We start from the raw sequence: 115,343 nt of genomic DNA, 5'->3' as shown, positions 1-115,343 counted from the left end.
TGAAGCTTGCCGCTGTTTCAACGCGGCAACTTCAGGTTATTCCAGATCGCCAGACTCGGCTCAGCCTGGTTCATGGAATAGAAGTGCAGCCCCGGCGCGCCGCCCTGCAACAGGCGTTCGCACATCTCGCTGACGACTTGCTCACCAAAGCGCTGAATGCTTTGTGTGTCATCGCCGTAGGCTTCCAGTTGCTTGCGGATCCAGCGCGGGATTTCCGCACCGCAGGCATCGGAGAAGCGCGCGAGTTTGCTGTAGTTGGTGATCGGCATGATCCCCGGAACGATTGGCAGATCGACACCCTGCGCCTGCAAACGGTCGACGAAATAGAAGTAGCTGTCGGCGTTGAAGAAGTACTGGGTGATTGCGCTGTCGGCGCCGGCACGGGCCTTGCGCACGAAGTTGGCCAGATCGTCTTCGTAGTTGCGTGCTTGCGGATGCATCTCCGGGTACGCAGCGACTTCGATGTGGAAATGATCACCGGTTTCTTCACGAATGAATTCAACCAGTTCATTGGCGTGACGCAGCTCGCCGCTGGTCATGCCCATACCAGACGGCAGATCACCACGCAGGGCGACGATGCGCTTGATGCCGGCAGCCTTGTACTCGTTCAGCAGGCCGCGCAGGTCGTCCTTGCTGTCGCCGACGCACGACAGGTGCGGTGCGGCCGGTACTTTGACTTCGCTTTCCAGTTGCAGAACGGTGTTGAGGGTGCGATCACGGGTCGAACCACCAGCGCCATAGGTGCAGGAAAAGAAATCAGGGTTGTAAGTGGCCAACTGACGGGCAGTGGCGAGCAGTTTTTCATGCCCAGCATCGGTCTTGGTCGGGAAGAACTCGAAGCTGTAGCGACGGTCTTGGGACATGGTCATACCCTTGGAAACACGTAAGCCGGACGCTGCACCCTGTAGGAGCTGCCGCAGGCTGCGATCTTTGCAGATCATAAGATCGCAGCCTGCGGCAGCTCCTACACAGAGCGGTCAGCAGCGCCAGTCAGGCAACGCGGTGCGCCAGGCACACCGCGTCGACGCTCAGCCAATCAGTAGCGGTAAGCGTGTGGCTTGAACGGGCCTTCGACGGTGACGCCGATGTAGTCAGCCTGTTGCTTGGTCAGTTGAGTGACCACGCCACCGAAGCCGCGAACCATTTCCAGGGCCACTTCTTCGTCGAGTTTCTTCGGCAGTACTTCAACGGTCAGACGCTCGGCTTTCTGGGCTGGCGACAGGTCGGCGTACTTCTGGCCGAACAGGAAGATCTGCGCCAGAACCTGGTTGGCGAACGAACCGTCCATGATGCGGCTTGGGTGACCCGTGGCGTTGCCCAGGTTTACCAGACGGCCTTCGGCCAGCAGGATCAGGTAGTCGTCGTTCTGTGCGTCGAAAGCGCCCGGGCCGGTACGGTGAATCTTGTGCACCTGTGGCTTCACTTCTTCCCATGCCCAGTTCTTGCGCATGAAAGCGGTGTCGATCTCGTTGTCGAAGTGACCGATGTTGCAGACAACAGCGCGCTTCTTCAGAGCTTTGAGCATGTTCGCGTCGCAAACGTTGACGTTACCGGTGGTGGTCACGATCAGGTCGATCTTGCCCAGCAGCGCTTTGTCGATGCTTGCTTCGGTGCCGTTGTTGATACCGTCGATGAACGGCGAAACCAGTTCGAAACCGTCCATGCACGCTTGCATGGCGCAGATCGGGTCAACTTCGGAGACTTTAACGATCATGCCTTCCTGACGCAGGGACTGAGCGGAGCCCTTGCCCACGTCACCGTAACCGATGACCAGCGCTTGCTTGCCGGACAGCAGGTGGTCAGTACCGCGCTTGATCGCGTCGTTCAGGCTGTGACGGCAGCCGTACTTGTTGTCGTTCTTGGACTTGGTCACCGAGTCGTTGACGTTGATGGCCGGGATTTTCAGCTCGCCCTTGGCCAGCATGTCCAGCAGACGGTGTACGCCGGTGGTGGTTTCTTCGGTCACGCCGTGAACGCGATCCAGTACTTGTGGGTACTTGTCGTGCAGCAACTGAGTCAGGTCGCCGCCGTCGTCGAGGATCATGTTGGCGTCCCATGGCTGGCCATCCTTCAGGATGGTCTGCTCCAGGCACCACTCGTACTCTTCTTCAGTTTCGCCTTTCCAGGCGAAAACCGGGATACCGGCAGCAGCGATAGCGGCAGCAGCCTGATCCTGAGTCGAGAAAATGTTGCACGACGACCAACGTACTTCGGCACCCAGGGCAACCAGGGTTTCGATCAGCACGGCAGTCTGAATGGTCATGTGGATGCAGCCGAGGATCTTGGCGCCTTTCAACGGCTGTTCGCCGGAATACTTGCGACGCAGACCCATCAGAGCCGGCATTTCCGATTCGGCGATGATGGTTTCGCGACGGCCCCAGGCAGCCAGGGACATGTCGGCAACTTTGTAATCGTTAAAATCTGCAGGCGTGATAACAGCGCTCATGAAGAGCCTCCATTCGTAATGTATGCGAATGGGCGCCGTTGTGCGTTTAGTGTCCAGCCTAAGGCCGGTCAACGCCCCATCCGAGCCTGACAGGTTGAACCTGCTGCAGCGCCCCTCGGACAGGTGGCGGGAAAACGGTATCAATTGAAGATGACCGTTTTGAAACGGGGGCGATTATAGCCGTCTAGACTGATCTTCCAAAGGGTTTCTGTCGGCCAGATGAAGATCGTTAATGACGACCATAGTCGAAGCCGCATGGAGCCTGACCGCTCAGTCTGCCAAGATACCGTCCATCGTTCGGCAAGACACTCAGGAGTGAAGATGAATTTCCACACCCGCAAATGGGTAAAACCCGAAGACCTCAACCCCAACGGCACCCTGTTCGGCGGCAGCCTGCTGCGCTGGATCGACGAGGAAGCGGCGATTTACGCGATCGTACAGTTGGGCAATCAGCGCGTGGTGACCAAGTACATTTCCGAGATCAACTTCGTCAGCGCCTCGCGCCAGGGCGACATCATCGAACTGGGCATTACCGCCACCGAATTCGGCCGCACCTCGATCACCCTGACGTGCGAAGTGCGCAACAAGATCACCCGCAAGAGCATTCTCACCGTTGAGAAGATGGTTTTCGTCAATCTGGGCGAAGACGGCTTGCCGGCACCGCACGGGCGCACTGAAATCAAGTACGTCAAAGACCAGTTTCAGGAAGATGAGTTAGTCAGCGAGTAATGCGAGCCCTGTAGGAGCTGCCGCAGGCTGCGATCTTTTGATCTTGTTTTATAGAGGCAAGATCAAAAGATCGTCCGATCGCGGCCCGAGCCTTCGGCAGCTCCTACACTATTAGCGTGGCGCTCACAGAACGTATTCCAAGCCTCAAGGGTCGTAGGTAAACACCACCCCCACGGTTCCCACGCCATGACCACTCCCACCGACGGCAAGACCCCCGATCTCTCGGCCAAAGAGCAACACGAAGTCGAGAAAAACCAGCCGCCCCGCGCGGCCGTTCTGCACGAAATCATCCGCAGCCAAGGCGATCAGGAACTGGAGCGCAGCATCGCCGCGCTGTGGTGGTCGGCGCTGGCGGCCGGGCTGACCATGGGCTTGTCATTGATGGGCATGGGCCTGCTCAACTCGCGCCTGCCCGACGGTGACGAATTCAAGGTGATCGCCAGCTTCGGTTACTGCGCAGGTTTTCTCGCGGTGATCCTCGCCCGCCAGCAATTGTTCACCGAAAACACCCTGACTGCCGTGCTGCCGGTCATGACCAAGCCGACCCTGCAAAACTTCGGCCGGCTGATCCGCCTGTGGACGGTGGTGCTGGTCGGCAACCTGTGCGGCACGATTCTGGTCGCGTACGTGATGCTCGAACTGCCGATCTTCGACACCAAGACTGACCACGCCTTTCTCGAAATCGGCCGCAAGGTCATGGAAAACCACGCCAGCCAGATGTTCGCCAAGGGCATCGTTTCCGGCTGGATGATCGCCACTATGGTCTGGATGATTCCGTCCATGGAGAGCGCGAAGATGTGGATCATTATCCTCATCACCTACCTGATGGCGCTCGGCGACTTCACTCACATCGTGGTGGGTTCGGCGGAGGTGTCATATCTGGTGTTCGCCGGCGAGCTGCCGTGGAGTGATTTCTGGATGGTCTTCGCTGGGCCGACGCTGGCGGGGAATATCATTGGCGGCAGCTTTATCTTCGCGCTGATCAGCCATGCGCAGATCCGCAGCGAGAGCGGAGCGCCGAAAGAGTCTGCGGATCAGGCCGAGAAACCTGATCCGCGAGAGATCAAAAAATGATCAGTGGTGCGCTGGTTCAGTCACGGTCGCGGGCTCATTGCGAGTCGCGTGCTTGACCAGTTTGCCGATGGTCAGCCCCTGCAATAGGATCGACGACAGCACCACGATGTAAGTGATGCTCAGCAGCAGATCACGCTCCGGGCCCAGCGGCAGGGCCAGCGCCAGTGCCACCGAAACACCGCCGCGCAAGCCGCCCCAGGTCAGAATGCGGATGGTGCCGGCTGGCACTGTCCGCCAGCGGCGCAGCAGCAGAATCGCCGGGGCCACGGTGAGCAGGCGCGACAGTAGTATCGCCACCGCGAGCAAACCAGCCGCAGCCATGTGCAGCCAGTTGAATGGCAGCAGCAACAACTCCATGCCGATCAGCGCGAACAGCAGCGCATTGAGCATGTCATCCAGCAACTCCCAGAAACCGTCGAGATAGCGGCGGGTCATGTCATTCATCGCCAGATTACGCCCGACGTTACCGATGATCAGACCGGCGACCACCATCGCGATCGGTGCCGAAACATGAATCTCGGTGGCCATCGCCGAACCGCCGATGACCAGCGCCAAGGTCAGCATCACTGTGATCTGATGCTGCTCGACGCTTTTGATCATTCGATAAACCAGATAACCGATCAGACCGCCGAACAGCACACCGCCGATGGCTTCATGAACGAACAACATCGCGGTGGCGCTGACGGTCGGGGTTTCGCCGAGTTGGGCGATGCCCAGCAATACCGTGAACACCACAACAGCGGTGCCGTCGTTGAACAGTGATTCGCCGACAATGGTGGTTTTCAGCGGCTTCGAGGCGTTGGCGGTACGCAGCACGCCGAGCACGGCAATCGGGTCGGTCGGCGAAATCAGCGCGCCGAACAGCAAGCAGTACAAGAAGCTCACGTGCCAGCCGAACAGGGCAAAAATGTAATAGGCGAGGCTGCCGATCACCGTGGTGGCAATCAACACACCGAAAGTCGCCAGCAGACCGATGGGCCAGCGGTAGCTGCGCAGATCGTTGAGGTTAACGTGCAAGGCGCCGGCGAACAGCAGGAACGAGAGCATCCAGTTCATCAGCAGATCGCCGAAGTCGATCTGGCCGATCAGTTGCTGCACGCGCTCTTCGAGACCGGGGTAGCCGAGTACGCTCAGGCCTTGCAGGATCAGCGAGAACAGCAGTGCGGTGACCATCACGCCGATGGTCGGCGGCAGGCCGATGAAGCGGAAGTTGACGAAGGTGAGGAAGGTGGTAAGGCAGATGAAAGCGGCGACAAGTTCAAGCATCCGGGGTCCTTTGGATGAGGGGTGAAAGATAGCGCACCGAATCTTTGGTGCAGGGGTTGGATGGGCTGAGTCAGGATCGGGACACAGTTGATGGTGTGATGAGATCAAGAGCCCCCTCACCCCAGCCCTCTCCCTTGGGGAGAGGGGGAAAGGGAGCAGATCTTCAAGTCTTTCAGGGCCTGAGTTCGGCTCGAAATTTCAGGTCGATGTAACTCGAACACTCAACACGGTCAGTCCCCTCTCCCTCAGGGAGAGGGCTAGGGTGAGGGCTCTTGCAGGCTAAACCCGATTAGCCGGACACATTGACCGCAGCCGCGCCGCGACGTTGCAGATAGATGAAAAACAGCGCCGTCAGCACGGTCAATACGCCAACCAGCGCACCGGTCCACGGCAAGTCCGCCAGATCCGCGCCACTGGCCACCACCAGCCCGCCGATCCACGCACCCGCGGCATTACCGAGGTTGAAAGCGCTCTGGTTCAACGTCGAGCCGAGGTTCGGTGCCTCATGGGCCTGATCGATGATTAGCAATTGCAGAATCGGGCACAGCGCAAAAGCAAAAATCCCCCACAGCACCAGGGTGATTGCCGCCGGCACAACCGAGCGGCTGGTCTGGCTGAACGCCGCCAGAATCACCACCACCGCCAGGGCCACACCGACCAGCGACGGCAGCAAACGGCTATCAGCCAGACGCCCGCCGAGCATGCTGCCGCCGGTCAGGCCTACACCGAATAACAGCAGCATCACTGTGACGCCGTGCGGGCTGACGCCGGTGATGTCTTGCAGGATCGGCGCGATATAGGTGAACACGCTGAACAGACTGGTCGAGGCCAAAACACTCATGCCCAGCGCCAGTAACACGTTGACCTTGCCCAGCACCTTGAACTCGCTGGCAAGGTTGGCCTTGTCCATCGGGATGTGTTTCGGCAACCACAGCCACTGCGCCAGGGCGGCGACGACACCAATCACCGAGACCGCCCAGAAGGTCGAGCGCCAACCGGCGTATTGCCCGAGCGCCGTGCCCAGCGGTACGCCGAGGACGTTGGCCAATGTCAGGCCGGTGAACATCATCGCAATCGCTTGCGCGCGTTTGTTCGGCGCGACCAGCCCGGCGGCAACCACCGAGCCAATGCCGAAGAACGCGCCGTGACACAGCGCGGTGACCACACGAGCAGCCATCAGCGTCGCGTAGTTCGGTGCGAGGGCGCAGAGGATATTGCCGAGGATGAACATCAGCGTCATGCCCAGCAGCGTTGCTTTACGCGGCATATTCGCTGTGCCGATCGCCAGGATCGGCGCGCCGAACACCACGCCCAACGCGTAACCGGTGATCAACAGGCCCGCGTGAGGAATGCTTACGGCAAGGTCGCGGGCAACATCGGGCAGCAGGCCCATGATGACGAATTCAGTGGTGCCGATGCCGAATGCGGCAACAGCGAGGGCAAGCAAGGCGAGTGGCATGCGCAAGGTCTCTGTCGGTAGTCTTGACGCTTTGATCAGGCATACGCAAGCCGACGACCGATCTCGATGGAGGGCGGTGCAGGCAGGAATTATTGGTATTTTTCTGTGCGCAACTGAGTGCGGCGTGGTCGCTTGCAGTATAAACAGCTGCTGACACATCGCGAATCAATAATCTGACTATTCGGATTTTCACTGTAGGAGCCCGAGCCTGCGGCAGCTCCTGCACGGGGACTCATAAAAATAAGGGGTAAGACGTGCTGGCGACAGCTTTGGTATTGATGGCGGCGCTGTTGCATGCGACGTGGAATACGTTAATCAAGTTCAGCGCCGAGCGGCTGCTGGTGGTGGCGTGCATGGACACCGTGGCGCTGCTGGTCGTTGCCATCGCGTTTCCATTCGTGAGCTTGCCGCCCATGGAAATCTGGCCATGGATTCTCGCTTCGGCAGCTTTTGAGCTGCTGTATCGCTACCTGCTGATTCAGGCGTATCGGGTCGGCGATCTGGGCCTGGTGTATCCACTGATGCGCGGATTGTCGCCGTTGGTGGTGCTGGCGCTGACCTTGATCTTCGCCGGTGAAGTGCTCACCACGCAGCAGATTTTCGGGATCATGCTGATCCCGTTGGGCATGGTTTGTCTGTTGTGGCAGGGCGGTGGCGGCAAGCATTTGCCATGGTCGATGCTGCCGGTGGTGGCGTTGATCGGCCTGTGTATTGGTTGCTACACCTACATCGACGGCCAGGCATTGCGGCGCTGGTCGCATCCGCTCGATTACCTGGTCTGGGTCACGTTGTTCAGCGCGTGGCCGTTTCCGCTGTTGGCGTGGGTCGCCAAGCGTCCGGCGTTCATGTTGTTCTGGCGTGAGCAATGGAAGCTGGGGTTGGCGGTGGGCTTCTGCGTATTGGCCAGCTACGCTCTGGTGCTGTGGGCGATGCAGTTGGGCTCGATTGCGGAGGCCGCGGCACTGCGTGAGATCAGTGTGATTCTGGTGGTGCTGTTCGGCATGCGCTACTTGAAAGAACCTTTCGGCCGTCCACGGCTCTTAGCCTGTGGGCTGGTGCTGATCGGCATGCTGGTGATGAAGTTCTGACCGCTCGCGAATTCTATAACTCGAAAAAAGGACGGCGTTATGACGGTGGCTCTGTGGTGTGTGTTGATCGCAATTTTTCTGCCGTATATCTGCACTGGCGTGGCGAAAGCCGTGGGTGGCTACCGGTTGAGTGACAACCACGATCCGCGCGACTTTCTCGAAAGTCTCAACGGTGTGGCCAGGCGTGCGCATGCGGCGCAGATGAACGGCTTTGAAGTGACGCCGGCGTTTGCGGCGGCAGTGATCGTCGCGCACCTGGTGGGGACGGCGGAGCTGGTGACGGTCAATGTGCTGGCGGTGCTGTTTATCACCAGTCGCCTGCTGTACATCATTTGCTATCTGGCGGACTGGGCGATCTTGCGGTCGCTAGTGTGGTTTGTGGGGATGGGGTTGATTGCTTCGTTCTTCTTCGTGTCGGTGTAAAAAGAGCAAGATCAAAAGATCGCAGCCTGCGGCAGCTCCTACAGAGGAATACGTACTCCTGTAGGAGCTGCCGCAGGCTGCGATCTTTTGCTTTTTAAGGTTTGTCGGCCACCTGCGGCACTTGCGGCAACGCGGCACCTTTTGGCCAGAGCATCCAGATCTGCCCCTGCTGCTTCATGTCCCCGGCCAATTGCCCGGCCGCATCACCGGTGCCCCAGAACAGATCCGCGCGAACCTCGCCAGCAATCGCGCCGCCGGTGTCCTGTGCCGCGACCGGGCGGACCAGTGCCGAGCCATCCGGACGTGTGGTCGACAGCCACAACAGGCTGCCCAGCGGAATTACCTTGCGATCCACCGCCGCGCTGTAGCCGGCAGTTAGCGGTACGTTCAGCGAACCACGCGGGCCTTCGTTGCTGTCCGGGTTGCGGGTGAAGAACACGTAGCTCGGGTTACTGCCGAGCAGTTCGGGGATGCGCGATGGGTTGGCCTTGGCCCAGTTGCTGATCGCGCTCATGGTCACGTCTTCTTTCTTCAGCTCGCCTTGCTCGACCAGCCAGCGGCCGATTGGGCGGTACGGGTGGCCGTTCTGATCGGCGTAGGCGATGCGCAGCTGTTTACCGTCCTCGGTCTGAATGCGCCCGGAACCCTGGATCTGTAGAAATTGCAGGTTCATAGGGTCGGTCAGATAAGCCACCACGGGCGCTTTCACGCCTTTGGATTCGATGGTCGCGGCGTCGTCGTATGGCTTGAGCACGCGGCCTTCGAGGCGACCGCGCAGGCGTTTGCCCTTGAGTTCGGGATAGATGCTGTCCAGCGAAACAATGATCATGTCTTCGGGCACGCCATACACCGGCACGTTTGCCACGTCGGTGGGTGTCAGGCTGCCGGGATAGACCGGCTCGTAATAACCGGTGATCAAGCCGTTGGGGTTATCGTTCTCGGCGCGCAGGCCGAAGACATCGAGGTTCTGCTTGAGGAACGTGCGAATCTCGTTGGCGTTCTGCGGCACATTGGCCGCCGCTGCGCAGGTCGGGCCCCAGACCGTATCAGCCTTGAGCCGGGTGCAGGCGCTGCGCCACGAGCCGAAACCGGCGACCAGATCGCTGTCGGACACAACCGGCAGGGCATCCCACGTGGCGCTGGAGTAAGTGGCCAGCGCGTGGGTTTTCGGCTTGGCGCTCTCGCCACCGGTGCAGCCGGCGAGAATCGCCAGCAGAGGGAGGGTCGCGATCAGCGGATGACGCCAGGCCTTGTAACGGCTGTTCATGGAGTGATTCCTGTGCCGGTTGGCCGAGTGCTCCATGCGCTCGAGCAACCCGTATTTTTAATAGGGCTATTGGTGTTTGGCGGTGACGCGAGGATACTGGCCGCCGAATTCCGTGACCTGAAGCCACCATGACTCTTAAAAGCATTGCTGTTGTATTGCTGGCCTGTCTGTCCTTGTCCGCCTGTGGCGGTGTCGATCCGAATTCTCCGCTGGGTCAACGCAAGGCAATCTTCAAACAGATGCTCAAGACCGGTGAAGACCTGGGCGGCATGTTGCGTGGGCGCATTCCGTTCGACGGGCCGAAGTTCGCCGAAGGCGCGGTAAAACTCGATGCGTTGTCCCATGAACCGTGGAAGCATTTTCCGCAGGTGCGTGAAGAAGATCACACCAGCGCCAAGGATGATGTCTGGAAACAGCAGGCGCGTTTTCAGGAAATGGCCCGCAACCTTGAAGCGGCCACCGGTGAATTGGTGATTGCCAGTCAGGTTCAGCCGTACAAGGCCAGCAATCTCGGGCCGGCGGTGCAGAAAGTTGAAGATGCTTGCAGCGCTTGCCATAAACAGTTTCGCGATCATTGATTTCTATTGTTTGAGCTGACGCCTTCGCGAGCAGGCTCGCTCCCACAGTTGACCGAGTTGTACAGGTGAATACGGATCAATAGGGGAGCGAGCTTGTTCCGGGCGACGAGCTGACGAATAGGCCATCAAACTCACTGCATCAATGCTTACTTATCGATTTCGTCCAGCGCGTCCTGCAGTTCTTTGCGCGACTCGGCCAGTTTGTCTTTGCGCTTGTTGATCTTCTCCGGGTCGCCTTTTTTCATCGCCTTGTCGAGATCCGCCTGACGCTTGCTCACTTCGTGCTTGGCTTCGAGCACCTTGTTTTCGCGTTCTTTCTTCAGGCCGGCGTCGGTGCAGTGCTCGGTCACTTCACGCAAGGCCGTTTCCAGGCCTGCCTGCTGATCGGCGTTGCCGCGCGACTTGGCCTGTTCGATCTGATTCATGATGCCCTGCTTCTTGGCGGCGCAACCGGTCAGGCCCGGTGCGTCTTCGTCGGCCATGACGGGGGCGACCATTACGCCGCAAAGGGTCAGCATGGCGAGTGGTGCGAGAAATTTCATAAAAGCTCCATGTGCAAAGGCAGTCGGGTCGGTCAGGCACTGCGCTGTTGGAGCGCCTCGGTGGCCGATGGGTTCCCGGCGCGCCGGGATTGCGTGGTCAGAAACCGTCGATTCCGGCGGCATGTAAGGTTTCGCTCAAAGCCTGTACCTGCGGGTCGCGGAAGAATGCGCTCAATTGCGCTGCGCGTCCCGGGCCGATACCGGCCTCGGCCTGCCATTGTTCGGTGTTGCGTTGTGCCAGCGACTGCCAGGAATCAGTAAGTATTGCCTGGCCGGTTGGCGGCAGGCCCAAGGCTTTGAGCCACTGGGCAAAGGGCCGTTGGCGGGCGCTGTGAAAACTGTGCATCAAGCGTTCGCTGCTGCGCTCGCCGAAGCCGGCAATGTTAGCAAGCTCCGGCCCATCAAGGGTTAACCAATCAAGCAGGTTGTTCACGCGGCGTGTTTCGAGAAGTTTCTCCCAGGTACCGCGACCGACATGCTGCATCGCCAGCCCTTGTTTGCCACTGAGCCAGGTCAAACGGGCGAGAAACTGGCTTTCACATCCGGGGGTCGGTTGCCAGCAACTCAAGGCGTGGAAGTCATCGGCGTTGGGGATATCGATATCCGTGCGTCCGGTGGTGCGCCGTACAACACTGTCGAGCCGAGGAATGGTCAGGCCGGCGAGGCTGATCGCAATCTGATCGCCGGGACGAATGTCCAACGCTTGCCAGCGCTTCAACGAACTGGCGCTGACGCGTTTGATCTCGCGGTCGTCGAGCCTAACGGGGATCAGCTCGATCACCGGTGTAATGCGGCCAGTGCGACCGATCTTGAAGTTGATCTTGCGCACTTCAGCCAAGGCTTGCGCAAATGGATATTTCCAGGCGACCGCCCAGTACGGCGCGCGAGCCTGCCAGCGTTCGGCGGGCGGGCGCCGACTCTGGCGCAAAACCACGCCGTCGGTGGCAAACGGCAGAGGTGAGCGATACCAGTGATCGCGCCATTTCTGCGCCTCTGCCAAGTCGGCAACGGGATGGCTGTACGGCTCAATCGTGGTGAAACCCAGGGTTGCCAATCCGGATATGCGCTCGGGCAAGTTCAAAGGTCCTTGTGGCCAGTCCCAAACGAACAGCCCGATGCCGGTGGCTTGTTCTGCGCTAAGGGATTTGCGGCTCATCAATCCGGCCACGGTGGCGCGAGCGTTAACGCTGCCGGCTCGGGCTTGCACATGCTGGTTCAGCCGCCAGTAAAGTTCACCCTGCACCAGCAGATCCAGTGGTTGTGACAGGCGTTGAGGGATAGCGCCGATGTTCTGCGCTGATGGCGTCCAGTCCTGTCCATGAACTCCGTCACCGCGACTGATGGCCTGATGCAAAACGCCCGCGCGGTAAATCAGCGTCACCGCGACGCCGTCGACTTTGGGTTGTATCCAGACGTCCTTGCGATCACGTAGCCAGGCCCCCGCGGCCTCATCTTTGTGGATTTTATCCAGGCCGGTATGGGCGATGGGGTGCGCGTTTGAGCCTGAAACTGTGCGCAAAGGATCGGGTGGCAAGGGCGCTTTGAAACACGCTCGCCACTCGTTCAGTTGCACAAGGGATTGGTCGTAGAGTTCGTCGGCAATCAGTGAGCGGCCTTCGCGGTAGTAGGCGTCGTCCCATTGGTCGATCTGTTTTTGCAGGGCGGAGATTTCGCGTTGGGCGTGTGCAGCGGGCCAGTTTTGGCAGGTGGCTTGCGCGCTGAATGTGGCGGGCATCAGCAGGAAAATAAATAACAGGCGCAGCGTGGCAAGCATCGTGAGCGTCCTTGCTCAAGGGGAATGTTTGAAGGTTAGGCGAAGATATTTACTCCGCCGGATGGGTGTTTTACGGCTTGTTTCTGTGCAGTGAAAACAGCCCCTCACCCTAACCCTCTCCCAGGGGGAGAGGGGACTGGCCGAGTGGTTTGTTGGATATGCATCGACCTGAACGTTCTGAGTTGAACTCCCGGTTTCAGGCATGAAAAAGCCCCGCACGGCGCGAACCGTGCGGGGCTTTTTGTACCGCCGGGGAAGTCTTACAGACCAGCAGCGGAACGCAGGGCGTCGGCGCGGTCGGTTTTTTCCCAGGTGAACGTGGTGAAGGTGTCTTCGCCAACGGTCTTGGTCTCTGGCGTGCGACCGAAGTGGCCGTACGCTGCAGTTTCCTGGTACATCGGGTGCAGCAGATCGAGCATGGTGGTGATTGCGTATGGACGCAGGTCGAACACTTCACGCACCAGTTTGACGATCTTGTCATCGCTGATCTTGCCGGTGCCGAAGGTGTTCAGCGAGATCGAAGTAGGCTGAGCTACACCAATCGCGTAGGAAACCTGAATCTCGCAACGCTCGGCCAGGCCAGCAGCGACGATGTTCTTGGCAACATAACGGCCAGCGTAGGCAGCCGAACGGTCAACCTTCGATGGATCTTTACCGGAGAACGCGCCACCGCCGTGACGGGCCATGCCGCCGTAGCTGTCGACGATGATCTTGCGACCGGTCAGACCGCAGTCACCTACCGGGCCGCCAATGATGAACTGGCCGGTCGGGTTGATGTGGAACTGAGTGTCTTTGCTCAGCAGTTCGGCAGGCAGTACGTGCTTGACGATCAGCTCCATCACGCCTTCGCGCAGGTCTTTGTACGACACTTCAGGGTTGTGCTGGGTCGACAGAACAACCGCGTCGATACCAACAACCTTGCCGCCTTCGTAACGGCAAGTCACTTGCGACTTGGCGTCCGGACGCAGCCAAGGCAGCAGACCCGATTTGCGGGCTTCGGCCTGGCGCTGCACCAGCTGGTGCGAGAAGGTGATCGGAGCTGGCATCAAAACGTCGGTTTCGTTGCTGGCGTAGCCGAACATCAGGCCCTGGTCGCCGGCGCCCTGATCTTCAGGCTTGGCACGGTCAACACCCTGGTTGATGTCTGGGGACTGCTTGCCGATGATGTTCATCACGCCGCAAGTCGCGCCGTCGAAGCCGACTTCGGAGCTGGTGTAGCCGATGTCGCAAATCACGTCACGAACGATCTGCTCCAGGTCGACCCAGGCGCTGGTGGTCACTTCACCGGCAACGATGGCCACGCCGGTCTTGACCAGGGTTTCCACAGCAACGCGTGCGTGTTTGTCCTGGGCAATAATGGCGTCCAGCACCGCATCGGAAATCTGGTCGGCGATTTTGTCCGGATGCCCTTCGGACACGGACTCGGAGGTGAAGAGGGAGTATTCGCTCATCTCGATGTTTTCCTGAATTTACCGATGGTGAGTGTCGCCAGCCGGTCGCTGAAAGTGGCGGACCTGGATCTGGAAACCATTACGTAAGCCTACATAGAGGCTTTCCCCGGGAACGAGTCCCGCAGCGGTGGCCCAACGGGCCAAATCGTCCTGTTCAAACCCCAACCACAGATCACCGCAGGCCTCCCTGGCCCAACTCTGGTTGTGGCTACATAACTCTGTCACGAGCAGGCTACCGCCCGGTTGCAGCAGGTCGGCCATGTGCTTGAGCGCATCGGCCGGCGCGGCGAAATGGTGCAACACCATGTTCAACACTACGCAATCGGCCGTAAGGCTGGTGCCGTTCAATGCATCGGCCAATTGCAGGCTGACGTTAGCCAGCTGTTCACGTTCACATACCTGACGCGCCAGTTCGAGCATCGCCGGGCTGTTGTCCAGCGCGGTTACGGTGCCGAAGCGACGGGCCAGTTCCGGCAGAAAAGCACCATCGCCGGGGCCGACTTCAATGGCCGTGGCGGCACCATTGAAGTTCAGTTTGTCGAGCAGGGCCAGCACGCTGTCGCGGTACTGCGGCAGGCCTGCGATCAAGTCTTGCTGGGCACGGAATTTCTCCGCCACCCGAGCGAAAAAGTCCTGACTGGCGGCGGCGCGCTGGCCGTGAACCTGCTCGATGCGCGCTTGCACGTCGTCAGGCAGATTCAGATTGTCGACTTCTTCTAACAATGCTGCGTGCAACTTGCCGCCGAGCAGTTCGGTGTGGGGCAGGGCGCGGCGATAGAAAATCGCGTTGCCTTCGCGGCGTGTCGCCACCAGGTCGGCTTGTGCCAGTACCTTGAGGTGATGACTCATGCCGGACTGGCCAATGCCGAAAATCTGCGCCAGCTCCAGAACACCGAACGAATCGTTGGCCAGCGCGCGCAAGACATTCAGCCGCAACGGATCGCCGCCGGCCTTGCACAGGGCCGCCAGTTCGTCGCAATCGTCATGGCGAATGGAAGGCACGCGTAAGTTCATAGGGCTGGCAGTCTAGAGAGGGGGGCAATTCATCGCAAGGGCAATATCAAAAAGTTTTGATATTGCTCGATCAATGGCGCTTTTTATTGCACTTCTCACCCACCGGCTAACTCTACAAACGAGTAGCGGAAAGGTTTCACCAACAGAAAGCGCCGCTATCCATTGGAAAAACGCCCCCCGATGACTATCTGTCATTGCCCCGAGGCGCCCCGGTGAGGGAAAATGCCCTCCTTTTTTCCGTTTCGACTTACCAGAACCCAGGAGATCAGCGATGCCTAGCCGTCGTGAGCGTGCCAACGCCATTCGTGCCCTCAGCATGGATGCCGTGCAAAAAGCCAACAGCGGCCATCCCGGTGCCCCTATGGGTATGGCAGATATCGCCGAAGTGCTTTGGCGCGACTACCTCAAGCACAACCCGAGCAATCCATCGTTCGCCGACCGTGACCGCTTCGTGCTGTCCAACGGCCACGGCTCGATGTTGATCTACTCGCTGCTGCACCTGACCGGTTATGACCTGTCGATCGAAGACCTCAAGCAATTCCGTCAACTGCACAGCCGCACCCCGGGCCACCCGGAGTTCGGTTACACCCCGGGCGTTGAAACTACCACCGGCCCGCTGGGTCAGGGTCTGGCCAACGCTGTGGGCTTCGCTCTGGCTGAAAAAGTGCTGGGCGCGCAGTTCAACCGTCCTGGCCACAACATTGTCGACCACCACACCTACGTGTTTCTGGGTGATGGCTGCATGATGGAAGGCATTTCCCACGAAGTCGCTTCGCTGGCCGGTACTCTTGGTCTGGGCAAGCTGATCGCTTTCTACGATGACAACGGCATCTCCATCGACGGCGAAGTCGAAGGCTGGTTCACCGATGACACGCCGAAGCGTTTCGAGGCCTACAACTGGCAAGTGATCCGCAACGTTGACGGTCATGACCCGGAAGAGATCAAGACCGCCATCGAGACCGCGCGCAAGAGCCCGCTGCCGACCCTGATTTGCTGCAAGACCACCATCGGTTTCGGTTCGCCGAACAAGCAGGGCAAAGAAGACTGCCACGGCGCTCCACTGGGTGATGCGGAAATCGCCCTGACCCGTCAGGCGCTGAACTGGAACCATGGCCCGTTCGAAATCCCGGCCGACATCTATGCCGAGTGGGATGCCAAGGAAAAAGGTCGCGCGGCCGAAGCCGAGTGGGATCAGCGTTTCGCTGCCTACTCCGCTGCATTCCCGACCGAAGCCAACGAACTGGTACGTCGCCTGAGCGGCGAGCTGCCGGCCGACTTCTCCGAAAAAGCTTCGGCCTACATCGCTGAAGTCGCGGCCAAAGGCGAAACCATCGCCAGCCGTAAAGCCAGCCAGAACACCCTGAACGCGTTCGGTCCGCTGCTGCCGGAACTGCTCGGCGGCTCCGCTGACCTGGCCGGTTCCAACCTGACCCTGTGGAAAGGTTGCAAAGGCGTCAGCGCTGAAGATGCCAGCGGCAACTACATGTACTACGGCGTGCGCGAATTCGGCATGACCGCGATCATGAACGGCGTGACCCTGCACGGCGGTCTGGTGCCTTACGGCGCGACCTTCTTGATGTTCATGGAATACGCCCGCAACGCTGTACGCATGTCGGCGCTGATGAAGAAGCAAGTGATCCACGTCTACACCCACGACTCCATCGGTCTGGGCGAAGACGGCCCGACGCACCAGCCGATCGAGCAACTGACCAGCCTGCGTACCACGCCGAACCTCGACACCTGGCGTCCAGCCGATGCCGTGGAATCGGCCGTGGCCTGGAAAAACGCGCTGGAGCGTAAGGACGGCCCATCGGCGCTGATCTTCTCGCGTCAGAACCTGCAACACCAGGAACGCGATGCCGGCCAGATTGCCGACATCAGCCGTGGCGGTTACGTGCTGAAGGACTGCGCAGGCGAGCCTGAGCTGATCCTGATCGCCACCGGTTCGGAAGTCGGTCTGGCGGTTCAGGCTTACGACAAACTAACCGAACAAGGTCGCAAGGTGCGCGTGGTTTCCATGCCGTGCACCAGCGTGTTCGATGCTCAGGACGCCGGCTACAAGCAAGCCGTGCTGCCATTGCAGGTTGGCGCGCGTATCGCCATCGAAGCGGCTCACGCCGACTTCTGGTTCAAGTACGTGGGTCTGGAAGGTCGCGTGATCGGCATGACCACTTACGGCGAATCGGCTCCGGCTTCGGCACTGTTCGAAGAGTTCGGCTTCACCCTGGAAAACATCCTGGGTCAGGCTGAAGAACTGCTGGAAGACTAAGCAGTACGAATGCGGTGGCCCCGGCCACCGCGTTCCCCTGTAGGAGCTGCCGGAGGCTGCGATCTTTTGATCTTGATCTTAAAAAAACAGGATCAAAAGATCGCAGCCTTCGGCAGCTCCTACATGAGGTTGTGTTGTAGCGAATATTATCGAGAACCCCATGCCTCAACCGCGTCCTTACAAAGTTGCACTCAACGGCTACGGCCGGATTGGTCGTTGCGTCTTGCGTGCGTTGTTTGAGCGAGGCGAGAAAGCCGGGTTTGAAATTGTCGCGATCAACGATCTGGCGGACATGGCCAGCATCGAATACCTGACACGCTTCGACTCCACCCACGGCCGCTTTCCGGGCGAGGTGCGAGTAGAAGGCGATTGTCTGCATATTAATGGCGACTGCGTGAAGGTTCTGCGCAGTGCTACCCCCGAAGGCATCGATTGGGCGTCACTCGGCGTCGATCTGGTGCTCGAATGCTCCGGTGCCTACAACACCCGTGAAGACGGCCAGCGCTTTCTCGACGCCGGCGCGCCACGCGTGTTGTTCTCGCAGCCGATGGCCAGCGAGGCGGATGTCGACGCCACCATCGTTTATGGCGTCAATCAGGATTGCCTGACCGGCGACGAGCTGCTGGTGTCCAACGCCTCCTGCACCACCAACTGCGGCGTGCCGTTGTTGCGCCTGCTCGACAAGGCGATCGGCCTCGATTACGTGTCGATCACCACGATTCACTCGGCGATGAACGATCAGCCGGTGATCGACGCCTATCACCATGAAGACCTGCGCCGCACGCGTTCGGCGTTTCAGTCGGTGATCCCGGTGTCCACTGGTCTGGCGCGCGGTATCGAGCGCCTGCTGCCGGAACTTGCCGGGCGAATTCAGGCCAAAGCCGTACGCGTGCCGACGGTCAACGTGTCCTGCCTCGACATCACGATGCAGACCGCCACCGCGACCGATGCCAATGAGGTCAACCGGATCCTGCGCGAAGCCGCCACCCATGGCCCGCTCAAAGGTCTGCTCGCCTATACCGAGCTGCCGCACGCCAGTTGTGATTTCAACCATGACCCACATTCGGCCATCGTCGATGCCAGTCAGACCCGTGTTTCCGGCCCCAAACTGGTGAACATCCTGGCCTGGTTCGACAACGAATGGGGTTTTGCCAACCGAATGCTGGACGTTGCAGAACACTATCTGCAAACAGCAACTTCAAAAAAACCGTAGGAAGTGCGACCCATGACCGTGTTGAAGATGTCCGACCTCGATCTGCAAGGTAAGCGCGTATTGATCCGCGAAGACCTCAACGTCCCAGTCAAGGACGGTGTTGTCACCAGCGACGCGCGTATCCTGGCTTCGCTGCCGACCATCAAGCTGGCCCTGGAAAAAGGCGCGGCCGTGATGGTCTGCTCGCACCTTGGCCGTCCGACCGAAGGCGAGTTCTCCGCCGAGAACAGCCTCAAGCCTGTTGCTGACTACCTGAGCAAGGCCTTGGGCCGTGAAGTGCCGCTGGTCGCCGATTACCTCGGCGGCGTTGACGTCAAGGCCGGCGACATCGTGCTGTTCGAAAACGTGCGCTTCAACAAAGGCGAGAAAAAGAACGCTGACGAACTGGCCCAGCAATACGCCGCCCTGTGCGACGTGTTCGTGATGGACGCGTTCGGCACCGCTCACCGCGCCGAAGGTTCGACCCACGGCGTGGCCAAGTTCGCCAAAGTCGCCGCTGCTGGCCCACTGTTGGCCGCTGAACTGGATGCACTGGGCAAAGCCCTCGGCGCACCGGCTCAGCCAATGGCGGCCATCGTTGCCGGCTCTAAGGTGTCGACCAAACTCGACGTGCTGAACAGCCTGAGCCAGATCTGCGATCAACTGATCGTCGGCGGCGGCATCGCCAACACCTTCCTCGCGGCCGCCGGTCACCCGGTTGGCAAGTCGCTGTACGAACCGGACCTGCTCGACACCGCGCGCGCCATCGCTGCCAAAGTCAGCGTGCCATTGCCGGTTGACGTGGTGGTTGCCAAGGAATTCGCCGAAACCGCAGAAGCCACCGTCAAGCTGATCGCTGACGTCGCGGCTGACGACATGATTCTGGATATCGGCCCGCAAACCGCAGCCAACTTCGCCGAACTGCTGAAGTCGTCGAAAACCATTCTGTGGAACGGTCCGGTTGGCGTGTTCGAATTCGACCAGTTCGGCAACGGCACCAAAGTGCTGGCCCAGGCCATCGCGGAAAGCTCGGCGTTCTCCATTGCGGGCGGTGGCGACACCCTGGCCGCGATCGATAAATATGGCGTGGCTGAGCAAATCTCCTACATTTCCACCGGTGGTGGCGCGTTCCTCGAATTCGTCGAGGGCAAAGTGCTGCCAGCCGTTGAAGTCCTGGAAAGCCGGGCCAAGGCCTGAGGCCGCCCGTTTGGCCAGGCAAAGGAGTGTTTTCATGGTCAAGTCGTTAGCGCTGTTGTTGCTGACCGGTACGCTGGCGGCCTGCGGGAGTAACCCGAAGGCCGAAGCCACGCCGGCGCCGAGCGAGTCGCAGAAGGGCTGTTATCAGGCCGACTGGCAGGCCGAAACCAACCCGGTGCTGAACAAGCGCTCGGGGCCGGACGGCCTGGACAAATACGAGACGCAAACCCCGGCCAAGGAACATGGTTGTCCTTGACGGGTCTGACTCTTTAACTCAGGGCTGGCGGCATGCGCCGTCAGTCGAGGAACACGGATGAAAGGCTTGATCGCCATTGCGGCGTTGGCATTGTTGGGCGGTTGCGCGCAGTTGAACCTGTTTCAGTCGTCTGCTCCGGCGGACAACTGGACCACCTGGACCTGCGACAGCCAGGCCAAAGTGCTGTGGCGTTACGCCGATGCCGGCCAGAAGGAAGTCGACGTTCGACTGGGTGGCGGTGATCAGGTCTATCGCCTGAAAGAAGAGCCGGGCGCCTCGGGCACGCTGTACAGCGACGGCATGCTGGCGTTTCACGTCAAGGGAGAGGAAGGCCTGGTGTACTGGGTCGCCACCAATGACCTGATCGGCCGCGGCTGCAAAGCGCAGTAATTGCATCACCGCAGACCCAATGTAGGAGTGAGCCTGCTCGCGATAGCGACCTGACAGTCGCTGCAATATTGACTGAAAGATGGCTATCGCGAGCAGGCTCACTCCTACAAGGGTTCTGCGCAGTTCTGAAGAATTGGCTTTATCGAATCACCAGACCGGGCCTCAACCCCCGATCTGCAATCACTTGAATAGCCGCCGCCGCTCCGGCAGGCTGGCACGATTAACGACCCTCAACCGGGAGAGACACACACAATGGCACTTATCAGCATGCGCCAGATGTTGGACCACGCAGCCGAATTCGGCTACGGCGTTCCAGCTTTCAACGTCAACAACCTTGAGCAGATGCGCGCCATCATGGAAGCCGCTGACAAGACTGACTCCCCGGTGATCGTTCAGGCTTCGGCCGGCGCCCGTAAATACGCCGGCGCGCCTTTCCTGCGTCACCTGATCCTGGCCGCGATTGAAGAATTCCCGCACATCCCGGTGTGCATGCACCAGGATCACGGCACCAGCCCTGATGTCTGCCAGCGCTCGATCCAACTGGGCTTCAGCTCGGTGATGATGGACGGCTCGCTGGGCGAAGACGGCAAGACCCCGACCGACTACGACTACAACGTCCGCGTTACCCAACAAACCGTGGCCATGGCGCACGCCTGCGGCGTTTCGGTAGAAGGCGAGCTGGGCTGCCTGGGTTCGCTGGAAACCGGCATGGCCGGTGAAGAAGACGGCATCGGCGCCGAAGGCGTTCTGGATCACAGCCAAATGCTGACCGACCCGGAAGAAGCCGCTGACTTCGTCAAACGCACCCAGGTCGATGCCCTGGCTATCGCCATCGGCACCAGCCACGGCGCCTACAAGTTCACCAAGCCACCGACCGGTGACGTGTTGGCGATCGACCGCATCAAGGAAATCCACAAGCGCATCCCGAACACTCACCTGGTAATGCACGGTTCATCGTCGGTGCCACAAGAGTGGCTGGCGATCATCAACCAGTACGGCGGCGACATCAAAGAAACCTACGGCGTACCGGTTGAAGAAATCGTCGAAGGCATCAAGTACGGCGTGCGCAAGGTCAACATCGACACCGACCTGCGCTTGGCATCCACCGGTGCGATGCGTCGCCTGATGGCCACCAACCCGAGCGAATTCGACCCACGTAAATTCTTCGGCGCGACTGTGACTGCGATGCGTGATGTGTGTATCGCTCGTTATGAAGCGTTCGGTACTGCCGGTAATGCTTCGAAGATCAAACCGATCTCGCTGGAAGCGATGTACCAGCGTTATCTGAAGGGTGAGTTGAACGCTAAGGTTAACTAAGCCTGAGCGTTAGACTGGTTTAATAGAAACCCGCCGTGAGGCGGGTTTTTTGTGGGGTGACTTTTTCGCCTGACGAAGTTATCTAAAAGTTTGTCAACCTTTTGTGAATCTGATTCCATAGGTTTGGCCTAAATTCGGCCCGCCGTATTTAACGGTCACTGTGCCTAGCAAGTTATTGTCGGTTCCATCAGTTGATTTCATCTCAATACTGAGAGTGCTTGGGCCATGCTTGGTCTCATCTCTTTTTTTGGCATCTGATTTCGCTGTAAGAATATAAGTCCAAGTGGATTTTGTGCAGTCGCCATTGACACCGAAGTCAAGTCCGAAATAGTCCATGTAGCCGTTACTTATTTTGCCAGTTTGCTGGGCTGGATCGTCAAATTTGAGTGTGGCGGCATGCTCTTCGCCGGCGGAGTTAAATACAAAGCCATTGTAAGTTTTCATGATATACGCCTTATGTGTATTCAAGTATTAAAGTTAAATAGGTTGTCTCGTATTGCGTCGATGAGATTAGGCGAAAGGTAGTTGCAGGTAACCTGTAATAAATGACAGGTTTTAATATTTTTTCGCTATAAGGGTTCTGGTTTTTTAATAAAACAAGGAGGTGCAAAAACAGGTATGAAAGCGATGTATCAGTGTTGTCTGAAGGGGGGCTTCAAGGCTAAGGTTAAAAGCTTGAGCAGTTAAACTTCTGATTCAAAAAAACTGCCGTGAGGCGGTTTTTTCTGCGCGGTGATTTCTCGTGGTAACGACGCTATCCAAAAGTCAAAGAAAATGGCGCTGCCGCGTGCTCAATGGCGTTGATCACATGAGGCGCCTGTTCGCGATATTGAGGATAGCGTTTGAGCACGGCTTCAACCGAGGCGAGCAGATGCTGAATACGCTCCTTGGGTTGGTCGATTTCACAGGTGTGGGCAAATTCCAGGAGCCCTTGTCGTGAGGCGAACATTGACTTGTTACCCGCCAGATCCAATGCCAGAACATCTTCTGGAATATAGGCCGTGGTGTTGACGATGTCGTAAGCCGGCGCCAGATGCGCATCGCGTCGTGTCGGTTCGGAATAGAGCAATCCGAAGTTTTTCAAATGAGCGTCGCCATTCCCAACGATGCAACTCAGGGCAACGCTATCGAAGAGTTGATCAAGCGACGTACGCAAGTGTTTCGCCGGGCAAAACACTCGGATAGCCTTCGCGATTGCCGCATAACTTTTGCTGTACTTCTGATTAGCCGACAGCCCCATCAGCACCGCCATGTCTTCAAACCCAATCGGCTTGAGTTGGTCGTCGCGGTCAAATCGACGCATGACAAACAGCTTGGCGTTGTCGGAAAGGTAAAACGGTGGGACGGGAATACCCGCCTCTTTCGCCATGGACATGCAAAGGAATTCGTTGATCGCCAGGCCCGGAAATTCGTCTCTGCCACTCTTGATGATCAGATCCGAGGTTTTGGATGTCACTCTCGGCAATGCTATTTCTTGCCGCTCTGGCACCAGCAACTTGGGTTGAACACCTGAAATGCCTGCCCGCAGGATGTAGCGATCAAGCATGTCGGCGAAGATATCTTCCGTACCGTCCCACGTGAGAATCTCTTCGAGTTTTTCTCCCGGAAATTCTTGCGCCTGCAACAATGCATCAACGGTTTCAGAGCGTACATGAACCCTGCCAATGGGCGATGTACTGCCGGAAAGCGCCAGTAGCAGCATTGGGTCGACGTTCACAGTCTTTGCCAAGCGGTTGCGCAACTGCTCCAGTACGTAGCCTTCTGGTAGGTTCATTTGAAAAACAGGGTGCAACTCACGCCGACGAAAGTCGTCATGTCGTACAGGCATCGAGAGGCTGATCGCCATTTGTGGCGATGCATCTTCGTGATAACGGAAAGTGAAATCATCGGCATCGCTGAACAGTCTGCCGCTATTACCTTCAGGGGTGCTGACTTGAAGAGAGGCCATTTTCATTCGAATAAATCTCCAAGCTCTTCAAGGGTTGGCATCGTTGCTGGAACCACCGAGAGTTCACAGTCCAAAGCAGCCAAAACGCGTGCGTAAGCGATCATGCCGACAGAAAGAGTGCCTTTCTCCACCGCGATGACTTTGTATCGCGTCAGTCCCGCCAGATCGGCAAGCTGAGCCTGCGTCAGGCCACGATTTATACGTTTTTCACGTAATTGAATGCCGAGACGGGTAATTAAAAGAGAGTAATCCATGTTGCGCTACCGTAACATTTTGATGTCAATGTAGCGTATGCAGAACATTTAATCCATTTGACCTAAGAAACCCGCCATAAGGCGGGTTTTTTTGTGGTCGGTTATTCCTTTAGCTCGACATGATCCAGTGCCTGATTCACTGCCAGTTCGCCGAGCATGACCACTTGCGCGATGCCCAGCGCGGTCTTGCGGTGGGAGGTGTCGAGCATGGCGGCGAAGTTGTTGAGCATTTCGCTGGCTGAACCCAGGGTCTCGCTGGCGTTGGCCAGCAGGGATTCGGTGTTGTACTTCGGGTTGGCGAGGTACATGGGTTCGGGTTTATGCGTGCTGGCCATGATGAAGGCGGACGGTTTGAGGTAATGGTCGAGGGCGCGTTCGGCGGCGTCGTTGAGTTTTTTTGAGTCGAGGGATTCGTACGGGGATGCGGGATCTGTTTCTGGCGGGTGTGGCGTTGATCTGATCATGTTTCGTCTCCGGTAAATGGAGCCGACACCGGATCGCTACTAAACGAAGAGGGTGGCAGCTGAACGCAGGTTAGTAGACCGGGGAGACGCGACCGGCGCACCCGAAGGCGCCCTGCGAACAGCTACCATCAAGCGCGGGTTATGCCCGACTGAATGGTGCCAATGCGCTTCGCGTAACCTCGGGCTACTAAACCCGATCACTGGAAATCAGTGATACGAATCAAGTTACCGATGGCCCGCCAGGCGCACAAGCCGGCGGATTCTGGCGTAGTGGTAGGCAACGACGCAAGGTGTTGTAGGCATCCGGAAGTAACGGTCGAGGAAATTAAACGTGTCGTTTAAATAAAGCGTCTGCCTGGGTGTAATCCGAATTTGAGAGCGTTCGTCCAAGTATCCAGCTTTTGGCTGGATAACTGATCAGGTTTGTTGAATAAGTTCCTAAAAAGGACTCTGACTATATTTTTTAGGTATAAAAACCTGTCAGATCTTACAGGTGTGGAAAGTTCATTGGCGATCTATCGTGGGCGCTCAGTTATCTTTCAGGATGGAAAAAATGCAAAAGGACAAAAGAGTTACCAGTGTTGGTGTTGGTGACGTACAAATGTTTCTGGCAATTCCCGGGGGGGAAAGCTTTACCGTCTCAATTCGTGGTAGAGAGTTTTTGGAACACAATGGAGAATATTTTAGATTTAAATTTTTTCAGTATTTAGGCAGGAATGAGTTCTATATTGGTTCCGGCTTCGACAAAAAACTTTCGCTTAACGTGCCGCACAGTCTGGGTGGCCCCGGCACAGTTGCCCACGTGCAGCTGGAGTTGGACGGGATTGATAATTCAAGGAGTGCCAAAGGCTTTGTTTGTTTGGAGCGAGGCGGAGATTATCCGAAGGGTGTGATCTATTGTGCTGAAGAAAAAGCTTTCTCTTTGATTGCGATGTTTGATTTTAAAAGTGGTTGATCTTAGTCTTTGATGCGATATCAGTGTCATGCGGCAGACTTCCAAAAGTCTGCCGATTTTTATTCTATGATCATCGATCATTGATGCTCAGTTAAGTGCCCTGTTATTTGTCATGATCAATATCAAGCTTGCTGAAGGTCACCTGCCCACCCTCACTCGTATACCCGGTGTTATCCTGCACATAAACCCCGGCCTTGAAATACAGCGGCTTATTCCGCCACGTCGCACTGATCTGTGAATCCCACTGATAACCCGCCGCACTGACACCCAACGCACCGCCAGGACTCAGGTGAATGAGGTAGTTGAATTCGCGATCCAGTTTGATCCCGGTAGCCAGCGTGATGACACGGCTTTCGTCATCATCCGGGTGCATGCGCACTTTGATCACTAGATTGCCGGTTTCTGTTTTTGTCTTGTACTGATATTCAAGTTTGACCATCGGCTTCTGGCTTTCATAAGCGTGAATCTGGCCAATGACGATCTTGCCTGAGCTCGGCACTTTGTTCACCGTCACGGTCGCGCGCAATGAATTGTCGGCATCCGGGTAATACCAGTTGCGCAGGGTGCCGTTGCTGTAGGTTTCACGCAGTTCGGTGCGCGGGTAGATGGCGTTTTCGGTTTTTGACCCGGTAACCGGTGACCAGAAGAACAAGGTGCCGGTGTCGGAATGGAAGTATTGATCTTTGAAGCCGTTCACCAGTTTGGAGGTTTCGACAGTGTATGGCGGGCTGCCAACGGGAACGCTGAGGTTCCAGGTTGCGAGATCGATCATGTCGGTTCTTCCACTCAAGTTTCGCTGCACGTACGTGCCAGAAGCTCTAGCCCGCACGTTTTGGGGCGGCCTTTATAAGCGTAGAGGGAAAATTTGTTAACGCCCGTTTGGCAGATGATTGACGTCAACATCCTGTCGAAATGCCATCTATGCCGGTTCCCGGGGGCTTCAGCGGTGACCGTTAGTCGGCAAATTCACGCTTTGGTTAAATGATGGCCTGATGACAGCTTCTGCTTTCTTGGATCCAGTACTAGAGTGAAGGCTCAGTATGTGTGCGGTTTTTACCGGAAGCCGACCAAAAGTCCCGACAAGAGAAGCAGCATGGAATGCGCGCAACCCCCGCCAGGTGAAGGCAACTCTGTCCTTTTGATCGTTGATGATTACCCTGAAAATCTGATCAGCATGCGCGCGTTGCTGCAGCGCCAGGATTGGCACGTCCTCACCGCAGCCTCCGGTTTCGAAGCGCTCAATATTCTGCTCTCGCACGACGTCGATCTGGTGCTGCTGGACGTGCAAATGCCGGGCATGGACGGCTTTGAAGTGGCGCGGCTGATGCGTGGCAGCCAGCGCACGCGCCTGACGCCGATCATCTTTCTGACCGCCAACGAACAGTCCCAGGACGCCGTGATCAAGGGCTATGCCAGTGGCGCGGTGGATTACCTGTTCAAGCCGTTCGACCCGCAGATACTCAAGCCCAAAGTGCAGGCGTTGCTGGAGCACCAGCGCAATCGCCGCGCCTTGCAGCGCCTGAGTCATGACCTGGAAGTGGCGCGCGCCTTCAATGCCTCGGTGCTGGATAACGCGGCTGAAGGCATTCTGGTGGTGGGCGAAGACGGTTTGATCCGCTTTGCCAATCCGGCGATTTCGCGATTGTTGAACGCGCCGGTGAAGGAGCTGGAAGGTAAGGAGTTTCTCGATTTTCTTCAGAAGCCGCACATTCCGCTGTGGGCCGATTCCGAGTTTTATGCCAGCTACAAGCGTGGCGAAACATTAAGACTGCACGATGCCTTGCTGCGCACCGCGCCCGGCCAGCAAGTGCCGGTGGCGCTGTCCTGTGCGGCGTTGCCTGCCGAGCAACACGCGATGGTGGTCACCGTGCTGGACATGTCGGTGGTGCGGCACTTGCACCAGCAGCTCGAATTCCAAGCGGTGACCGATCCACTGACCGGGTTGCTCAACCGCCGCGGCTTTTACCAGACTGTTGAAAACCTGTTGCTGCGCGGTGAGCGCAGTGATAGCAGTTGGGTCTTGCTGTATCTGGATCTTGATGGCTTCAAACGGGTCAACGATTCACTCGGTCACGATGCCGGCGACCGGGTGTTGCGCTGGGTCTCCGAGCAATTGAAGGCCTGTCTGCGACCGTTCGACATTCTCGCGCGCATGGGCGGTGATGAATTCACCGCGCTGCTGGATCTGGAGTTTCCCGAGCAAGCGGCGAAGATTGCCGAAAAACTCATCGAGCGAGTGTCGATCTGTCAGCAGATCGAAGGGTTGGACATCGCTTTGGGCGCGAGTATCGGCATCGCCACTTATCCGGATTGCGGCTCGAACCTCGACGGATTGCTGCGTGCATCCGACATCGCCATGTACGAAGCCAAGCGCGCCGGGCGTCAGCAATATCGCTTTTATGATCATGAAATGAACGGTAGGGCGCGCTCGCGGTTGATGCTCGAAGAGAGCGTGCGTGCCGCCATCGAGAATCGCGATTTCAATCTGGTCTATCAACCGCAAGTGGCTATCGACACGGGCCAGATTCGTGGCTTTGAAGCGTTGTTGCGCTGGCAGCACCCGAGTGTTGGCGATGTGCCGCCGGGGTTGTTCTTGCCGCTGCTGGAAGAGGCGCGGCTGATCAGTCGCCTCGGCAGCTGGATTTATCATCGCGGCGCCGGTCAGCGTAAAGCCTGGGAAACCCTGTTTGCCGAGGATCTGGTGCTCGGCGTGAGTTTGAGCAACACCCAGTTCAGTCTGCCGAATCTGGTCACCGAGTTGCGTCAGGTGATGGAGCGACACGCCTTGCAGCCTCGGCAACTGGAGGTCGAAGTCACCGAAGAAGCGCTGATGCAAAACCCCGACGAAACCCGCAAACAGCTGCGTTTGCTGCGCAATCTTGGGGTGCGGGTGGCGCTGGATGACTTCGGTTCCGGGCCGTGTTCGCTGGCGCATCTGCGCGATCTGGAACTCGATACGCTGAAAATTGATCGCCATCTCATCGCGCGATTGCCGGACTCCAAACGCGACGCCTCGCTGGTCAGCACGGTCATCAGTCTGTGCAAGCAATACGGTTTGCTGGTGATCGCCGAGGGCGTTGAAACCATCGAGCAATACCAATGGCTGCAAGCCCACGGTTGCGAGTATGTGCAGGGCTTCCTCGTGGCCCGGCCATTGATCGCCGAGGACGCGGTCAGCTTCGCCGAGCCGTTTGACTGGAGCGCGCTGCCCGTTTGAATTCGCTACACTGGCGCACCTTTTTCGAACCGTGTCGCTTGTCCATGACTGTGTTGAAGTACCTCCAGGCCTATCCCGCGCAATTACAGGATCAGGTGCGCCAATTGATCGCCGAAGGGCGTCTGGGTGATTACCTGAATCAACGCTATTCGGGACGGCACGACGTGCAGAGCGACAAGGCTTTGTACAGCTATGCGCTGGACTTGAAGCAGGAATACCTGCGCAACGCGCCGGCCATCGACAAGGTGCTGTTCGACAATCGCCTCGACCTGACGCACCGCGCCCTCGGTCTGCACACCACGGTGTCGCGGGTGCAGGGCGGCAAGCTCAAGGCCAAGAAAGAGATTCGTATCGCCTCGTTGTTCAAGGACGCCGCGCCGGACTTTCTGAAAATGATCGTGGTGCATGAACTGGCGCACTTCAAAGAGTCGGATCACAACAAGGCGTTCTATAAATTGTGTGAGCACATGCTGCCGGGGTACCACCAGGTCGAGTTTGATCTGCGCGTGTACCTGACGTGGCGGGATCTGCAGGCTTAACAGTACGCAACCAGGAAGGTGTGGATGGACGTCAGCAAGACCAAAAGCAGTTTCTACCGCCGCTTGTATGTGGCGTACCTGATCGACAGCGGTCTGGCGCCGAGTGTGCCGACGCTGACCGAAGTGACCGGCATGCCCCGGCGCACGGCGCAGGACACGATTGCCGCGTTGGCCGATCTGGATATCGTCTGTGAATTCGAGCAGGAAGAGGGCGCGCGCAATCACGCCGGGCGCTATCGGATTCGTGAGTGGGGGGCGATTGATCGTGGGTGGATCGAGCGTAATTTGCGGCAGATCAAGGCAGTTCTGGAGTATCCCTGAAGAGCCCCTCATCGGAACGCCGCCCGCCCAGCCCTCTCCCAGAGGGAGAGGGGGCCGATTGGGGGATGTTGGAGAGGTACGCCGACCTGAAAGTGTTGGTGTGAATCCATAATCGACTCGGTTTTTCAGGTCGGCGGATAGCGCAGCACAACTCGGTCAGTCCCCTCTCCCTCCGGGAGAGGGCTAGGGTGAGGGGCTGTTCAGGCACGACGCATGCCGATGTGCGGAATGTCATCCTCCAGATACTCCTCACCCGCTACAACAAACCCGTACTTGCCGTAATACCCCTGCAAATGCGCCTGCGCCGACAGATAGATCGGCACTTGCGGCCAATGCTTCTCCGCCTGTTTCAACGCCTGCTCCATCATTTCGTGCCCCAGCCCTTTGCCGCGCCCCTGCGGTGCAGTGATCACCCGGCCGATCACCACGTCACCGCCCTGGGATTCCGGATCCAGCAGGCGCAAGTAAGCCATCAACTGGTCATCCTCCCAACCCATCAGGTGATAGGTATCGCCTTCCAGATCCTGGCCGTCGAGGTCCGGATAAGCGCATTTCTGTTCAACCACGAACACGTCCGAGCGCAGCTTCAACAGCGCGTACAGCTGTTCCTTGCCCAGATCACTGTGATGTTTGCAGACCCATTCGATTGTCATTTGCCGATTCCTTGAACGTGTCGCCCGATACTAAGCGCCTGCGGCAAAGATGTCTTTATGGCGTAAGAGTCTGTGACAAAGGTCAAAATGCCATCATTCCTTTCTCGCAGTCTCGGCGACTTTGTGTAATCTGCTGAAGAGCCCTGTGCACTGGCTGCAATGAGCTAATGTTAGGGCCTGGGTTTTGCCGGTAAGGGGCCTTGGGGTTTTGGCTGAAAACATGCTGGGCAACCTGCCCGCTAAGGATTTTCAAGCATGCCGCGTTTGCATCGAGCCTTTGCTTTGGTCGGATTGCTCTTGCTGGCTCAGACTGCTGCAGCGGAGAAGCTGCGGCTGGTGTTTGATATCTGGCCACCCTTTACCGACGACACGCTGGTCAACGGCGGACTGGCCACCGACATCGTCACGACTGCCCTGGCCCGGGCCGGTTATGCCAGCGGCTACGAACAGGTGCCTTGGGCGCGGGCGCTGCTCGGTGTCGGCGAAGGCCGCTACGACGTGTTGGTCAACGCCTGGTACAACGATGAGCGGACCAAGCTGGGCGAGTTTTCCGGGGAATACCTGCTCAACCGCATCCGCTTTCTCAAGCGCAAAGACACGCCACTCGATTATTCCAATCTGCAGCAATTGCACACGTACCCGATTGCGGTGGTGCGCGGCTATGCCTATTCGGCGCCGTTCGATGCCGACACGGCGTTGCAGAAAGTCCCTGTGCATAACTTCGCCATGGCCGTGCGCATGCTCGCGGCGGACCGGGTCAAGTTGACGCTGGAGGATGAGTATGTGGCGAAGTATTACCTGGCGCGCGAATCAGCCAAGGTGCGCAATTCAGTGGAATTTTTGCCCAAGCCGTTGAGTGAGAACAGCCTGCACATTCTGGTGAGCCTGAAGAATCCGCAGCATGAGCAGATTGTCGCGGGATTTGATAAGGCGATTGCGGCGATGAAGGCGGATGGCAGTTATGACAAGTTGTTGAGGCAGCATGGGATGTGAGGGTCGATCCAGAATCCTCTGTGTGGCAGATGTCGCTATCGCGAGCAGGCTCACTCCTACAATTTGGAATGCGTTCCCCTGTAGGAGTGAGCCTGCACGCGATGACGCCCTGTCAACCGCCGCTGATTTCTGAGGTGTCCTTGATCAGGTGCGCCGCCAACGTCCGCAACGGTCCGAGTTGCCGGCAGATCAACGCCAACTGCGTCTGCACCAACCGCTGCCCCTCATCGATCTCATCGGCCATCTGCTCCAGCTCATTGGCCAGCGCTTCTTCTTCGTCACTCTGAATCGCCACCGGCTGCTTGTTCGCCAGCCCTTGGGCGATTTCATCAATGCTCGTCGCCAGTTTCACCCCGGCGCCATCGATCAAATGCTCGCGCACATCCGCCGGCAACTGCGTCTCGCGATGCGCGCCCAACCCTGACAGATAACTCAACAACGTGTGCGACAGCACCAGAAAGCGGAAGCCGACATCCGCTTCCTTACGGAAATGCCCCGGCTCCATGAGCATGTTCGCCAGCGTCGTCGACAGCGCCGCATCAGCGTTGTGCGCATTGCGCCGGGCCAGCCGATACGCGAGATCGTCGCTCTTGCCCGCGGCGTATTGCTGCATGATCTGGCGCAGGTAGATGCTGTTGCAGGTCAGGGTGTTGGCCAGCACTTTATTCAGGCGTCGACCCTGCCAGTCCGGCAGGAACAGGAACACCGTCAGGCCAGCAATCAGGCTGCCCAGCAGCGTATCGAACAGGCGTGGCAGGAACAGTCCGTAACCGTCACCGACCTGGTTGAAGCAGAACAGCACCATGATGGTGATCGCCGCCGTCGCGAGGGTGTAGCGGGTGGTGCGGTTGGTAAAGAACACCACGCCGGCGGCGATGGCAAAGCACGACTGCACCAACGGACTCGGGAACAGATCGAACAGCGCCCACGCCACGGTCAGGCCGATAGCGGTGCCAAGGATCCGCTGACCGAGTTTGCGCCGCGTCGCGCCATAGTTCGGCTGGCAGACGAACAGCGTGGTGAGGATGATCCAGTAGCCTTGCGACGGGTGAATCAGGTGCACCATGCCGTAGCCGATACTCAGCGCCAAGGGCAGGCGCAGGGCATGACGGAACAACAGAGAAGTCGGCGTCAGTTGCGTGCGCAGGCGCACCCAGACGTCTTTGAGGTTGCGCGGCGAACGGTCGAGCAGGCTGCTGTCGGTCGCATCGGCCAAGGCATCCGGGTTGCTCGCGTCGCTGAGCAAACGATCGAGGGTGCCGAGGTTGGCCGCCAGTGCGCGCAGCGAACGCAGCAATCCGCGCCAGGCCGGATTGCTCTGGATGCGCAGGTGTTCGAGGGAGGCGTCGAGGTCGCTGAGGGCTTCGGCGAAACTCGCGTCATAAATAAATGGCTGGCGCATCTGGATCGATTCGGCCAGAGCGCGGCAGGCCTTGCCTTGCTGGCGCAACAGGCGTTGGCAGCGGAACAGCACGTCGCTGTGGAAGAACGCTTCGGCCAGCGCGTTGTACGGGTAGTGCGAGGAGCTGGCGCGTTCGTGGATGTCTTGCGCGAGGAAATACAGCTTCAGGTAGCGGCTGACTTTCGAGCCGGGGCGGCCGTTGCCGACGCGGTGCAGGATGATTTCCTTGGCACTGTTCAGCGCCGCCACCACGCGACCGTTCTGCTGGGCCAGTTCCAGACGCCGCGCTTCCACATCCATTTGCCGGATCGGCTCGAACAGCGAGGATTTCAGCTTCAGGTAAAAGCCCAGCTCACGGAATAATCGCGCCAGACTTTGTTGCACCGGCTGGTTGGAAAACAGCGCCTGCCACAGCACCGAGAGCAAGCCGTACCAAGCCGCCCCGGCCACCAGCAGCATCGGCTCGTGCCAAAAATCGGTGACCGCGCCACCGCGCTGATCAACGCCGATCATTGTGTATACGGACAGAATCAACGTCGCCGAAGCAATCGCGCCATAACGCTCGCCGAGTGCCCCGAGCATGGTCAGGCCGAAACTGGCCAGCGCCAATGCAATGGCAAACACGATGGGGTAGGGGAAGAGCAATTCCACCGACAGTGCGGCGATGCTGAAGCACACCAGTGTCACGGCGAGGGCGTTGAGGCGGCCCTGCCAACTGTCGTCGGTCTCGGCCAGGGCGCTGGCGATAATCCCCAGGAACAACGGGATCAGCAGGCCCATTTCATCCTGATACCAACACAGCGCCATGCTGCCGGTCAGGGCGATGAACACCCGCACGCTATAGCTGAATTTATCCAGCGCCCACAGGCGCCGCAAAGACTGACGAAACGAGGTCGAGGACATGAAGTGCGAAGGCCTTCCGAGGCGATGCCGCTAAATTGAGCCAGTAATGACGCCGACGCAATGGCGCCGATCACATCTGACAGCAAAAAGTGTTCCTTTGAGATCTTGTGTAGAACTAAATCTTGAATTGGGCACGGAACCCTGTGGGAGCTGGCTTGCCAGCGATGGCTGCATGACAGTCAACAATGATGTTGGATCTGCCGGCCTCATCGCTGGCAAGCCAGCTCCCACAGGTTTTTGTATTTAGCTTTGAATTAAGCGTACTGCGCGGCAGCGTAGCCGGAGGCCCAGGCCCACTGGAAGTTGAAGCCGCCGAGGTGGCCGGTGACATCGAGTACTTCGCCGATGAAGTACAGACCGGGGCTTTTCAGCGATTCCATAGTCTTGGACGACACTTCGCGGGTATCGACGCCACCGAGTGTTACCTCGGCGGTGCGATAACCCTCAGTCCCCGCCGGCACGACTTTCCAGCTGCCGAGCTTCTCGGCGATCTCCGCCAGTTCTGCGTGGGTGTACTGCTTCATCGGCTTGGACACGAACCAGTTGTCCGCCAGCAGGTTGGCCATCTTCTTGGTGAAGATTTCACCCAGCAAAGTTTTCAACTCACTGTTCGGGCGCTCGGCCACTTGCTGTTGCAGCCAGCTCGCCGCGTCGTGATCCGGTAGCAGGTTGATTTCCACCGTGTCGCCGGATTCCCAGAACGAGGAAATCTGCAAAATCGCCGGACCACTGAGGCCTCGGTGAGTGAACAGGATGTTCTCGCGAAAGCTCTGATCGTTGCAGCTAACCAGACAATCCACCGAAGTCCCGGACAACTCGGTGCACAGTTCTTTGAGCTGGTCGGTGATGGTGAACGGCACCAGGCCGGCGCGAGTCGGCAGCAATTCATGGCCGAACTGCTTGGCGACTTGATAACCAAAACCGGTAGCGCCCAGCGTCGGGATCGACAGACCGCCGGTAGCGATCACCAGCGATTCGCACTGGATCTGACCGAGGGTGGTGTCGAGCAGGTAACCGCTTTCGACCTTTTCGATGGTCTGGATCGAGGTATCCAGGTGCAACTCGACGCCGGCCTGATTGCACTCCGTCAGGAGCATTTCGAGGATGTCGCTGGATTTGTTATCGCAGAACAGCTGACCGAGTTTCTTCTCGTGGTACGGCACGGCGTGTTTGCCGACCATGCCGATGAAATCCCACTGGGTGTAGCGCGCCAGTGCGGATTTGCAGAAATGCGGGTTCTGCGAGAGGAAATTGCTCGGCTCGGTGTACATGTTGGTGAAATTGCAGCGGCCACCGCCCGACATCAGGATTTTCTTGCCAGCCTTGTTCGCATGGTCGAGCAGCAACACCTGACGCCCACGCCCGGCGGCGGTCAGTGCACACATCAACCCAGCGGCGCCAGCGCCAATGATCACGACTTCGGTAGAGCGCAAAACGGTGTCCTCACACAATGATCGTTCCCACGCTCTGCGTGGGAATGCCGCCATGGACGCTCTGCGTCCGTTGTTATGTGACGCGGAGCGTCACGGGATGCATTCCCACGCAGAGCGTGGGAACGATCAGGTCAGAGGATGCGGACGCGCAGCGAGCGGCCCTTGATCTTGCCGTCGTTCAAACGCTGCAAGGCCTGCATGGCCACGGTGCGGTCAACCGCCACGTAAGCCTGGAAGTCGAAGATCGCGATCTTGCCAACCTGCGCACCGGGAATACCGGCATCGCCAGTCAGTGCGCCAAGAATGTCGCCCGGGCGAACCTTGTCTTTACGGCCCGCGCCGATGCACAGGGTGGTCATCGGTGGCTGCAGCGGGGCGAGGCCTTGGGATTTGAGGTTATCGACCTGATCCCAGTTCAGCGGCGACTTCTGCAGCTGCTCAATGGCTTGCGCGCGGTGCGCTTCGCCCGGTGCAACCAGACTGATCGCGATGCCTTTCTCGCCAGCGCGACCGGTGCGGCCAACGCGGTGAATGTGGATTTCCGAATCGCGGGCCAGTTCGACGTTGATCACCATGTCCAGCGCATCGATGTCCAGACCACGGGCGGCGACGTCGGTGGCGACCAGTACCGAGGTACTGCGGTTGGCGAACATCGCCAGCACCTGATCGCGATCACGCTGTTCCAGATCGCCGTGCAGGCCGACGGCGGAAATGCCTTTGGCGGTCAGGTGATCAACGGTTTCCTGAACTTGCTGCTTGGTGAAGCAGAACGCCACGCAGGACGCCGGACGGAAGTGGTGCAGGACTTTGGTCACTGCGCTCATGCGATCTTCCGGGGAAATCTCGTAGAAACGCTGCTCGATCTGCGTGTCATCGTGGAACGCTTCGGCTTTCACCGTTTGCGGATCACGCATGAACTTCGACGCCAGTTGCTTGATGCCCACCGGGTAAGTCGCGGAGAACAGCAGGGTCTGACGACGTTCCGGAGTTTTGACGATGATGTCTTCGATGGCGTCGTAGAAACCCATGTCGAGCATGCGGTCGGCTTCGTCGAGAATCAGCGTGTTCAGGCCATCGAGGACCAGCGAACCCTTGCGCAGGTGCTGCTGGATGCGCCCCGGGGTGCCGACGATGATGTGCGCGCCGTGCTCCAGCGAAGCAATCTGCGGGCCGAACGACACGCCGCCGCACAGGGTCAGGACCTTGATGTTGTCTTCGGCACGGGCCAGACGACGGATTTCCTTGGCGACCTGGTCGGCCAGCTCACGCGTCGGGCAGATCACCAGTGCCTGGCAACCGAAGTAGCGCGGGTTGATCGGGTTGAGCAGGCCGATGCCGAACGCGGCGGTCTTGCCACTGCCGGTCTTGGCCTGGGCGATCAGGTCCATCCCCTTGAGGATCACCGGCAAGCTCTGCGCCTGGATCGGCGTCATCTGGGCATAACCGAGGGATTCGAGGTTAGCCAGCATGGCGGCGGACAGCGGCAGAGTATTAAAAGCGGTGGCGATGGTGGTCACGGGACTGGCCTGCAAAACAAAATGTCGCGCAGTGTAGCAGCCCCGTGCCACTTTCTTCGAAAGTTCTGGACGAACAGTGGTTAATGTTCGATGTGTTCTTCCGGGCGTTTGGCGCGGCGGCCGTCTTCCTTCGACAGTTGCGAGAAGATCGTCGCGGCAAGCATTGCCATGATCCCGACCGTGACGAAGGTCAGCTGGAAGGCACCGAGCACGGTTTCCACGCCATCGTTACCGATCTCTGCGGTAAACCCACCGAGCAACGCACCCGCGCACGCCACCCCCAGACTCAGCGACAACTGCGCGACCACCGAGAGCAAGCTGTTGCCACTGCTGGCGCTGGCATCGTCGAGATCGATCAGCGTCACCGTATTCATCGCGGTGAATTGCAGCGAGTTGATCGCGCCGAGAATCGCCAGCAGGCACAGCAGCAGCCAGTACGGCGTCTGCTCGCTGACCAGGCCCATGCTCGCCAGCATGATCCCCAGTGCCAAGGTGTTGCCGGTGAGGACGATGCGATAGCCGAGCCGTTCGATCAGCGGTCGCGCCACCCACTTGGCGATCATCGCCGCCGCCGCCAGCGGCAGCATGCTCATCCCCGCTTGCGACGGCGAATAGCCCAGCGCCACTTGCAACAGCAACGGCACAAGAAACGGTAGAGCACCGCTGCCCAAACGGGCGAACAGGTTGCCGAGAATACCGACGGCAAAGGTGCGGGTCTTGAACAGCGACGGTGCGAACAACGGGTTTTCGATGTGCCCGGCGCGCAACCAGTACGCCGCCAGACAGGCCATGCCACCGAACAACAGCAACATCACCCGCAGGTGCGGCAAGTGCAGCTCGCCAAGGCCTTCCATGGCGATGGTGATCAGGATCATCGCCGCGCCGAACAACAGAAAACCCAGACTATCGAAGCGTGTGCGCTCAGTGCCGCGCAGGTCGGGAATGAACTTCCACACCGCGTAGCAGCCGATCACGCCGACCGGCAGGTTGATCAGGAAGATCCAGTGCCACGTCAGGAATTCGACCATCCAGCCGCCCATGGTCGGGCCGATCAACGGGCCGAGCAGACCGGGGATGGTGATGAAACCCATGATCCGCACCAGTTCGGATCGTGGGTAAGCGCGGAGGACGACCAGTCGGCCGACCGGCAGCATCAGCGCACCGCCCAAGCCCTGAATCACCCGGGCGCCAATCAGCATGCTCAGGCTGCTCGACAAAGCGCAGAGCAGCGAGCCGAAGCTGAACAGCAGGATCGCGCCGAAGAAGATTTTCTTGGTGCCGAAGCGGTCGGCGATCCAGCCCGAGGCCGGGATCAGCAAGGCCACAGTGAGCATGTAGGCGATGATCACACCTTGCATACGCAAGGGATCTTCGGCCAGGTCGCGGGCCATCGCTGGCAGGGCGGTATTGAGGATGGTCCCGTCGAGGGACTGCATGAAGAAAGCGATGGCGACGACCCACGGCAACCAGCGGGCGGTGATGGCGTCGAGAGGCGGGCGGTTGGGCATGGAACCTCTTGTCGTTGGGGTTAATGATCGTTCCCACGCTCCGCGTGGGAATGCCTCAACGGACGCTCCGCGTCCGCTTTTGGCTGGGACGCAGAGCGTCCCCGGCTGCATTCCCACGCAGAGCGTGGGAACGATCACCGTCAGAGGGTCAGGGTTAAACGGCTGACCAGCGCCCCCGGCAGCAATGCCGACGAGGTATTGCGCTGGCTGTACGTACTCGCCGACAGCAGCAACTCGCGCTCGGCGGTCAACGCTTCCAGCTGCGAACCGAGCAGGCTGTAGGCGCTATCGTCAAAGCGCATGGTGCTGACCGGCGCCTGAATCTCGCCGTTCTCGACCCAGAAGGTCGCGAAACGGGTCATGCCAGTCATGCGCGCGGCCGGTTGATCCGAGTAGTTCAGGTACCACAGGTTGCTGATGTACAACCCGGTGCCCAACTGCTTGAGGATCTCTGCTTGCGCCAGATCACCCGCCGCCATGTTCAACGCACTTGGCATTTCACCGCCGCCGGCGCCGTTGGCGGCCAGGCCATATTCGGCGGCGCTGCGCGACCCAACCAGTTGATCGCCCGCTTTGCCTTCGACGATCAGCCGCAGATCGCTGCGCGGATAACCTTCGCCGGAAAACGCCGGGCTCAGCGATTCACTGACTTTTTCATCCAGCGACAGCAGCGGACTGAAGGCCTGATCGCCGACATACAACTTCTGCAACGGGCTGCTCTTGCTCGCGATTGACTGCGCCGAGAAACCGCCCCAGCTCAGCATGCCCATGATTTCTTCCAGCGCCGCCGGTGCCAGATACGCACGGTACTGCCCCGGCGCCAAGGTGCGCAGCGGGCGGCCGAGAAACTCCAGTTGCTCACGTGCCTGCTGGAAACGCTTGGCGAAACCTTCGCTGCTCCAGTCATGCCCGGCGTAGCTGGCTTTCACCGCTTCACCGTTCTCGTGGAACAGGCTGAAATCGAAGTTGAAGCTGTTGGCCTGATGCCAGCCAAACGCTCCCGAAGAACTGGCGAAGCCACGGCTGATCGGGCCGGCCGCATAGAAGCCAACCAAGTCCAGACCCTCAGCGGCAGCACAGATTTCATCGACCACCTGTTCAGTGTCCGGCAGCGGATGTTCCTGCACGTTCTGGCTCTGCCAGCCGTGGTGGTTGAGCAACAGATACGGATCCTGCGGCAGCAACGGCAGGGTTTCGCGCAGTTGTTGCAGACCTTCGGCAAGCCGTTGCAGATCGCCTTCCTGATCACCGGACAGGGTGACCTGAAGGTCGGCGTGGCGACCATCGTTGATCAGTTTCAGGACGATATTGGCCTGCTGCACTTGTCCGGCCTGACGTACCTTGGCGTGATTGAAACGCACGAACGCCGAGGATTCGGCGGCAAAGCTGAGGGTGAATTGTTCCGGCTCGCGCACGCTGTCGCGCAGCCACTCGACCATGACCTTGAAGGCGTCGGACTGACTCTTCGAAATGCTCATCAGGCGTCTCCCCCAAACACATCAACGTTGCTGAATACGCAGGCCGGCGAAGCGTGGCCGACGCGGATCACCTGGTTCGGTTCGCCCTTGCCGCAGTTCGGCGTGCCCAGCACCTTGACGGTGTTGGCGTCGCCGACGGCGCGCAGGCTTTTCCAGAAGTGCGCGGAAATCGCCCGGTAGTTCGGGTTTTTTACTACGCCTTTGAGTTCGCCGTTTTCGATCAACTGGCCCCATTCACAGCCGAACTGGAATTTGTTGCGCGCATCGTCGATCGACCAAGAACGGTTGGTGCTCATCAGAATGCCGTTCTCGATGCCTTCGATCAGTTTGTTCAGTGGCTGATCGCCCGGCTCGATATTAAGGTTGGCCATGCGATCGATCGGCGCACGGTTCCAGCCGCAGGCGCGGCTGTTGGCAACGCCATCGAGACCGGCGCGGAACTGCGACAGCGCCCCGCCCAGCGGACGCAGCAACAGGCCATCGCGGATCAGGAATTGTTTGCTGGCCTTGCTGCCGTCGTCATCGTGGCCATAGCTGGCCAGTTCTTCGGGAATGCCTGGATCGAAGGTCACGTTGAGCAGTTTCGAACCATATTGCAGGCTGCCGAAGTCGCTGGCTTTGACGAAACTGGTGCCGGCGTAATTGCGTTCGTCGCCGAGGATGCGGTCGAGTTCCAGCGGGTGGCCGATGGATTCGTGGATCTGCAGCATCATCTGGTCCGGCATCAACAGCAGGTCGCGCGGGCCTTGCGGGGTGTTCGGCGCAAGCAGCAATTGCAGGGCCTGATCGGCAACTTGCGGACCGGCGCCGATCAAACCGCAACGGCTGATCACGTCAGCGCCGCCCTGTTGGCCGAAGTTCTCGCGGCCGAGGCTGCGGGTCTGGCTGTCGTTGCCGTCGTAAGCGGTGACGTCGAGGCCTGGATAAACGAAGCGCTGGGCCTGGCGCAATTCAGCCCCGGCGCTGCTCAGGTAGATCTGTTCGACGTGGGTGATGCCAATGCTCACCTGCCAATTCACCAGGCGCTCATCCTTTGGCACCGAGGCGGATTCCGCACCGAGCAGCTCGAAGCATTCGCTCAGGGACGGGAAGGGTTGTTCGAGATTGGGCGAAAAGTAATCAGCGCGATCGCTGGACACTGGCTGATCGCGCAGGTCGAGCAAGGCGTGCGGCTTGAGCCGGCGCGCTTGCAGCTCGGCGCGTTCGAGGGCGGCTTGCAGACCTTGTTGCGACAGATCGTTGGTCGCCGCGTAGGCCTCAACACCATTGACCCGAACGGTGAGCATCGCGCCTTCGTCGCGGCTCAGGCTCGGCGGTTCGGCGACGTTTTTACGTACCGACAGGTACTGCCCGGACTCGCGTACGTATCGCAGGGAAAAAAACTCAGCGCCCGTGCGCAAGGCAGCGAAGCGCTGCTTGAGCTGGGGGTGGAAATCGAACATTCGGGAACCTCCTTGTCAGGGGGAAGCGGGGTGAGGCTACTCGGCGGGGAGGGGTGAAACGGTTGCGCGAGGTCTAGAGTAGGCCTGCGTGGGGGTAGGATCAAGTGAAGAGGGGGTGTAGGGGGATTTACTGTGCAGCGAGGGAATTTGTGCTGAATCTGAGGGCCCCATCGCTGGCAAGCCAGGCTCCCACAGGTTTTTTGGTGAACACAATATGTGTGAACGACGCAAAACCCTGTGGGAGCTGGCTTGCCAGCGATTAGCCGTGACGCGGTATTACGTCTTACTGAGCCGCCGGGGTGATATCACGCATCGGCTTGCCCTTCACCGGCGCATCGCCCGCCACGTAGTAAGCAGCATTGCTGCGCGGCAGTGGTTTGCGACCACGGATCTTGTCGGCGATTTTCTCGGCGATCATGATCGTCGGCGCGTTGAGGTTGCCGGTGGTGATGATTGGCATGATCGAGGCATCGACCACACGCAGGCTCTGCATGCCGTGCACGCGACCTTCGCCATCAACCACAGCCATCTCGTCGGTGCCCATCTTGCACGAGCAGGACGGGTGGAACGCGGTTTCGGCGTGCTCGCGGATGAACTTGTCCAGCTGCTCATCGGTTTGCACTTCGATGCCCGGGCTGATTTCGCGGCCACGGAAAGCGTCGAGTGCCGGCTGCTGCATGATTTCACGGGTCAGGCGGATGCCGTCGCGGAATTCCTGCCAGTCCTGCTCGGTAGCCATGTAGTTGAACAGGATGCTCGGGTGCTGGCGCGGGTCTTTCGATTTGGCCTGGATGCGACCACGGCTTGGCGAGCGCATGGAACCCATGTGCGCCTGGAAACCGTGCTCTTTCACACCGTTGCTGCCGTTGTAGTTAATCGCCACTGGCAGGAAGTGGTACTGGATGTTCGGCCATTCGAATTCCGGACGCGAACGGATGAAACCGCCGGCTTCGAACTGGTTGCTGGCGCCGATGCCGGTGCCGTTGAACAGCCACTCGGCACCGATGGCCGGCTGGTTGTACCAGAGCAGCGACGGGTACAGCGAAACCGGCTGAGTGCAGGCGTATTGCAGGTACAGCTCAAGGTGATCCTGCAGGTTTTCACCGACGCCCGGCAGGTCGTGAACGACCGGAATGTCGAGCGACTTCAGCAGTTCGGCAGGACCGACACCGGAGCGCTGCAGAATCTGCGGCGAAGCGATGGCGCCGGAGCACAGCAGCACTTCTTTGCGCGCTTTGACTTCGACGCGCTCTTCGGCGTCGCCGACCAGGTAACGCACGCCAACGGCACGCTTGCCTTCAAACAGAATCTTGTCGGTCAGGGCGTGGGTGACGATGGTCAGGGTCGAACGCTTCTTGGCGACGTCGAGGTAGCCACGCGCGGTGGAGGCACGACGGCCGTTCGGCGTCACGGTGCGGTCCATCGGGCCGAAGCCTTCCTGCTGGTAACCGTTCAAGTCTTCGGTGCGCGGGTAACCGGCTTGTACGCCAGCTTCAACCATGGCGTGGAACAGCGGGTTGTTGCCAGCCTTCGGCGTGGTCACGCTGACCGGGCCTTCGCCACCGTGGTAGTCGTTCGGGCCGATGTCGCGGGTTTCGGCTTTGCGGAAGTACGGCAGGCAGTCGAGGTACGACCAGTCTTCCAGACCTGGCAGTTTTGCCCAGCCGTCGTAGTCCATCGCGTTGCCGCGGATGTAGCACATGCCGTTGATCAGCGAGGAACCGCCGAGGCCTTTGCCGCGACCGCATTCCATCCGGCGACCGTCCATGTGTGGCTCTGGATCGGTTTCGTACGCCCAGTTGTAACGACGACCTTGCAGCGGGAACGCCAGGGCAGCCGGCATTTGCGTGCGGAAGTCGAAACGGTAGTCCGGGCCGCCTGCTTCAAGCAGCAGAACGGTGACGCCGGCGTCTTCAGTCAGACGGGTCGCCAGGGTGTTACCGGCCGAGCCGGCACCGATGATGATGTAATCGAATTCTTGGGACATTGAATGCACCCTCTTTGATAGTGGTCAGGTCGGACCTTGGCGAGTGCTGTGCACTCGAATCGCTGGCAAGCCAGCTCCCACAGGGATTGGGGGCTGCCACAAATTGGATGGACGACTCCAAACCTGTGGGAGCGGGCTTGCCCGCGAAGAGGCCTTCGCGGGCAATGCAAATCTCGGGTCTTAGAACACCGAAACGTAATCGCCCAGCTCGACCTGTACCGATTTGATGCGGGTGAAGTTGTTCAGCGAGCTGATGCCGTTCTCACGGCCGACACCCGACTGCTTGTAACCGCCAACCGGCATTTTTGCGTCGGACTCGCCCCAGGCGTTGATCCAGCAGATACCGGCTTCCAGTTGATGAATCACGCGGTGTGCGCGGTTCAGGTCTTTGGTGACGATACCGGCGGCCAGGCCGAAGTCGGTGTCGTTGGCGCGGCGGATCACTTCTTCTTCGGTCTCGTAGGAGAGGATCGCCATCACCGGGCCAAAGATTTCTTCACGAACGATGGTCATGTCGTCGGTGCAATCGGTGAACACGGTAGGTGCCACGAATGCGCCTTTGGCGAATTCGCCGTCGGTCAGACGCTCGCCGCCGCACAGGACGCGGGCACCTTCTTCTTTACCTTTGGCGATGTAGCCCAGCACGCTTTCCATGTGCGGGAAGCTGACCAGCGGGCCGAAGTTGGTGTTTTCATCTTCCGGGTTGCCAATGCGGATGCGCGCAACGCGCTCAACGATCTTGGCTTCGAAAGCGGCTTTCAGGTGGCTCGGTACGAACACGCGAGTGCCGTTGGTGCAGACCTGACCGGAGCTGTAGAAGTTGGCCATCATCGCGGTGTCGGCAGCGCGATCCAGGTCGGCGTCGTCGCAGATGATCAGCGGGGATTTGCCGCCCAGTTCCATGGTCACGTCTTTGAGCGACGAAGCCGAAGCGCTGGCCATTACTTTTTTGCCGGTGTCGGTGCCGCCAGTGAACGAGATCTTCTCGATGCGCGGGTGCTCGGTCAGCCAGGTGCCGACTTCGCGGCCGCTGCCGGTCAGAACGTTGAACACGCCGTTTGGCACGCCGGCTTCGGTGTAGATCTCGGCCAGTTTCAGGGTGGTCAGCGAGGTCACTTCGCTTGGCTTGAAGATCATCGCGTTACCGGCCGCCAGGGCTGGTGCGGATTTCCACAGGGCGATCTGGATCGGGTAGTTCCACGCGCCGATACCGGCGACAACGCCCAGCGGCTCGCGACGGGTGTAGACGAAAGAAGTGTCACGCAGCGGGATCTGCTCGCCTTCGATGGCCGGTACCAGGCCTGCGTAGTATTCCAGCACGTCAGCGCCGGTAACGATGTCGACGTACTTGGTTTCGGAGAAGGATTTACCGGTGTCCAGGGTTTCCAGCGCGGCCAGTTCATCGTTGCGCTCGCGCAGGATGTCGACGGCGCGACGCAGGATGCGCGAACGCTCCATTGCGGTCATCGCGGCCCAGATTTTCTGGCCCTTTTCAGCGCTGACTACGGCGCGCTCGACGTCTTCCTTGGTCGCACGTTGCACCAGTGCGAGGACTTCACCGTTAGCCGGGTTGATGGCTTCGAAGGTGGCATCGCTGCCGGCGTCGGAGTACGCGCCATCGATGTAAAGTTTTTGCAGTTCGAAACGGGCCATAGTGTCCTCGCAAGTGCATTGGTGGTTGGCGTTGACCACCGCGGTGAGGCTGCGGTGGCGTTCAGGGGCCGAGCGTTTTCTGTGTGCTCTAGCTCACCTTCTTGGCCAATTGGAAATCCATGTATTCGTAAGCGATCTGTTGCGCCTGCGCCGTGTCGAAAGCGTCTCCCGACAAAGCGCCGCGCAACCACAAGCCGTCAATCAACGCTGCCAGTCCTCGTGCTGCGCTGCGCGCATCTTCGAGCGACAGCACACGGCGGAACTGGCAGCACAGGTTGGAATACAGACGGTGATCGTTGATCCGCTGCAACCTGTGCAATGACGGCTGGTGCATGCTGGTGGCCCAGAAGGCCAGCCAGGTTTTCATTGCCGGGCCATTGACCTGGCTGGCGTCGAAGTTGCCTTCGATGATCACCTGCAGATGCGCCCGTGGGCTGTCATCTGCCAGCGCCTGACGGCGCGCGGTGACGCTCTCGCTGAGGGCGGTCATCAGATACCGCATCGTGGCGGCAATCAGGCCGTTCTTGTCCTGAAAGTAATGACTGATGATGCCATTCGAGACACCGGCCAAACGGGCGATCAGCGCAATGCTGGCGTCCCCCATTCCGACCTGATCGACCGCCTGCAAAGTGGCTTCGATCAGTTGTTGGCGGCGGATGGGTTGCATACCGACCTTGGGCATCTTGCACATCTCCTTAGGCCTTCCGAGCGGCGAATGACGCCTATCGGATTGACGGCCAGTCTATTTTGTTTTGATTGAACGTTCAATCAACAAAGAATAAGATCTGCGACAAATCGTCGCTGCCTACAGATTTTTCCTACGTGTAAGTGGCGATAAAACCGACATCCGAAACAGCTCGAAACCTGCGTGGGGCATGGCGCGGTTCGCGATTCGATGGACGTGTTGAAAGGGCAAGACGCTCAGGGCCAGGTTTCGGATGAACGTCCGTCCACCTTCGGCCACGAAAGCGATTCGCAGCGCCATTTCGGCAGGTTCGGGCTTTTTTCGGGATGTCTTTATATCACCCGCCGGTCGGCTGCCAACTAACCGATTGGTCGGGTTCCGTGTTGCCTTGTGTTCTTCTCTCGCACTGCCTGGAGCATTTGTGCCATGAGTTCTGCCTCGCTTATAAAGACCCCGCCCGAGAAGGTGACGGTCAACGGTTGGGTGTTTTACACCTCTACCGCGCTGATTCTGTTGTTGACCGCCATTCTGATTATCGCCCCGCAAGAGGCCGGCAGACTGTTGGGTATCGCTCAGGCCTGGTTGTCGCGCAGCTTCGGCTGGTACTACATGGTGGTCATCGCCGCCTACCTGGTGTTTGTGGTGGGCCTGGCGTTTTCCTCGTACGGCAAACTCAAACTGGGCAGCAAGGACGACACCCCGGATTTCAGTTACGGCGCCTGGGCGGGGATGCTGTTCTCGTCGGGTATCGGTATTTCGCTGCTGTACTTCGGCGCGTCCGAGCCACTGGATCACTACTTCAATCCGCCGGAAGGCACATCGGCCAGCAACATGGCCGCGCGTCAGGCGGTGCAACTGACCTTCCTGCACTGGGGCCTGCACGGCTGGGCGATCTACGCACTGGTTGGTCTGGCCGTAGCGTACTTTGCTTACCGGCATAACCAGCCGCTGGCCCTGCGTTCGGCGCTGTATCCGCTGGTCGGCGAGCGTTGGGTCAAGGGTGCGGCCGGTCACGCGGTGGACGGCTTCGGCATGTTCGTGACCCTGCTGGGTCTGGTGACGAACCTGGGGATTGGTTCGCTGCAAGTGTCGTCGGGGCTGGAAAACCTGTTCGGCATGGAACACAGCAACACCAACCTGTTGATCGTGATCATCGTGATGAGCACCGTGGCGACCATCGCTGCCGTGTCCGGCGTGGAAAACGGCATCCGTCGTCTGTCCAACCTGAACATCGTGCTGTTCAGTGGTCTGCTGATTTTCGTATTGCTGTTCGGCCCGACCCTGCACCTGCTCAACGGCTTCGTGCAGAACATCGGTGACTACCTCAATGGCATCGTGCTGAAAACCTTCGACCTTTATGTGTACGAGGGCGATAACGCCAAGTCCGAGCGCTGGATGGGCCTGTGGACCCTGTTCTACTGGGCGTGGTGGATTTCCTGGGCGCCATTCGTTGGCATGTTCATCGCGCGTATTTCCCGTGGTCGTACCGTGCGTGAGCTGGTGGCTGGCGTGCTGTTGATTCCGCTGGGCTTTACCCTGGCCTGGCTGTCGATCTTCGGTAACTCGGCGCTGGACCTGGTGATGAACCATGGCGCGGTGGAGCTGGGCAAGACGGCCCTGGAACAGCCGTCGATGGCGATTTATCAATTGCTTGAGCACTACCCGGCGTCGAAAGTCGTCATCGGTGTGTCGATCTTTGTTGGTTTCGTACTGTTCCTGACCCCGGCCGACTCTGGCGCGGTGATGATGGCGAATCTGTCCTGCAAGGGCGGCAACGTCGATGAAGATGCGCCGCACTGGCTGCGGATCTTCTGGTCGGTGGTGATCACCCTGGTGACCATCGGTCTGCTGTTTGCCGGTAACTTCGAAGCCATGCAAACCATGGTCGTGTTGGCTGGCCTGCCGTTCTCGGTGGTGCTGGTGTTCTTCATGTTCGGCCTGCACAAGGCGATGCGTCAGGACGTGCAGATCGAACAGGAGCAAGCGCAACTGGCGGAGCGCGGTCGTCGTGGTTTCAGCGAGCGTCTGACGCAACTGGACCTGCAACCGAGCCAATCGGTGGTGCAGCGTTTCATGGACAAGCAGGTCAGCCCGGCGCTGGAAGATGCCACCGCGCAGATGCGTGCACAGGGGCTGGAAGTGCAGACGCTGTTGGGTAAATCCAAGCGTTGCATGGGCGTGCGCGTCGAGATGGAAGAGGGCAACCCTTTCGTTTACGAAGTGAGCCTGGACGGCTATCTGGCGACCCCGACTGAATCGGCGCAGTCCGATGAAGCGCGTCAGCGTTACTACCGCGCGGAGGTGTATCTGCACAACGGCAGCCAGGATTACGACCTGATGGGCTTCACGCAGGATCAGATCACGCGGGATGTGCTCGATCAGTTTGAAAGCCATCGGCAGCTCCTTGGCCGGGTGTACAGCTAAACCGCTAAAACAAAAGGGGCTCGATTGAGCCCCTTTTGCGTGATGCGTTCCCACGCTCCGCGTGGGAACGCATCAATGGACGCTCCGCGTCCGCTGTTGTGGGACTCGGAGCGTCCCGGGCTGCATTCCCACGCAGAGCGTGGGAACGATCAGGGATCGCTCACCGCGATCCCTTTTTTTATCCTTCCTTAACCGAGGTTCTTGCCCAGCAACGCGTGATACAACTCGCTGTCGCCCAGGATCCCCACCACATGATTGTCATCGTGCAGCACCAGCTTGTTGCCGGTCTGATAACGAATCTGCAACGCATCGCGCATGCCGATATTCGAATCCACCAGCGTCGGCTTGCGCTCCAGGCCTTCCACCGCTTGCCCCGGTGCCCAGTTCTGCAGGTTCAGCACTGAACCATTCTGCCGCGCGCCTTTGATGGTGTTGCCTTCGGCCAGGTCCAGCCACGAATCGCCACCCGGATCCAGGCACACCGAACCATTGATGCGTTTGCACTTGTCCAGCGTGCGCATCAGGCTGCGACCGCAGAGCACATTGAGCGGATTGGTGTGTGCGACGAAGGTACGCACATAGTCGTCCGCCGGGTTCAGCACGATCTCTTCCGGCACGCTGTACTGGATGATCCGGCCGTCTTTCATGATCGCGATGCGGCTACCGAGTTTCAGCGCCTCGTCGAGGTCGTGACTCACGAACACGATGGTCTTGCTCAGCTTGCGTTGCAGTTCCAGCAGTTCATCCTGCAGACCCTGACGGATCAGCGGGTCGAGCGCCGAGAACGGTTCGTCCATCAGCAGAATGTCGGCGTCCATCGCCAGTGCCCGCGCCAGACCGACACGCTGCTGCATGCCGCCGGAGAGTTCGTCCGGCTTCTTGTTGCGCCATTGGGTCAGGCCAACCAGTTCGAGTTTTTCATCGACCAGTTTCTTGCGTTCCTTCTCCGGACGGCCCTGCATTTCCAGACCGAAACTGATGTTCTCGCGCACCGTCAGCCACGGCATCAGGGCGAACTTCTGGAACACCATGGCGATGCGTTTGGTGCGCATCATTTTCAGCTCGGCCGGGGTGCAGGAGGCGATGTCGATCTGGCGGTTTTCATGCTCGACGAACAGCTTGCCGCGGCTCACGGTGTTGAGGCCGTTGATGCAGCGCAGCAGGCTCGACTTGCCGGAACCCGACAAGCCCATCAGCACGCAGATTTCGCCTTTGTTGATGTCCAGCGAGGCTTTTTCCACGCCGACGATCTGGCCGGTCTTCTTCAGGATCTCGTTGCGGGTCATGCCCTGATCGAGCAGCTTGAGTGCCTCGCGTGGATCTTTGGAGAAGATTACGTCGACGTCTTCGAAGCGAATTATGCTCATGCGTCACCCCCTACTTTGGCGTCGGGTTGTTTGCAGATACGGTCGAGCATGATCGCCAGCAGTACGATCGCCAGGCCCGCTTCGAAGCCCAGGGCGATATCAGCAGTGTTCAGTGCGTTGACCACCGGTTTGCCGAGTCCGTCGGCGCCTACCAGTGCCGCGATCACCACCATCGACAACGACAGCATGATGCACTGGGTGATGCCGGCTGCGATGCTCGGCATGGCGTGAGGCAGTTCGATCCGTGAGAGCAGTTGACGACGCGAGCAGCCAAAGGCCTTGCCGGCGTCCATCAGTTCTTGCGGGACATCGCGGATGCCCAGGTAGGTCAGGCGGATCGGCGCAGCGATGGCGAACACCACCGTGGAGATCAGGCCTGGCACCACACCCAGCCCGAAGAGGGTCAGGGTAGGAATGAGGTAAACGAAGGTCGGTACGGTCTGCATCAGATCGAGTACCGGACGCATGACCGTGTAGAACATCGGTTTGTGCGCGGCGACGATGCCCAGCGGCACGCCGATGACCACGCAGACCAGGGTCGCGAACATGACCTGGGCGAGGGTTTCCATGGTCTCCTGCCAGTACCCCAGATTGAGGATCAGCAGGAAGGAGGCGATGACGAACGCGGTCAGGCCCCATTTACGCTGAATGAAGTGAGCGAGTAGTGCGATCAGGCCAATCAAGACCAGTGGGTTGAACCAGGTCAGCGCAAACGTCACGCCGTGGATCATCGTTTCCAGGGTCACGGCGATTGCGTCGAAGGTGTTGGCGCCGTGTTGCGTCAACCATTCAACGAAGCCCGCGATGTACTGGCCTAAAGGTATTTTCTGATCAATCAGCATGGTAGTGAACGTCCGCATGCAAGGAAATAAACAGCCCGGGCGGGCGAACCCGCCCGGCATAAGCGATTACTGAAGCTTGGCTTTCACGGCCTCCAGGCCAGGTTTACCGTCAATGGTGGTCACGCCAGCGAGCCAGGTATCGAGCACTTGTGGATTCTTTTTCAGCCAGGCCTTGGCGGCCGCGTCAGGCTTCATCTTGTCGTCGAGAATGTTGCCCATCAGTTCGCTTTCCATGTCGACGGTGAACTCCAGGTTCTTCAGCAACTGACCAACGTTGCTGCATTCCTCGGCGTAACCCTTGCGGGTGTTGGTCGCCACGGTTGCAGCACCGAAATCGGGGCCGAAGAAATCATCGCCACCGGTCAGGTATTGAATCTTGAAGCGCTTGTTCATCGGGTGCGGCGCCCAGCCGAGGAAGACCACCGCTGTGTCGCGTTTTTGCGCGCGATCCACCTGCGAGAGCATGCCCGCTTCCGATGATTCGACGACTTTGAAACCGGCGGTCTTCAGGCCGAAGGCGTCCTTGTCGATCATGCTCTGGATCAGACGGTTGCCGTCGTTGCCAGGCTCGATGCCGTAGATCTTGCCGTCGAGCTCTTTCTTGAATTTGGCGATGTCGGCGAAGTCATGCAGACCTTTGTCATACAGGGCTTGCGGCACGGCGAGGGTGTATTTGGCGCCCTTGAGGTTGGTGCGCACGGTTTCCACGGTGCCCGCGTCGCGGTAGGCCTTGATGTCGTTTTCCATGGTCGGCATCCAGTTGCCGAGGAACACGTCCATGTTCTTGCCGTCGGCCAGCGACTTGTAGGTCACGGGCACGGAGATCATGGTGGTCTTGGTTTTGTAGCCGAGGGCGTTGAGCACAACAGAGGTGGTAGCGGTGGTGGCGGTAATGTCGGTCCAGCCGACATCAGAGAAGTTAACGGTACTGCACTGTGCCGGTTCTGCAGCTTGCGCCAGTAACGGCAGACTCAGCATGGCGGCCAACAACAACGACGGGGAACCTTTCATGGATGGACTCCTTGGTGTTTTTTTTGGCAGTGTTCCGACTGTGGACCACCGCACTTATAGGTTGCGGTTGGATGGCGTTCTGGAGACAGCTCTACCACGGCGCCTTGCAATCGAGTCATAACGATCATGTACCAGTGAAAATCTGACGCCTACAGGGGGGGTCGTATCCAGTACAGGGATGGTCGCATCCAGTGTCAGTGACGTCGCTTACAGCTTTTTTCAGCCCCGAATGGCCATCTGAACCGTACAAAAACGGCGAAAAACCGGGGCGAAAACGGCGCGGCGCTGGTGGACATGAGTGCGTCGGTGTCAGACGCCGTGCGTCCGGACAAAAGCCTGATGATGCGGGCATTCCGGCGGATCGCAGCTTGAGCGTAGCAGCTCCGCCAGCGGGCGCTTTTGCGTCCCGGACCGGCATCCTCAGGAGCTCTGCAGCAATGGCTATCAGTGTTTTCGACCTGTTCAAAATCGGCATCGGCCCTTCCAGTTCCCACACCGTCGGACCCATGCGCGCCGCGGCGTTGTTCGTCGAGTCGCTACGGGACAAGCACCAACTGGAACAGGTGCGCCGTATAGAAGTGCAATTGTTCGGGTCGCTGTCTGCTACCGGTATCGGTCACGGCAGCGACAACGCGGTGATCATGGGCTTGATGGGCGAGTGGCCGGACGCAATCGACCCGTCGCAGATCGGCCCGCGCATCCAGGCGCTGCGTGAAACTCATACCCTTCTATTGGATGGTCGTTTGTCGGTGCCGTTTGTCTGGGCGCGGGACATGCGCCTGATCGACGAGAACCTGCCGTTCCACCCCAATGCCATGACGATTGTGGCCGAGGGTGATCACGGCGAACTGCATCGCGACACCTACTATTCGGTGGGCGGTGGTTTTGTCGTCGATCAAGCGCAGGCGTCCAGCGGCGTCGTTGATCTGGATCGCACTGAATTGCCTTATGACTTTTCCAGCGCGGTCGAGTTGCTGGAGTTGTGCAAGCGGAACAATCTTCGCGTCGCTGAATTGATGATGGCCAACGAAAAAGTCTGGCGCAGCGAGGAAGAAATCCGCGCCGGGCTGATGAAGCTGTGGCGGGCGATGCAGGATTGCGTCGAGCAGGGTTTGAAACACGAAGGCATCCTGCCCGGCGGATTGAATGTGCGTCGGCGCGCGGCGAAGTTGCATCGCAGTCTTCAGGAGTTGGGCAAACCCAATGTGATCGGCTCGACGCTGAGCGCGATGGAGTGGGTCAACCTGTTTGCACTGGCTGTTAATGAAGAGAATGCGGCCGGCGGGCGCATGGTCACGGCGCCGACCAATGGCGCTGCGGGAATCATTCCGGCGGTGCTGCACTACTTTATGAAGTTCAGCGAAGCGGTGACGGACGCCAACGTGGTCGACTACTTCCTCGGTGCGGCGGCGGTGGGGATTCTGTGCAAGAAGAATGCTTCGATCTCGGGCGCTGAGGTGGGCTGTCAGGGCGAAGTCGGTTCTGCCTGCGCGATGGCGGCGGCGGGGCTGGCGGAGATTCTTGGCGCTACGCCGGAGCAGTTGTGCAACGCGGCGGAGATTGGCCTGGAACATAACCTTGGGCTGACCTGCGATCCGGTCGGTGGCCTGGTGCAAGTGCCGTGCATCGAGCGCAATGCGATCGCCGCCGTGAAGGCGATCAACGCGGCGCAGATGGCTTTGCGGGGGGATGGTCAGCATTTTATTTCGCTGGACCGGGTGATCCGCACCATGCGTGATACCGGCGCCGACATGCATGACAAATATAAAGAGACATCGCGTGGTGGGTTGGCGGTCAGCGCGGTTGAGTGCTGAGACCGCGTTGCCCCAATCGCGAGCAGGCTCACTCCTACAGGGGAACGCATTCCAATTGTAGGAGTGAGCCTGCTCGCGATAGCGTCAGACCAGTCAAAACTGCTCACCAAGTGAACACGGACAATAAATCACGCCACCTTTTAGCGCGTCGCAAACAGATAAGAGTCTTTCCCACCTGTTACATACGATCCGCGCCCTGACCGTCCGTCACCCGTGCTTGCGGTGACACTCCCCTCAAACCGCGCGCAGGCCAGTTCCCACAAGTGCTACCGATTTGCTCACACGCTGCGGGGCAGGGCTTTCAGCCACGCTGATGGCACTTCGAAATACCTTTTGTCGGACGTCTCGTATAGACACGTCGCGACGTCGTTTTCAGGAGTTATTGAACGGCCATCCAATTTTAGGCATGGCAATTGCTCTGTCATAACAAAGCCCGTCTCCCACGCGAGAACGCTGGCAATAACAAGAGCCTCCGCCTGAGGCCATCACCCGCTTTGTGTGAGGAGATACCGCGATGACGTCGTTCAACTCCGGGGCCCAACCCCAGAACCGTGCGCCTCAATCCATCGGCTTTCTGCTGCTGGACAATTTCACGCTGATTTCTCTGGCCTCCGCAGTAGAACCTCTACGCATGGCCAACCAATTGTCCGGTCGCGAGCTGTATCGCTGGAGCACCCTCACCGTTGATGGTGGCCAAGTGTGGGCCAGTGACGGTCTGCAAATCACTCCCGACGCGTCCATGCACAAAGCGCCACCGCTGGACACCGTGATTGTCTGCGGCGGTATCGGCATTCAGCGTACCGTGACTCGTGAACACGTCTCCTGGCTGCAAAGCCAGGCGCGTCAGTCCAAGCGTCTCGGCGCCGTGTGCACCGGCAGTTGGGCTTTGGCCTGCGCCGGCCTGCTCGACGGTTTCGATTGCAGCGTGCACTGGGAATGTCTGGCGGCGATGCAGGAAGCTTTCCCGCGCGTGGCCATGAGCACGCGTTTGTTTACCCTCGACCGTAATCGTTTCACCAGCTCCGGTGGCACCGCGCCGCTGGACATGATGCTGCACCTGATCAGCCGCGATCATGGTCGCGAGCTGTCCGCCGCGATCTCGGAAATGTTCGTCTACGAACGTATCCGCAATGAACAAGATCACCAGCGTGTGCCGCTCAAGCACATGCTCGGCACCAATCAGCCGAAGCTGCAGGAAATCGTCGCGCTGATGGAAGCCAACCTCGAAGAGCCGATCGACCTCGATGAATTGGCGGTGTACGTCGCTGTGTCGCGTCGACAGCTGGAGCGGTTGTTCCAGAAATACCTGCACTGCTCGCCGTCGCGTTACTACTTGAAGCTGCGCCTGATCCGCGCCCGGCAATTGCTCAAGCAAACGCCGATGTCGATCATCGAAGTGGCGTCGGTGTGTGGTTTCGTCTCGACGCCGCACTTCTCCAAGTGCTACCGCGAATACTTCGGCATTCCGCCGCGTGACGAGCGCGTAGGTTCCAACACCACTCAACAAGTGGCGATGTTGCCGCTGCCGCAGGCCATCGTGATGTCGCCGCTGTCGGGGCCGATGTCGGCGTTGAGTCAGGCGCGTAATGAGTCGACGTTTGCCAGCGTAAGGCTCTGATGAGGATCGTTCCCACGCTCTGCGTGGGAACGCAGCCCGGGACGCTCTGCGTCCCAAGAGGCCGAACGCGGAGCGTCCGTTGAGGCATTCCCACGCGGAGCGTGGGAACGATCAGGTGAGCAACGTCAGGCGCTATGGCTTTGCTGGTAGTCCGCCAATGCCGGCAACAACTGCTTGTCGATCGCCTGCCGCACCGCCGGCTGGATGCTGGCGCCGCTGGTGTACATGTCCTTGACCATCTTGCGCAGTTCAAACGCGCGCACATTATCCAGACCGCGCACCGCGCACTCGCAGGCCTGATCGGCGGTCGTGCCACTGGGTACTTGAATACCCAACGCCTTGAGCTGGCCCAACAAATCTTCCTGATCGATCAAATCGGCATACATCATGACGCGCATCCTTCTTCAATAACGGAGGTCGTGGCTCGATTCTGGTAGCCACGCCGGGGCACGGCAAGGGCGTTTTGTCGCAGTGGCTGCGACGGCTATGAACAGGTCGTTTTCGGCTAACTTGCCGCTCAAGGGAGTGGGCACACTGAACTCAGCTTGCAACACGAAGGTTTGGTCACCCTCGCACGGCAGCTCCTCAACAGTAGCTTGAGCCCCGATCCAGTCACGGCTGGTATCGGGGCTTTTTTTGCCTGCTGAAAAGCAAAGATCGCAGCCTTCGGCAGCTCCTGCATTGGAATGCATTTCCCTGTAGGAGCTGCCGAAGGCTGCGATCTTTTTATGGTCTAGCGCTGCAACACCAGAATCCGCGACAACAACTCATCCCGGTCGACATAGCAACCCTGAAAATGCCGTGCCCCGGTCGCCGGGTCAAACGCATTGCGCGCATGCAAGGTGCGGCGGTTATCGAAGCACCAAAGCTCACCGGGATTGAGCCTTTGCATGAGCCGAAACCGTGGCTCACGGGTCATCGCAATAAACTGCCGATAAGCCCGATACAGCACCGGCATCTGCTCCACCGACGTATCAAATGCGCCGCGCAGAAAGTTCGCCATACGAATCTCCGTCACGCGTCCCAAGGCATCCAACGCAATGATCGGCGCCAGGCAGCGATAGTCGCTGTGGCGGTCCTTGTTGCGAAACTCCACCGGGATTTCACACAAGGCCTGAAACGACGCCGGGTCTTCACTGCGCAACGCATCGGCAATCGCAAAGCCATCGACAAAAATACTCTCGCCACCCTCGGCGGCGTTTACCAGGCAATGCAGAAATTGCAGCCCCGGTTGCAGCTCGCGAGTTGGCAGATCCGTGTGCAAGGGCAGGTTGAAAGCGGTGTAGGCATTGCTGTCGGCATCGGCTTTGGATTGCACGTTGAACAGCACGCCGAAGTTGCTCTCGCGGATGAATGAAATGCGCTGCGCGATGAGTTTCAGCGAGCCGGGTTCAGTGGGCACACCGCGCACCTGCGTCAGGCCAATGTCGCGAATGGCGATCATCCATTGCAGCAGGGTGGCGTTGTCGTTCATCAGTGCCGAATAGTCGAACACCGGCAACTGCAAATCGCTGTGCCACAGGTAAGACTTGGGTTTGCCCGCCAGACGTTCGGCGCGGGAATCATCGTCGTAGGCGTGTGCGCGTAACCAACCGGGATCGAAGCGGCTGAGGTGGCCGTCCTGCCAGTCAATGCGCAGGCAGCCGTCAGTATCGATATGCGCGGCGACAGGCTTGAGGTCTTCAGCGGCGTCGACAATCTCGAACACCTGTTCGCGGGTGACGTTGTAGACGCACTTCGGGCACGGGCAATTGTCCCGCAACCAGACATGGTGAAACGGGCTGACGCGACCGTCAGCCCAGGCGATGGCAACGCGATCCGCCAGGGTCTGCACGCCGCTTAGCGCGCTGATCAACGGATAAGTACGGAAATCGGCAACAGCGGCAGCGGTGTTCATAGCGGCTCCTTGCGATTGATGGATTTACCTTGCAGGTGGCAGCGCGATGACGCGGCCGATGTAAGCGGGAGCGGGCAAGTCTTTCTGCTCGGCGATGATGTCTTGCAGGCGGTTCAAGGTGTCCGGGCTGAACAGCGCCGAGCGCGGGCCGGCGAGGTCGACGTGCAGCAGCATCTGTTCGTTGCCGGCCAGCTCTTGCGCATCACCGACCTTGTGCAGGCTGTGATAGAGGTGCAGACGTTTGCTGTCGTGACCGATGATTTGCGTGTGCACTTCGACCTCGGTGTCGAGCTTCACTTCGTGCAGATAATTGAGGTGCAGTTCGAGGGTGAACAGCGAGTGGCCGCTGGCTTCGCGGTGGTTGCTGTCCATGCCGAGGCGGTCCATCAGGGCGTCGGTGGCGTAGCTGAAAATCAGCAGGTAGAAGGCGTCGCGCAGGTGGCCGTTGTAGTCGACCCAGTCGAGGATGACTTTGGTTTGGTAGGTGGTGAGGTGGGGCATGGTTTGGGTTCCGGCAGTTGGCGGGTCGTTAAGATCAAGAGCTACCCCCTCACCCCAGCCCTATCCCCCAAGGGGGGCGAGGGGGAAAGGGAGCAGATCTTCAAGTCTTTCAAGTCTTGAGTTCGACTCAGTAGTGCAAGTCGGCGTAGCTCGCAAAAACACCACGGTCAGTTCCCTCTCCCCCCGGGAGAGGTCTAGGGTGAGGGCAGCGATGTCATGCCAGACACATCACTCGCTGAAACTCATCCCATGCTTCTCCTTGGTGCTCTTCACCGCCTCCAGCACCGCCAGCAAGCAATCATCACGATAGCGCTCCAGCGCCGAAATGCTGTGACGACCGAGCTGATCACTGGTGCCATCGACCACATCATCAATCAACTTGTCAGTCAGCTCCGGCGCCGGCAGATACGTCCACGGCAACTGCAACGCCGGGCCGAATTGCGACATGAAGTGGCGCATGCCTGCGTCACCCCCAGCCAGCGTGTAAGTGAGGAATGTACCCATGAACGACCAGCGCAACCCGGCGCCAAAACGGATCGCATCATCGATCTCGCCAGTGGTCGCGACACCGTCGTTAACCAAGTGCAATGCCTCACGCCACAGCGCTTCGAGCAAGCGGTCGGCGATAAAACCGGGCACTTCCTTGCGTACGTGCAACGGGCGCATGCCGAGGGACTCATAAACCTTCATGGCCGCCTGCACAGCTTCCGGCGCGGTGTTCTTGCCACCGACCACTTCCACCAGCGGCAACAGATAAACCGGGTTGAACGGGTGGCCGACCACGCAGCGTTCCGGATGCGTCGAACTCTCATAGAACTCGCTCGGTAACAAGCCCGAAGTGCTTGAGCCGATCAACGCATTCGGCTTGGCTGCCGCACTGATTTTGCTGTGCAGATCAAGTTTCAGCTCCAGACGTTCCGGGGCGCTTTCTTGAATGAAGTCGGCATCGCGCACGCATTCTTCGATGGTCGCGACGAAGCGCAGACGATCCTGCGAAGCGCCCGGCGCCAGACCGTTTTTCTCCAGCGCCCCCCAGGCATTGGCCACGCGTTTGCGCAGTGCCGCTTCGGCACCGGGCGCCGGGTCCCAGGCCACCACGTCGAGGCCATGGGCGAGGGCACGGGCCACCCAGCCGCTGCCGATGACACCGCTGCCCAGCGCAGCGAAGGTTTTGATTTCGGTGATAAAGCTCATAGGAATTTTCCCGTGGAAAGTAATCCCTGTAGGAGCTGCCGAAGGCTGCGATCTTTTGATCTTGATCTTGAGAAACAAAATCAAAAGATCGCAGCCTTCGGCAGCTCCTACAGGTGAAATTTGGGGGCAGTTAGAGCCCCGTTTTTTGAGCTGAGGGTTAACCGCGCTGGGTCAGGCCCATCTTTTTGCGGCCCTCTGCCGGGGTCAGCACGCGCGCGCCGAGGCGGCTGAGGATTTCTGTGGCGCGCTCGACCAGTTGGCCATTGGTCGCCAGCACACCTTTGTCCAGCCACAGGTTGTCTTCCAGCCCGACCCGCACGTTGCCGCCGAGCAGCACCGCTTGCGCCGCCATTGGCATCTGCATCCGGCCAATCCCGAACCCGGCCCACACCGCATCCGCCGGCAAGTTATCGACCATGGCTTTCATGGTGGTGGTGTCCGCCGGGGCGCCCCACGGAATGCCCAGGCATAACTGGAACAGCGGGTTATCGAGCAAACCTTCCTTGATCATCTGCTTGGCGAACCACAGATGCCCGGTGTCGAAAATCTCCAGCTCAGCCTTCACGCCCAGCTCGGTGATGCGCTTGGCGCCAGCACGCAGTTGCGCCGGGGTGGAGACGTAAATGGTGTCGCCATCGCCGAAGTTCAGCGTGCCGCAGTCGAGGGTGCAGATTTCCGGCAGCAACTCTTCAACGTGAGCGAGACGGGTCAGCGGGCCAACCAGATCAGTGTTCGGGCCGAACTCCATCGGGTTCTCGCCAGCACCGATCTCCAGGTCGCCGCCCATGCCAGCGGTGAGGTTGACGATGATGTCGACGTCCGCCTCGCGGATGCGCTCCATCACTTCGCGGTACAGCGCCACGTCGCGGCTGAACTTGCCGGTCTGCGGATCGCGCACATGGCAGTGCACGACGGTGGCGCCGGCCTTGGCCGCTTCAACGGCTGCCGCTGCGATCTGTTTCGGGGTGACCGGCACGTGTGGGCTCTTGGCGGTCGTGTCGCCAGCACCGGTGAGTGCGCAGGTGATGATGACGTCGTGGTTCATGGTGCGGTTTCCTTCAGGCGTGATGGGTCTGTCCGCAGCCCTTTTCGGGGCTGCGAAGCATCGGTCAGGGTGAGGGTGGCGGTTATTTGCTGGTCAGCTGGAGGTTTTCAGCGGCCGGTTTGCCATCGAACGTGGTCACACCTTCCAGCCAGCGCTGCTTGTCTTCCGGGTGATCCTTGAGCCATTGCCTGGCCGATTCGAAGGCGTCCTTGTGGTCGAGCAGCGGCTGCATCATCCGGCTCTCGTCCTCGGCGGTGAACGTCAGGTTGGTCAGCAGGCGACCGATGTTCGGGCACTGCTCGGCGTATTTCGGCGAGGTGACGGTCCACACGGTGGCCATGCCTTCATTCGGGCCGAGAGCGTCGTCACTGCCGGTCAGATAGGTCATCTGCACGTTGACGTTCATCGGGTGCGGCGCCCAGCCGAAGAACACCACAGCCTCTTTGCGGCGCACGGCGCGGTCGACGGCAGCGAGCATCCCGGCCTCGCTGGATTCGACCAACTGGAATTTACCGAGGCCGAACTGGTTCTTGGCGATCATCGCCTTGATCTGGGTGTTGGCGCCGGAACCGGGTTCGATGCCGTAGATCTTGCCGCCCAGTTCTTTTTCGAACTTGGCGATGTCGGCGAAGGTTTTCAGGCCTTTGTCCGCCAGGTAAGTCGGCACGGCGAGGGTGGCGCGGGCGTCTTTCAGGCTCGGCGCTTCGAGGACTTTGACCTGATTGGCGTCGACGAACGGGGTAATGGTCTGGGTCATCAACGGGTTCCAGTAACCGAGGAACAGGTCCAGGCGCTGATCGCGGATCCCGGCGAAGATGATTTGCTGGGAGGCGCTGGTTTGTTTGGTGTTGTAGCCGAGGCCGTCGAGCAGGACCTGGGTCATGGCACTGGTGGCGATCACGTCGGTCCAGTTGACCACGCCCATGCGCACGTTCTGGCATGAGGCGGGTTCGGCCGCCATGACGCTGGCGCTGAAGAAAGCGGTACCGCTGAATGCAAGAACACAGCTGCTGATCAGTCGTTTCATGTCGGGTTCCTCGGCAGGTCGTTTATTGTGGTTCCCGGCGTCTGACGCGCCGGTGATGCAAAGTTACGCAGCTATGCCCCCGTAAAAGCGCACTGCGGCGACTGGCATTTGCACTGTAGCGACCTGTGCGCTTGAACGCCGACGACAATCGGCGTATCAACGAGCCACGCTACCCGCCGACCGAGTGCGCACATGTCCCAGGATTTCTATTTCTTGCTGATGCCGGGGTTCTCCGCCATTGGCTTTATCTCTGCAATTGAACCGCTGCGCGTGGCCAACCGTTTTCGTGGCGAGTTGTATCGCTGGCATGTGCTCAGCGCCGACGGCGGGGCGGTGCTGGCGAGCAATGGCATGTCGGTCAACGCCGACGCGGCGCTTGAACCGCTGAAGAAAGGCGCGACGCTGCTGGTGGTGGCCGGGTTTGAACCGCTGAAGTTCGCCACGCCAATCCTTGAACACTGGTTGCGGCGGCTGGACAACGAAGGCGTGACCCTCGGCGCCATCGACACCGGCAGCTTCGTCCTTGCTGAGGCGGGCCTGCTTGATGGTCATCGCCTGACCCTGCACTGGGAAGCCATCGATGCCTTCAAGGAATCTTATCCACAACTCAGCGTGACCCAGGAGCTGTTCGAGATCGACCGCCGGCGAATCACCTCGGCCGGCGGTACGGCTTCTATCGATCTAATGCTCGATCTGATCGCCCAGGCCCATGGGCCGCAACTGGCGATTCAGGTCAGCGAGCAGTTTGTGCTGGGGCGCATTCGTCCACGCAAAGACCACCAGCGCATGGAAGTCGCCACGCGTTACGGGATCAATAACAAGAAACTGGTACAGGTGATCGGCGAGATGGAGCAGCACAGCGAACCGCCGCTGACTACGCTGCAATTGGCGGAATCGATCAAGGTGACGCGGCGGCAACTGGAGCGCCTGTTCCGGCTGCATTTGAACGATACGCCGAGCAATTTCTATCTGCATCTGCGCCTGGAAAAAGCCCGGCAGCTACTGCGCCAGACCGACATGAGCGTGCTCGAAGTCAGCATCGCCTGCGGCTTCGAATCACCGTCGTACTTCACCCGCAGCTACCGCGCCCGCTTCGCCCGCTGCCCCCGCGAAGACCGCCGAAGCGTTGGGGGGCGGCAGGATGTCGATGTCTCGCCTCCCCAAGACACGCCGATTGCTTAGTGAGTACCGCCAGATCTGAACTGAAGAGCTAGGGCGGCCAGGCTGTCAGCGTTTTTGGTCGTGATAGCGATTTGTGCGGCCAACGCCTGTTCGTCCGGAGAATGAAAGCTGTTCATTGCTCGTTGAGTTAGTTTTGCTACAGCGGCGCGATTCCTTTCTTTCATTTTTGAAACGTCGGGGCCGTTTTTGGCGATCAATGAAGATTTCTGCAGGGCCTTTTCCATATTTGCGTCGATCATCTCTTTTGTATCGTCAGGGGACGAATCGGCAAACAAATACCAGAAGTCTTTTGTGCCGGCATGGACATGACTGAGTTCGTGGAACAGGGTGCCGGCGTTGCGGGGTGGCGATTGTTGGCGGCCCTTGAGATTCAGGTAGATTGTTTCCGAACCTTGGGATTTGAATTTTTTCCGTACTGCTCTTTGATCCGGCTTTAGAGGGTGGTTTGAGGTAAAGACAAAACGATCTGCTTTTCCTTGATCAATCACTGCCCCATGAAGAACTTTTTTTAGTTGTTTGTTGGCTTTGTGTGCGGCGGTTTTGAGGTGTTCTTCATCCAGGTTGTTGCCGTAAATGTGCCGCAACTTTGCCTGAGTTTCGGATGTCAGGTTTTTCCCGGATAAAGCAGATATGGCATTTTTTGTGAAATCGAGCATCGTTGAGTAGTTACTCTCGAACTCCCTTCGCTCGTTTTCAGGCAGATCTTTTGCTCGTCGGTAAAGAATCACATGTCCTGCTTCAGCGTTTGTCCTTTCGTATTCATTGATCGGCTCAACCGGCGAAAGGCCTTGGTCATCCTTGAACCGCAACGGGTTGTTTTGCACCATCCGGTAGCGATTCACGCCGTCAATATCGCCAGCCGGATCCGGATTGATCCACCGCAGTAGCCAGGGTGCGTAATAACGAAGCCCGTAGTAATAAAGCCCCGTGGCATCCTGTTCTTTGCCCGAGTACCGGACGGTCTTGTATTGAGCTTCAGTTTCACTTCGGGCGATCCACCAGGCTGTGCCTCCGAACGCGTAGTAACCCTCTTGGCTAATCACCGCCGCCGCCTCATCCAACTCAAGCGTGCAAGACCCGAGGTGATCGCCAAGGCTGTAGCGGAGCTGATCGCTGGCGATGCCAGCAGGTGGCTTTTCTTTCCAGTGCAGCGCGCGCGCGTTGCAATCTCCAGCGTCCGTCGTCATGACATGGCGCACTTCCACGTCACCCCTGATATGGATCTCCAGCCCCGGCAGATAACGCACTTCACGCGTAGCGGTTGAGGATTTCGTCTTGCGACGTAGAACCTTGCGTAGACGCTGGCCGAGACTGTCGTAACGGTATGACTCATCATCGTCAGGCTCATCTTCTCTGCGGACGTGGACAACCTCGCTAAGTTGGTTGCGACAGTCCCAGTGCAGAACACGCGTCCCCGAGGACAAGGTGAGTAAATTGCCGTTGTTGTCGAAGCTGTTGATGAAGTCCGGTTCTCCCGCGTCCGGTTTGGGCAGACTTCTGTTGCTTGCAGGAGTGGTCACCATTTCACGGGTGTAGCCTCGAAGCCCCTCATGGATCAGGGTCGTTAAGTTTCCCGCCCGATCGTAGGAAAACTTCTGTTTGTAAGTGCTTGACGATTTCGCGCTAATGGCGGGAGCCTGGTGTATGCCGGGTACCAGATTATCGGGAACACATTCACGACCGCAGGCTTCTACCAATTGAGACAGGGAGTCATAGCGATATTGGCTGGTGGCGTCCGTGCGCTGACTTCTAAAGTAGCGGGTTACCGCTACCAAATCCTGGATCTGGCTGATATTGCCGACAGGGTCGTAGCGGTAAACAAGGTTCTGTAAGACATGACCGGTGCGCGCGGACATGAGCTGGATTAACCGATCGCTTTCAGCGTCATATCGACGAGTTGTAACCACCCCGTTTCCTGAGGTCTCAATCTCGATCTGGCCATTGGCGTTGTAACCTCGATGGCTGATCAGAACCGCGTCGGGACACGATGGTCGCCTGAGTTTGATTTGGGCAAACCGGCCTGCAATGTCATAGGTAAAAAGGTGTTGGTTCGCGCGCGCATCCGATTGAATCAGCAGATCGCCTAGCGTGTTAAATGTCCATCGAGTGACGGCAACATCGCTTTCGAGTTTTTTGTCGCGATCCGGTAGTTCTTCGGGCCAGTAGGTAACTGACACGTCGCTTGAGAACTGTCGAGACTCACTGATCTTCGTGCCTACGAGGTTGTAATCATTGAAATGGACACAGCCAGCAGTGTCATCGTGGCGAACCAGTCGGCCACACTGGTTATTCAGCACATAACCAGTGTCGCTGTTGGCGTAAGTCAGCCGTTCCGTAGTAACGGCCGGCTGGTCGATAGGGTGTTCTGCAATGGCAGTCGGACGCAGTTGGCCGTCGTAGTCAATACGACGCTGGTGGCGTCGACCATTCCATTCGAATCGAGGTTCGCTGACGGCGCCCGGCATTGTCGCTTTCCAGCCAGCGTCGACACTGTCGTTCAGCAGTTGCACACCGGAAAGAGAGTGCTGCGTTGTCAGATTTGGAGCGCCCCGCTTCATCCATTGACGCGGGTCCCAGACCGCAGCCAAGTGCCCGTTCGGACCATATACCTGACGGGTAATACGCGGCTCCGGCGTTTCAGCGGGATCGGCGCGGTAATAGGCCACGTTGCGAATCGTCAGACCGCGTGAATCCTGCACGATCAGACTCGGAGTCGCGTGATGAATATTACCGTGTTGGAATGCGGCCATTTGACCAATCCGCGGTGCTGGAAAGTGTCAACGTAGCGCTATTTTCACCAGGTTGACCACTGTCAGAAATTACAGGTGCTGCAATCTCCTTACTTCTTGAGCAACGCTGAGCAGGCAGCTTTATAAGCCTCATGCTGATACTTGTTCAGCGTCCCCGGCAGCTCAAAGTTATGCTTCTTCGCCTGCGCATTGATCGTCTGCGGCGACAACAACGTCACCTCGCAACCATCGAGCAACTGCAAAATCCCCTCAATCTTGAACGTCGTCGGCCCACCGGCAAACTCACCCTTCTTGCTACGCTTCTTGATCGCAATCCGATCAACCGAATTCTCCCGCACAAACGACGCCAGTTGCGCCGCGAACACTTTCACGTTGGCCGCGTCGTCATCGTCTTCGAGGGCGATCTTCTTGGTGGCGAGGGGAGTGTGGCTCAGGGTCGAACCGTCGAGAGCGGCCACGGCGATGATCGCTTCGCTGCCTTTGATTTCGATGCCGCAGATGTTCATGGGGAATTCCTTGAAGTGAGGAGGGCAGCTTACAGCTCTAGCTGATTGGCGGTGATGCCGAACGCCGCTGCAATTTTTTCGCGTGTCGCTTTACGTGGCTTGGACACCGTTTCCTGCTGGGCAAACGCCGGTTGCGAAATGCCCATGCGTTTGGCGACTTCTTCCTGAGTCAGGTTGAGGTGTTCGCGCCAGGCACGGATCGGTGTTGCCCCATCGACCATCCGACTGACGACCTCATGGGGAATCAGGTCGGGCTGCATTTTTTGCGCAACGTACTGCGCGTACGGAATGACCACGAAGGCCGGTTTGCCCTCGGCGTCGTTGATGATTTGGATATCTGTGGATAACTTCATTTTCGGAGAAATATATGTCTTTTATAAGATTTCAGAATCTTTGCTTATATTTCTCGCGAAACCAATCAACAAGGTTTGACGGCTTGTTGCGAGTAGTCAGGATCACTCCTGCCCAATCGACTCCAAAAACTCCGACCGTTCATCACTCATCCTCGCGATGCAGTCATTCTGCGCAATCGTGAACGCCTTGCTCCCCGCCGTCGCCGGGAACGCTTCCACCGCGCAATCCGCATCCCGCGTCTTCAGCCACTGCTGCTGGGCGGTTTTGAGTTTGGCGGTGATATCCGCCAGTTGCGTCGCGTTTTTGCCGTACGCGGTCTGCATGCGTTCGGTCAGGCTGGCGTAGTTGTCCTTGAGCAGGTCTTCGGCGGTGCTGCGGCTGTAGGTCGAGCATTCCAGGGTCTGGACGTCGTTTTCGACGGCGTCGCACGGGTTGTTGTCGGACTCTTCGGCGGCGTGTACGCCGGTCGCAATCAAAGCCAAAGCCAGGAAGATCGATTTCATTGTTGTCGCCGCTCTAATCCAGTGGTGTTTCGAAGATGCCGGAGATTCTGGCTCAAGCTTGCGGGCTTGAACAGGTAGCTGATCGGAGCGTCTGGCGACCCTTTGTCGCGGATTGACGCTTTCGGCAATTCCCCTGTCGTTTTTGCACCCGGTCGCCCCGGCACCGAGGCATATGCTGGCCCCAAAGCGCCGGCAGACGATTCGGCGCATGAATCGCCAATAAGGGGACGCCTGATGAGCCCAGCCGAATTACACGCCGACAGCATCGTTATCGACGGTCTGATCATTGCCAAATGGAACCGCGAGCTGTTCGAAGACATGCGCAAGGGCGGTCTGACGGCAGCCAACTGCACTGTGTCGGTGTGGGAAGGCTTTCAGGCGACCGTGAACAATATTGCTGCCAGCCAGAAGCTGATCCGCGAAAACAGCGACCTGGTCATGCCGGTGCGCACCACCGCCGACATCCGCCGCGCCAAAGAGCAAGGCAAGACCGGCATCCTCTTCGGCTTCCAGAATGCTCACGCGTTTGAAGACCAGATCGGCTATGTCGAAGTGTTCAAGCAGCTCGGCGTCGGCATCGTGCAGATGTGCTACAACACCCAGAACCTGGTCGGCACCGGTTGCTACGAGCGTGACGGCGGCCTCTCGGGCTTCGGTCGCGAAATCGTGGCTGAAATGAACCGTGTTGGCGTCATGTGCGACCTGTCCCACGTCGGTTCCAAGACTTCCGAAGAAGTCATCCTCGAATCGAAAAAACCGGTTTGCTATTCCCACTGCCTGCCGTCGGGTCTCAAAGAGCACCCGCGCAACAAGTCCGATGAGGAACTCAAGTTCATCGCTGATCACGGCGGTTTCGTCGGCGTGACCATGTTCGCGCCGTTCCTCGCCAAGGGCATCGATTCGACCATCGACGATTACGCCGAAGCGATCGAATACGTGATGAACATCGTCGGCGAAGACGCCATCGGCATTGGCACCGACTTCACCCAGGGCCACGGTCAGGACTTCTTTGAATACCTGACCCACGACAAGGGTTACGCCCGCCGTCTGACCAGTTTCGGCAAGATCATCAACCCGCTGGGCATCCGTACCGTCGGCGAGTTCCCGAACCTGACCGAAACCCTGCTCAAGCGCGGCCATTCCGAGCGCGTGGTACGCAAGATCATGGGCGAGAACTGGGTCAACGTCCTCAAAGACGTCTGGGGCGAGTAACGCTTTCTCAAGACCGCCGCCGATCTGCTCCCTCTCCCTCTGGGAGAGGGCTGGGGTGAGGGCCGCGGCCAACACTGAATCTAAAATTTTCTGGAGTTAAGTTTCCATGGCCAAGATCGCCCCGCAATTGCCAATCGAAGTCGACAGCGAGACCGGTGTCTGGACCTCGGACGCCCTGCCAATGCTCTACGTGCCACGTCACTTCTTTGTGAATAACCACATGGGCATCGAAGAGGTTCTGGGCGCTGACGCCTACGCCGAAATCCTCTACAAGGCCGGCTACAAATCCGCCTGGCACTGGTGCGAGAAGGAAGCTGAATGCCACGGCCTGGAAGGCGTCGCGGTGTTCGAGCACTACATGAAGCGTCTGTCGCAACGCGGCTGGGGCCTGTTCAAGATCCAGGACATCGACCTCGACAAAGGCACCGCCAGCGTCAAGCTCGAACACTCGGCGTTCGTCTACGTCTACGGCAAGGTCGGGCGCAAGGTCGACTACATGTTCACCGGTTGGTTTGCCGGGGCCATGGACCAGATTCTGCAAGCACGCGGCAGCAGCATCCGCACCGTCGCCGAGCAAGTCTACGGTGGCTCCGAAGAAGGCCACGACGACGGCCTGTTCACCGTCAAGCCGTTGTAAGTCGAGGAACCCGCCATGGCTTTCGAAGCAATGTTCCAGCCGATCCAGATCGGCAAACTGACCATCCGCAATCGCGTGCTCAGCACCGCGCACGCCGAGGTCTACGCGACTGACGGTGGCATGACCACCGAGCGCTACGTCAAATATTACGAAGAGAAAGCCAAGGGCGGCATCGGCCTGGCGATCTGTGGCGGCTCCTCCGTGGTCGCCATCGACAGCCCGCAGCAGTGGTGGAGTTCGGTCAACCTATCGACCGACCGCATCATCCCGCACTTCCAGAATCTGGCCGACGCCATGCACAAGCACGGCGCCAAGATCATGATTCAGATTACCCACATGGGCCGGCGCTCGCGCTGGGACGGTTTCCACTGGCCGACCCTGATGTCGCCGTCGGGCATCCGTGAACCGGTGCACCGCGCCACGTGCAAAACCATCGAGCCGGAAGAAATCTGGCGGGTCATCGGCAACTATGCCCAAGCCGCACGCCGGGCCAAGGCCGGTGGCCTCGACGGCGTTGAGCTGTCGGCGGTGCACCAACACATGATCGACCAGTTCTGGAGCCCGCGCGTCAACAAGCGTACCGACGAATGGGGCGGCACCTTCGAAGGCCGGATGAAGTTCGGCCTGGAAGTGCTGAAAGCCGTGCGCGCCGAGGTCGGTGACGACTTCTGCGTGGGCATGCGCATCTGCGGTGACGAGTTCCACCCGGACGGCTTGTCCCACGAAGACATGAAGCAGATCGCCAAGTATTACGACGACACCGGCATGCTCGATTTCATCGGCGTCGTCGGCTCGGGTTGTGACACCCACAACACCTTGGCCAACGTGATTCCGAACATGAGTTATCCACCGGAGCCGTTCTTGCATCTGGCCGCCGGGATCAAGGAAGTGGTCAAGGTGCCGGTGCTGCACGCACAGAACATCAAGGACCCGAACCAGGCCACGCGGATTCTTGAGGGCGGTTACGTCGACATGGTCGGCATGACCCGCGCGCACATCGCTGACCCGCACCTGATCGCCAAGATCAAGATGGGCCAGATCGACCAGATCAAACAGTGCGTCGGCGCCAACTATTGCATCGACCGCCAGTATCAAGGCCTCGACGTGTTGTGCATCCAGAACGCCGCAACGTCCCGTGAGTACATGGGCGTGCCGCACATCATCGAGAAATCCACCGGTCCGAAACGCAAGGTTGTGATCGTCGGTGCCGGCCCGGCCGGGATGGAAGCGGCCCGCGTTGCCGCCGAGCGTGGCCACGACGTGACCCTGTTCGAGAAGAAGGAATTCATCGGCGGGCAGATCACCACCGCGTCGAAAGCGCCGCAGCGCGACCAGATCGCTGGCATCACCCGCTGGTTCCAGCTGGAATTGGCGCGGCTGAAAGTCGATCTGCGTCTGGGCACGGCGGCCGACGCAGACACCATCATGGACCTGCGTCCGGACGTAGTGGTGCTGGCGGTCGGCGGGCATCCGTATCTGGAACAGAACGAGCACTGGGGCGCCGCCGAAGGGCTGGTGGTCAGCAGCTGGGACGTGCTCGACGGCAAGGTTGCGCCGGGCAAGAACGTACTGGTCTACGACACCATTTGCGAGTTCACCGGGATGTCGGTCGCCGACTTCCTCGCCGACAAAGGCAGCCAGGTCGAGATCGTCACCGACGACATCAAACCGGGTGTGGCCATCGGTGGTACGTCGTTCCCGACCTACTACCGCAGCATGTACCCGAAAGAAGTGATCATGACCGGCGACATGATGCTGGAGAAGGTCTACCGCGAAGGCGACAAACTGGTCGCGGTGTTGGAGAACGAATACACCGGCGCCAAAGAGGAGCGGGTGGTTGATCAGGTGGTGGTGGAAAACGGCGTGCGTCCGGATGAGGAGATCTACTACGCGCTCAAAGAGGGTTCGCGCAACAAGGGCCAGATCGACGTCGAGGCGTTGTTCGCGATCCAGCCACAACCTTCGCTGAGCGAGGCGGGCGACGGCTACTTGTTGTTCCGCATCGGCGACTGCGTGGCGCAGCGCAACACCCACGCCGCGATCTATGACGCCCTGCGGCTCTGCAAGGATTTCTAAGGGCTAGTGAACCGATCGTTCCCACGCTCTGCGTGGGAATGCCGCAATGGACGCTCTGCGTCCGCTTGGGACGCGGAGCGTCCCGGCATGCATTCCCACGCAGAGCGTGGGAACGATCATTGAACGCCGTGTTTCTCCAGGTTGTACTGGTGGGAGCTTCACCATGTTGAACACCCTTCTTCCAATCCTGTTGTTCGCCGCTCTGGGCCTTGGTGTCCTCGGCGCGTTGCGGCGGGTGGCCATGTGGCGCCGGGGCCGGGCCTCGAAGGTCGATCTGATCGGCGGCCTGTTGGCCATGCCCAAGCGTTACATGGTCGATTTGCACCACGTAGTGGCGCGGGACAAATACATTGCCAACACCCACGTCGCGACAGCGGGCGGAGCGGTGGCGTCGATTGTGCTGGCGCTGCTGGTCCACGGTTTCGGCCTGCATAACCGCATCCTCGGTTACGCCTTGCTGCTGATGACGGCGGTGATGTTCGTCGGCGCGATTTTCGTTTACCTGCGTCGGCGCAATCCGCCGGCGCGGCTGTCGAAAGGCCCGTGGATGCGCCTGCCGAAAAGCCTGCTGGCGTTCTCGGCGTCGTTCTTTCTGCTGACCCTGCCGGTGGCCGGAATCCTCCCGGAGAACTTTGGCGGCTGGGTGCTCGCGGTCATCCTCGGAATTGGCGTGCTGTGGGGCGTGTCGGAACTGTTCTTCGGCATGACTTGGGGCGGGCCGATGAAACATGCCTTTGCCGGTGCCTTGCACCTGGCCTGGCACCGTCGCGCCGAACGTTTTGGCGGCGGCCGTTCCACCGGTTTGAAGCCGCTGGATCTGAACGATCCGAGCGCACCATTGGGTGTTGAGAAACCCAAGGATTTCACCTGGAACCAGTTGCTCGGTTTTGACGCCTGCGTGCAGTGCGGCAAATGCGAAGCGGCGTGCCCGGCCTTTGCTGCCGGCCAGCCGCTGAACCCGAAAAAGCTGATTCAGGACATGGTCGTCGGTCTCGCCGGTGGCACTGACGCCAAGTTCGCCGGTAGCCCTTATCCCGGCAAGCCTGTGGGCGAACACTCGGGCAATCCACATCAACCGATCGTCAACGGTCTGGTCGATGCCGAAACCCTGTGGTCGTGCACCACCTGCCGTGCCTGCGTCGAGGAGTGCCCGATGATGATCGAGCACGTCGACGCCATCGTCGACATGCGCCGGCACCTGACCCTGGAAAAAGGCGCGACGCCGAACAAGGGTGCCGAAGTCCTCGAAAACCTGATCGCCACCGACAACCCGGGCGGTTTTGCTCCGGGCGGGCGGATGAACTGGGCGGCGGATTTGAACCTCAATCTGCTCAGCGAAAAGAAATCCACCGACGTGCTGTTCTGGGTCGGCGACGGTGCCTTCGACATGCGCAATCAGCGCACCCTGCGCGCCTTCGTCAAAGTGCTGAAAGCGGCGAAAATCGACTTTGCCGTACTCGGTCTCGAAGAGCGTGACAGCGGCGACGTCGCCCGGCGTCTTGGCGATGAAGCGACCTTCCAGTTGCTCGCCAAACGCAACATCCAGACTCTGGCCAAATACAGCTTCAACCGTATCGTCACTTGCGATCCGCACAGCTTCCACGTGCTGAAAAACGAGTACGGCGCGTTCGACGGCAACTACCTGGTGCAACACCACAGCACTTACATGGCGGAAATCATCCAGGCCGGCGCGCTCAATCTCGGTCAGCACAAAGGCAACAGCGTGACCTATCACGATCCGTGCTACCTCGGCCGCTACAACGGCGAATATGAAGCGCCGCGTGAAGTGCTGCGAGCACTCGGTATCGAGGTCAAAGAGATGCAACGTTCCGGCTTCCGCTCGCGCTGCTGCGGCGGCGGTGGCGGGGCGCCGATCACTGACATTCCGGGCAAGCAGCGGATTCCCGACATGCGCATGGAAGACATCCGCGAGACCGGCGCCGAACTGGTGGCGGTGGGTTGTCCACAGTGCACGGCGATGCTCGAAGGCGTGGTCGAACCGCGTCCGCTGATCAAGGACATCGCCGAACTGGTGGCCGACGCGCTGCTCGAAGACGCCGCGCCGAACAAGCCTGCCACCCCGGCCAAACGTGAACCTGCGGAGGCCCACTGATGAGCGACATTATCCGCCGCGACCCACGCGCCGAATGGATTGCGCGTAACCGCCTGCACCCGCTGCACGCGGCCATGCAACCGGCGCAACACAGCTGGATGGGGCCCAACGGCATCATCCGCAAGAACCTGCATGGCATCGGTTTTATCGGCCCCAACGGCATCAAACGTATCGACCGCAGCGGCGCGCAGCAGGGCGGGGCGGTCAAACGTTCGGCTGCTGTGGAAGTGCAACTGCCGCTGCATCAAGTGCCAGCCCCGGCGTTCTATATCACCGTGGTGCCGGACATGGTCGGCGGCCGCTTGAGCAGTCACGACCGTGATTTGCTCGGCCTTGCCCATCAACTCGCTGGCACTGATGGTGCGGTGTTGGCGGTGGTCTTTGGCGAGCACAAGGAAAACGCTTTCGCGACCGCTGGCGTAGATCGCTTGCTGGTGCTTGAGGGTGAAGAGTTCAGCGGTTATGCACCGGAACAGCGCGTGCAGGGCTTGCGCGCTGTGGATAACCAGTTCAACCCACGTCACTGGCTACTGCCGGACAGTCGCAGCGGTGGCGGTGAACTCGGTCGACGTTTTGCCGCTGCACTCGGCGAGCGTCCGGCGACGCGGGTCTGGCAGGTCAAGGATCAGGAGTGCATTGGCCGCGCGGGCGCCGGTCTGCAAGATCTCGCGCGTCCCGTCGCACGATTGATTCTGGCTGCGGCCGAATGCGCCGAGCCGGTCAGCGAAACCCGACATGAAGCGTTGCCGGTGGAGTTATCCACAAGCGTTGCGCGCAGCTTGTCGCGGATCGAAGATCTTGGCGCTGTGGCGGTCGACCCGGCAGCGATTCCGATGGCCGAAGCCGAATTCATTTTCTCCGGCGGCAACGGCGTCAAGGACTGGGCATTGTTCCACGAAACGGCCGCTGCACTTGGCGCGACCGAAGGCGCTTCGCGGGTCGCCGTCGACGATGGCTTCATGGCGCGTGATCGCCAGGTCGGCGCGTCCGGCACCTGGGTCACCGCACGGGTTTATGTGGCTGTGGGTATCTCTGGTGCGATCCAGCACCTGCAAGGTATTGGTGCTTGCGACAAAGTGGTGGCGATCAATCTCGACCCGGGTTGCGACATGATCAAGCGCGCCGACCTCTCGGTGATCGGCGAGAGCGCAGAGATTCTGCGAGCGCTGATCGAAGCGGTCGCGGCTTACCGCAACGAAGCCAAGCGCGATGCGGCTTAAGGAAACGCTATGAACACGAAAGTTATCAGTCTGGTTTCCATCGGCGCTCACCCGACTTCCGGGCGGCCACGCCGTGCTGATCAGGATGCCCGCGCCGTGGAACTGGGCCTGCAACTGGCGGGAGATAACCTGCAAGTGCTGCATGCCGGCGACGTCGCGGAACCGGCGTTGCGGGCCTATCTGGGTATGGGTCTTGAGCAGATGCACGTGCTGGAGCAACCGGCTGGCGCCGATGCGCTGCCGGCGCTGACCGCGTATCTGCGCGATGCCGGTGCGCAGGTGGTGCTGACCGGCAGCCAGGCGGAAACCGGCGAAGGGTCGGGGATGCTGCCGTTTTTGCTTGCCGAAGGACTGGGTTGGCCGTTGGTGGTCGGGCTGGCGCAGGTCGAGTCGATCAATGACGGTTCGGCGCTGGTGCTGCAAGCGTTGCCGCGTGGGCAGCGGCGCCGGTTGAAGGTGAAGCTGCCGTTTCTGGCGACTGTGGATAACGCTGCGCCGAAGCCTCGGCAGAGTGCTTATGGTCCGGCGCGGCGCGGGGTCTTGCAGGCTGACGACGTCGAAGTGGTGGACGATGAACTGTTGTCGGTGGCTACTTTGCAGGCGGCCAAACCGCGGCCGAAACGCTTGAAGGTGATCAAGGCCAAAAGCGGGGCGGACCGGATGAAGGCCGCGACGGCCAAGGCCAGTGGCGGCGGTGGGCAGGTGCTCAAAGGTGTTACTGCACAGGTCGGGGCTGAAGCGATCCTCAAGCTGCTGCTTGAAGAAGGTGTGGTTCGCTGAAAAGCCCCTCACCCTAGCCCTCTCCCAGAGGGAGAGGGGACCTACGGTGGCGTGCTCAAGCGTTACATCGACCTGAAAGATCTGCGCGAACTCAGGTTTGGCCAAGCTAAGGACACCGCAAAGTCGCATGTCGCTGCACTTTTCCAATACACCTCGGTCGGCTCCCTCTCCCGGAGGGAGAGGGCTGGGGTGAGGGGGAGTGTTTACCCACAATCCCTGTTGGCGGAACTGTGGATAACGTGTTCGCCCCTCTCTGCACCCCACGTCAATCAAGCCCTACAGCTCTCCGATCAAAAAACAACCAGCCTAAGTCACGGATTTTCTGGGCTTTTTATCTTGGATAACTGAATAAGTTGCCCCCAATCTCTGTTGGCGCTTCTGTGGATAAGATGTTCGCTATCCGCTGAGGACCATACAAACCGTGGCTTTCGAAGGGATGATCAAAAAACAGTCAATTCGTCATTTTCCGGACTTAATTCCCGCGCAAACCTCGATTTCACACAGCCTCCAACGCTTTTCCACAGACAAGGCAAAGTTACCCCCGAACTCTGTTGGCGCTTCTGTGGATAACGTGTTCGCCATCCGCTACAGGCCATGAAAAACGTGGCTTACGAAGATTTGATCAAAAAACAACCAATGCGTCTGGCAAACCGTCCTTCTGGATAAGTCACGATATTTCTTCACAAATCAGTCAGTTATTTTTTCGTTCATCCACAGTTACCCCCATTTGCTGTGGGTGGCTATGTGGATAACTTGTTTGCGGAAGGCTGGGGGGCTTGGTGGGTATGGGGTGTGGGGTGGTTGATCAGAATTTGTGCAATCAAGGTTCAGGGATGTGGTGAATGTGAAATAGCTATCGCGAGCAGGCTCACTCCTACAATTGGAATGCGTTCCCCTGTAGGAGTGAGCCTGCTCGCGAAGCTTTTGCTTTTAGCCTTGGACCGGCACGCCTTTGAGGTACGGCGCAGGCTCGGCCCCAAGGTTGTTCAGCATGCGCTCGCTGTACCAATCGACGAAGTTGACCACGCCAAACTCATAGGTCTTGGAGTAAGGCCCAGGCTGGTAAGCGGTGGAGTTGATCCCGCGCTGGTTCTCTTCGGCCAGTCGACGATCCTGATCGTTGGTCGCGTCCCATACCTGACGCATGCGTTCCACGTCGTAATCGACGCCTTCAACCGCATCCTTGTGCACGATCCACTTGGTGGTGACCATGGTTTCCTGCGCGCTGATCGGCCACACGGTGAAGACGATGATGTGGTCGCCCATGCAGTGGTTCCACGAGTGCGGCAGGTGCAGGATGCGCATCGAGCCGAGGTCCGGGTTCTTGATGCGGCCCATCAGTTTCGCGCAGCCCTGTTTGCCGTCGAGGGTCATCGACACGGTGCCCTTGAGCAGCGGCATGCGCACGATGCGGTTGCGCAGGCCGAAGCTGGCGTGGGCGTAGGGGATCTTTTCGGCTTCCCAGGCAGCGGCGGAGGCGGCGACGTGATCCTTGAACGCCTGATCGGCGCGTGGGTCGGTGACGTCGTCCCATTCCAGCAGGGTTTTCAGCAGTTCCGGGTGCGACGCGTTGCAGTGGTAGCACTCGCGGTTGTTTTCCAGCACCAGTTTCCAGTTGGCCTTTTCCATCAAGGTGGTGGTGATCGCCACCTTAGTGTTCTCCATGTCGTACGGTTCCATGTAATGGTTCAGCGTCGACAGGAAGTCATCAATGGCCGGCGGATTCTCCGCCAGGCTGATGAAGATGTAGCCGCCGGCAGTCTTCACGTTCACCGGTTTCAGGCCGTACTGCTTCATGTCGAAGTCGGCGCCCATTTCGGTGCCGGCGAACAGCAGGCGTCCGTCCAGCTCATAGGTCCACTGGTGGTAGTGGCAGACCAGTTTGGCGACTTTGCCTTTTTCGCTGGTGCACAGACGCGAGCCACGGTGGCGGCAGACGTTGTGGAACGCGTGCACGACGCCTTCGGCGCCACGAATGACGATGATCGGGTTTTTGCCGACCTGCAGGGTCAGGTAGTTGCCCTTGGCCGGGATTTCGCAGGTCATGCCGGCGATCAACCACTCTTTCTGAAAGATCTCCTGCATGTCGATATCGAACAGCCGCTCATCGCTGTAGAACGGTTGCGGCAGCGAAAACGTGCGCTCGCGCTCCTGGAGCATTTGTGCGGTGGCCTTGCGTGCGGGTTCCAGCGGATCGCCCAGGCTGATTTTTGCGGTGACGTCCATCGATGTGATCCTCATGGCCATCTGCGTGGCCGGCGAAAAGTGGCTGATCAGGTGTGCTGCTAACGGTTGCTACGCAAGGTGTAAAGAATCTGTCTTGGTGTTGGGGCGAGTGTGGGGCCGGCGCTGCCGCGAACCTTATCCATGGGCGACATGGTGCAATCTGTTCCCGACGCGCAACCCCCGGTGGTTGGGGGCTGGTCGCGATAAGTATGCCGATGTCGCGGATAGGTAAACGGGCGGTTCGCGCTATACGCAGAATCGCCGACATGAGGCCGACAGTCGGCCGTGGAGAACAGCATGTCCAACAGCTTCCTGAATCCGGTCACCACCCAGACCTGGGCCAATGGCCGACACATCGTCCGTTGCGTCAAAGTCATCCAGGAAACCTGGGACGTGCGCACCTTCTGCTTTATGGCTGATCAGCCGATCCTGTTCTTCTTCAAGCCCGGGCAATTCGTCACCCTGGAGCTGGAAATCGAAGGCCAGCCGATCATGCGCTCGTACACGATCTCCAGTTCGCCGTCGGTGCCGTACAGCTTTTCGGTGACAATCAAACGGGTGCCGGGCGGCAAGGTCTCCAACTGGCTGCACGACACGCTTCATGAGGGGCAAGAGTTGGCGGTGCACGGGCCGGTCGGGTTGTTCAATGCCATCGACTTCCCGAGCCCGAAAGTGCTGTATCTGAGCGGCGGCGTCGGCATCACGCCGTGCATGTCGATGGCGCGCTGGTTCTACGACACCAACGCCAACGTCGACATGACCTTTATCCACAGCGCGCGCTCGCCGAAAGACATCATTTACCACCGTGAGCTGGAACACATGGCGTCGCGGATCGACAACTTCAGCCTGCACCTGATTTGCGAGAAACATGGCTTGGGTGAGCCGTGGGCCGGGTATCGCGGTTACCTGAACCACAAGATGCTCGAATTGATGGTGCCGGACTTCCTCGAGCGCGAAGTGTTCTGCTGCGGCCCGACGCCGTACATGAACGCGGTCAAGCGCCTGCTCGAAGTGGCCGGTTACGACATGTCGCGTTATCACGAGGAATCCTTCGGCGCCACGCCGCCGGAAGCCCGTGCCGATGCGGTCGAACAGGCCGAGCAGGCTGCGGATGCACCGGAAATCGATGCGGCGGATCTGCATCAGGTCGAATTCACTTCGTCTGGCAAGAGCATTCGCGTGGCACCGGGCGAGACCGTGCATGCGGCGGCCGCCAAGCTGGGGCTGATGATTCCGAAGGCGTGCGGTATGGGCATTTGCGGGACGTGCAAGGTGCTGAAGCTGGGCGGTGAGGTGGAGATGGAGCACAACGGCGGGATTACCGAGGACGACGAGGCCGAAGGGTTTATCTTGTCGTGCTGCAGTGTGCCGAAGGGGGATGTGCGTATCGATTTCTGATCGGTAACCCTCACCCCAGTCCTCTCCCAGAGGGAGAGGGGTCCGACCGAGGTGTCTGGCGTTCTACATCGACCTGAACGACCTTATCGACTATAGATTCGGTAAAGCAGTTTCAGGTCGGCGTATTCCTCGAGCATTCCCCAATCAGTTCCCTCTCCTGAGGGAGAGGGGTCGACGGAGGTGTCTGGCGTTCTGCATCGACCTGAACGACCTTATCGATTATGGATTCGGCAAAGTAGTTTCACGTCGGCGTAATTCTTAAATATCCCCCGATCAGTCCCCTCTCCCTTTGGGAGAGGGCTAGGGTGAGGGGCTATTTCAGTCAACAAACAAATCCGGCATCAACGCCGCTTCGCTTTCCCGATCAAACCGATAATGATCAAACTCCGTCACACCGCTCTCACGCAAAACTTCCTCATCAATCAACAACCGCCCGGTAATCTGCCGCCCGCTGCTATCCAGAATCACATGCGCCGCATCCGCCATGATCGAAGGCAGACGCGCCTGCTTGAACGACTCCCGATTACCCAGCTGAAACTCGATCGCCGCCGTGGCAATCATCGTCTGCGGCCACAACGAATTGACGCTGATCCCGTAACTGGCAAATTCCTCGCTCATTCCCAGCGTCAGCATGCTCATGCCGTACTTGGTCACCGTGTACGGACTGAACTGCGCAAACCACTTGCTCGCCAGATTCAGTGGCGGCGACAGATTGAGAATGTGCCCGGCGGATTTCTTCAGGTAGGGCAGGGCGGCCTGACTGCACAGCAACACCGCACGGGTGTTGATCTGGTGCATCAGGTCGAAACGCTTGAGTTCGATGTGCTGCACACCCGTGAGCTTGATAGCCCCGGCGTTGTTCACCAATGCATCGATGCCGCCGAAGTGCTCGTTGGCCTGGGCAAGTGCCTGACGCACCGCGTCTTCATCACGCACGTCCACTTGCAGCGCCAAAGCCTTACCGCCAGCCGCCTCGACTTCAGCCGCGACGCTGTGAATGGTCCCGGGCAACTTGGCGTGGGGTTCGGCACTTTTCGCCGCAATCACTATGTTGGCCCCGTCCTTCGCGGCACGCAGCGCAATCTCACGACCAATGCCACGGCTGGCGCCGGTGATGAACAGGGTTTTGCCTTGTAACGACATGCCGATGCTCCTGCTTATTGTTATGTGAGCGGAGGGCTCGACAGACAATGTAGACCAGGCAGAAGAGGTAACACTTTCTCTGCCATGATCGTTCCCACGCTCTGCGTGGGAATGCAGCCCGGGACGCTCTGCGTACCATCAATACCAGCGCTGAACCTCGATCAGCCCCGGCGTTCCCGCGTAGTCCCTGGCACTCGAATAACGCCAATGCTCTGGCAAATCCACATACCCGCGTTTCACCGGGTTGTTGTGGATGTATTCAAGCTTCTGGCGCATGACCGATTCGCTATAAACCATCTCTACGTGGGAGCCTTCTTGCCACAACTGGTAAACCCGGTCTTGCTTGTGCGCACGTTTGCTAAAGCGCAGACGTTGCAGGGCTTTGTCTGCACCTTTGCTTTGCAGATCATCGATGATTTGTCGCGCGGTGAAAGATTTGAATTGGCTGAGACATTTACTCAGGTCGGGCGCCTGAGCGACGAAGTGAAGATGGTTTTCCAGAATCACGTAGCCGTACAGCTTCAAGTGATGGTGGGTCTGTTGATAACGCCAGCAGTTGAGCAGATGGTCGACGATGTAGGGGCGGATGAATAACGGCAACCATTCCATGATCGTGCAAGTCAGAAAATGCGGTTTGTCGGTTTCGGTAATGGTGTAGCGGCTGCGGCCCATGGGATTCTTCCTTGAATCTTGCGGTGCGACGGGAATGGAACGCGGAGCGTCCCGGGATGCGTTACCACGCGGAGCGTGGGAACGATCAGGGTGAGGCGGATGGGATATTCGCGATATAGGGGAAGTCTGGTGTTGCGGTGGGAAGAATCATTCCCGATCTAAGATCGTTCCCACGCTCTGCGTGGGAATGCAGCCGTCGACGCTCTGCGTTATAGCGGTGTTAAGCATGTCGACAGTGGTGAGGCGGGAACGCGGAGCGTCCCTAGAGGCGTTCCCACGCGGAGCGTGGGAACGATCAGTGGGTCTGACGTCAGGTCAGGCGGACATGACTTCGCGGATGTCGCGGGCCAGTTCGCGGACGCGTTCTTCTTCGGTGTCCCAGGAACACATGAAGCGTGCGCCGCCCTTGCCGATGAAGGTGTAGAAGCGCCAGTTCTTCGCGGTCAGCGCGGCGATGGCCGGCTCGGACAGTTGCAGGAACACGCCGTTGGCCTGCACCGGGAACATCAGTTCGACGCCGGGAATGTCGCTGACCAGTTCAGCCAGCAGCTGCGCGCAGTGGTTGGCGTGGCGGGCGTATTTCAGCCAGGCGTCGTTTTCGAGGATGCCGACCCACGGTGCCGAGAGGAAGCGCATTTTCGACGCCAGTTGCCCGGCCTGTTTGCAGCGGTAATCGAAGTCTTCCGCCAGTTTGTGGTTGAAGAACAGAATCGCTTCACCCACTGCCATGCCGTTTTTCGTGCCGCCGAAGCACAGCACGTCAACACCGGCCTTCCAGGTCAGATCGGCTGGCGAGCAGCCGAGGAAGGCGCAGGCGTTGGAGAAGCGCGCGCCGTCCATGTGCAGGTGCAGGCCCAGCTCTTTGCAAGTGGCGCTGATGGCGCGGACTTCTTCCGGGGTGTAGACGCTGCCGACTTCAGTGGCCTGGGTCAGCGTGACCACGCGCGGTTTCGGGTAGTGAATGTCCTGGCGTTTGAGCGCGACTTCGCGGATCGATTGCGGGGTGATCTTGCCGTTTTCAGTGCCGGCGATCAGCAGTTTCGAGCCGTTGGAGAAGAATTCCGGGGCGCCGCATTCGTCGGTTTCGACGTGGGCGGTTTCCGAGCAGATCACGCTGTGGTAACTCTGGCACAGCGACGACAGGGCCAGCGAGTTGGCGGCGGTGCCGTTGAAGGCGAAGAACACTTCGCAGTCGGTTTCGAACAATTGGCGGAAATGGTCGGCCGCGCGAGCGGTCCATTCATCGTCGCCATAAGCGCGTTGGTGGCCGTGGTTGGCCTGTTCCATTGCAGCCCAGGCTTCAGGGCAGATTCCGGAATAGTTGTCGCTGGCGAATTGTTGGCTCTTGTCGGTCATGGCCGGCTTCCGTGGTCGAGACTCTTGTGAAGGCTCGTGGTCAATGAGGGTGCGCACTTTACCGAAGATCTTCCGGGGAGCACACGGGATGTCACGTTCAGGAAATTACCAGTTTGTAGGACGATTATGCACCTGAGCAAACGCGACGGCGCACTGGATCTGCTCAAGTGGCTGGCGCTGCTGAGCATGTTGTTCGATCACCTGCGATATGTCGGCTTTTCCGTCGATTGGCTGTATGTGCCAGGACGGTTGGCGTTTCCGTGGTTTTGTCTGGCGATGGCGGCGAATCTGGCGCGTGATGGTTCGCAGAAGACGGAATGGCGCTACCTGGGCTGGTTGTTGCTGTTCAGTGCGGTGAGTGAAATTCCTTACCGGTTGTACATTCCTGAGCCCGATACGTTGAATGTGATGCCGACGCTGGCGCTGGGGTTGCTGGTGGCGCGGGGGTGGCAGGATCCCTCGATCATGTCGCGATTGCTGGGCGTTGCGGCGCTGGTGCTGGCCGCTGTTTTTCCGGAGCGACTGATGTTCGGGTTCTTCGGCGTTTTGCTGCCGCTGGCGATGCTGCTGGTATTTCGCCGCCCGTGGTACTTCAGCTTGGTGCCGGGATTGATTTGTCTCGCAGCGAATCAATGGCAAGTGCTTTACGACTCTGCAAGGTTCGGTAGCAGCGTCGCCATTCTTGGCATTGCCACCTGTCTGTTTGCGCCCATGCTCGGAATGTTCCTGTTGCGACATGCACGACATCTCCAGCCACCCCCCATGCGCCGTTGGGCTTACGCCCTCTACCCCACACATTTCCTCCTGCTGCTACTTATCCGCCAAGTTGCCGCATGACCCTGTGGGAGCTGGCTTGCCAGCGATAGCGGTGGGTCAGCCACCATCAATGCCGGATGTGCCGCCGCCATCGCTGGCAAGCCAGCTCCCACAGGGTTCTCCAGTGTTTTCGAGATCGAGTCTGGAAAACGCATTTCCGGCCATGTCGTAAACGCACCTTTGCGTGGCGCGCGCAGGCATTTGAGCTGTCTGCGCCGGTCATACCATCGGCATCAAAGGGCACTGCCTTCATTGCCAGTGCCTTACCGAGACGAATGGCGCACAGATGCCGCTGGGAGAGACGCGATGTTCAGCAAGCAAGACCAGATCCAGGGTTACGACGATGCACTGCTGGCGGCGATGAATGCCGAGGAGCAACGTCAGGAAGATCACATCGAGCTGATCGCGTCGGAGAACTACACCAGCAAACGCGTCATGCAAGCGCAAGGCAGCGGCCTGACCAACAAATACGCCGAAGGCTACCCGGGCAAGCGCTACTACGGTGGCTGCGAGCATGTGGATAAAGTTGAAGCGCTGGCCATCGAACGCGCCAAGCAACTGTTCGGCGCCGATTACGCCAACGTCCAGCCGCATTCCGGTTCTTCGGCCAACAGCGCCGTGTACCTGGCGCTGATCCAGCCAGGCGACACCATCCTCGGCATGAGCCTGGCCCACGGCGGTCACCTGACCCACGGCGCCAAAGTGTCGTCCTCGGGCAAGCTCTACAACGCCGTGCAGTACGGCATCAACACCGACACCGGGCTGATCGATTACGACGAAGTCGAGCGTCTGGCCGTCGAATCCAAGCCAAAAATGATCGTCGCCGGTTTCTCCGCTTACTCGAAGACTCTGGACTTCCCGCGCTTCCGTCAGATTGCTGACAAAGTCGGCGCGCTGCTATTCGTCGACATGGCCCACGTCGCCGGTCTGGTCGCTGCCGGTCTGTACCCGAACCCGCTGCCGTACGCCGACGTGGTCACCACCACCACGCACAAAACCCTGCGCGGTCCACGGGGCGGGCTGATCCTGGCCAAGTCCAACGAAGAGATCGAGAAGAAGCTCAACGCCGCGGTGTTCCCCGGCGCTCAGGGCGGCCCGCTGATGCACGTCATCGCCGGTAAAGCCGTGTGCTTCAAAGAAGCGCTGGAGCCGGGCTTCAAGGCTTATCAGCAACAAGTGATCGACAACGCTCAGGCGATGGCCAGCGTGTTTATCAAACGTGGCTACGATGTAGTGTCCGGCGGCACCGACAATCATTTGTTCCTGGTCAGCCTGATCCGTCAGGGCCTGACCGGCAAAGACGCCGACGCCGCCCTTGGCCGTGCACACATCACCGTCAACAAGAACGCCGTGCCGAACGACCCGCAATCGCCGTTCGTGACCTCGGGCCTGCGCATCGGCACCCCGGCTGTCACTACGCGCGGTTTCAAGGTGACCCAGTGCGAAGTGTTGGCTGGCTGGATCTGCGACATCCTCGACAACCTCGGCGATGCCGATGTCGAGGCCAATGTTGCCCAGCAAGTGTCGGCCCTGTGCGCAGACTTCCCGGTTTATCGCTGAGTGTTCTGGAGTAACTGACTATGCAACGCTATTCGGGCTTCGGCCTCTTCAAACACTCCCTCAGCCACCACGAAAACTGGCAGCGCATGTGGCGCACGCCAACGCCGAAGAAGGTCTACGACGTGGTCATCGTCGGCGGCGGCGGGCACGGTCTGGCGACCGCTTACTACCTCGCGAAAGAGCACGGCATCACCAACGTCGCCGTGGTCGAGAAGGGCTGGCTGGGCGGCGGTAACACCGCGCGCAACACCACCATCGTTCGCTCCAACTACCTGTGGGACGAGTCGGCGCACCTCTACGAACACGCGATGAAATTGTGGGAAGGCCTGTCCCAGGATCTCAACTACAACGTGATGTTCTCCCAGCGTGGCGTTTACAACCTGTGCCACACCCTGCAGGACATCCGTGATTCCGAGCGTCGGGTCAGCGCCAACCGCCTCAATGGCGTTGATGGCGAACTGCTCAACGCCAAGCAAGTCGCTGACGAGATTCCGTACCTCGACTGCTCGAAAAACACCCGCTACCCGGTGATGGGCGCGACCGTGCAGCGTCGCGGCGGCGTCGCCCGTCACGATGCCGTGGCTTGGGGCTTTGCCCGTGCCGCCGACGCCTTGGGCGTGGACTTGATCCAGCAGACCGAAGTGATCGGTTTCCGCAAGGAAAACGGCGTGTGCATCGGTGTTGAAACCAACAAGGGTTTCATCGGCGCCAAGCGCGTCGGCGTGGTCACTGCGGGTAACTCCGGGCACATGGCCAAACTGGCCGGTTTCCGTCTGCCGATCGAATCCCACCCGCTGCAAGCGCTGGTGTCCGAGCCGATCAAACCGATTATCGACAGCGTGATCATGTCCAACGCCGTGCACGGTTACATCAGCCAGTCCGACAAGGGCGACCTGGTGATCGGCGCCGGTATCGACGGCTACAACGGCTACGGCCAGCGCGGTTCGTACCCGGTGATCGAACACACCATTCAAGCGATCGTCGAGATGTTCCCGGTGTTGTCGCGCGTACGCATGAACCGCCAGTGGGGCGGCATCGTCGACACCACCCCGGACGCTTGCCCGATCATTTCGAAAACCCCGGTACCGAACATGTTCTTCAACTGCGGTTGGGGCACCGGTGGCTTCAAGGCCACACCTGGCTCGGGCAACGTGTTTGCCGCGAGTCTGGCCAAGGGTGAAATGCACCCGTTGGCCGCCCCGTTTTCCATCGACCGTTTCCACAACGGCGCACTCATCGACGAACACGGCGCTGCTGCCGTCGCCCACTAACAGGAGAAATCCCCATGTTGCATATCTTCTGTCCTCACTGCGGCGAGTTGCGCTCCGAAGAGGAATTCCACGCATCCGGTCAGGCGCACATTCCGCGCCCGCTCGACCCTGGCGCTTGCACTGACGAGGAGTGGGGCGACTACATGTTCTTCCGCGATAACCCCCGTGGTCTGCACCACGAGTTGTGGGATCACGTCGCCGGTTGCCGTCAGTACTTCAACGTCACCCGCGACACCGTGACCTACGAGATTCTCGAAACCTACAAGATCGGCACCAAGCCGCAATTCACCGACAAGGCTGATTCGGCGAAAACAGCCACGACGGCGCTGGGAGAGAAGGTATGAGCCAGACCAATCGCCTGTCCAACGGTGGACGGATCGACCGCAACAAAGTGCTGAGCTTCACCTTCAACGGTCAGAGCTACAAAGGCTTCGAGGGTGACTCGCTGGCCGCCGCACTGATCGCCAACGGCGTCGACATCATCGGCCGCAGCTTCAAGTACTCGCGTCCTCGCGGGATCTTCGCTGCCGGCGCCGAAGAGCCGAACGCGGTGCTGCAGATCGGTGCGACCGAAGCCACGCAAATCCCCAACGTGCGCGCCACGCAACAGGCGCTGTATCAAGGTTTGGTCGCGACCAGCACCAACGGCTGGCCGAGCGTCAATAACGACATGATGGGCATTCTCGGCAAGGTCGGCGGCAAGCTGATGCCGCCGGGTTTCTACTACAAAACCTTCATGTACCCGCAATCGTTCTGGATGACCTACGAGAAGTACATTCGCAAGGCTGCCGGCCTCGGCCGTTCGCCGACCGAAGTCGATCCGGACACCTACGACTACATGAACCAGCACTGCGACGTGCTGATCGTCGGCGCCGGCCCGGCCGGTCTCGCCGCTGCCCTGGCCGCAGCGCGCAGCGGTGCCCGAGTGATTCTTGCCGATGAGCAGGAAGAGTTCGGCGGCAGCCTGCTCGACTCGCGCGAAAGCCTCGACGGCAAACCGGCGATGGACTGGGTCGCCAGCGTCATCACGGAACTGAAGAACACTCCGGACGTGCTGCTGTTGCCGCGCGCCACGGTCAACGGTTACCACGACCACAACTTCCTGACCATTCACGAACGCCTCACCGATCACCTCGGTGACCGTGCGCCGATCGGTCAGGTGCGTCAGCGCATTCACCGTGTCCGCGCCAAGCGTGTGGTGCTGGCGACCGGTGCTTGCGAGCGTCCGCTGGTTTACGGCAACAACGACGTGCCGGGCAACATGCTGGCTGGTGCGGTGTCGACTTACGTGCGTCGCTACGGCGTGGCACCGGGCAAGAAGCTCGTCCTCAGCACCAACAACGATCACGCTTATCGCGTTGCTCTGGATTGGCTCGACGCCAGTCTGCAAGTGGTCGCCATCGCCGACGCGCGCAGCAATCCGCGTGGTGCGCTTGTAGAAGAAGCGCGAGCCAAAGGCATCCGCATCCTCACCGGCAGCGCCGTGATCGAAGCCCGTGGCAGCAAGCGCGTGACTGCTGCCCGCGTGGCGGCGATTGATGTTAAAGCGCACGCCGTGACCAGTCCTGGCGAGTGGCTCGACTGCGATGTGGTTGCCAGTTCCGGCGGTTACAGCCCGGTCGTTCACTTGGCTTCGCACCTCGGTGGCAAGCCGACCTGGCGTGAAGACATCCTTGGTTTCGTACCGGGCGAAGCACCGCAGAAACGTGTGTGCGTCGGTGGCATCAACGGCGTTTACGGTCTCGGCGATTCGCTGGCTGACGGTTTTGAAGGTGGCGTGCGTGCTGCCGCTGAAGCCGGTTTCCAGACCGTCGAAGGCGTGCTGCCGAAAGCCCTGAGCCGTCACGAAGAACCGACGCTGGCGCTGTTCCAGGTGCCACATGAAAAGAACACCGCACGGGCACCGAAGCAATTCGTCGACCTGCAGAACGACGTGACCGCCGCCGCCATCGAACTGGCGACCCGCGAAGGTTTCGAGTCGGTCGAGCACGTCAAACGCTACACCGCGCTGGGTTTCGGCACCGATCAGGGCAAGCTCGGCAACGTCAACGGTCTGGCCATCGCAGCTCGTTCGCTGAATGTGACCATCCCGCAGATGGGTACCACCATGTTCCGCCCGAACTACACGCCGGTGACCTTCGGCGCCGTGGCCGGTCGTCACTGTGGGCACATCTTTGAGCCGGTGCGTCACACCGCGCTGCATGCCTGGCATGTGAAAAATGGCGCAGAGTTTGAAGACGTCGGTCAGTGGAAACGTCCATGGTACTTCCCGAAAAACGGTGAAGACCTGCATGCCGCCGTCAAGCGTGAATGCAAAGCCGTGCGCGACAGCGTCGGCCTGCTCGACGCCTCGACCCTCGGCAAGATCGACATCCAAGGCCCGGATGCCCGCGAGTTCCTCAACCGCGTGTACACCAACGCCTGGACCAAACTCGACGTGGGCAAGGCGCGCTACGGTTTGATGTGCAAAGAAGACGGCATGGTCTTCGACGACGGTGTGACGGCGTGCCTGGCGGACAACCATTTTGTCATGACCACCACCACCGGCGGCGCGGCTCGCGTGCTGCAGTGGCTGGAGCTGTACCACCAGACCGAATGGCCGGACATGAAGGTCTACTTCACCTCCGTCACCGACCACTGGGCAACCATGACCCTGTCCGGGCCGAACAGCCGCAAGCTGCTCAGCGCCGTGACCGACATTGATCTGAGCAACGAAGCGTTCCCGTTCATGACCTGGAAAGAAGGTCTGGTCGGCGGCGTGCCGGCGCGGGTGTTCCGTATCTCGTTCACCGGTGAGCTGTCGTACGAAGTCAACGTCCAGGCCGACTACGCGATGGGCGTGCTGGAGAAAATCGTCGAGGCCGGCAAGCAATACAACCTGACCCCGTACGGCACTGAAACCATGCACGTCCTGCGTGCCGAGAAGGGTTTCATCATTGTCGGCCAGGACACTGACGGCTCGATGACCCCGGACGACTTGAACATGGGCTGGTGTGTGGGTCGCACCAAACCGTTCTCGTGGATCGGCCAGCGTGGCATGAACCGTGAAGACTGCGTGAAGGATCAGCGTAAGCAATTGGTCGGTCTGAAGCCGATCGATCCGAACGTGTGGCTGCCGGAAGGCGCGCAACTGGTGTTCAACACCAAGCAGACGATCCCGATGACCATGGTCGGCCACGTGACCTCCAGCTACGCGCACAACTCCCTCGGTTATTCGTTTGCCATGGGTGTGGTCAAGGGCGGTCTGAAGCGCCTCGGTGAGCGGGTGTTTGCACCGCTGGCCGACGGTAGTGTGATCGAGGCGGAGATTGTTTCTTCGGTGTTCTTCGATCCGAAGGGTGATCGCCAGAACATCTGACACTGATCGTTCCCACGCTCTGCGTGGGAATGCATCCCGGGACGCTCTGCGTCCCAAGAGCGGACGCAGAGCGTCCATGGCGGCATTCCCACGCAGAGCGTGGGAACGATCAAGAATTCAGGAAGGTGCTTTATGACCACAGCCAATGTTTACCAACAACGCCCGACCACCGGCGCCAAGGCCGAGTCGTCGCTGCACCATGCCGACCTCGCCAGCCTGGTCGGCAAGGGCCGCAAGAACGCCGGCGTGATCGTGCGGGAAAAGAAACTCCTCGGTCACCTGACCATCCGTGGTGATGGCCACGATGCAGCCTTCGCCGCTGGCGTGCACAAAGCCTTGGGTATCGAACTGCCCGGCGCTCTCAGCGTCATCGTCAAGGGTGAAACCAGCCTGCAATGGATGGGCCCGGATGAGTGGCTGCTGATCGTGCCAAGCGGTGAAGAGTTCGCTGCCGAACAGAAACTGCGCGAAGCGCTGGGCGATCTGCACATCGCAATCGTCAACGTCAGCGGCGGCCAGCAAGTGCTCGAATTGAGCGGGCCGAACGTACGCCAGGTGCTGATGAAATCCACCAGCTACGACGTGCACCCGAACAACTTCCCGGTCGGTAAAGCGGTCGGCACGGTGTTCGCCAAATCGCAGTTGATGATTCGCCATACCGCCGAAGACACCTGGGAATTGCTGATTCGTCGCAGCTTCTCGGATTACTGGTGGTTGTGGTTGCAGGATGCTTCGGCTGAGTACGGGTTGAGCGTACAAGCCTAAAAGCTTACCCCCTCACCCCAGCCCTCTCCCCCAAGGGGGAGAGGGGGAAAGGGAGCCGATCTCGGGTGTTTTTGCGATCTGCATTCACCTTCAGATTTTCAGGTCGGCGTAGCTTGAACGAACACCTCGGTCAGTCCCCTCTCCCTCTGGGAGAGGGCTAGGGTGAGGGGCAAAAATTCCCCAGACACCCCGCACAAAGAACAGGAGTCACCGCACCATGAGCCGCGCCCCAGACACATGGATTCTGACCGCCGACTGCCCCAGCGTCCTCGGCACCGTGGACGCGGTCACGCGTTTTCTGTTCGAGCAGGGCTGCTACGTCACCGAGCACCACTCGTTCGATGACCGCCTCTCCGGGCGTTTCTTCATTCGCGTGGAATTCCGCCAGCCCGACGGCTTCGACGAAAAGTCCTTCCGCGCAGGCTTAGCCGAACGCGGCCAGGCCTTCGGCATGATCTTCGAGCTGACCGCGCCGAACTACCGGCCGAAAGTGGTGATCATGGTCTCCAAGGCCGACCACTGCCTCAACGACCTGCTCTACCGCCAGCGCATCGGCCAGTTGTCGATGGACGTGGCGGCGGTGGTCTCCAATCACCCGGACCTCAAACCGCTGGCCGACTGGCACCAGATTCCCTACTACCATTTCCCCCTCGACCCCAACGACAAGCCGTCGCAGGAGCGTCAGGTGTGGCAGGTGATCGAAGAGTCCGGCGCCGAACTGGTGATCCTCGCCCGCTACATGCAGGTGCTGTCGCCGGAGCTGTGCCGCAAGCTGGATGGCAAAGCGATCAACATTCATCACTCGTTGCTGCCGGGCTTCAAGGGCGCCAAGCCGTATCACCAGGCCTACAACAAGGGCGTGAAACTGGTCGGCGCGACGGCGCATTACATCAATAACGACCTCGATGAAGGGCCAATCATTGCCCAGGGCGTCGAGGCGGTGGATCACAGTCATTACCCTGAGGATCTGATTGCCAAGGGCCGCGATATTGAAGGCCTGACGCTGGCGCGGGCGGTTGGGTATCACATTGAGCGGAGGGTGTTTCTCAACGCCAATCGTACGGTCGTTCTCTAGATCGCCATCGCTGGCAAGCCAGCTCCCACAGGATTCGATGTTGGATTTAGATTCTGTAAACGACGCAAATCCCTGTGGGAGCTGGCTTGCCAGCGATGAGGCCCTGACAGGCAACACATAAACAGCATCTGTACCCGAGCACTCAACGCGCTGCCTGCCTGGGCAACGCGGTTCCATAAAAACAACAGCGAGGTGAAAGCATGTCTGGCAATCGTGGTGTGGTGTATCTCGGCGCTGGCAAGGTCGAAGTACAGAAAATCGACTATCCGAAAATGCAGGACCCGCGCGGTCGCAAGATCGAGCACGGGGTCATTCTCAAAGTGGTTTCCACCAATATCTGTGGCTCCGACCAACACATGGTGCGCGGCCGTACCACGGCGCAGACCGGTCTGGTGCTGGGTCACGAGATCACCGGCGAGGTGATCGAAAAAGGCTCCGACGTCGAAAACCTGAAAATCGGTGATCTGGTTTCCGTGCCGTTCAACGTCGCTTGCGGGCGCTGCCGTTCCTGCAAAGAGCAACACACCGGCGTCTGCCTGACCGTCAACCCGGCCCGTGCCGGCGGCGCATACGGTTACGTCGACATGGGCGACTGGACCGGTGGCCAAGCCGAATATGTGCTGGTGCCGTACGCTGACTTCAACCTGCTGAAACTGCCGGACCGCGACAAGGCCATGGAGAAAATCCGTGACCTGACCTGCCTCTCCGACATCCTCCCGACCGGTTATCACGGCGCAGTGACGGCGGGCGTTGGCCCGGGCAGCACTGTTTACATCGCCGGCGCTGGCCCGGTCGGCCTGGCCGCTGCCGCTTCCGCACGTTTGCTCGGTGCTGCGGTGGTGATCGTCGGCGACGTCAACACCATCCGCTTGGCTCACGCCAAATCCCAGGGTTTTGAAATCGTCGACCTGTCCAAGGACACGCCGCTGCACGAACAGATCGCCGCACTGCTGGGCGAACCGGAAGTGGATTGCGCGGTGGACTGTGTTGGTTTCGAAGCTCGCGGCCATGGTCACGACGGCGTAAAAGCCGAAGCGCCGGCCACCGTGCTCAACTCGCTGATGGGCGTGGTGCGTGTGGCCGGCAAGATCGGTATTCCGGGCCTGTACGTCACCGAAGATCCAGGTGCGGTGGACGCTGCCGCAAAAATGGGCAGCCTGAGCATTCGCTTCGGTCTGGGCTGGGCCAAGTCGCACAGCTTCCACACCGGCCAGACGCCAGTGATGAAGTACAACCGTCAACTGATGCAGGCGATCATGTGGGATCGCATCAACATCGCCGAAGTGGTGGGGGTGCAGGTGATCAGTCTGGATCAGGCGCCGGAAGGTTACGGCGAGTTCGATGCGGGTGTGCCGAAGAAGTTTGTGATTGATCCGCATAAGTTGTTCAGTGCGGCGTAAGGTTTTACGCAATAGAAAACGGCGCCATTGAGGCGCCGTTTTTCATGGGGGGCGGGAATTTCCTTCCGCTTTTACTCAATTTCAACTTCTTCTGCTTGCATTCCTTTCTGCCCTTTAGCAGAAATGTAACTAACGGATTGTCCTTCCTTCAGAGTCTTGAACCCATCAGCCTTGATTGCTTTGAAATGAACGAAGAGGTCATCGCCGCCATTCTTCGGCGTGATGAAACCAAACCCCTTTTCATCGTTGAACCACTTGACCGTGCCTCTCTCTTTACCTGCCATGTCTTTGCTTCCCGCTTCGATTGATTGGTGAAAACATTTACAAAACAACAGAAGAATGAGGATGTTTGAGAAAGTCCTCGTCCTGAGCCAGTTTTATATCGACTGCGTAATATTGACCGTTATCACCACGCACAAGATCATAAGTAACCTTCTGCCCCGCTTTGATGTATTTAATGATCGGATCGTCCGGGCTGATGCAAAAGATGATCGGCGGGACATCTGATTCGAGCAGTTGATCGCGCGGACTGAGTTGCTTTTCCATCACCGTATCTCCCGTTGAATGACCGTTAGTTGCACCTCGCTTTCTTCGAACAATTGACACACCAGCAGCTTATTCCAGCCTGGATCGCTAGACACCTGTCAGATCTGACAGGTGTTTAGTTCTTTTTGAAATATTGATTTGCATGACAAGCAATTAACGACCTAAAAAGATCTCAGCCCTCGGGTTGTTTCGCGAATTTGAAGTCTTGCGGGTAGGTCAGCCTTGATCAGGCGCTGGAAGGTATGGCGAGTTCGATACGGGCGTGCCGAAGAAGTTTGTGATTGATCCGCATAAGTTGTTTAGTGCGGCGTAAGGCTTAAGCTCGATACAAAACGGCGACTTCAGGGTCGCCGTTTTTTTTAGAGCCAAGGTCAAAAGCTACCCTCATCGGAACGCCGCCCGCCCAGCCCTCTCCCGGGGGGGAGAGGGGGCCGAACGAGGGATGCTCACAATTTACGCCGACCTGAAAATACCGCTGTGAATCCATAATCGACGCGGTGTGGCAGGTCGATGTATGGCGCCAGACACCTCGGTCAGTTCCCTCTCCCTCTGGGAGAGGGCTAGGGTGAGGGGCTTTACAAGGCCGCCAACGCCCCTTGATACAGCACCGGCCCAGTCGGCTGCCCAGTTGGCGAACCACCTTTAGGTTCAAGACTTACCGCCAGCGCAATCGGTTTGCCGATCAAGGCTTTCTGCGCTTCACTCAACTCAACCTTGCCTTTGCCCCCCGCCGGAATCACACCCAGCGAAATCGGCTTGCCATCCGCCGGAATCGCCCACAACTCCAGGCTATGATCCGCATCAACCGCTGTCAGTGTCAGCGGTTCGACTTGCAGATAATCCGCATGCGCCTCGACCTTCAGCGCCGGTTGCGCATCAGCGGTCAGCAGCGTAGCGCGGTAGCGGGCATCGTCGCGGTTGTAGAGCGAGCCGAGGAAGACCAGCACCACGATCGAACACAGCGCAGCGGTAACCCGTAGCCAGTTCCAGAACGGTCGCTTCTCGGGCACATGCAGCACTTGCGGTTCGATTCGCGCGGTGATGCCATGCCAGACGCGATCGGGCACCGGAAGCTCCGGCAGAGATTCGGTGAGACTCACCAGTGTTTCCTGCCATTGCGCCAGTTCAGCTCGCAACACAGCGTCGTCCAGCAGCAATTGTTCAAACCGCCGCCGCGCAGGCGCAGCCATCAACCCGATCGCGTAATCGGCAGCAAGGGCGCGGCGCAGGACAGGGGTCTGGTAGTTCATGATTCGAGGCACCGGCGCAGACGTTCCATGCCACGGCGGATCCAGGATTTCACCGTTCCCAGTGGCGTGGCCAGGTGTTCGGCCAGTTCCGTGCACGACAATCCCTGAAAGTAGGCCACCGTGATCGACTGGCGCTGCATGCCGTCGAGGGTTTCAAGGCAGCGGTTCAGCGCGTTGGCCTCGCGGGCGCTGTTCAGTTGGTCGTGAGGCGAGGGGCTTTCGTCCGTCAGTGTGTCCTGTTCGAGATCGGTCAGCGGTCGGTCACGGTGTTTGCGCAATTGATCGATGGCCTGATTGCGGGTGATGTTGATCATCCAGGTCAGCGGCGCTGACAGGTGCGAGTCGTAGCGCGAGGCGTTGTTCCAGATGCGCACGAAGCTTTCCTGCAACACTTCCTCGGCCAGATCGGCGCGCCCCATGAAGCACAAAGCCACGCCGTGCAAGCGCGGGCCGACGCTGCGGTACAGCGTTTCGAAGGCGCGACGATCACCCAGTGAACACTGGGCCAACAACTGTCGCAGCTGATCGGCGTCGGCGATGGAAATGACAACTCTCCAGGCAAGAGTGAGCGCGCGAGGGCGAGACTCGGACTGTTCACAGGCTAGTTGAGCGACAGCGGTTGTGCCATTCATCGCGAGGGTGTCCGGGATTTCACGTTTTATATACGCGGCCCGGATGAAAATGGATGCGCCGCGCCGGAACATGCCGGCGGATACCCGGTCAAACCGGCAGTTTCACTGCCCGTTCAACGGGTGTTTTTCACAGCGCAAGAGGATGTCTGAATGAAGATTTCACGCGGTATTGCCTTGGCTTCACTGATGACCCTTGCTGCCAGCCCGGTGTTCGCCGGTTTCAGCCTGGACGACGTGACCAAGGCTGCTTCCAGCATGCAGGGCGGCAACGCGGCCACTGCCGCCGCGCCGACCTCGGAAACGGCTGGCCTGCTGCAAGCCGTCACCGGTCTGGGCGTTACCCCGCAGCAAGCCGTCGGCGGCACCAGCGCCATGCTGGGCCTGGCCAAAAACCAATTGAGCAGCACCGATTATTCGCAGTTGGCCAAAGAAGTGCCGGGCATCGACAAGCTGTCGGGCGGTAGCGGCAACCTGGCGGCGTTGAGTGGTTTGCTCGGTCAGTCCGGCAAATCCGCCGGCCTGGAAAATGCGCTGGGCAATGTCAAGGACACCAATGACCTGAACAACGCTTTCGGCGCGTTGGGCATGGACAGCGGCATGGTCGGCCAGTTTGCCCCGGTGCTGCTCAAGTATCTGGGTGACCAAGGCGTTGGTGGCCCGCTGCTGCAGAGTCTGGGCAGCATCTGGGGCGCCGGCACCGGTAGCTGATTCAGCCGCGCTCGCTGCGCAGTTCGGCGATGCGCTGATCCTTCTCGTTCCAGAGCTGGTTGACCCAGCTCTGGACCTTCTGGCGAAACGCCGGATCATTCTCGTAATCGCCTTGCCACAGCGCCGGGTCGAGTTCGCGGGTCTTGATGTCGATGATCACGCGCGGCACGTTGCCGCTGATCAAATCCCAGAACCCAGGGATTTTCGCTTGTGGATAAACCACGGTGACGTCGAGAATCGCGTCCAGCTGTTCACCCAGCGCCGCCAACACAAACGCCACGCCGCCGGCCTTGGGCTTGAGCAAGTGGCTGAACGGTGATTGTTGCTGCGCGCTTTTTGCCGCGGTGTAGCGCGTGCCTTCCAGATAATTCACCACGGTCACCGGCTGACGCTTGAACAGCTCGCAGGCCTGTCTGGTGATTTCCAGATCCTTGCCGGCCAGTTCCGGGTGCTTGGCCAGAAACGCTTTGGTGTAGCGCTTCATGAACGGGTAATCCAGCGCCCACCACGCCAGCCCCAGAAACGGCACCCAGATCAGCTCTTTCTTGAGGAAGAACTTGAAGAACGGCGTGCGCCGGTTGAGCGTCTGGATCAGCGCCGGAATATCGACCCACGACTGGTGGTTGCTGACCACCAGATACGAGGTGTCACCGCGCAGGTCTTCACCGCCGCGAATGTCCCACTGAGTGGGAATACACAAGCGGAAAATCAGCTTGTCGATCTCGGCCCAGGTCTCGGCGATCCACATCACCGCCCCCGACGCATAGTCGCGCCAGCGGCCCGGGGCGACCAGTTTGAGCAGAGCGAAAACCAGCAACGGCCCGATCAGAATCAGGGTGTTGAGCAACAGCAGCAGGGTGACGAAACAGCCGGTGAGCAGGCGGCGCATAAGCAACTCTTTGAAAACGGATGGGCGCGCCATGATAAGCAGCTTCGCGCGGCAGGCCAAATCACTGGTGACGAATGTTTCACTTTTGGGGCGGTATGCTGGTGCCAGATATTGTATTGAATGTGCTGGCCTCATCGCTGGCAAGCCAGCTCCCACAGGTTTCTCTGGTGTTCACGAGAATTGCATTCATTGAAGATCCTTGTGGGAGCTGGCTTGCCAGCGATGCGGTCTCACGGGCGAACGAATTGCTCGCCGGGTGTCTAAAATCTCGCGTCTGCCGCCCTCATTTTCCAAGGAAGCCCCTTACGTGAAATCCCTCCTTGCACTGTTTGCCCTCGTCGCCCTGCCGGTCATGGCCGCCGAGCCGACCCTGTACGGGCGCTATGAATACATCGCGCTGCCGGAAATCGGCGGTGAAGTGCTCAAGGCCAAGATGGACACCGGCGCACTGACCGCTTCGCTGTCGGCCAAGGACATCGAGACTTTCACCCGCGATGGCGATGAATGGGTACGGTTCCGCCTCGGCACCAAGGACGCCAGCAACAAGGTCTACGAACACAAGGTCGCGCGCATCAGCAAGATCAAGAGCCGTTCGGATGAAGAGGACGAGGGCGAAAGCACCGAAGTCGCCAAGCGCCCGGTGGTCGATCTGGAGCTGTGCCTGGGCAACGTCAAGCGTACCGTCGAGGTCAACCTGACCGACCGCAGCAACTTCAACTATCCGCTGCTGATCGGTGCCAAAGCCTTGCGCGAGTTTGGCGCTGCGGTAAACCCGGCGCGGCGCTTCACCGCCGACAAACCGGACTGCTGAGCCAAGTGGTCTCATTGACGTAAGGTCAGGCTTGGGGCACCGTTCGCGCACTTAACCCACGGGCTCGGACGCCATGCCTCATATCCTGATTGTCGAAGACGAAGCGGCGATTGCCGACACGCTGATTTTCGCCCTGCAAGGCGAGGGCTTTAGCACGACGTGGCTGAGCCTCGGCGCGGCGGCGCTGGAGCATCAGCGCCAGACCCCGGCCGATCTGATCATCCTCGACATCGGCCTGCCGGACATCAGCGGTTTCGAGACTTGCAAGCAGCTGCGGCGTTTCAGCGAGGTGCCGGTGCTGTTCCTCAGCGCCCGCGATGCCGAGATTGATCGCGTGGTGGGGCTGGAGATTGGCGCCGACGACTACGTGGTCAAGCCGTTCAGCCCTCGAGAGGTGGCGGCGCGGGTCAAGGCCATCCTCAAACGCATGGCGCCGCGTCCAGTGATTGAAGCCTCTTCGGCGCTGTTTCGCATCGATCCCGAGCGCGTACAAATCAGCTATCGCGGCCAGACGTTAAGCCTGACCCGCCACGAATTCCGCCTGTTGCAGTGCCTGCTCGAACAACCCGAGCGGGTGTTCAGTCGCGAACAACTGCTCGATGCGTTGGGCGTGGCGGCCGACGCCGGTTACGAGCGCAGCATCGACAGCCACATCAAAAGCGTGCGCGCCAAACTGCGTCTGGTGCGTGCCGACGCCGAGCCGATCCAGACCCATCGCGGCCTCGGTTACAGCTACAGCCCGGGGCACAGCTGATGTCACTGGGGCTGCGGATCTTTCTGGTGTACGTGCTGTTTGTCGGCCTGACCGGTTATTTCGTGCTCAACACGGTGATGGAAGAAATCCGCCCCGGCGTGCGCCAGTCCACCGAAGAAACCCTGGTCGATACCGCCAACCTGATGGCGGAAATCCTCCGTGACGATTTCAAGGCCGGCACCCTCAGCGAGAACCGCTGGCCCGAGCTGCTCCGCGCCTATGGCGAGCGCCAGCCGCAAGCGACCATTTGGGGCTTACCGAAAAATCAGGTCAACCACCGCATCTACGTGACTGATGCCAAGGGCATCGTCGTTCTCGATTCCAGTGGTGTAGCGGTCGGTCAGGATTACTCGCGCTGGAACGATGTCTATCTGACCCTGCGCGGTGAGTACGGCGCACGTTCGAGCCGCAGTGATCCGGATGACGCCAGTTCGTCAGTGATGCACGTCGGCGCGCCGATCCGCGACAACGGCAAGATCATCGGTGTGGTCACCGTGGCCAAGCCCAACAGCTCATTGCAGCCTTATGTCGATCGCACCGAACGGCGTTTGCTGTTTTACGGCGCGGGTTTGATCGGCCTCGGTCTGTTGTTCGGTGCTTTGCTCTCGTGGTGGCTGAGCCGCGCGCTGCATCGCTTGACCGGTTATGCCCAAGCGGTAAGTGAGGGCCGGCGGGTGGAAGTGCCGCATTACCGGGGTGGTGAACTGGAACAACTGGCTACCGCCGTGGAACAGATGCGCACGCAACTGGAAGGCAAGGCCTACGTCGAGCGTTATGTGCATACGCTGACCCATGAGCTGAAAAGTCCGCTGGCGGCGATTCGTGGAGCGGCGGAGTTGCTGCAAGGGGATATGTTGCCGGTTCAGCGCCTGCGCTTTGTCGGCAACATCGACAGCGAAAGTGCGCGGATGCAGCAGTTGATCGAACGGTTACTGAATCTGGCGCAGGTGGAGCAACGTCAGGGCCTTGAAGAACGGGTCGCTGTGCCGCTGGCGGCGCTGGTTGAGCAATTGCTGCAGGGGCAAGCGGCGCGGATCGAAGGCAAACAGTTGCGCATCGAACGGGCGATGGCAGCGGATCTGCTGTTGATTGGCGAGCCGTTTCTGTTGCGTCAGGCGCTGGGCAATCTGCTGGAGAATGCGCTGGATTTCACGCCGATTCAGGGGCTGCTGCGTTTCAGTGCCGAGCGGGTTGGCGAGCAGATCGAATTTCGATTGTTCAATGAAACGGCGCCGATTCCTGACTACGCCTTGCCGCGATTGACCGAGCGTTTCTACTCGTTGCCGCGTCCGGACAGTGGGCGAAAAAGCACGGGTTTGGGGCTTAACTTCGTTGAAGAAGTGGTCAAGTTGCATGGTGGGGCGATGCAGATTCGCAATGTCGAAAACGGTGTTGAAGTGATATTGCGCTTGCCTTGATACCGTCAAAAGATCGCAGCCTTCGGCAGCTCCTACATTGGATTGCGTACACCTGTAGGAGCTGCCGAAGGCTGCGATCTTTTGATCTTTCCACACAATCTCCATATTCCCCCCACATTCCCCTCATACAGCACCAGCAGACTCTGCCCATCCAAACAGGGAGAGTCCCATGAACAAGAATCTGACGATAAAGCTCGGCGCCATCGCCGTGCTCATCCTGCTGTTGCTGATCCCGTTGCTGATGATCGACGGCGTCATCGACGACCGCCAACAGCTGCGCGACGGCGTGCTCGAAGACATCGCCCGCAGCTCCAGCTACAGCCAGCAACTGAGCGGGCCGGTGATGGTGGTGCCGTATCGCAAAGTGATTCACAACTGGAAGACCAACGACAAGACCAACCAGCGCTACGACGAACCGAGCGAAGAGCGTGGTCGTTTGTACTTCCTGCCGGAGCGTTTCGAACTCGACGGCCAGGTGCAAACCGAACTGCGTGCGCGGGGTATTTATGAAGCGCGGCTGTTCCACGCCGACAACCGTATCAATGGCCATTTCTCATTGCCTGCACAGTTGGGCATCAAGGAAGACTTCAGCGACTACCAGTTCGATGCACCGTTTCTCGCGGTAGGTATCAGCGACATTCGCGGTATCGAAAATGCGCTGAAACTGGAACTTGACGGTCAGCGTCTGGACTTCGTGCCGGGCACCCAGGTCGGCTGGCTCGGCGAGGGTGTACGAGTGTCGCTGCCGTTGCTCGACACCAGCAAAACCACGGAACTGAGCTTCGGTTTCGATCTGCGCCTGCAAGGCACTGGTTCGTTGCAGGTGCTGCCGGTGGGCAAGAGCAGCAGCGTCAGCCTCACTGCGAATTGGCCGCATCCAAGTTTCATCGGCAATTTCCTGCCGGCCAAACGTGAGATCAACGATCAGGGTTTCAGCGCCGATTGGCAGACCACGTTTTTCTCCACCAACCTGCAAGACGCCATGAGCCGTTGCGTGAGCAGCAATGATTGCGAGGCGTTCAATGGTCGCAGTTTCGGTGTGAGCTTCATCGACCCGGTGGATCAGTACCTGAAGAGTGATCGGGCGATCAAATATGCGCTGCTGTTCATCGTCCTGACGTTCGCCGGTTTCTTTCTGTTCGAAGTGCTCAAGAGTCTGGCCGTGCACCCGGTGCAATACGCGCTGGTCGGTGTGGCGCTGGCGTTCTTTTATCTGTTGTTGCTGTCGCTGTCGGAGCACATTGGTTTCGCTCTGGCGTATCTGTTGTCGGCCAGTGCTTGCGTGCTGTTGATCGGGTTTTATGTCTGCCACGTGCTACGCAGTGTGCGTCACGGCTTGAGTTTTTCGGCGGGGCTGGCGGCGTTGTATGGCCTGCTCTATGGCTTGCTGAGCGCAGAGGATTACGCGTTGTTGATGGGCTCATTGTTGCTGTTCGGCCTGCTCGGTGTGTTCATGGTGCTGACGCGCAAACTGGATTGGTACGGGATCGGGCAGAAACCGGCGCAGCCGTTGGAGTTTGATGTCGGGGCGATGCAATGAGCCGGTCGCTGGGGTTGCGTGAGGATCAGTGCTGGAAGGATGAACTGGTGACGCGGATTATCGGGCTTTTGCCTGTGGAACCGAGTGGGTGCCATCGCTGGCAAGCCAGCTCCCACAATGAGTTCGGTGATGACATAAATCCCCGATCTACCACAAATCCTGTGGGAGCTGGCTTGCCAGCGAAGAGGCCGGAACAGGCGCCGCCGATTTAAGGCTTGGGCATCGTGGCGATCATGGACGGTCGCTGACTCACCTCAAAGTACCAGTTGGCCAGTTGCGGGTTGGCATCACGCCAGCCCAGGTCCGGGAAACGCAGATCGAGATAACCCAGCGCACACGCCACGCTGATCGCCGCGACATCGAAATGGCTGGTCAGCTCGGCAATGGCATCTTTTTCCAACACCGCGAGGGCACGGCGGATCTTGTCGCGCTGCGCTTCGAGCCATTCGTCCCAATGTTTTTCCGGCGCGCGCAGGACCATTTCATAACGCACCATCACCGACGCATCCATGATCCCGTCGGCCATCGATGCCAGGGTCAGACGCCGCCAGCGAGCCGCGCCTTCGCGGGGGATCAGCGGATTGCCGACGTGCTGCTGGTCGAGGTATTCGAGGATCACCCGGCTGTCATGGATGACGTTGCCGTCGGCCAGACGCAGGGCGGGAATCTTGCCCAGCGGGTTATCGACATTGAGTTCGGCGCTCGGGCTGACCGGGCTGAGCACACAGTCTTGCAAGGCGACGCGATCCTGCTGGCCGGTTTCGTGCAGCAACACCATCACTTTGCGCACAAACGGAGAGAGCGTGTTGTGGTACAGGGTCATGCTGGGGGCAGACATTGGCAAACCTCGGTAATCGTCGAAGAGCAGGTGGTTAGCCTAGTCAGAACCGCGATGGCTGGCGAGGGAATTTATGGTGCCCATCCGGCCGCCATCGCTGGCAAGCCAGCTCCCACAGGTTTTTGCAGTGAATACACATTTCAGGCCCAGCAGAGATCCTTGTGGGAGCTGGCTTGCCAGCGATGAGGCCATCACCGACAGCACAAAAACTACCTGCGCAGCAACAATCCCCTGATCGCCAGAAATGCCGGAACACCCAGCCCAACCCAGCTCAACACATCCCAAATCCCATCCCCCAGCAACGCCGCAAACAACCCCGCTGCACTCAGCAACGCAATCACGATCGGCGTGCTGAACACCTTCCAGAAATTCGACTGACGCGGCTTCATGCAGACGCCTCCGCCGTTTCCAGCAGGGGTTTGACCGCTTTGCGCCGCACCACCCACAGATAAACGCCACTGCCGAGCACAATGATCGTCAACACATCGAGCGTGGCCCAGAGGATTTTCATCGGCATGCCGCCGTAATCACCAAAGTGCAACGGCTGCGACATGCCCATGGCGTCCATGTACCACGGACGTTCGGCCACGGCGGTGACCTGCAGCGTGGTGGCATCGATCAGCACCGGCGTCAGCAGATGCGAGGTCAGGTGCGTGCCGCCCTTCATGAACACCGAGTAATGGTGTTCGCTGGAAAAGCGTGTGCCGGGAAAGGCAATGAAGTCCGGTTTCATCTCCGGCGCAACTTCAGCAGCGATATCGAGCAAACGCGTGGCCGGCGCCAAGTGGGTCAGCGGTGGCGCATCGCGGTAAGGTTCGATCAGCGCAGTCAGTGCATCGTTGCGCCAAGCGGCGATCAGCAGGTCGGCGCAGGCGCTGATCACACCGGTCACGCCGACCACCAACGCCCAGGTCAGGGTGACCACGCCAATCAGGTTATGCAGGTCGAGCCAGCGCAGCCGTGTCGACTTGTCCTGACGCACCGTGCCGAACTTCAAACGGCGCATGAACGGCAGGTACAGCACCGTTCCGGACACGATGGCCACGACAAACAACAAGCCCATAAACGCCAGCAGCAATTTGCCCGGCAGCCCGGCGAACATGTCGACGTGCAGGCGCAGGATAAACAGCATCAAGCCGCCATTGGCCGATGGGGTTTCCAGCGCTTCACCGGTACGTGCGTCGAGCATGAAGGTGTGCGAGGAGTTCGGCTCGGTGCCGGCGGTTTTCGCCATGATCGTCAGTACGGCATTCGGCTCATCGTCATCGAAACCGAAGTACTGCACGACTTCATCGGGACGATGTTTTTCTGCGGCCTCGACCAACTGCGCCAGATTCAGCCGCGGCGTGTCGGCCGGCATCTCGCGTACTTCGGGTGCATCGCCGAGCAGATGTTCGATCTCGTGATGGAAAATCAGCGGCAGACCGGTCAAGGCCAGCATCAGCAAAAACACCGTACAGACCAGGCTGGTCCAGGTGTGGATGAACGACCAGCGACGAATTGTTTTACTTTTCATTTCATGACCTTCAAAAACACCAAAGCCGTCCACGAAGGACGGCCTGGTCACAGGGCCTGTTTCAGCTCAGTTGCTTACCACTTGTAAGTGGCGCTGGCGACGACACTGCGCGTGTCGCCGTAGTAGCAGTAGAAGCTGTCGCAGGTGGAAATGTATTCCTTGTCGAACAGGTTGGTTGCGTTGACCGCCAGCGACGCGCCTTTGAGGCTGTTGTCCAGACGGCCGAGGTCGTAATGCACACTTGCGTCGAACACGGTGTAGGCGTCCGCTTTGCCCAGCCAGGTATTGGCCTTGTCGCCGTAGGTGTTGCCGGTGTAACGCACGCCACCGCCAATGCCGAAGCCGTCGAGGACGCCGGCGTGCCAGGTGTAATCGGTCCACAGCGACGCTTGCTGGTTCGGCATCAGTTGCAGGCGATTGCCCTTGTCGACGCCATTCTGCACTTCGGATTTGGCCAGGGTGTAGGCAGCGATGACTTTCAGGTTGTCGGTGACGTCGGAAACCGCTTCCAGCTCGAGGCCTTTGACTTTCACTTCGCCGGTCTGACTGGTGATCGACACGTTGTTGACGAAGGTGTTAACCGAGACGTTCTTCTGGGTGAGGTCGTACACGGCGGCGGTCAGCAGGGTTTTGCTGCCCGGTGGCTGGTACTTGATGCCCAGTTCCCACTGCTTGCCTTCGGTCGGTTTGAGCGAACCGGTCGAGGTGGCGTCGGCGCCCGTGGTCGGCTGGAAGGATTCGGCGTACGACAGGTACGGCACGAAACCGTTGTCGAAGACATAACTGAGCGCTGCGTTGCCGCTGAAGGCCTTGTCACGCTGGGTGTTGGTGGCATCGCCCTTGTTGATGAACTTTGTGCTGGTGTGCACCCAGTCTTCACGGCCGCCGAGGGTCAGGCGCCACTGGTCGAGGGCCATCTGGTCCTGGATGTACAGGCCGGTCTGGTAGGTTTTCTGGTCGTAATCGTAAAACGCCGTGGAGCGCGCTGGACGTACGATTGGCTGGCCGTAGATCGGTGTGATCACGTTGGTGGTCAAACCGTCGCCGAAGATCGAGGTGTAGTTGGTGTTGCTGCGCTGATGATCCAGGCCCAGCAGCAGGGTGTGGCGGATGTCGCCGGTGGCGAAGTCGGCCTGGAAGTTGTTGTCCACGGCGAACTGACTGATGTCTTCTTCGACGCTGGTGCTGGTGCGCCCGACGTTGCCTTGATCATCCACTTCGGTGAACGGGTAGGAACCCGGCGTCAGCGACTGGAACGACAGATCCGACTTGGTGTAGCGCAGGTTCTGCTTGAACTGCCAGACATCGTTCAGACGATGTTCGAAGGCGTAGCCCAGCGCGTAGTAGGTGCGATCGTAATATTCCCAGTCCGGATCACCCAGATTCTTGTGGTGGGAGATATCGCCGAACGGTGACTTGATCTTGGTGCCCTGCACCGGCAGGAACTGGCTGGTGATGCCGGTATCGTCGCGGGTGAACTGGCTCAGCAGGGTGAGCTTGGTGTCGTCGTCGATGTTCCAGGTCAGGCTCGGCGCGATGTTGTAGCGCTTGTTGTCGACGTGATCGACCTGCGTGCCGCTGTCGCGCACCACACCGCTGAGGCCATAGAGAAACTGGCCGGCGTCATCGATCTTGCCGGTGCTGGCGAAGTTGATCTGACGGTGGTTGTCGCTGCCGTACTGCAGCTGGATTTCGTTGCTGGCTTCGGCGCTTGGACGACGGCTGACCATGTCCAGCAAACCGCCCGGCGGGGTCTGGCCGTAAACCGAGGAGGCTGGGCCGCGCAGCAGGGCGAGGCGATCGAGGTTCCAGGTTTCCTGTTTCGGGTTGGCGTACACGCCTTTCGGCAGCGGCAGGCCATCGAGGAACTGGGTCGGTTCGAAACCGCGCACACGCAGCCAGTCGGCGCGGGTATCGCTGCCATAGCTGCTGGCGGTGATGCCCGGCATGTAGCGCACAGCATCGTCGAGGCTGTGCACGCTACGGTCGTCCATTTGCTGGCGAGTCGCGACGGAGATCGAACGCGGCGCTTCGACCAGTGCGGTGTCGGTCTTGCTGCCAGCGGCGGTACGGGTGGCGGTGTAGCCTTCGACCGGGCCCCAAGCGCTTTCGAAGTTTTCCACACCGATAACCGATGTTTCCGGCAGGGCCAACGTCCCTTCAGGCACGGCGACCAGCGTGTAGGTGCCGGTGCTGCTTTGTTCCAGTTGCAGACCGGTGCCACGCAGGGCCGCGCGCAAGGCACCGGCCGCGTCGTATTGGCCGTTCACCGGTGCCGAGGTCTTGCCTGCGGCCAGCGACGGATTCAGCGACAGCGCGATGCCGCCCTGGCTGGCGATCTGGTTCAAGGTGGTCGACAGTGGCGCCGCCGGCAGATTGTAGGCGCGCACGCTGGACGCTTGTTCAGCGGCGAGCAACGGACTGCTGATCAGCGGCGCGCTGAGCGCGATAGCGACGGCCAGCAGACTGGGGCGCAACAAGGTGTCTAGCGAACGGGACATACGGCGGCTCCTGAATGGAAATATTTCTCAATTGCCTGTGTGCCGGATGAAAAGCGAAAAGTGATAGGGCTGGATGAAAATAATTTCGATTAACTGAAAGTGGAGGCTGTAGGGGCCTCATCGCTGGCAAGCCAGCTCCCACAGGTTTCAGTGCTGTTCACAAAATTGCTGCTCACCGCAGCTCCCTGTGGGAGCTGGCTTGCCAGCGATGGCGGCCGCTCAGACACCGCATTACTCAGGCTTGATATCGGCCTTCGCGACAGTGACCCAATACGGCGTATGCCGCTCGATCTGCACCGGCAAAGTCGGCAGCAATGCGCTCAGGGCCTTATCGGTGTCATGCAGCGGAAAGCTGCCAGTGATGCGCAGGTCCGCAACTTCCGGCGCCACGCCCAGATGCCCACGACGATAACGCCCCAGTTCATGCACCAGATCGCCAAGGCGCGCGTTATCCACCACCAACATGCCACGCGTCCAGGCATCCGCGCCGGGATTGAGCGCGACGATCGAACCCAATCCATCACTGCGCAGCAGCACTTGCTGGCCTTCATGGAGAATTTGCTCTTCAGGATTGGATTGCGGGTGCGCCGCGACCGCCGACTGCAACACGCTCAGGCGCGTGCCTTCGTCTTCACGCTTGACCAGAAACCGCGTACCCAAGGCGCGCATGCTGCCTTCGCGGGTTTCGACGATAAAGGGACGCGCATCGCCATGACCGGTCTCGACGAGAATTTCGCCTTCCTGCAACACGATCAATCGGCGCTTGTCATCGAACCGCACATCCACCGCACTGTGGGTGTTCAGATTCAGCACCGTGCCGTCAGCCAGACGCATGGTGCGCTGTTCACCAGTCGCAGTGCGTTGATCGGCAAGCCAGTAATCCAGCGGCAGAAACCGTTCACTGGCGAACAACCCCAAACCAACAATCACTACAACGCTGGCCAACCCACTGCCAAGCTTGCGCACGCGCCGGCGAATGCCTTCGCGCGACTGTAGCAAGGCACTGCGTGCCGGGCCTTTAGCCACGCTGAAACGCTGATCGAGCATGCCCAGTTGTCGCCACGCCCGGGCGTGTTCTTCATGGGCCGCATGCCATTTGGCAAACTCCTCGCGCTCTAGCGGGCTGCTCGAGTCGAGGGTCAGTTGCCAGGCAATCGCCGCGTCCAGGACATGCGCCGGTACGGGGCTGGAACTGGCCGGACTCATGTCGGCTCACCGTACAGGGCGATGTAGCACTGACGAATGCCTTGCGCCAGATACTGACGCACACGCGGCACCGAGACGCCGAGCTTGTCGGCGATCTCGGCATGGCTGAGCCCGTCGAGGCGGTTATAAAGGAAGGCGGCACGGGCCTTGGTCGACAGTTTGCCGAGCAAGCGGTCGATGGCTTTGAGGTCTTCGAGGATCATTTGCTGTTCTTCCACCGACGGTTGCTCGCCTTCGGGGATCAGCATCAATTCGGTGAGGTAGGCCTGCTCCAGCGCTGCGCGGCGGAAGTAGTCGAACAGCAGGCCTTTGGCGATCGCCACCAGAAAGGCCCGCGGCTCGCGCGGTGTCAGCATTTCGTTGCGACCGAGCAGGCGCACAAAGGTGTCCTGACTCAGGTCCTCGGCACGCTCTGGACACGCCACATTGCGTCGCAGCCAGGCCAGCAGCCAACCACGATGGTCGCGATACATCGCACCGACGAGCTCACTGTGAGGGCTTGGGACTGACGACACCGGACATCACCGATTGGGAAATGTTAACTAACGCGAATTGTTCGCGATTGTGGCAGAGGTGGGAATGGTTAGCAATTGGCCACTGGTCAGGTGGGCATGTAAAGGCAGACCCCCTCACCCTAGCCCTCTCCCAGGGGGAGAGGGGACCGATTGGGGGATATTCAGGAGATACACTGATCTGAACGATTTTCAGTGAATCCACAATCAACTCGGTCTTTCAGGTCGATGAAAAGCCCGAGACACCTCGGTCGGCTCCCTCTCCCTCTGGGAGAGGGCTGGGGTGAGGGCGATGGATCTTGGACTCGACTCAACTTCAGAGCGAAGGCGCCTGCTGCCGCCGCTTCCACTGACTCAACCGCTGCTGCAAATTCAACGGACTGTGAATCTGCTGCCCCCGCGCCCGGCTGAACAGAATCAGCGCCAGTTCCGCCGTCGCCAGCGCATCGGCACTCGCGTTATGCCGCTCGAACACCTCAAGCTTGAACCAGTCGATCCACTCATCCAGCCCGGCCTCACGAATGTGCGCCTGCGGACACACCAGCGGTGCAATGTCGGCGACATCAAGAAACACCTGCTGCAACTTGTGCCCCAGATGCTCCTTCAACGCGCGCCCGAGCATGTGCTGATCAAACGGCGCATGAAACGCCAATACCGGGCTGTCGCCGATAAATTCCATGAGTTCGAGCAACGCCTCGGCCGGCTCACTGCCCGCCGCAATCGCATTCGGCCCCAACCCGTGAATCAACACGCTGGGGCTGAGCTTCAATTCGCGACATTGCAACGTGCGTTCGAACTGCTGACTGAAATCGATCGCGCCGTCCTCGATCACCACCGCGCCAATCGACAACACTCGGTCTTTGCTCAGATTCAGCCCGGTAGTTTCAAGATCCAGCACCACCCAGCGCTGTTCGCGCAGTGTGCATTCGCTGAGCTGTGTAATCGTTGGCAACTGAGCCAGACGCTGCTGGAAATCCACCGGCACCACCGCACTCGCCGGGCGCAGCCACGAAAACAGGCTCATAGCTGATACCGCAAGGTCAGGCTGCTTTGCAGGCGCTGCGCCTGACGCAAGGATTCACGCAGGATGCGCCGGTCCAGGTGATTGAGGCTGTCGGGGTCTACGCGGTTGGAATAGGGCAGATTCTCGCGGGTCTGCAACTGATGCTGCTGCATGCGCGTTTGCTGAATGAAGTGATACGCCTCTTCATACGCCGCGCCGTCCAGCCGTTCGATCACTTCTTTCTCGACCAACTGACGGAAGCGTTCGAGGGTGTTGTTGGCGTCGATACCGTTAGCCAGCGCGAGCAGTCGCGCGCCATCCACGAATGGCGTCAGCCCCTGCACCTTCAGATCCAGCGTGGCTTTCTCGCCATTCTTGCGCGCCAGCACAAACTCGCGGAAACGTCCCACCGGTGGACGGTTGCGCAGGGCGTTCTCGGCCATCATGCGCTGGAACAAACGGTTGTCGCCGACTTGGTCAAGAATGCCCCGGCGCAACTGTTCGCAGCTTTTTTCATCGCCCCAGACCACGCGCAGATCGAAATAGATGCTCGACCCAAGAAGATTTTCCGGCGTCGCCTCGCGAATGAACGCCGCAAAACGCCGCGCCCATTCTGCCCGCGACAGACACAGCTCGGGGTTGCCGGCCATGATGTTGCCCTTGCACAGGGTGAAACCGCACAGCGCCAGACTCTGGTTGATCTGCTGGGCAATCGGCAGCAACTTGCCGCGAATCTCTGCCGCATGTGCTGCGTCCCGCGCGTCGAACAGAATGCCGTTGTCCTGATCGGTGTGCAGCGTCTGCTCGCGGCGACCTTCGCTGCCGAAACACAGCCAACTGAACGGCACGCCAGGATCGCCTTTTTCGGCGAGGGTCAGTTCGATGACGCGGCACACGGTGTGGTCGTTGAGCAGGGTGATGATGTGGGTGATCTGCGTCGAGGACGCACCGTGGGCGAGCATGCGTTCGACCAGTTGGCCGATCTCGCCGCGCAGGCTCACCAGTTGTTCGACGCGCTGGGCGCTGCGAATCGTCCGCGCCAGATGCACCAGATCGACCCGTTGCAGGGAAAACAGATCGCGCTCGGAGACCACGCCGCACAGGCGCTGATCCTTGACCAGGCAGACATGCGCGATGTGCCGTTCGGTCATGGCAATCGCCGCATCGAACGCACTGTGATCCGGCGAAAGATAAAAGGGCGAAGGCGTCATGTGGCGCTCGATGGTTTCGCCGAAATCGCCAATACCGGCGGCCACCACATGACGCAGATCGCGCAGGGTGAAAATGCCCAACGGCGCCTTGTGTTCATCCACCGCAACGATGCTGCCGACCTGCTGCTCGTGCATCAACTTCACCGCTTCGCGCAATGGCGTGTCCGGGCCGCAGGTCACCGGGTGACGCATCGCCAGTTCGCCGAGTCGGGTGTTCAGCGAGTACTGCGTGCCGAGGGTTTCCACGGCTTTTTGCTGCACTTGCTGATTGACCTGATCAAGCAGGCTGCTGACCCCGCGCAAGGCGAAATCACGGAAGGCGTTGGACAGGGCGAACAGTTTGATGAACGCCAGTTTGTTCAGTTGCAGGCAGAACGTATCTTCGCCGGCCAGGTGTTCGGTGCGCGTCGCGCGTTCACCGAGCAGTGCGGCCAACGGAAAACATTCGCCGGTGGTGATTTCAAACGTGGTCTCGGTGCCGGGTTTGGTGATGTGCTGACGTTCGCCAACCACCCGACCTTGTTTGACGATATAGAAATGTTCGACCGGGCCGTCGGCGGGTTTGATGATGCTCTCGCCCTGGCCGTAGAAACGCAGCTGACATTGCTCCACCAGATAAGCCAGGTGGGCGTGTTCCATCTGATTGAAGGGCGGGAAGCGCTGAAGGAATTGCAGGGTGCCCTGAATGTTCTGCAATACCGCGGTTTTCCCTGCCTGGGTGAAGGCGTCCGCTTTACTCATAACCATTACCGCAGTCTTTTCGAATTGTTGTTGTCGGATCGTTCTGGCCATGGTCGACCCCTGCGGGCGGGGTGCCCATTGGACGTAAGTCTAGGTTTTGCCACCATTGGCGCAGTTTCGGAGATGCCCTACGCAAACAGTCGGAAATTCCCTGGTTTGCCCCCTTGGAAAAAAATCCGACGAAGTGCACATTGAAGCTCTGCCCAGCGATGTCTGACCACTTGCCAAGGGACTGTTTTGAATATTTAGAGAGCGCCATGTCCGACCACGATATTTTGAGCGATGCCGAGCGAGAAGCGCTCAGTGCAGTCATGCTCGAACCTGACCTGCCACCTCAGCGTGTATTGATCGTTGATGACGACAAGGACGCCCGGGAGCTGTTGTCGGAGATTCTCGCGTTGGATGGCATTCGTTGCATGACCGCAGCCAGTGGCGAGACGGCGCTGAAGATGCTCGAAGAAAAGCCTTCGATCGGGCTGGTGATCACGGATCTGCGCATGGGCAATGTCGACGGCCTCGAGCTGATCCGTCAGGTGCGTGAGTCGGTGAGGGCAGCGATGCCGATCATCATCGTGTCCGGCGATGCTGATGTGAAAGACGCGATTGCGGCGATGCATTTGAGCGTGGTGGATTTTTTGCTCAAGCCGATTGATACGGGCAAGTTGCTCGGTCTGGTCAAACACGAATTGGGTATCGACCCCTGAGAGCCCCTCACCCTAACCCTCCCGAAACGTCGGACCGCCCAGAGGGAGAGGGGACTGAGCGCGGTGAATGTGCAAGGTACACCGACTTGAAATTACCGAGTCGAACTCAGAACTTGAAGCTTCCCCAATCTGCTCCCTTTCCCCCTCTACCCCTTGGGGGAGAGGGCTGGGGTGAGGGGGATGGATCTCAAGCCCTCCACAAATACCAGCCCACACCACACAAACAAAAAAGCCCTGATCTCTCGATCAGGGCTTTTTCATGTCCGGCATTCAGCGCAAGTTACAGGCCGTTGGCCTTCTTGAACTCGCGACGACGACGGTGCAGCACCGGCTCGGTGTAGCCATTCGGCTGCTTGGTACCTTCAACCACCAGTTCGACCGCCGCCTGGAAGGCGATGTTGCTGTCGAAGTTCGGTGCTAGCGGACGGTACAGCGGGTCGTTGGCGTTCTGACGATCCACCACCGGCGCCATGCGCTTGAGGCTTTCCATCACTTGCGCTTCGGTCACCACACCGTGGCGCAGCCAGTTGGCGATGTGCTGGCTGGAGATACGCAGCGTGGCACGGTCTTCCATCAGGCCGACGTCGTTGATGTCCGGTACTTTCGAGCAGCCAACACCCTGGTCAATCCAACGCACCACGTAACCGAGAATGCCCTGGGAATTGTTGTCCAGTTCGTTCTTGATTTGCTCTGGCGTCCAGTTCGGGTTGACCGCCAGCGGGATGGTCAGGATGTCGTCCACCGAAGCACGAGCACGTTTGGCCAGTTCGGCCTGACGGGCGAACACGTCGACCTTGTGATAATGCAGCGCGTGCAGCGCAGCAGCCGTTGGCGACGGTACCCAAGCGGTATTGGCGCCGGCCAGCGGGTGCGCGATTTTCTGCTCGAGCATCGCCGCCATCAGATCCGGCATGGCCCACATGCCTTTACCGATTTGCGCACGACCTTGCAGGCCGGTGCTCAGACCAATATCGACGTTCCAGTTTTCATAGGCGCCGATCCACTTCTCAGCCTTCATGTCGGCCTTGCGCACAACCGGGCCGGCTTCCATGGAGGTGTGGATTTCGTCGCCGGTACGGTCGAGGAATCCGGTGTTGATGAACACAACGCGCTCGCTGGCCGCTTTGATGCAGGCCTTGAGGTTGACCGTGGTACGGCGTTCCTCGTCCATGATCCCGACTTTCAGCGTATTGCGCTTCAGGCCCAGCACGTCTTCGATGCGGCCGAACAGCTCGTTGGTGAACGCTGCTTCTTCCGGGCCGTGCATCTTTGGTTTAACGATGTAGACCGAACCGGTGCGAGTGTTGCGACGCGAGGTGTTGCCGTTGAGGTTGTGCATCGCCGCGAGGCAAGTGACCAGACCGTCGAGGATGCCTTCCGGCACTTCGTTGCCGTCTTTGTCGAGGATCGCGTCGATGGTCATCAGGTGACCGACGTTACGCACGAACAGCAGCGAACGACCGTGCAACGTCACTTCACCGCCATTCGGCGCGGTGTAGGTGCGATCCGGGTTCATGGTGCGGGTGAAGGTCTGACCGCCCTTGGACACGGACTCCGACAGGTCGCCCTTCATCAGGCCGAGCCAGTTGCGGTAGATCACCACTTTGTCGTCAGCATCGACGGCGGCCACGGAGTCTTCGCAGTCCATGATGGTGGTCAGGGCCGCTTCCATCAGGATGTCTTTGACGCCGGCCGGGTCGGTCTGGCCAACCGGGGTAGTAGCGTCGACCTGGATTTCGAAGTGCAGACCGTTGTGTTTCAGCAAGATGGCGATTGGCGCGTTGGCGTCGCCCTGGAAACCGATCAGCTGAGCGTCATCGCGCAGGCCAGTATTGCTGCCGCCCTTGAGGGTGACCAGCAGTTTGCCGTCAGCGATTTTGTAGGCGGTCGAATCAACGTGGGAGCCAGCCGCCAATGGCGCAGCTTCGTCGAGGAACGCACGGGCGAAGGCGATGACTTTGTCGCCACGCACCTTGTTGTAGCCTTTGCCTTTTTCCGCGCCACCGTCTTCGCTGATCGCGTCGGTGCCGTAGAGGGCGTCATACAGCGAACCCCAGCGGGCGTTCGAGGCATTGAGAGCGAAGCGGGCGTTCATCACCGGCACAACAAGTTGTGGGCCGGCGGTGCGGGCGATTTCATCATCGACGTTTTGTGTCGTTGCCTGGAAATCAGCCGCTTCTGGCAGCAGATAACCGATTTCTTGCAGGAAGGTTTTATAGGCCACGGCGTCGTGCGCCTGACCGTTGCGTTCCTGATGCCAGGCATCGATACGAGCCTGGAAGTCATCGCGTTTGGCGAGTAGGGCTTTGTTCTTCGGCGCCAGGTCATGAATGACCTTGTCGGCACCTTCCCAGAACTTGTCGGCGGTGAGGCCGGTACCGGGAATGGCTTCGTTGTTCACGAAGTCGAACAGGACTTTGGCGACCTGCAGGCCACCGACTTGAACGTGTTCAGTCATTGCTTGCCTCACTCTGCTCAGCTATTTCGCTTTTCAGCTCTTCAATTTGACAATGAAGCCTCTGGCCATTTAAACCACAAACCTGCCGACCAGTACATGCCATTGCGGGCGGCTGGGCTGGGACCAATCAACGGCTTGGGGGCCTTGCTGACGGGGCTTTCAGGGTTGCGAACAGGCCTTGGGCAGACATCGATCCAGCGTTATGTAGTGCGCGCTGCGGCATACTACATGATGAGTTGCGCTTGTGAAAATCAGACTAATTACGTCGTTCTGCGACCTCATGTCGCATTGCGGTCACATCGCGGAACGGGATGTTCTCAAAAAACCATTGGATTGTTCCAGCTAAATATAAAAAGTTGTACACATAAATCGTATTTGGCTGCTATGGCAGCGGTTTATGTGGGAGCGAGCCTGCTCGCGAAAGCGTCGGTCGCCTCAACGCAAATTCGACCCTTGCCTATACTTCCCCTTCTATAACAAAAGTCATGACAAGAGGGCGACGCCATGGACCATCTCGTACTCACCGTATTCGCCCCGGACAAGCCCGGGCAGGTCGAGCGTATCGCCCAATGCATCGCCGAGCATGGCGGTAACTGGCTGGAAAGCCGCATGTCGCGGATGGCCGGGCAGTTTGCGGGCATTCTTCGGGTGGGCGTGCCAGCGGAGGCTTACGACGAATTAGTCGATTCCCTACAAGCACTGTCGACGCATGGCATCCGCGTATTGATTGCCGAGAGTGGTATCGAGCAGTCCTGCACCTGGAAACCGATCGCCATGGAGTTGGTGGGCAATGATCGTCCCGGCATCGTGCGCGACATCACCCGGCTGTTGAGCGAGCAAGGCGTCAACCTTGAGCGGCTGGTGACGGAAGTGCGCCCGGCACCGATGAGCAGTGAACCGCTGTTCCACGCTGAGGCGATTCTTGCAGTGCCACTGACCTTGTCGCTCGACGTCTTGCAGTCGCGCCTGGAAACCCTGGCCGATGATCTGATGGTCGAACTGGTGTTACGCACAGACGTTTAAACGCTGACCGGGTTATCCAGTTTAAACGTGCACCTGCCTGTGGATAACCTGTAGAGACTGCCCGCATCGCCAGGCCCGCCGTGGCTTTGCTGGAGTTGATCAAAAAACCGCCAACATTCAGTGACTTGCACACAAACGGCGGGGATCACGCTGTGGATAACCTTGGGAAGGAACGATGCAGGCCACGAGAACCGTGGCCTGCGAGGCTTTGTACGTTTTTTGATCAGCTGCGCCGGCGCAAACTGATCACGGCATCGACGCTGTAAACGGCCAGACCGGCCCAAATGAAGATAAACGCGACTAACGTGCTCGACGACAAGTGCTCACCGAACAGCAGCACCGCTTGCAGCAGCACCAGGGTCGGCGCCAGGTATTGCAGGAAGCCGATGGTGGTGTAAGGCAAGTGGCGCGTGGCGGCGTTGAAGCACACCAGCGGCACCAATGTCACCGGACCGGCCGCCACCAGCCACCAGGCTTGGGACGTGGTCCAGAACTCCGGTTGCGCACTGGTCGCGGTCTGGTTGAAGAGCAGCCAGGCAATCGCGATCGGCACCAGCATCCAGGTTTCCACCACCAGCCCCGGCAACGCTTTGACTGGCGCCTGTTTGCGGATCAGACCGTAGAAGCCGAACGTCAGCGCCAGCACCAGCGACACCCACGGCAGACTGCCGACCTGCCACACCTGTTGCGCTACACCGACCGCTGCCAGACCGACCGCGATCCACTGCATCCGCCGCAAGCGTTCGCCAAGAATCAACATGCCCAAGAGCACGTTTACCAACGGGTTGATGTAGTAACCGAGACTCGCTTCGAGCATGCGCCCGTTATTCACCGACCACACGTAGGTCAGCCAGTTGGCCGCGATCAGCGTTCCGCTCAAGGCCAGAATCGCCAGTCGCTTGGGATTGTCGAGCAACTCGCGCAACCAGCCCGGGTGTTTCCACACCATCAGCAACAGCGCACCAAACAGCGCCGACCACAAAACCCGATGGATGATGATCTCGACCGCCGGAACCTCGGCGATGGCTTTGAAGTAGATCGGGAACAGGCCCCAGATGATGTAGGCACTCAGGCCCAGAATGTACCCGCGACGCGGGTTGGCGGCTTGCATGCAGAATCCTTGCTTAGGCAGCTAACAAAGGAGGGATTGTAAGGAGGTTGTATAGATGTGTCGTGTCAGAAAGCGAAAAGATCGCAGCCTTCGGCAGCTCCTACAGGGGAATGCGATCCATGTGGGAGCTGCCGAAGGCTGCGATCTTTTGATCTTTAATTCAGAACAACTTCAAAGGTTCTTCGTTAAGCGCTGATAGCTGCTCACGCAACGCCAGCACCTGATCTCCCCAATAACGCTCGGTGCCGAACCACGGAAAGCTGTGCGGGAACGCCGGGTCATCCCAGCGCCGCGCGAGCCAGGCGCTGTAGTGCATCAGGCGCAAGGCGCGCAGCGGCTCGATCAGCGCCAGCTCACGCGGGTCGAAGTCGTGGAATTCGTTGTAGCCGTCCATCAATTCCGACAACTGCCCGAGACATTCCTGGCGGTCGCCGGCGAGCATCATCCAGATGTCCTGTACCGCCGGGCCCATGCGGCAGTCGTCGAGGTCGACGATGTGGAACATTTCGTCGCGGCACATCATGTTGCCGGGGTGGCAGTCGCCGTGCATGCGGATGTTCTGGTGTGGCGTGTTGGCGTAGGCATCTTCCACGCGTTTAAGCAGATCGCGGGCGACGGACTCGTAGGCCGGCAGCAGGCTTTTCGGAATGAAGTTGCCTTCCAGCAAGGTGTTCAGTGAGGCGTGGCCGAAGTTCTGCACGGCGAGGGCTTCACGGTGTTCGAACGGCTTGGTCGCGCCGACCGCGTGAATGCGCCCGAGCAACTGGCCGAGGCGATACAGCTGATCAAGATTGCCCGGCTCCGGCGCACGGCCGCCGCGCCGCGGGAACAGGGTGAAGCGGAAACCGGCATGCTCGTGCAGGGTTTCGCCGTTATGGATCAGCGGCGCCACGACCGGAATGTCGACGTCGGCCAGCTCGAAGGTGAACTTGTGTTCTTCGAGGATGGCTTCGTTGGTCCAGCGCTGCGGGCGATAGAACTTGGCGATCAGCGGTTCGGAGTCTTCGATGCCGACCTGATAGACGCGGTTTTCGTAGCTGTTGAGCGCCAGAATGCGTGCATCACTGAGGAAGCCGATGCTTTCAACGGCATCAAGCACGAGGTCGGGGGTGAGGGTTTCAAACGGGTGGGCCATGCTGACTCCTGCGCGCAGCAGGCTGCCGCGTCCGGCCCAGCATGGTAGCGCAGATGGCAGCGGGGGAGTTGGTTGGTGTCTGTGCTGACGCCATCGCGAGCAGGCTCACTCCCACAGGGGAACGCACGCATTCCAAATGTAGAAGTGAGCCTGCTCGCGATGAGGGCCTGTCAGGCGCCGACGATTCCACCATCCTCGCGAGTAATCGCCATCACCGAAGACCGCGGCTTGCCATTCGGCAAATGCTCAGGGAAGGTCGAACCACCGTTCTCCCCCGGATGCTGAATCCCGACAAACAGGGTTTTCTGATCCGGCGAGAAGCTGATGCCCGTCACTTCACAACCAATCGGCCCGACCATGAACCGACGAATTTCACCGGTCTTCGGATCGGCGCAAAGCATCTGGTTATTGCCCATCCCGGCAAAGTCCCCAGCGTTACTGGAGTCGCCATCGGTGAGAATCCACAAGCGCCCGGCCTTGTCGAAGCCCAAGCCATCCGGGCTGTTGAACATGTTCTGCGGGGTGATGTTTTTCGAGCCACCCTTCGGCGTTCCGGCATGTACGCCCGGATTGCCGGCGACCACAAACAGATCCCAGGCAAACGACTTCGACGCGTGATCGTCGCGGTCGGTGCGCCAG

100 protein-coding genes, 1 pseudogene and 1 riboswitch (1 of these 102 cut by a window edge) are annotated in these 115,343 nt (G+C 59.4%); of the genes and pseudogenes, 43 read left to right on the top strand and 58 right to left on the bottom strand.

What is annotated here, in order from left to right:
- Positions 1-17 precede the first annotated feature (17 nt).
- The gene (metF, locus tag AC3IUF_RS27805) at positions 18-863 is read right to left on the bottom strand and encodes a methylenetetrahydrofolate reductase [NAD(P)H] (RefSeq protein ID WP_064388104.1); all 846 of its coding nucleotides are present in this window, start codon (positions 861-863) and stop codon (positions 18-20) included.
- A 173-nt stretch (positions 864-1,036) separates the two neighbouring features.
- Positions 1,037-2,446 carry an adenosylhomocysteinase gene (gene ahcY, locus AC3IUF_RS27800; RefSeq protein WP_007913721.1) on the bottom strand — a complete coding sequence of 470 codons (1,410 nt, stop codon included), beginning with the start codon at positions 2,444-2,446 and terminating at the stop codon, positions 1,037-1,039.
- 23 nt (positions 2,447-2,469) lie between these two features.
- A riboswitch (S-adenosyl-L-homocysteine riboswitch) is annotated at positions 2,470-2,569 on the bottom strand.
- Between the two features lie 198 nt (positions 2,570-2,767).
- Between ahcY and AC3IUF_RS27795 the strand changes: the two genes are divergently transcribed.
- Together AC3IUF_RS27795 and AC3IUF_RS27790 are read left to right on the top strand one after the other, a co-directional pair.
- On the top strand, positions 2,768-3,175 hold the full coding sequence (locus tag AC3IUF_RS27795; protein ID WP_007913723.1) for an acyl-CoA thioesterase: 408 nt from the start codon (positions 2,768-2,770) through the stop codon (positions 3,173-3,175).
- A gap of 186 nt (positions 3,176-3,361) precedes the next feature.
- Entirely contained in the window at positions 3,362-4,249 is an 888-nt protein-coding gene (locus AC3IUF_RS27790) for a formate/nitrite transporter family protein (protein WP_007913725.1), read from the top strand.
- Here the strand turns inward: AC3IUF_RS27790 and AC3IUF_RS27785 are convergent, their stop codons facing one another.
- Together AC3IUF_RS27785 and AC3IUF_RS27780 are read right to left on the bottom strand one after the other, a co-directional pair.
- Entirely contained in the window at positions 4,250-5,515 is a 1,266-nt protein-coding gene (locus tag AC3IUF_RS27785) for a cation:proton antiporter (protein ID WP_489279820.1), read from the bottom strand.
- Between the two features lie 289 nt (positions 5,516-5,804).
- Entirely contained in the window at positions 5,805-6,974 is a 1,170-nt protein-coding gene (locus AC3IUF_RS27780; protein ID WP_007913735.1) for an MFS transporter, read from the bottom strand.
- Between the two features lie 254 nt (positions 6,975-7,228).
- On the opposite strand from AC3IUF_RS27780, the gene AC3IUF_RS27775 reads away from it, so the two are divergent.
- Positions 7,229-8,062 (top strand): EamA family transporter, encoded by an 834-nt coding sequence (locus AC3IUF_RS27775; protein WP_007913737.1) that lies wholly within the window; start codon positions 7,229-7,231, stop codon positions 8,060-8,062.
- Positions 8,063-8,101: 39 nt separating this feature from the next.
- Positions 8,102-8,485 (top strand): MAPEG family protein, encoded by a 384-nt coding sequence (locus tag AC3IUF_RS27770; protein ID WP_007913738.1) that lies wholly within the window; start codon positions 8,102-8,104, stop codon positions 8,483-8,485.
- Positions 8,486-8,579: 94 nt separating this feature from the next.
- Here the strand turns inward: AC3IUF_RS27770 and mltA are convergent, their stop codons facing one another.
- Positions 8,580-9,752, bottom strand: coding sequence for a murein transglycosylase A (mltA, locus tag AC3IUF_RS27765; protein ID WP_007913739.1), 1,173 nt, complete (start codon positions 9,750-9,752; stop codon positions 8,580-8,582).
- Between the two features lie 128 nt (positions 9,753-9,880).
- Between mltA and AC3IUF_RS27760 the strand changes: the two genes are divergently transcribed.
- The gene (locus AC3IUF_RS27760; protein WP_007913740.1) at positions 9,881-10,330 is read left to right on the top strand and encodes a c-type cytochrome; all 450 of its coding nucleotides are present in this window, start codon (positions 9,881-9,883) and stop codon (positions 10,328-10,330) included.
- Positions 10,331-10,476: 146 nt separating this feature from the next.
- Here AC3IUF_RS27760 and AC3IUF_RS27755 read toward each other — a convergent pair whose 3' ends face one another.
- From AC3IUF_RS27755 to AC3IUF_RS27740, 4 genes are all read right to left on the bottom strand, one after another.
- Positions 10,477-10,872: a DUF1090 domain-containing protein gene (locus AC3IUF_RS27755; protein WP_007913741.1), complete on the bottom strand. Its 396-nt coding sequence runs from the start codon at positions 10,870-10,872 to the stop codon at positions 10,477-10,479.
- A 97-nt stretch (positions 10,873-10,969) separates the two neighbouring features.
- Positions 10,970-12,646 (bottom strand): NAD-dependent DNA ligase LigB, encoded by a 1,677-nt coding sequence (gene ligB / locus AC3IUF_RS27750; RefSeq protein ID WP_489279816.1) that lies wholly within the window; start codon positions 12,644-12,646, stop codon positions 10,970-10,972.
- Between the two features lie 260 nt (positions 12,647-12,906).
- Positions 12,907-14,097: a methionine adenosyltransferase gene (gene metK, locus AC3IUF_RS27745; RefSeq protein WP_007913745.1), complete on the bottom strand. Its 1,191-nt coding sequence runs from the start codon at positions 14,095-14,097 to the stop codon at positions 12,907-12,909.
- An 18-nt stretch (positions 14,098-14,115) separates the two neighbouring features.
- Positions 14,116-15,111 carry an ArsR/SmtB family transcription factor gene (locus tag AC3IUF_RS27740; RefSeq protein WP_489279814.1) on the bottom strand — a complete coding sequence of 332 codons (996 nt, stop codon included), beginning with the start codon at positions 15,109-15,111 and terminating at the stop codon, positions 14,116-14,118.
- Between the two features lie 271 nt (positions 15,112-15,382).
- On the opposite strand from AC3IUF_RS27740, the gene tkt reads away from it, so the two are divergent.
- From tkt to fba, 6 genes are all read left to right on the top strand, one after another.
- Positions 15,383-17,380: a transketolase gene (gene tkt / locus AC3IUF_RS27735; protein WP_007913749.1), complete on the top strand. Its 1,998-nt coding sequence runs from the start codon at positions 15,383-15,385 to the stop codon at positions 17,378-17,380.
- A 160-nt stretch (positions 17,381-17,540) separates the two neighbouring features.
- On the top strand, positions 17,541-18,593 hold the full coding sequence (gene epd / locus AC3IUF_RS27730; RefSeq protein WP_007913751.1) for an erythrose-4-phosphate dehydrogenase: 1,053 nt from the start codon (positions 17,541-17,543) through the stop codon (positions 18,591-18,593).
- Positions 18,594-18,605: 12 nt separating this feature from the next.
- Positions 18,606-19,769: a phosphoglycerate kinase gene (locus AC3IUF_RS27725; protein WP_007913753.1), complete on the top strand. Its 1,164-nt coding sequence runs from the start codon at positions 18,606-18,608 to the stop codon at positions 19,767-19,769.
- Positions 19,770-19,803: 34 nt separating this feature from the next.
- Complete coding sequence (locus AC3IUF_RS27720) at positions 19,804-20,025, top strand: hypothetical protein (protein ID WP_007913756.1); 222 nt, start codon at positions 19,804-19,806, stop codon at positions 20,023-20,025.
- A 57-nt stretch (positions 20,026-20,082) separates the two neighbouring features.
- Positions 20,083-20,415, top strand: a complete 333-nt coding sequence (locus tag AC3IUF_RS27715) for an MliC family protein (RefSeq protein WP_016987235.1) — start codon at positions 20,083-20,085, stop codon at positions 20,413-20,415.
- 252 nt (positions 20,416-20,667) lie between these two features.
- Positions 20,668-21,732: a class II fructose-bisphosphate aldolase gene (fba, locus tag AC3IUF_RS27710; protein WP_007913760.1), complete on the top strand. Its 1,065-nt coding sequence runs from the start codon at positions 20,668-20,670 to the stop codon at positions 21,730-21,732.
- Positions 21,733-21,825: 93 nt separating this feature from the next.
- Here the strand turns inward: fba and AC3IUF_RS27705 are convergent, their stop codons facing one another.
- The 4 genes from AC3IUF_RS27705 to AC3IUF_RS27690 form a co-directional block, all read right to left on the bottom strand.
- Positions 21,826-22,176, bottom strand: a complete 351-nt coding sequence (locus AC3IUF_RS27705) for a hypothetical protein (protein WP_123376197.1) — start codon at positions 22,174-22,176, stop codon at positions 21,826-21,828.
- A gap of 310 nt (positions 22,177-22,486) precedes the next feature.
- The gene (locus tag AC3IUF_RS27700; protein ID WP_489279812.1) at positions 22,487-23,686 is read right to left on the bottom strand and encodes a type II toxin-antitoxin system HipA family toxin; all 1,200 of its coding nucleotides are present in this window, start codon (positions 23,684-23,686) and stop codon (positions 22,487-22,489) included.
- The gene (locus tag AC3IUF_RS27695) at positions 23,683-23,934 is read right to left on the bottom strand and encodes a helix-turn-helix domain-containing protein (RefSeq protein ID WP_007913766.1); all 252 of its coding nucleotides are present in this window, start codon (positions 23,932-23,934) and stop codon (positions 23,683-23,685) included. The genes AC3IUF_RS27700 and AC3IUF_RS27695 overlap by 4 nt, the downstream gene beginning before the upstream one ends.
- 101 nt (positions 23,935-24,035) lie before the next feature.
- Entirely contained in the window at positions 24,036-24,398 is a 363-nt protein-coding gene (locus tag AC3IUF_RS27690) for a DUF6124 family protein (protein ID WP_099757395.1), read from the bottom strand.
- Positions 24,399-24,951: 553 nt separating this feature from the next.
- On the opposite strand from AC3IUF_RS27690, the gene AC3IUF_RS27685 reads away from it, so the two are divergent.
- Entirely contained in the window at positions 24,952-25,353 is a 402-nt protein-coding gene (locus AC3IUF_RS27685; RefSeq protein WP_038358724.1) for a hypothetical protein, read from the top strand.
- 103 nt (positions 25,354-25,456) lie between these two features.
- Here AC3IUF_RS27685 and AC3IUF_RS27680 read toward each other — a convergent pair whose 3' ends face one another.
- Positions 25,457-26,125: a polysaccharide lyase family 7 protein gene (locus AC3IUF_RS27680; protein ID WP_150708253.1), complete on the bottom strand. Its 669-nt coding sequence runs from the start codon at positions 26,123-26,125 to the stop codon at positions 25,457-25,459.
- 321 nt (positions 26,126-26,446) lie between these two features.
- Here AC3IUF_RS27680 and AC3IUF_RS27675 point away from each other — a divergent pair, with 321 nt between their 5' ends.
- From AC3IUF_RS27675 to AC3IUF_RS27665, 3 genes are read left to right on the top strand one after another with little or no spacing between them, the layout of a single operon-like run.
- Entirely contained in the window at positions 26,447-28,570 is a 2,124-nt protein-coding gene (locus tag AC3IUF_RS27675; RefSeq protein ID WP_095112767.1) for a putative bifunctional diguanylate cyclase/phosphodiesterase, read from the top strand.
- Between the two features lie 44 nt (positions 28,571-28,614).
- Complete coding sequence (locus AC3IUF_RS27670) at positions 28,615-29,109, top strand: M48 metallopeptidase family protein (RefSeq protein WP_123376201.1); 495 nt, start codon at positions 28,615-28,617, stop codon at positions 29,107-29,109.
- Positions 29,110-29,133: 24 nt separating this feature from the next.
- Positions 29,134-29,430, top strand: coding sequence for a winged helix-turn-helix domain-containing protein (locus AC3IUF_RS27665; RefSeq protein WP_007913779.1), 297 nt, complete (start codon positions 29,134-29,136; stop codon positions 29,428-29,430).
- Between the two features lie 200 nt (positions 29,431-29,630).
- Here the strand turns inward: AC3IUF_RS27665 and AC3IUF_RS27660 are convergent, their stop codons facing one another.
- A complete protein-coding gene (locus AC3IUF_RS27660) occupies positions 29,631-30,083 on the bottom strand; it encodes a GNAT family N-acetyltransferase (RefSeq protein WP_038358715.1) in 453 nt (150 codons plus the stop codon).
- A 255-nt stretch (positions 30,084-30,338) separates the two neighbouring features.
- On the opposite strand from AC3IUF_RS27660, the gene AC3IUF_RS27655 reads away from it, so the two are divergent.
- A complete protein-coding gene (locus AC3IUF_RS27655; RefSeq protein WP_007913782.1) occupies positions 30,339-31,076 on the top strand; it encodes a substrate-binding periplasmic protein in 738 nt (245 codons plus the stop codon).
- 112 nt (positions 31,077-31,188) lie between these two features.
- Here AC3IUF_RS27655 and yccS read toward each other — a convergent pair whose 3' ends face one another.
- The 9 genes from yccS to betI all read right to left on the bottom strand — a co-directional run bounded on the left by yccS (position 31,189) and on the right by betI (position 45,081).
- Entirely contained in the window at positions 31,189-33,381 is a 2,193-nt protein-coding gene (yccS, locus tag AC3IUF_RS27650; RefSeq protein ID WP_414915594.1) for a YccS family putative transporter, read from the bottom strand.
- Between the two features lie 254 nt (positions 33,382-33,635).
- The gene (locus AC3IUF_RS27645; RefSeq protein ID WP_489279811.1) at positions 33,636-34,814 is read right to left on the bottom strand and encodes a BaiN/RdsA family NAD(P)/FAD-dependent oxidoreductase; all 1,179 of its coding nucleotides are present in this window, start codon (positions 34,812-34,814) and stop codon (positions 33,636-33,638) included.
- Positions 34,815-34,945: 131 nt separating this feature from the next.
- The gene (gene dbpA / locus AC3IUF_RS27640; protein WP_230669476.1) at positions 34,946-36,283 is read right to left on the bottom strand and encodes an ATP-dependent RNA helicase DbpA; all 1,338 of its coding nucleotides are present in this window, start codon (positions 36,281-36,283) and stop codon (positions 34,946-34,948) included.
- A 128-nt stretch (positions 36,284-36,411) separates the two neighbouring features.
- Complete coding sequence (mdtD, locus tag AC3IUF_RS27635) at positions 36,412-37,839, bottom strand: multidrug transporter subunit MdtD (RefSeq protein ID WP_489279809.1); 1,428 nt, start codon at positions 37,837-37,839, stop codon at positions 36,412-36,414.
- 140 nt (positions 37,840-37,979) lie between these two features.
- On the bottom strand, positions 37,980-39,317 hold the full coding sequence (locus AC3IUF_RS27630) for a TldD/PmbA family protein (protein ID WP_489279808.1): 1,338 nt from the start codon (positions 39,315-39,317) through the stop codon (positions 37,980-37,982).
- Entirely contained in the window at positions 39,317-40,759 is a 1,443-nt protein-coding gene (locus AC3IUF_RS27625; protein ID WP_095112762.1) for a TldD/PmbA family protein, read from the bottom strand. Before AC3IUF_RS27625 ends, AC3IUF_RS27630 begins: the two co-directional genes overlap by 1 nt.
- A gap of 283 nt (positions 40,760-41,042) precedes the next feature.
- The gene (gene betA, locus AC3IUF_RS27620; RefSeq protein WP_007913795.1) at positions 41,043-42,746 is read right to left on the bottom strand and encodes a choline dehydrogenase; all 1,704 of its coding nucleotides are present in this window, start codon (positions 42,744-42,746) and stop codon (positions 41,043-41,045) included.
- A 180-nt stretch (positions 42,747-42,926) separates the two neighbouring features.
- Entirely contained in the window at positions 42,927-44,399 is a 1,473-nt protein-coding gene (gene betB / locus AC3IUF_RS27615; protein WP_489279807.1) for a betaine-aldehyde dehydrogenase, read from the bottom strand.
- 88 nt (positions 44,400-44,487) lie between these two features.
- Complete coding sequence (gene betI, locus AC3IUF_RS27610) at positions 44,488-45,081, bottom strand: transcriptional regulator BetI (protein WP_007918292.1); 594 nt, start codon at positions 45,079-45,081, stop codon at positions 44,488-44,490.
- Positions 45,082-45,510: 429 nt separating this feature from the next.
- Between betI and betT the strand changes: the two genes are divergently transcribed.
- Positions 45,511-47,508, top strand: coding sequence for a choline BCCT transporter BetT (gene betT, locus AC3IUF_RS27605; protein ID WP_007918294.1), 1,998 nt, complete (start codon positions 45,511-45,513; stop codon positions 47,506-47,508).
- A 188-nt stretch (positions 47,509-47,696) separates the two neighbouring features.
- On the opposite strand, the gene choV is transcribed toward betT, so the two are convergent.
- The 3 genes from choV to AC3IUF_RS27590 all read right to left on the bottom strand — a co-directional run bounded on the left by choV (position 47,697) and on the right by AC3IUF_RS27590 (position 50,728).
- A complete protein-coding gene (choV, locus tag AC3IUF_RS27600) occupies positions 47,697-48,875 on the bottom strand; it encodes a choline ABC transporter ATP-binding protein (RefSeq protein ID WP_007918297.1) in 1,179 nt (392 codons plus the stop codon).
- Entirely contained in the window at positions 48,872-49,717 is an 846-nt protein-coding gene (choW, locus tag AC3IUF_RS27595) for a choline ABC transporter permease subunit (protein WP_007918299.1), read from the bottom strand. Before choW ends, choV begins: the two co-directional genes overlap by 4 nt.
- Before the next feature lie 66 nt (positions 49,718-49,783).
- Entirely contained in the window at positions 49,784-50,728 is a 945-nt protein-coding gene (locus AC3IUF_RS27590) for a choline ABC transporter substrate-binding protein (protein WP_007918300.1), read from the bottom strand.
- Between the two features lie 437 nt (positions 50,729-51,165).
- Here AC3IUF_RS27590 and AC3IUF_RS27585 point away from each other — a divergent pair, with 437 nt between their 5' ends.
- Together AC3IUF_RS27585 and gbdR are read left to right on the top strand one after the other, a co-directional pair.
- On the top strand, positions 51,166-52,542 hold the full coding sequence (locus AC3IUF_RS27585) for an L-serine ammonia-lyase (protein ID WP_095112759.1): 1,377 nt from the start codon (positions 51,166-51,168) through the stop codon (positions 52,540-52,542).
- Between the two features lie 514 nt (positions 52,543-53,056).
- A complete protein-coding gene (gene gbdR / locus AC3IUF_RS27580) occupies positions 53,057-54,160 on the top strand; it encodes a choline metabolism transcriptional regulator GbdR (protein WP_007949927.1) in 1,104 nt (367 codons plus the stop codon).
- Positions 54,161-54,285: 125 nt separating this feature from the next.
- On the opposite strand, the gene AC3IUF_RS27575 is transcribed toward gbdR, so the two are convergent.
- From AC3IUF_RS27575 to AC3IUF_RS27550, 6 genes are all read right to left on the bottom strand, one after another.
- Entirely contained in the window at positions 54,286-54,549 is a 264-nt protein-coding gene (locus tag AC3IUF_RS27575; protein ID WP_016983943.1) for a hypothetical protein, read from the bottom strand.
- A gap of 344 nt (positions 54,550-54,893) precedes the next feature.
- Positions 54,894-56,057 carry a gamma-butyrobetaine dioxygenase gene (locus AC3IUF_RS27570; RefSeq protein WP_489279804.1) on the bottom strand — a complete coding sequence of 388 codons (1,164 nt, stop codon included), beginning with the start codon at positions 56,055-56,057 and terminating at the stop codon, positions 54,894-54,896.
- Positions 56,058-56,081: 24 nt separating this feature from the next.
- Positions 56,082-56,558 (bottom strand): thioesterase family protein, encoded by a 477-nt coding sequence (locus AC3IUF_RS27565; RefSeq protein ID WP_095112756.1) that lies wholly within the window; start codon positions 56,556-56,558, stop codon positions 56,082-56,084.
- A 228-nt stretch (positions 56,559-56,786) separates the two neighbouring features.
- The gene (locus tag AC3IUF_RS27560) at positions 56,787-57,752 is read right to left on the bottom strand and encodes an L-carnitine dehydrogenase (protein WP_095112755.1); all 966 of its coding nucleotides are present in this window, start codon (positions 57,750-57,752) and stop codon (positions 56,787-56,789) included.
- Between the two features lie 157 nt (positions 57,753-57,909).
- A complete protein-coding gene (cdhC, locus tag AC3IUF_RS27555) occupies positions 57,910-58,797 on the bottom strand; it encodes a 3-dehydrocarnitine:acetyl-CoA trimethylamine transferase CdhC (protein ID WP_016983621.1) in 888 nt (295 codons plus the stop codon).
- A gap of 82 nt (positions 58,798-58,879) precedes the next feature.
- Positions 58,880-59,824 carry a choline ABC transporter substrate-binding protein gene (locus AC3IUF_RS27550; protein WP_489279802.1) on the bottom strand — a complete coding sequence of 315 codons (945 nt, stop codon included), beginning with the start codon at positions 59,822-59,824 and terminating at the stop codon, positions 58,880-58,882.
- Between the two features lie 192 nt (positions 59,825-60,016).
- Between AC3IUF_RS27550 and AC3IUF_RS27545 the strand changes: the two genes are divergently transcribed.
- The gene (locus tag AC3IUF_RS27545; RefSeq protein ID WP_489279800.1) at positions 60,017-61,006 is read left to right on the top strand and encodes a GlxA family transcriptional regulator; all 990 of its coding nucleotides are present in this window, start codon (positions 60,017-60,019) and stop codon (positions 61,004-61,006) included.
- Here AC3IUF_RS27545 and AC3IUF_RS27540 read toward each other — a convergent pair.
- The 4 genes from AC3IUF_RS27540 to AC3IUF_RS27525 form a co-directional block, all read right to left on the bottom strand.
- On the bottom strand, positions 61,003-63,756 hold the full coding sequence (locus tag AC3IUF_RS27540; RefSeq protein WP_489279798.1) for an RHS repeat domain-containing protein: 2,754 nt from the start codon (positions 63,754-63,756) through the stop codon (positions 61,003-61,005). The genes AC3IUF_RS27545 and AC3IUF_RS27540 overlap by 4 nt on opposite strands.
- A gap of 89 nt (positions 63,757-63,845) precedes the next feature.
- Positions 63,846-64,262 (bottom strand): DUF3010 family protein, encoded by a 417-nt coding sequence (locus AC3IUF_RS27535; RefSeq protein WP_489279796.1) that lies wholly within the window; start codon positions 64,260-64,262, stop codon positions 63,846-63,848.
- A 29-nt stretch (positions 64,263-64,291) separates the two neighbouring features.
- Entirely contained in the window at positions 64,292-64,615 is a 324-nt protein-coding gene (locus tag AC3IUF_RS27530; protein ID WP_489279795.1) for a helix-turn-helix domain-containing protein, read from the bottom strand.
- A gap of 102 nt (positions 64,616-64,717) precedes the next feature.
- Positions 64,718-65,119, bottom strand: coding sequence for a lysozyme inhibitor LprI family protein (locus AC3IUF_RS27525; protein ID WP_447787363.1), 402 nt, complete (start codon positions 65,117-65,119; stop codon positions 64,718-64,720).
- Between the two features lie 234 nt (positions 65,120-65,353).
- Here AC3IUF_RS27525 and AC3IUF_RS27520 point away from each other — a divergent pair, with 234 nt between their 5' ends.
- The 6 genes from AC3IUF_RS27520 to etfB all read left to right on the top strand — a co-directional run bounded on the left by AC3IUF_RS27520 (position 65,354) and on the right by etfB (position 73,157).
- Positions 65,354-66,331 (top strand): dipeptidase, encoded by a 978-nt coding sequence (locus tag AC3IUF_RS27520; RefSeq protein ID WP_007911246.1) that lies wholly within the window; start codon positions 65,354-65,356, stop codon positions 66,329-66,331.
- Positions 66,332-66,437: 106 nt separating this feature from the next.
- On the top strand, positions 66,438-66,968 hold the full coding sequence (locus AC3IUF_RS27515; protein ID WP_007907543.1) for a DUF5943 domain-containing protein: 531 nt from the start codon (positions 66,438-66,440) through the stop codon (positions 66,966-66,968).
- A gap of 15 nt (positions 66,969-66,983) precedes the next feature.
- Positions 66,984-69,044, top strand: a complete 2,061-nt coding sequence (gene dgcA / locus AC3IUF_RS27510; protein WP_007911244.1) for a dimethylglycine demethylation protein DgcA — start codon at positions 66,984-66,986, stop codon at positions 69,042-69,044.
- A 163-nt stretch (positions 69,045-69,207) separates the two neighbouring features.
- Positions 69,208-71,157 carry a dimethylglycine demethylation protein DgcB gene (gene dgcB / locus AC3IUF_RS27505; RefSeq protein WP_095112750.1) on the top strand — a complete coding sequence of 650 codons (1,950 nt, stop codon included), beginning with the start codon at positions 69,208-69,210 and terminating at the stop codon, positions 71,155-71,157.
- Complete coding sequence (gene etfA, locus AC3IUF_RS27500) at positions 71,157-72,377, top strand: electron transfer flavoprotein subunit alpha (RefSeq protein ID WP_489279793.1); 1,221 nt, start codon at positions 71,157-71,159, stop codon at positions 72,375-72,377. The genes dgcB and etfA overlap by 1 nt, the downstream gene beginning before the upstream one ends.
- A 9-nt stretch (positions 72,378-72,386) precedes the next feature.
- Entirely contained in the window at positions 72,387-73,157 is a 771-nt protein-coding gene (gene etfB, locus AC3IUF_RS27495) for an electron transfer flavoprotein subunit beta (RefSeq protein ID WP_489279791.1), read from the top strand.
- A gap of 930 nt (positions 73,158-74,087) precedes the next feature.
- On the opposite strand, the gene gbcA is transcribed toward etfB, so the two are convergent.
- Entirely contained in the window at positions 74,088-75,383 is a 1,296-nt protein-coding gene (gbcA, locus tag AC3IUF_RS27490) for a glycine-betaine demethylase subunit GbcA (protein WP_007911229.1), read from the bottom strand.
- A 297-nt stretch (positions 75,384-75,680) separates the two neighbouring features.
- On the opposite strand from gbcA, the gene gbcB reads away from it, so the two are divergent.
- Positions 75,681-76,781 carry a glycine-betaine demethylase subunit GbcB gene (gene gbcB / locus AC3IUF_RS27485; protein WP_007911227.1) on the top strand — a complete coding sequence of 367 codons (1,101 nt, stop codon included), beginning with the start codon at positions 75,681-75,683 and terminating at the stop codon, positions 76,779-76,781.
- Between the two features lie 318 nt (positions 76,782-77,099).
- Here the strand turns inward: gbcB and AC3IUF_RS27480 are convergent, their stop codons facing one another.
- The 3 genes from AC3IUF_RS27480 to AC3IUF_RS27470 form a co-directional block, all read right to left on the bottom strand.
- Positions 77,100-77,924, bottom strand: coding sequence for an SDR family oxidoreductase (locus AC3IUF_RS27480; RefSeq protein WP_447787361.1), 825 nt, complete (start codon positions 77,922-77,924; stop codon positions 77,100-77,102).
- A 138-nt stretch (positions 77,925-78,062) separates the two neighbouring features.
- A complete protein-coding gene (locus AC3IUF_RS27475; protein ID WP_123375956.1) occupies positions 78,063-78,596 on the bottom strand; it encodes an REP-associated tyrosine transposase in 534 nt (177 codons plus the stop codon).
- 315 nt (positions 78,597-78,911) lie between these two features.
- Positions 78,912-79,952 carry a threonine aldolase family protein gene (locus AC3IUF_RS27470; RefSeq protein WP_007913115.1) on the bottom strand — a complete coding sequence of 347 codons (1,041 nt, stop codon included), beginning with the start codon at positions 79,950-79,952 and terminating at the stop codon, positions 78,912-78,914.
- Positions 79,953-80,078: 126 nt separating this feature from the next.
- On the opposite strand from AC3IUF_RS27470, the gene AC3IUF_RS27465 reads away from it, so the two are divergent.
- From AC3IUF_RS27465 to fdhA, 8 genes are all read left to right on the top strand, one after another.
- Complete coding sequence (locus AC3IUF_RS27465; RefSeq protein WP_489279789.1) at positions 80,079-80,789, top strand: TraX family protein; 711 nt, start codon at positions 80,079-80,081, stop codon at positions 80,787-80,789.
- Positions 80,790-81,074: 285 nt separating this feature from the next.
- Positions 81,075-82,328 carry a serine hydroxymethyltransferase gene (locus tag AC3IUF_RS27460; RefSeq protein ID WP_007913117.1) on the top strand — a complete coding sequence of 418 codons (1,254 nt, stop codon included), beginning with the start codon at positions 81,075-81,077 and terminating at the stop codon, positions 82,326-82,328.
- Positions 82,329-82,348: 20 nt separating this feature from the next.
- Positions 82,349-83,599 carry a sarcosine oxidase subunit beta gene (locus AC3IUF_RS27455; protein ID WP_003206307.1) on the top strand — a complete coding sequence of 417 codons (1,251 nt, stop codon included), beginning with the start codon at positions 82,349-82,351 and terminating at the stop codon, positions 83,597-83,599.
- A 14-nt stretch (positions 83,600-83,613) separates the two neighbouring features.
- Positions 83,614-83,943 (top strand): sarcosine oxidase subunit delta, encoded by a 330-nt coding sequence (locus AC3IUF_RS27450; RefSeq protein ID WP_007913119.1) that lies wholly within the window; start codon positions 83,614-83,616, stop codon positions 83,941-83,943.
- Complete coding sequence (locus AC3IUF_RS27445) at positions 83,940-86,957, top strand: sarcosine oxidase subunit alpha (RefSeq protein ID WP_007913126.1); 3,018 nt, start codon at positions 83,940-83,942, stop codon at positions 86,955-86,957. Before AC3IUF_RS27450 ends, AC3IUF_RS27445 begins: the two co-directional genes overlap by 4 nt.
- A gap of 132 nt (positions 86,958-87,089) precedes the next feature.
- Entirely contained in the window at positions 87,090-87,722 is a 633-nt protein-coding gene (locus AC3IUF_RS27440) for a sarcosine oxidase subunit gamma (protein ID WP_008086919.1), read from the top strand.
- Between the two features lie 217 nt (positions 87,723-87,939).
- Complete coding sequence (gene purU, locus AC3IUF_RS27435; RefSeq protein WP_007909989.1) at positions 87,940-88,797, top strand: formyltetrahydrofolate deformylase; 858 nt, start codon at positions 87,940-87,942, stop codon at positions 88,795-88,797.
- A gap of 200 nt (positions 88,798-88,997) precedes the next feature.
- Complete coding sequence (gene fdhA, locus AC3IUF_RS27430) at positions 88,998-90,197, top strand: formaldehyde dehydrogenase, glutathione-independent (protein ID WP_034155015.1); 1,200 nt, start codon at positions 88,998-89,000, stop codon at positions 90,195-90,197.
- Positions 90,198-90,268: 71 nt separating this feature from the next.
- On the opposite strand, the gene AC3IUF_RS27425 is transcribed toward fdhA, so the two are convergent.
- Both AC3IUF_RS27425 and AC3IUF_RS27420 read right to left on the bottom strand, forming a co-directional pair.
- On the bottom strand, positions 90,269-90,481 hold the full coding sequence (locus AC3IUF_RS27425; RefSeq protein WP_007909991.1) for a cold-shock protein: 213 nt from the start codon (positions 90,479-90,481) through the stop codon (positions 90,269-90,271).
- A gap of 37 nt (positions 90,482-90,518) precedes the next feature.
- Entirely contained in the window at positions 90,519-90,743 is a 225-nt protein-coding gene (locus AC3IUF_RS27420; protein ID WP_007909992.1) for a hypothetical protein, read from the bottom strand.
- A gap of 241 nt (positions 90,744-90,984) precedes the next feature.
- Between AC3IUF_RS27420 and AC3IUF_RS27415 the strand changes: the two are divergent.
- A pseudogene (locus AC3IUF_RS27415) lies at positions 90,985-91,056 on the top strand (hypothetical protein); the annotation flags it as partial.
- Between the two features lie 262 nt (positions 91,057-91,318).
- Here AC3IUF_RS27415 and AC3IUF_RS27410 read toward each other — a convergent pair.
- Together AC3IUF_RS27410 and AC3IUF_RS27405 are read right to left on the bottom strand one after the other, a co-directional pair.
- Positions 91,319-91,993 (bottom strand): anti-sigma factor, encoded by a 675-nt coding sequence (locus AC3IUF_RS27410; protein ID WP_489279787.1) that lies wholly within the window; start codon positions 91,991-91,993, stop codon positions 91,319-91,321.
- Positions 91,990-92,625, bottom strand: a complete 636-nt coding sequence (locus AC3IUF_RS27405; protein ID WP_489279786.1) for an RNA polymerase sigma factor — start codon at positions 92,623-92,625, stop codon at positions 91,990-91,992. Before AC3IUF_RS27405 ends, AC3IUF_RS27410 begins: the two co-directional genes overlap by 4 nt.
- A 150-nt stretch (positions 92,626-92,775) precedes the next feature.
- Here AC3IUF_RS27405 and AC3IUF_RS27400 point away from each other — a divergent pair, with 150 nt between their 5' ends.
- Positions 92,776-93,333 carry a DUF2780 domain-containing protein gene (locus AC3IUF_RS27400; RefSeq protein ID WP_007909995.1) on the top strand — a complete coding sequence of 186 codons (558 nt, stop codon included), beginning with the start codon at positions 92,776-92,778 and terminating at the stop codon, positions 93,331-93,333.
- Position 93,334: 1 nt separating this feature from the next.
- Here AC3IUF_RS27400 and yihG read toward each other — a convergent pair whose 3' ends face one another.
- Positions 93,335-94,222 carry a 1-acylglycerol-3-phosphate O-acyltransferase, YihG family gene (yihG, locus tag AC3IUF_RS27395; RefSeq protein WP_489279785.1) on the bottom strand — a complete coding sequence of 296 codons (888 nt, stop codon included), beginning with the start codon at positions 94,220-94,222 and terminating at the stop codon, positions 93,335-93,337.
- A 307-nt stretch (positions 94,223-94,529) separates the two neighbouring features.
- On the opposite strand from yihG, the gene rloA2 reads away from it, so the two are divergent.
- The 4 genes from rloA2 (at position 94,530) to creD (ending at position 98,745) form a co-directional block, all read left to right on the top strand.
- Entirely contained in the window at positions 94,530-95,033 is a 504-nt protein-coding gene (rloA2, locus tag AC3IUF_RS27390; RefSeq protein ID WP_007909997.1) for a retropepsin-like aspartic peptidase RloA2, read from the top strand.
- Positions 95,034-95,106: 73 nt separating this feature from the next.
- Positions 95,107-95,787 carry a two-component system response regulator CreB gene (gene creB, locus AC3IUF_RS27385; protein WP_042704954.1) on the top strand — a complete coding sequence of 227 codons (681 nt, stop codon included), beginning with the start codon at positions 95,107-95,109 and terminating at the stop codon, positions 95,785-95,787.
- On the top strand, positions 95,787-97,205 hold the full coding sequence (creC, locus tag AC3IUF_RS27380; RefSeq protein ID WP_007910000.1) for a two-component system sensor histidine kinase CreC: 1,419 nt from the start codon (positions 95,787-95,789) through the stop codon (positions 97,203-97,205). Before creB ends, creC begins: the two co-directional genes overlap by 1 nt.
- A 169-nt stretch (positions 97,206-97,374) precedes the next feature.
- The gene (gene creD, locus AC3IUF_RS27375; RefSeq protein WP_007910002.1) at positions 97,375-98,745 is read left to right on the top strand and encodes a cell envelope integrity protein CreD; all 1,371 of its coding nucleotides are present in this window, start codon (positions 97,375-97,377) and stop codon (positions 98,743-98,745) included.
- 208 nt (positions 98,746-98,953) lie between these two features.
- Here creD and AC3IUF_RS27370 read toward each other — a convergent pair whose 3' ends face one another.
- The 8 genes from AC3IUF_RS27370 to AC3IUF_RS27335 all read right to left on the bottom strand — a co-directional run bounded on the left by AC3IUF_RS27370 (position 98,954) and on the right by AC3IUF_RS27335 (position 108,273).
- Positions 98,954-99,583: a glutathione S-transferase gene (locus AC3IUF_RS27370; RefSeq protein ID WP_007910004.1), complete on the bottom strand. Its 630-nt coding sequence runs from the start codon at positions 99,581-99,583 to the stop codon at positions 98,954-98,956.
- 209 nt (positions 99,584-99,792) lie between these two features.
- Positions 99,793-99,972, bottom strand: a complete 180-nt coding sequence (locus AC3IUF_RS27365) for a hypothetical protein (protein ID WP_007910007.1) — start codon at positions 99,970-99,972, stop codon at positions 99,793-99,795.
- Entirely contained in the window at positions 99,969-101,099 is a 1,131-nt protein-coding gene (locus AC3IUF_RS27360) for a PepSY-associated TM helix domain-containing protein (protein ID WP_489279784.1), read from the bottom strand. Before AC3IUF_RS27360 ends, AC3IUF_RS27365 begins: the two co-directional genes overlap by 4 nt.
- A gap of 74 nt (positions 101,100-101,173) precedes the next feature.
- Positions 101,174-103,600, bottom strand: a complete 2,427-nt coding sequence (locus tag AC3IUF_RS27355; protein WP_007910011.1) for a TonB-dependent siderophore receptor — start codon at positions 103,598-103,600, stop codon at positions 101,174-101,176.
- Between the two features lie 231 nt (positions 103,601-103,831).
- Positions 103,832-104,806, bottom strand: a complete 975-nt coding sequence (locus AC3IUF_RS27350) for a FecR domain-containing protein (protein WP_489279783.1) — start codon at positions 104,804-104,806, stop codon at positions 103,832-103,834.
- Positions 104,803-105,279, bottom strand: a complete 477-nt coding sequence (locus tag AC3IUF_RS27345) for an RNA polymerase sigma factor (protein WP_007910013.1) — start codon at positions 105,277-105,279, stop codon at positions 104,803-104,805. The genes AC3IUF_RS27350 and AC3IUF_RS27345 overlap by 4 nt, the downstream gene beginning before the upstream one ends.
- Positions 105,280-105,634: 355 nt before the next feature.
- On the bottom strand, positions 105,635-106,342 hold the full coding sequence (locus AC3IUF_RS27340; RefSeq protein ID WP_489279781.1) for a 3'-5' exonuclease: 708 nt from the start codon (positions 106,340-106,342) through the stop codon (positions 105,635-105,637).
- Positions 106,339-108,273, bottom strand: coding sequence for a putative nucleotidyltransferase substrate binding domain-containing protein (locus AC3IUF_RS27335; RefSeq protein WP_489279780.1), 1,935 nt, complete (start codon positions 108,271-108,273; stop codon positions 106,339-106,341). Before AC3IUF_RS27335 ends, AC3IUF_RS27340 begins: the two co-directional genes overlap by 4 nt.
- Before the next feature lie 257 nt (positions 108,274-108,530).
- Here AC3IUF_RS27335 and AC3IUF_RS27330 point away from each other — a divergent pair, with 257 nt between their 5' ends.
- The gene (locus AC3IUF_RS27330; protein WP_414915570.1) at positions 108,531-108,977 is read left to right on the top strand and encodes a response regulator; all 447 of its coding nucleotides are present in this window, start codon (positions 108,531-108,533) and stop codon (positions 108,975-108,977) included.
- A 280-nt stretch (positions 108,978-109,257) separates the two neighbouring features.
- Here the strand turns inward: AC3IUF_RS27330 and AC3IUF_RS27325 are convergent, their stop codons facing one another.
- Complete coding sequence (locus AC3IUF_RS27325; protein WP_123375964.1) at positions 109,258-111,435, bottom strand: malate synthase G; 2,178 nt, start codon at positions 111,433-111,435, stop codon at positions 109,258-109,260.
- 504 nt (positions 111,436-111,939) lie between these two features.
- Here AC3IUF_RS27325 and AC3IUF_RS27320 point away from each other — a divergent pair.
- Complete coding sequence (locus AC3IUF_RS27320) at positions 111,940-112,458, top strand: glycine cleavage system transcriptional repressor (protein WP_007910018.1); 519 nt, start codon at positions 111,940-111,942, stop codon at positions 112,456-112,458.
- A 223-nt stretch (positions 112,459-112,681) separates the two neighbouring features.
- Here AC3IUF_RS27320 and rarD read toward each other — a convergent pair whose 3' ends face one another.
- From rarD to AC3IUF_RS27305, 3 genes are all read right to left on the bottom strand, one after another.
- Positions 112,682-113,569 carry an EamA family transporter RarD gene (rarD, locus tag AC3IUF_RS27315; protein ID WP_007910020.1) on the bottom strand — a complete coding sequence of 296 codons (888 nt, stop codon included), beginning with the start codon at positions 113,567-113,569 and terminating at the stop codon, positions 112,682-112,684.
- A gap of 160 nt (positions 113,570-113,729) precedes the next feature.
- Positions 113,730-114,704, bottom strand: coding sequence for a serine/threonine protein kinase (locus AC3IUF_RS27310; protein ID WP_007910023.1), 975 nt, complete (start codon positions 114,702-114,704; stop codon positions 113,730-113,732).
- 170 nt (positions 114,705-114,874) lie between these two features.
- Positions 114,875-115,343, bottom strand: partial view of a PhoX family protein gene (locus AC3IUF_RS27305; RefSeq protein WP_007910026.1) — the final stretch only. The gene runs 1,433 nt beyond the window's last position; 469 of the gene's 1,902 nt are visible here — the last part of the coding sequence; its start codon lies off the right edge, out of view — the gene reads right to left on this strand; it ends in the stop codon at positions 114,875-114,877.

The organism is Pseudomonas sp. KH_040 (genome assembly GCF_057839305.1).
This window is presented reverse-complemented; position numbering and strand designations above follow the sequence as displayed.

Coding starts and splice junctions, on each gene's coding strand:
- metF (WP_064388104.1), bottom strand. CDS start 863: ATGTCCCAAGACCGTCGCTACAGCTTCGAGTTCTTCCCGACCAAGACC.
- ahcY (WP_007913721.1), bottom strand. CDS start 2,446: ATGAGCGCTGTTATCACGCCTGCAGATTTTAACGATTACAAAGTTGCC.
- AC3IUF_RS27795 (WP_007913723.1), top strand. CDS start 2,768: ATGAATTTCCACACCCGCAAATGGGTAAAACCCGAAGACCTCAACCCC.
- AC3IUF_RS27790 (WP_007913725.1), top strand. CDS start 3,362: ATGACCACTCCCACCGACGGCAAGACCCCCGATCTCTCGGCCAAAGAG.
- AC3IUF_RS27785 (WP_489279820.1), bottom strand. CDS start 5,515: ATGCTTGAACTTGTCGCCGCTTTCATCTGCCTTACCACCTTCCTCACC.
- AC3IUF_RS27780 (WP_007913735.1), bottom strand. CDS start 6,974: ATGCCACTCGCCTTGCTTGCCCTCGCTGTTGCCGCATTCGGCATCGGC.
- AC3IUF_RS27770 (WP_007913738.1), top strand. CDS start 8,102: ATGACGGTGGCTCTGTGGTGTGTGTTGATCGCAATTTTTCTGCCGTAT.
- mltA (WP_007913739.1), bottom strand. CDS start 9,752: ATGAACAGCCGTTACAAGGCCTGGCGTCATCCGCTGATCGCGACCCTC.
- AC3IUF_RS27760 (WP_007913740.1), top strand. CDS start 9,881: ATGACTCTTAAAAGCATTGCTGTTGTATTGCTGGCCTGTCTGTCCTTG.
- AC3IUF_RS27755 (WP_007913741.1), bottom strand. CDS start 10,872: ATGAAATTTCTCGCACCACTCGCCATGCTGACCCTTTGCGGCGTAATG.
- ligB (WP_489279816.1), bottom strand. CDS start 12,646: ATGCTTGCCACGCTGCGCCTGTTATTTATTTTCCTGCTGATGCCCGCC.
- metK (WP_007913745.1), bottom strand. CDS start 14,097: ATGAGCGAATACTCCCTCTTCACCTCCGAGTCCGTGTCCGAAGGGCAT.
- AC3IUF_RS27740 (WP_489279814.1), bottom strand. CDS start 15,111: ATGAACTTACGCGTGCCTTCCATTCGCCATGACGATTGCGACGAACTG.
- tkt (WP_007913749.1), top strand. CDS start 15,383: ATGCCTAGCCGTCGTGAGCGTGCCAACGCCATTCGTGCCCTCAGCATG.
- epd (WP_007913751.1), top strand. CDS start 17,541: ATGCCTCAACCGCGTCCTTACAAAGTTGCACTCAACGGCTACGGCCGG.
- AC3IUF_RS27725 (WP_007913753.1), top strand. CDS start 18,606: ATGACCGTGTTGAAGATGTCCGACCTCGATCTGCAAGGTAAGCGCGTA.
- AC3IUF_RS27720 (WP_007913756.1), top strand. CDS start 19,804: ATGGTCAAGTCGTTAGCGCTGTTGTTGCTGACCGGTACGCTGGCGGCC.
- AC3IUF_RS27715 (WP_016987235.1), top strand. CDS start 20,083: ATGAAAGGCTTGATCGCCATTGCGGCGTTGGCATTGTTGGGCGGTTGC.
- fba (WP_007913760.1), top strand. CDS start 20,668: ATGGCACTTATCAGCATGCGCCAGATGTTGGACCACGCAGCCGAATTC.
- AC3IUF_RS27705 (WP_123376197.1), bottom strand. CDS start 22,176: ATGAAAACTTACAATGGCTTTGTATTTAACTCCGCCGGCGAAGAGCAT.
- AC3IUF_RS27700 (WP_489279812.1), bottom strand. CDS start 23,686: ATGAAAATGGCCTCTCTTCAAGTCAGCACCCCTGAAGGTAATAGCGGC.
- AC3IUF_RS27695 (WP_007913766.1), bottom strand. CDS start 23,934: ATGGATTACTCTCTTTTAATTACCCGTCTCGGCATTCAATTACGTGAA.
- AC3IUF_RS27690 (WP_099757395.1), bottom strand. CDS start 24,398: ATGATCAGATCAACGCCACACCCGCCAGAAACAGATCCCGCATCCCCG.
- AC3IUF_RS27685 (WP_038358724.1), top strand. CDS start 24,952: ATGCAAAAGGACAAAAGAGTTACCAGTGTTGGTGTTGGTGACGTACAA.
- AC3IUF_RS27680 (WP_150708253.1), bottom strand. CDS start 26,125: ATGATCGATCTCGCAACCTGGAACCTCAGCGTTCCCGTTGGCAGCCCG.
- AC3IUF_RS27675 (WP_095112767.1), top strand. CDS start 26,447: ATGGAATGCGCGCAACCCCCGCCAGGTGAAGGCAACTCTGTCCTTTTG.
- AC3IUF_RS27670 (WP_123376201.1), top strand. CDS start 28,615: ATGACTGTGTTGAAGTACCTCCAGGCCTATCCCGCGCAATTACAGGAT.
- AC3IUF_RS27665 (WP_007913779.1), top strand. CDS start 29,134: ATGGACGTCAGCAAGACCAAAAGCAGTTTCTACCGCCGCTTGTATGTG.
- AC3IUF_RS27660 (WP_038358715.1), bottom strand. CDS start 30,083: ATGACAATCGAATGGGTCTGCAAACATCACAGTGATCTGGGCAAGGAA.
- AC3IUF_RS27655 (WP_007913782.1), top strand. CDS start 30,339: ATGCCGCGTTTGCATCGAGCCTTTGCTTTGGTCGGATTGCTCTTGCTG.
- yccS (WP_414915594.1), bottom strand. CDS start 33,381: ATGTCCTCGACCTCGTTTCGTCAGTCTTTGCGGCGCCTGTGGGCGCTG.
- dbpA (WP_230669476.1), bottom strand. CDS start 36,283: ATGCTGGCTAACCTCGAATCCCTCGGTTATGCCCAGATGACGCCGATC.
- mdtD (WP_489279809.1), bottom strand. CDS start 37,839: ATGCCCAACCGCCCGCCTCTCGACGCCATCACCGCCCGCTGGTTGCCG.
- AC3IUF_RS27630 (WP_489279808.1), bottom strand. CDS start 39,317: ATGAGCATTTCGAAGAGTCAGTCCGACGCCTTCAAGGTCATGGTCGAG.
- AC3IUF_RS27625 (WP_095112762.1), bottom strand. CDS start 40,759: ATGTTCGATTTCCACCCCCAGCTCAAGCAGCGCTTCGCTGCCTTGCGC.
- betA (WP_007913795.1), bottom strand. CDS start 42,746: ATGTCCCAAGAATTCGATTACATCATCATCGGTGCCGGCTCGGCCGGT.
- betB (WP_489279807.1), bottom strand. CDS start 44,399: ATGGCCCGTTTCGAACTGCAAAAACTTTACATCGATGGCGCGTACTCC.
- betI (WP_007918292.1), bottom strand. CDS start 45,081: ATGCCCAAGGTCGGTATGCAACCCATCCGCCGCCAACAACTGATCGAA.
- betT (WP_007918294.1), top strand. CDS start 45,511: ATGAGTTCTGCCTCGCTTATAAAGACCCCGCCCGAGAAGGTGACGGTC.
- choV (WP_007918297.1), bottom strand. CDS start 48,875: ATGAGCATAATTCGCTTCGAAGACGTCGACGTAATCTTCTCCAAAGAT.
- choW (WP_007918299.1), bottom strand. CDS start 49,717: ATGCTGATTGATCAGAAAATACCTTTAGGCCAGTACATCGCGGGCTTC.
- AC3IUF_RS27590 (WP_007918300.1), bottom strand. CDS start 50,728: ATGAAAGGTTCCCCGTCGTTGTTGTTGGCCGCCATGCTGAGTCTGCCG.
- AC3IUF_RS27585 (WP_095112759.1), top strand. CDS start 51,166: ATGGCTATCAGTGTTTTCGACCTGTTCAAAATCGGCATCGGCCCTTCC.
- gbdR (WP_007949927.1), top strand. CDS start 53,057: ATGACGTCGTTCAACTCCGGGGCCCAACCCCAGAACCGTGCGCCTCAA.
- AC3IUF_RS27575 (WP_016983943.1), bottom strand. CDS start 54,549: ATGATGTATGCCGATTTGATCGATCAGGAAGATTTGTTGGGCCAGCTC.
- AC3IUF_RS27570 (WP_489279804.1), bottom strand. CDS start 56,057: ATGAACACCGCTGCCGCTGTTGCCGATTTCCGTACTTATCCGTTGATC.
- AC3IUF_RS27565 (WP_095112756.1), bottom strand. CDS start 56,558: ATGCCCCACCTCACCACCTACCAAACCAAAGTCATCCTCGACTGGGTC.
- AC3IUF_RS27560 (WP_095112755.1), bottom strand. CDS start 57,752: ATGAGCTTTATCACCGAAATCAAAACCTTCGCTGCGCTGGGCAGCGGT.
- cdhC (WP_016983621.1), bottom strand. CDS start 58,797: ATGAACCACGACGTCATCATCACCTGCGCACTCACCGGTGCTGGCGAC.
- AC3IUF_RS27550 (WP_489279802.1), bottom strand. CDS start 59,824: ATGAAACGACTGATCAGCAGCTGTGTTCTTGCATTCAGCGGTACCGCT.
- AC3IUF_RS27545 (WP_489279800.1), top strand. CDS start 60,017: ATGTCCCAGGATTTCTATTTCTTGCTGATGCCGGGGTTCTCCGCCATT.
- AC3IUF_RS27540 (WP_489279798.1), bottom strand. CDS start 63,756: ATGGCCGCATTCCAACACGGTAATATTCATCACGCGACTCCGAGTCTG.
- AC3IUF_RS27535 (WP_489279796.1), bottom strand. CDS start 64,262: ATGAACATCTGCGGCATCGAAATCAAAGGCAGCGAAGCGATCATCGCC.
- AC3IUF_RS27530 (WP_489279795.1), bottom strand. CDS start 64,615: ATGAAGTTATCCACAGATATCCAAATCATCAACGACGCCGAGGGCAAA.
- AC3IUF_RS27525 (WP_447787363.1), bottom strand. CDS start 65,119: ATGAAATCGATCTTCCTGGCTTTGGCTTTGATTGCGACCGGCGTACAC.
- AC3IUF_RS27520 (WP_007911246.1), top strand. CDS start 65,354: ATGAGCCCAGCCGAATTACACGCCGACAGCATCGTTATCGACGGTCTG.
- AC3IUF_RS27515 (WP_007907543.1), top strand. CDS start 66,438: ATGGCCAAGATCGCCCCGCAATTGCCAATCGAAGTCGACAGCGAGACC.
- dgcA (WP_007911244.1), top strand. CDS start 66,984: ATGGCTTTCGAAGCAATGTTCCAGCCGATCCAGATCGGCAAACTGACC.
- dgcB (WP_095112750.1), top strand. CDS start 69,208: ATGTTGAACACCCTTCTTCCAATCCTGTTGTTCGCCGCTCTGGGCCTT.
- etfA (WP_489279793.1), top strand. CDS start 71,157: ATGAGCGACATTATCCGCCGCGACCCACGCGCCGAATGGATTGCGCGT.
- etfB (WP_489279791.1), top strand. CDS start 72,387: ATGAACACGAAAGTTATCAGTCTGGTTTCCATCGGCGCTCACCCGACT.
- gbcA (WP_007911229.1), bottom strand. CDS start 75,383: ATGGACGTCACCGCAAAAATCAGCCTGGGCGATCCGCTGGAACCCGCA.
- gbcB (WP_007911227.1), top strand. CDS start 75,681: ATGTCCAACAGCTTCCTGAATCCGGTCACCACCCAGACCTGGGCCAAT.
- AC3IUF_RS27480 (WP_447787361.1), bottom strand. CDS start 77,924: ATGTCGTTACAAGGCAAAACCCTGTTCATCACCGGCGCCAGCCGTGGC.
- AC3IUF_RS27475 (WP_123375956.1), bottom strand. CDS start 78,596: ATGGGCCGCAGCCGCTACACCATTACCGAAACCGACAAACCGCATTTT.
- AC3IUF_RS27470 (WP_007913115.1), bottom strand. CDS start 79,952: ATGACCGACAAGAGCCAACAATTCGCCAGCGACAACTATTCCGGAATC.
- AC3IUF_RS27465 (WP_489279789.1), top strand. CDS start 80,079: ATGCACCTGAGCAAACGCGACGGCGCACTGGATCTGCTCAAGTGGCTG.
- AC3IUF_RS27460 (WP_007913117.1), top strand. CDS start 81,075: ATGTTCAGCAAGCAAGACCAGATCCAGGGTTACGACGATGCACTGCTG.
- AC3IUF_RS27455 (WP_003206307.1), top strand. CDS start 82,349: ATGCAACGCTATTCGGGCTTCGGCCTCTTCAAACACTCCCTCAGCCAC.
- AC3IUF_RS27450 (WP_007913119.1), top strand. CDS start 83,614: ATGTTGCATATCTTCTGTCCTCACTGCGGCGAGTTGCGCTCCGAAGAG.
- AC3IUF_RS27445 (WP_007913126.1), top strand. CDS start 83,940: ATGAGCCAGACCAATCGCCTGTCCAACGGTGGACGGATCGACCGCAAC.
- AC3IUF_RS27440 (WP_008086919.1), top strand. CDS start 87,090: ATGACCACAGCCAATGTTTACCAACAACGCCCGACCACCGGCGCCAAG.
- purU (WP_007909989.1), top strand. CDS start 87,940: ATGAGCCGCGCCCCAGACACATGGATTCTGACCGCCGACTGCCCCAGC.
- fdhA (WP_034155015.1), top strand. CDS start 88,998: ATGTCTGGCAATCGTGGTGTGGTGTATCTCGGCGCTGGCAAGGTCGAA.
- AC3IUF_RS27425 (WP_007909991.1), bottom strand. CDS start 90,481: ATGGCAGGTAAAGAGAGAGGCACGGTCAAGTGGTTCAACGATGAAAAG.
- AC3IUF_RS27420 (WP_007909992.1), bottom strand. CDS start 90,743: ATGGAAAAGCAACTCAGTCCGCGCGATCAACTGCTCGAATCAGATGTC.
- AC3IUF_RS27410 (WP_489279787.1), bottom strand. CDS start 91,993: ATGAACTACCAGACCCCTGTCCTGCGCCGCGCCCTTGCTGCCGATTAC.
- AC3IUF_RS27405 (WP_489279786.1), bottom strand. CDS start 92,625: ATGAATGGCACAACCGCTGTCGCTCAACTAGCCTGTGAACAGTCCGAG.
- AC3IUF_RS27400 (WP_007909995.1), top strand. CDS start 92,776: ATGAAGATTTCACGCGGTATTGCCTTGGCTTCACTGATGACCCTTGCT.
- yihG (WP_489279785.1), bottom strand. CDS start 94,222: ATGCGCCGCCTGCTCACCGGCTGTTTCGTCACCCTGCTGCTGTTGCTC.
- creB (WP_042704954.1), top strand. CDS start 95,107: ATGCCTCATATCCTGATTGTCGAAGACGAAGCGGCGATTGCCGACACG.
- creC (WP_007910000.1), top strand. CDS start 95,787: ATGTCACTGGGGCTGCGGATCTTTCTGGTGTACGTGCTGTTTGTCGGC.
- creD (WP_007910002.1), top strand. CDS start 97,375: ATGAACAAGAATCTGACGATAAAGCTCGGCGCCATCGCCGTGCTCATC.
- AC3IUF_RS27370 (WP_007910004.1), bottom strand. CDS start 99,583: ATGTCTGCCCCCAGCATGACCCTGTACCACAACACGCTCTCTCCGTTT.
- AC3IUF_RS27365 (WP_007910007.1), bottom strand. CDS start 99,972: ATGAAGCCGCGTCAGTCGAATTTCTGGAAGGTGTTCAGCACGCCGATC.
- AC3IUF_RS27360 (WP_489279784.1), bottom strand. CDS start 101,099: ATGAAAAGTAAAACAATTCGTCGCTGGTCGTTCATCCACACCTGGACC.
- AC3IUF_RS27355 (WP_007910011.1), bottom strand. CDS start 103,600: ATGTCCCGTTCGCTAGACACCTTGTTGCGCCCCAGTCTGCTGGCCGTC.
- AC3IUF_RS27350 (WP_489279783.1), bottom strand. CDS start 104,806: ATGAGTCCGGCCAGTTCCAGCCCCGTACCGGCGCATGTCCTGGACGCG.
- AC3IUF_RS27345 (WP_007910013.1), bottom strand. CDS start 105,279: ATGTATCGCGACCATCGTGGTTGGCTGCTGGCCTGGCTGCGACGCAAT.
- AC3IUF_RS27340 (WP_489279781.1), bottom strand. CDS start 106,342: ATGAGCCTGTTTTCGTGGCTGCGCCCGGCGAGTGCGGTGGTGCCGGTG.
- AC3IUF_RS27335 (WP_489279780.1), bottom strand. CDS start 108,273: ATGAGTAAAGCGGACGCCTTCACCCAGGCAGGGAAAACCGCGGTATTG.
- AC3IUF_RS27330 (WP_414915570.1), top strand. CDS start 108,531: ATGTCCGACCACGATATTTTGAGCGATGCCGAGCGAGAAGCGCTCAGT.
- AC3IUF_RS27325 (WP_123375964.1), bottom strand. CDS start 111,435: ATGACTGAACACGTTCAAGTCGGTGGCCTGCAGGTCGCCAAAGTCCTG.
- AC3IUF_RS27320 (WP_007910018.1), top strand. CDS start 111,940: ATGGACCATCTCGTACTCACCGTATTCGCCCCGGACAAGCCCGGGCAG.
- rarD (WP_007910020.1), bottom strand. CDS start 113,569: ATGCAAGCCGCCAACCCGCGTCGCGGGTACATTCTGGGCCTGAGTGCC.
- AC3IUF_RS27310 (WP_007910023.1), bottom strand. CDS start 114,704: ATGGCCCACCCGTTTGAAACCCTCACCCCCGACCTCGTGCTTGATGCC.